Origin of the sequence: Lysinibacillus sp. Ag94 (genome assembly GCF_023242215.1) — a bacterium.
Classification (GTDB): Bacteria; Bacillota; Bacilli; order Bacillales_A; family Planococcaceae; genus Lysinibacillus.
This window is the reverse complement of record NZ_CP096780.1, coordinates 3,695,716-3,811,058: the sequence shown is the minus strand read 5'-3', so window position 1 is coordinate 3,811,058 and position 115,343 is coordinate 3,695,716. Positions and strand designations below refer to the sequence as shown.

At 37.8% G+C, this 115,343-nt stretch carries 110 protein-coding genes, 24 tRNA genes, 1 rRNA gene, 1 pseudogene, 1 riboswitch and 1 other annotated feature (2 of these 138 only partly in view); of the genes and pseudogenes, 92 read left to right on the top strand and 44 right to left on the bottom strand.

The features are described 5' to 3' along the window. From yunB to MY533_RS17875, 5 genes are all read left to right on the top strand, one after another. A protein-coding gene (gene yunB / locus MY533_RS17895) for a sporulation protein YunB (protein ID WP_248717009.1) crosses the window boundary here: on the top strand, positions 1-353 show its 3' end. 436 nt of this gene lie to the left of the window's left edge; 353 of the gene's 789 nt are visible here — the last part of the coding sequence; its start codon lies beyond the left edge, outside the window; its stop codon occupies positions 351-353. Between the two features lie 212 nt (positions 354-565). Then, positions 566-1,489, top strand: coding sequence for a lipoyl synthase (gene lipA, locus MY533_RS17890; protein WP_132361772.1), 924 nt, complete (start codon positions 566-568; stop codon positions 1,487-1,489). 32 nt (positions 1,490-1,521) lie between these two features. Continuing rightward, a complete protein-coding gene (locus tag MY533_RS17885; RefSeq protein ID WP_248717008.1) occupies positions 1,522-1,875 on the top strand; it encodes a YutD family protein in 354 nt (117 codons plus the stop codon). Positions 1,876-2,216: 341 nt separating this feature from the next. Next, on the top strand, positions 2,217-2,744 hold the full coding sequence (locus MY533_RS17880; RefSeq protein WP_248717007.1) for a D-glycero-alpha-D-manno-heptose-1,7-bisphosphate 7-phosphatase: 528 nt from the start codon (positions 2,217-2,219) through the stop codon (positions 2,742-2,744). A gap of 40 nt (positions 2,745-2,784) precedes the next feature. Then, the gene (locus MY533_RS17875; RefSeq protein WP_371873366.1) at positions 2,785-3,003 is read left to right on the top strand and encodes a hypothetical protein; all 219 of its coding nucleotides are present in this window, start codon (positions 2,785-2,787) and stop codon (positions 3,001-3,003) included. A gap of 177 nt (positions 3,004-3,180) precedes the next feature. Here MY533_RS17875 and MY533_RS17870 read toward each other — a convergent pair whose 3' ends face one another. Next, entirely contained in the window at positions 3,181-3,447 is a 267-nt protein-coding gene (locus tag MY533_RS17870) for a DUF3055 domain-containing protein (protein ID WP_049669114.1), read from the bottom strand. An 88-nt stretch (positions 3,448-3,535) separates the two neighbouring features. Between MY533_RS17870 and MY533_RS17865 the strand changes: the two genes are divergently transcribed. After that, positions 3,536-3,988 carry a DUF86 domain-containing protein gene (locus tag MY533_RS17865; protein WP_132361766.1) on the top strand — a complete coding sequence of 151 codons (453 nt, stop codon included), beginning with the start codon at positions 3,536-3,538 and terminating at the stop codon, positions 3,986-3,988. After that, a complete protein-coding gene (locus MY533_RS17860; protein ID WP_248717006.1) occupies positions 3,985-4,746 on the top strand; it encodes a TIGR01457 family HAD-type hydrolase in 762 nt (253 codons plus the stop codon). The genes MY533_RS17865 and MY533_RS17860 overlap by 4 nt, the downstream gene beginning before the upstream one ends. A gap of 126 nt (positions 4,747-4,872) precedes the next feature. Here MY533_RS17860 and MY533_RS17855 read toward each other — a convergent pair whose 3' ends face one another. Next, complete coding sequence (locus MY533_RS17855; RefSeq protein ID WP_132361762.1) at positions 4,873-5,109, bottom strand: YuzB family protein; 237 nt, start codon at positions 5,107-5,109, stop codon at positions 4,873-4,875. Positions 5,110-5,466: 357 nt separating this feature from the next. Between MY533_RS17855 and MY533_RS17850 the strand changes: the two genes are divergently transcribed. Then, the gene (locus tag MY533_RS17850) at positions 5,467-6,531 is read left to right on the top strand and encodes an NAD(P)/FAD-dependent oxidoreductase (RefSeq protein ID WP_248717005.1); all 1,065 of its coding nucleotides are present in this window, start codon (positions 5,467-5,469) and stop codon (positions 6,529-6,531) included. Between the two features lie 70 nt (positions 6,532-6,601). Here MY533_RS17850 and MY533_RS17845 read toward each other — a convergent pair whose 3' ends face one another. Then, positions 6,602-6,937 carry a YuzD family protein gene (locus MY533_RS17845; RefSeq protein ID WP_132361758.1) on the bottom strand — a complete coding sequence of 112 codons (336 nt, stop codon included), beginning with the start codon at positions 6,935-6,937 and terminating at the stop codon, positions 6,602-6,604. 83 nt (positions 6,938-7,020) lie between these two features. Between MY533_RS17845 and MY533_RS17840 the strand changes: the two genes are divergently transcribed. Beyond that, complete coding sequence (locus MY533_RS17840; RefSeq protein WP_100546189.1) at positions 7,021-7,257, top strand: NifU family protein; 237 nt, start codon at positions 7,021-7,023, stop codon at positions 7,255-7,257. A 50-nt stretch (positions 7,258-7,307) separates the two neighbouring features. Here MY533_RS17840 and MY533_RS17835 read toward each other — a convergent pair whose 3' ends face one another. Further along, complete coding sequence (locus tag MY533_RS17835; protein ID WP_248717004.1) at positions 7,308-8,000, bottom strand: DUF2225 domain-containing protein; 693 nt, start codon at positions 7,998-8,000, stop codon at positions 7,308-7,310. 184 nt (positions 8,001-8,184) lie between these two features. On the opposite strand from MY533_RS17835, the gene MY533_RS17830 reads away from it, so the two are divergent. Then, complete coding sequence (locus MY533_RS17830; RefSeq protein WP_248717003.1) at positions 8,185-8,556, top strand: HesB/IscA family protein; 372 nt, start codon at positions 8,185-8,187, stop codon at positions 8,554-8,556. A 649-nt stretch (positions 8,557-9,205) separates the two neighbouring features. Here the strand turns inward: MY533_RS17830 and MY533_RS17825 are convergent. Beyond that, on the bottom strand, positions 9,206-9,697 hold the full coding sequence (locus MY533_RS17825; RefSeq protein ID WP_248717002.1) for a CarD family transcriptional regulator: 492 nt from the start codon (positions 9,695-9,697) through the stop codon (positions 9,206-9,208). Between the two features lie 144 nt (positions 9,698-9,841). Between MY533_RS17825 and MY533_RS17820 the strand changes: the two genes are divergently transcribed. Further along, a complete protein-coding gene (locus tag MY533_RS17820) occupies positions 9,842-10,285 on the top strand; it encodes a MarR family winged helix-turn-helix transcriptional regulator (protein WP_248717001.1) in 444 nt (147 codons plus the stop codon). A gap of 147 nt (positions 10,286-10,432) precedes the next feature. Here the strand turns inward: MY533_RS17820 and MY533_RS17815 are convergent, their stop codons facing one another. Further along, positions 10,433-10,984, bottom strand: coding sequence for a hypothetical protein (locus tag MY533_RS17815; protein ID WP_248717000.1), 552 nt, complete (start codon positions 10,982-10,984; stop codon positions 10,433-10,435). A gap of 163 nt (positions 10,985-11,147) precedes the next feature. On the opposite strand from MY533_RS17815, the gene MY533_RS17810 reads away from it, so the two are divergent. The 5 genes from MY533_RS17810 (at position 11,148) to MY533_RS17790 (ending at position 16,694) form a co-directional block, all read left to right on the top strand. Then, entirely contained in the window at positions 11,148-11,645 is a 498-nt protein-coding gene (locus MY533_RS17810; RefSeq protein WP_248716999.1) for an NUDIX hydrolase, read from the top strand. Positions 11,646-11,668: 23 nt separating this feature from the next. Next, positions 11,669-13,417 (top strand): sensor histidine kinase, encoded by a 1,749-nt coding sequence (locus tag MY533_RS17805; protein ID WP_132362082.1) that lies wholly within the window; start codon positions 11,669-11,671, stop codon positions 13,415-13,417. Between the two features lie 4 nt (positions 13,418-13,421). Then, positions 13,422-14,168 (top strand): LytR/AlgR family response regulator transcription factor, encoded by a 747-nt coding sequence (locus tag MY533_RS17800; RefSeq protein ID WP_248716998.1) that lies wholly within the window; start codon positions 13,422-13,424, stop codon positions 14,166-14,168. A gap of 120 nt (positions 14,169-14,288) precedes the next feature. After that, positions 14,289-16,082, top strand: coding sequence for a carbon starvation CstA family protein (locus MY533_RS17795; protein WP_248716997.1), 1,794 nt, complete (start codon positions 14,289-14,291; stop codon positions 16,080-16,082). A gap of 282 nt (positions 16,083-16,364) precedes the next feature. Further along, entirely contained in the window at positions 16,365-16,694 is a 330-nt protein-coding gene (locus MY533_RS17790) for a YuiB family protein (protein ID WP_132361742.1), read from the top strand. A 500-nt stretch (positions 16,695-17,194) separates the two neighbouring features. Here MY533_RS17790 and MY533_RS17785 read toward each other — a convergent pair whose 3' ends face one another. Then, positions 17,195-17,677 carry a divergent PAP2 family protein gene (locus MY533_RS17785; protein WP_132361740.1) on the bottom strand — a complete coding sequence of 161 codons (483 nt, stop codon included), beginning with the start codon at positions 17,675-17,677 and terminating at the stop codon, positions 17,195-17,197. A 115-nt stretch (positions 17,678-17,792) separates the two neighbouring features. Between MY533_RS17785 and MY533_RS17780 the strand changes: the two genes are divergently transcribed. The 7 genes from MY533_RS17780 (at position 17,793) to cysI (ending at position 25,495) form a co-directional block, all read left to right on the top strand. Further along, positions 17,793-19,301: a leucyl aminopeptidase gene (locus MY533_RS17780; protein WP_248716996.1), complete on the top strand. Its 1,509-nt coding sequence runs from the start codon at positions 17,793-17,795 to the stop codon at positions 19,299-19,301. A 68-nt stretch (positions 19,302-19,369) separates the two neighbouring features. Next, on the top strand, positions 19,370-19,567 hold the full coding sequence (locus MY533_RS17775) for a hypothetical protein (RefSeq protein ID WP_248716995.1): 198 nt from the start codon (positions 19,370-19,372) through the stop codon (positions 19,565-19,567). Positions 19,568-20,122: 555 nt separating this feature from the next. Continuing rightward, positions 20,123-20,899: a uroporphyrinogen-III C-methyltransferase gene (gene cobA / locus MY533_RS17770; protein WP_248716994.1), complete on the top strand. Its 777-nt coding sequence runs from the start codon at positions 20,123-20,125 to the stop codon at positions 20,897-20,899. A gap of 12 nt (positions 20,900-20,911) precedes the next feature. After that, complete coding sequence (locus MY533_RS17765; RefSeq protein ID WP_248716993.1) at positions 20,912-21,652, top strand: sirohydrochlorin chelatase; 741 nt, start codon at positions 20,912-20,914, stop codon at positions 21,650-21,652. Further along, a complete protein-coding gene (locus MY533_RS17760) occupies positions 21,652-21,801 on the top strand; it encodes a YezD family protein (RefSeq protein WP_079561519.1) in 150 nt (49 codons plus the stop codon). Before MY533_RS17765 ends, MY533_RS17760 begins: the two co-directional genes overlap by 1 nt. Before the next feature lie 101 nt (positions 21,802-21,902). Continuing rightward, positions 21,903-23,687: an assimilatory sulfite reductase (NADPH) flavoprotein subunit gene (locus MY533_RS17755; RefSeq protein ID WP_248716992.1), complete on the top strand. Its 1,785-nt coding sequence runs from the start codon at positions 21,903-21,905 to the stop codon at positions 23,685-23,687. Between the two features lie 86 nt (positions 23,688-23,773). After that, positions 23,774-25,495, top strand: a complete 1,722-nt coding sequence (cysI, locus tag MY533_RS17750) for an assimilatory sulfite reductase (NADPH) hemoprotein subunit (protein ID WP_248716991.1) — start codon at positions 23,774-23,776, stop codon at positions 25,493-25,495. Between the two features lie 41 nt (positions 25,496-25,536). Here cysI and MY533_RS17745 read toward each other — a convergent pair whose 3' ends face one another. Genes MY533_RS17745 through MY533_RS17730 form a run of 4 tightly spaced genes read right to left on the bottom strand, consistent with a single transcriptional unit; the run spans position 25,537 to position 29,403 of the window. Continuing rightward, positions 25,537-26,607, bottom strand: a complete 1,071-nt coding sequence (locus MY533_RS17745) for a sulfate/molybdate ABC transporter ATP-binding protein (protein WP_248716990.1) — start codon at positions 26,605-26,607, stop codon at positions 25,537-25,539. A 16-nt stretch (positions 26,608-26,623) separates the two neighbouring features. After that, a complete protein-coding gene (gene cysW / locus MY533_RS17740) occupies positions 26,624-27,499 on the bottom strand; it encodes a sulfate ABC transporter permease subunit CysW (protein ID WP_248716989.1) in 876 nt (291 codons plus the stop codon). Between the two features lie 9 nt (positions 27,500-27,508). Continuing rightward, positions 27,509-28,342, bottom strand: coding sequence for a sulfate ABC transporter permease subunit CysT (gene cysT, locus MY533_RS17735; RefSeq protein ID WP_248716988.1), 834 nt, complete (start codon positions 28,340-28,342; stop codon positions 27,509-27,511). 11 nt (positions 28,343-28,353) lie between these two features. Then, entirely contained in the window at positions 28,354-29,403 is a 1,050-nt protein-coding gene (locus MY533_RS17730) for a sulfate ABC transporter substrate-binding protein (RefSeq protein ID WP_248716987.1), read from the bottom strand. 502 nt (positions 29,404-29,905) lie between these two features. Here MY533_RS17730 and MY533_RS17725 point away from each other — a divergent pair. The 5 genes from MY533_RS17725 (at position 29,906) to MY533_RS17705 (ending at position 34,243) form a co-directional block, all read left to right on the top strand. Then, positions 29,906-30,607 carry a phosphoadenylyl-sulfate reductase gene (locus MY533_RS17725; RefSeq protein ID WP_248716986.1) on the top strand — a complete coding sequence of 234 codons (702 nt, stop codon included), beginning with the start codon at positions 29,906-29,908 and terminating at the stop codon, positions 30,605-30,607. Between the two features lie 12 nt (positions 30,608-30,619). After that, the gene (locus MY533_RS17720; protein WP_132361718.1) at positions 30,620-31,684 is read left to right on the top strand and encodes a sulfate permease; all 1,065 of its coding nucleotides are present in this window, start codon (positions 30,620-30,622) and stop codon (positions 31,682-31,684) included. Positions 31,685-31,907: 223 nt separating this feature from the next. Next, positions 31,908-33,047: a sulfate adenylyltransferase gene (sat, locus tag MY533_RS17715; protein ID WP_248716985.1), complete on the top strand. Its 1,140-nt coding sequence runs from the start codon at positions 31,908-31,910 to the stop codon at positions 33,045-33,047. Beyond that, positions 33,044-33,640 (top strand): adenylyl-sulfate kinase, encoded by a 597-nt coding sequence (gene cysC, locus MY533_RS17710; protein ID WP_248716984.1) that lies wholly within the window; start codon positions 33,044-33,046, stop codon positions 33,638-33,640. The genes sat and cysC overlap by 4 nt, the downstream gene beginning before the upstream one ends. A 132-nt stretch (positions 33,641-33,772) precedes the next feature. Further along, positions 33,773-34,243, top strand: a complete 471-nt coding sequence (locus MY533_RS17705; protein WP_248716983.1) for a GNAT family N-acetyltransferase — start codon at positions 33,773-33,775, stop codon at positions 34,241-34,243. A 47-nt stretch (positions 34,244-34,290) separates the two neighbouring features. Here the strand turns inward: MY533_RS17705 and mnhG are convergent, their stop codons facing one another. From mnhG to MY533_RS17670, 7 genes are read right to left on the bottom strand one after another with little or no spacing between them, the layout of a single operon-like run. Beyond that, positions 34,291-34,659 (bottom strand): monovalent cation/H(+) antiporter subunit G, encoded by a 369-nt coding sequence (mnhG, locus tag MY533_RS17700; protein ID WP_132361712.1) that lies wholly within the window; start codon positions 34,657-34,659, stop codon positions 34,291-34,293. After that, complete coding sequence (locus MY533_RS17695) at positions 34,643-34,924, bottom strand: Na(+)/H(+) antiporter subunit F1 (protein WP_132361711.1); 282 nt, start codon at positions 34,922-34,924, stop codon at positions 34,643-34,645. Before MY533_RS17695 ends, mnhG begins: the two co-directional genes overlap by 17 nt. Then, the gene (locus tag MY533_RS17690; protein WP_132361710.1) at positions 34,921-35,400 is read right to left on the bottom strand and encodes a Na+/H+ antiporter subunit E; all 480 of its coding nucleotides are present in this window, start codon (positions 35,398-35,400) and stop codon (positions 34,921-34,923) included. Before MY533_RS17690 ends, MY533_RS17695 begins: the two co-directional genes overlap by 4 nt. A 4-nt stretch (positions 35,401-35,404) precedes the next feature. After that, positions 35,405-36,892: a Na+/H+ antiporter subunit D gene (locus MY533_RS17685; protein ID WP_305883960.1), complete on the bottom strand. Its 1,488-nt coding sequence runs from the start codon at positions 36,890-36,892 to the stop codon at positions 35,405-35,407. Next, a complete protein-coding gene (locus MY533_RS17680; protein ID WP_049669151.1) occupies positions 36,885-37,226 on the bottom strand; it encodes a Na(+)/H(+) antiporter subunit C in 342 nt (113 codons plus the stop codon). The genes MY533_RS17685 and MY533_RS17680 overlap by 8 nt, the downstream gene beginning before the upstream one ends. Next, on the bottom strand, positions 37,226-37,648 hold the full coding sequence (locus tag MY533_RS17675; protein ID WP_049669152.1) for a Na(+)/H(+) antiporter subunit B: 423 nt from the start codon (positions 37,646-37,648) through the stop codon (positions 37,226-37,228). Before MY533_RS17675 ends, MY533_RS17680 begins: the two co-directional genes overlap by 1 nt. Continuing rightward, positions 37,635-40,049 carry a Na+/H+ antiporter subunit A gene (locus tag MY533_RS17670; RefSeq protein WP_305883959.1) on the bottom strand — a complete coding sequence of 805 codons (2,415 nt, stop codon included), beginning with the start codon at positions 40,047-40,049 and terminating at the stop codon, positions 37,635-37,637. The genes MY533_RS17675 and MY533_RS17670 overlap by 14 nt, the downstream gene beginning before the upstream one ends. 155 nt (positions 40,050-40,204) lie before the next feature. On the opposite strand from MY533_RS17670, the gene MY533_RS17665 reads away from it, so the two are divergent. Further along, a complete protein-coding gene (locus tag MY533_RS17665; protein ID WP_142510531.1) occupies positions 40,205-40,768 on the top strand; it encodes a DUF5366 family protein in 564 nt (187 codons plus the stop codon). Positions 40,769-40,951: 183 nt separating this feature from the next. Here MY533_RS17665 and MY533_RS17660 read toward each other — a convergent pair whose 3' ends face one another. The 5 genes from MY533_RS17660 to MY533_RS17640 all read right to left on the bottom strand — a co-directional run bounded on the left by MY533_RS17660 (position 40,952) and on the right by MY533_RS17640 (position 46,119). Then, a complete protein-coding gene (locus MY533_RS17660; RefSeq protein ID WP_132361706.1) occupies positions 40,952-41,425 on the bottom strand; it encodes a hypothetical protein in 474 nt (157 codons plus the stop codon). A gap of 503 nt (positions 41,426-41,928) precedes the next feature. Then, positions 41,929-42,717, bottom strand: a complete 789-nt coding sequence (locus MY533_RS17655) for a hypothetical protein (protein ID WP_248716981.1) — start codon at positions 42,715-42,717, stop codon at positions 41,929-41,931. A 511-nt stretch (positions 42,718-43,228) separates the two neighbouring features. Continuing rightward, complete coding sequence (locus MY533_RS17650; RefSeq protein ID WP_248716980.1) at positions 43,229-45,079, bottom strand: transglycosylase domain-containing protein; 1,851 nt, start codon at positions 45,077-45,079, stop codon at positions 43,229-43,231. Between the two features lie 333 nt (positions 45,080-45,412). Next, positions 45,413-45,679, bottom strand: a complete 267-nt coding sequence (locus tag MY533_RS17645) for a hypothetical protein (RefSeq protein WP_248716979.1) — start codon at positions 45,677-45,679, stop codon at positions 45,413-45,415. A 35-nt stretch (positions 45,680-45,714) separates the two neighbouring features. After that, positions 45,715-46,119 (bottom strand): hypothetical protein, encoded by a 405-nt coding sequence (locus MY533_RS17640; RefSeq protein ID WP_248716978.1) that lies wholly within the window; start codon positions 46,117-46,119, stop codon positions 45,715-45,717. A gap of 415 nt (positions 46,120-46,534) precedes the next feature. On the opposite strand from MY533_RS17640, the gene MY533_RS17635 reads away from it, so the two are divergent. After that, positions 46,535-47,122: a peptidylprolyl isomerase gene (locus tag MY533_RS17635; protein WP_132361702.1), complete on the top strand. Its 588-nt coding sequence runs from the start codon at positions 46,535-46,537 to the stop codon at positions 47,120-47,122. A 22-nt stretch (positions 47,123-47,144) separates the two neighbouring features. Next, on the top strand, positions 47,145-47,357 hold the full coding sequence (locus MY533_RS17630) for a hypothetical protein (RefSeq protein ID WP_053484185.1): 213 nt from the start codon (positions 47,145-47,147) through the stop codon (positions 47,355-47,357). 214 nt (positions 47,358-47,571) lie between these two features. Here the strand turns inward: MY533_RS17630 and MY533_RS17625 are convergent, their stop codons facing one another. Then, the gene (locus tag MY533_RS17625; protein ID WP_248716977.1) at positions 47,572-48,744 is read right to left on the bottom strand and encodes a MalY/PatB family protein; all 1,173 of its coding nucleotides are present in this window, start codon (positions 48,742-48,744) and stop codon (positions 47,572-47,574) included. Positions 48,745-48,816: 72 nt separating this feature from the next. Here MY533_RS17625 and MY533_RS17620 point away from each other — a divergent pair, with 72 nt between their 5' ends. Then, entirely contained in the window at positions 48,817-49,077 is a 261-nt protein-coding gene (locus MY533_RS17620; protein WP_248716976.1) for a DUF1871 family protein, read from the top strand. Positions 49,078-49,480: 403 nt separating this feature from the next. Here MY533_RS17620 and MY533_RS17615 read toward each other — a convergent pair. Next, positions 49,481-49,600: pseudogene (locus MY533_RS17615) on the bottom strand (hypothetical protein); the annotation flags it as partial. Between the two features lie 290 nt (positions 49,601-49,890). On the opposite strand from MY533_RS17615, the gene MY533_RS17610 reads away from it, so the two are divergent. The 3 genes from MY533_RS17610 (at position 49,891) to yugI (ending at position 52,541) form a co-directional block, all read left to right on the top strand. Next, positions 49,891-50,439, top strand: coding sequence for an RNA polymerase sigma factor (locus MY533_RS17610; protein ID WP_248716975.1), 549 nt, complete (start codon positions 49,891-49,893; stop codon positions 50,437-50,439). Further along, positions 50,432-52,075: a hypothetical protein gene (locus MY533_RS17605; RefSeq protein ID WP_248716974.1), complete on the top strand. Its 1,644-nt coding sequence runs from the start codon at positions 50,432-50,434 to the stop codon at positions 52,073-52,075. Before MY533_RS17610 ends, MY533_RS17605 begins: the two co-directional genes overlap by 8 nt. An 88-nt stretch (positions 52,076-52,163) precedes the next feature. Further along, entirely contained in the window at positions 52,164-52,541 is a 378-nt protein-coding gene (gene yugI, locus MY533_RS17600; protein ID WP_248716973.1) for a S1 domain-containing post-transcriptional regulator GSP13, read from the top strand. Between the two features lie 267 nt (positions 52,542-52,808). On the opposite strand, the gene MY533_RS17595 is transcribed toward yugI, so the two are convergent. Then, on the bottom strand, positions 52,809-54,116 hold the full coding sequence (locus tag MY533_RS17595; protein WP_248716972.1) for an AAA-type ATPase lid domain-containing protein: 1,308 nt from the start codon (positions 54,114-54,116) through the stop codon (positions 52,809-52,811). A gap of 145 nt (positions 54,117-54,261) precedes the next feature. On the opposite strand from MY533_RS17595, the gene pruA reads away from it, so the two are divergent. The 5 genes from pruA (at position 54,262) to MY533_RS17570 (ending at position 60,735) form a co-directional block, all read left to right on the top strand. After that, a complete protein-coding gene (pruA, locus tag MY533_RS17590; protein WP_248716971.1) occupies positions 54,262-55,806 on the top strand; it encodes an L-glutamate gamma-semialdehyde dehydrogenase in 1,545 nt (514 codons plus the stop codon). 261 nt (positions 55,807-56,067) lie between these two features. Then, positions 56,068-57,261, top strand: a complete 1,194-nt coding sequence (locus MY533_RS17585) for an ornithine--oxo-acid transaminase (RefSeq protein ID WP_248716970.1) — start codon at positions 56,068-56,070, stop codon at positions 57,259-57,261. Between the two features lie 83 nt (positions 57,262-57,344). Further along, positions 57,345-58,589, top strand: a complete 1,245-nt coding sequence (locus MY533_RS17580) for a Glu/Leu/Phe/Val family dehydrogenase (RefSeq protein WP_248716969.1) — start codon at positions 57,345-57,347, stop codon at positions 58,587-58,589. Positions 58,590-58,766: 177 nt separating this feature from the next. After that, entirely contained in the window at positions 58,767-59,930 is a 1,164-nt protein-coding gene (locus MY533_RS17575) for an iron-containing alcohol dehydrogenase (protein WP_248716968.1), read from the top strand. 448 nt (positions 59,931-60,378) lie between these two features. Continuing rightward, complete coding sequence (locus MY533_RS17570) at positions 60,379-60,735, top strand: hypothetical protein (protein ID WP_248716967.1); 357 nt, start codon at positions 60,379-60,381, stop codon at positions 60,733-60,735. 229 nt (positions 60,736-60,964) lie between these two features. Here MY533_RS17570 and MY533_RS17565 read toward each other — a convergent pair whose 3' ends face one another. After that, positions 60,965-61,960, bottom strand: coding sequence for a cation diffusion facilitator family transporter (locus tag MY533_RS17565; protein WP_248716966.1), 996 nt, complete (start codon positions 61,958-61,960; stop codon positions 60,965-60,967). A gap of 15 nt (positions 61,961-61,975) precedes the next feature. Next, positions 61,976-62,692 (bottom strand): MgtC/SapB family protein, encoded by a 717-nt coding sequence (locus tag MY533_RS17560; RefSeq protein WP_248716965.1) that lies wholly within the window; start codon positions 62,690-62,692, stop codon positions 61,976-61,978. A gap of 424 nt (positions 62,693-63,116) precedes the next feature. Between MY533_RS17560 and MY533_RS17555 the strand changes: the two genes are divergently transcribed. The 5 genes from MY533_RS17555 (at position 63,117) to MY533_RS17535 (ending at position 64,773) form a co-directional block, all read left to right on the top strand. After that, positions 63,117-64,016 (top strand): DMT family transporter, encoded by a 900-nt coding sequence (locus tag MY533_RS17555; RefSeq protein WP_248716964.1) that lies wholly within the window; start codon positions 63,117-63,119, stop codon positions 64,014-64,016. 429 nt (positions 64,017-64,445) lie between these two features. Beyond that, positions 64,446-64,518: transfer RNA gene (locus MY533_RS17550), tRNA-Ser, on the top strand. Between the two features lie 4 nt (positions 64,519-64,522). Then, positions 64,523-64,599: transfer RNA gene (locus MY533_RS17545), tRNA-Asn, on the top strand. Positions 64,600-64,608: 9 nt separating this feature from the next. Then, a tRNA-Ser gene (locus MY533_RS17540) sits at positions 64,609-64,699 on the top strand. A gap of 2 nt (positions 64,700-64,701) precedes the next feature. Beyond that, positions 64,702-64,773 (top strand) — tRNA-Glu (locus MY533_RS17535). A gap of 173 nt (positions 64,774-64,946) precedes the next feature. Here MY533_RS17535 and nadA read toward each other — a convergent pair. From nadA to nadB, 3 genes are read right to left on the bottom strand one after another with little or no spacing between them, the layout of a single operon-like run. Continuing rightward, the gene (nadA, locus tag MY533_RS17530) at positions 64,947-66,050 is read right to left on the bottom strand and encodes a quinolinate synthase NadA (protein ID WP_248716963.1); all 1,104 of its coding nucleotides are present in this window, start codon (positions 66,048-66,050) and stop codon (positions 64,947-64,949) included. Further along, positions 66,037-66,897 (bottom strand): carboxylating nicotinate-nucleotide diphosphorylase, encoded by an 861-nt coding sequence (gene nadC / locus MY533_RS17525; RefSeq protein WP_248716962.1) that lies wholly within the window; start codon positions 66,895-66,897, stop codon positions 66,037-66,039. The genes nadA and nadC overlap by 14 nt, the downstream gene beginning before the upstream one ends. Then, positions 66,854-68,440 (bottom strand): L-aspartate oxidase, encoded by a 1,587-nt coding sequence (gene nadB / locus MY533_RS17520; RefSeq protein ID WP_248716961.1) that lies wholly within the window; start codon positions 68,438-68,440, stop codon positions 66,854-66,856. The genes nadC and nadB overlap by 44 nt, the downstream gene beginning before the upstream one ends. 91 nt (positions 68,441-68,531) lie before the next feature. Here nadB and MY533_RS17515 point away from each other — a divergent pair, with 91 nt between their 5' ends. The 23 genes from MY533_RS17515 to MY533_RS17405 all read left to right on the top strand — a co-directional run bounded on the left by MY533_RS17515 (position 68,532) and on the right by MY533_RS17405 (position 75,322). After that, a complete protein-coding gene (locus tag MY533_RS17515; RefSeq protein ID WP_248716960.1) occupies positions 68,532-69,611 on the top strand; it encodes a cysteine desulfurase family protein in 1,080 nt (359 codons plus the stop codon). Positions 69,612-70,169: 558 nt separating this feature from the next. After that, positions 70,170-70,285, top strand: a 5S ribosomal RNA gene (rrf, locus tag MY533_RS17510). A gap of 10 nt (positions 70,286-70,295) precedes the next feature. Continuing rightward, positions 70,296-70,371: transfer RNA gene (locus MY533_RS17505), tRNA-Val, on the top strand. A 3-nt stretch (positions 70,372-70,374) separates the two neighbouring features. Further along, positions 70,375-70,450 (top strand) — tRNA-Thr (locus MY533_RS17500). 4 nt (positions 70,451-70,454) lie between these two features. Beyond that, positions 70,455-70,530: transfer RNA gene (locus MY533_RS17495), tRNA-Lys, on the top strand. A 21-nt stretch (positions 70,531-70,551) separates the two neighbouring features. Further along, positions 70,552-70,636: transfer RNA gene (locus MY533_RS17490), tRNA-Leu, on the top strand. Between the two features lie 46 nt (positions 70,637-70,682). Beyond that, positions 70,683-70,757: transfer RNA gene (locus tag MY533_RS17485), tRNA-Gly, on the top strand. A gap of 5 nt (positions 70,758-70,762) precedes the next feature. Next, positions 70,763-70,851, top strand: a tRNA-Leu gene (locus MY533_RS17480). Between the two features lie 18 nt (positions 70,852-70,869). Further along, a tRNA-Arg gene (locus MY533_RS17475) sits at positions 70,870-70,946 on the top strand. A gap of 13 nt (positions 70,947-70,959) precedes the next feature. After that, positions 70,960-71,036, top strand: a tRNA-Pro gene (locus MY533_RS17470). 6 nt (positions 71,037-71,042) lie between these two features. Further along, positions 71,043-71,118, top strand: a tRNA-Ala gene (locus MY533_RS17465). A 26-nt stretch (positions 71,119-71,144) separates the two neighbouring features. Further along, positions 71,145-71,218 (top strand) — tRNA-Met (locus MY533_RS17460). A 7-nt stretch (positions 71,219-71,225) separates the two neighbouring features. Continuing rightward, positions 71,226-71,302 (top strand) — tRNA-Ile (locus MY533_RS17455). Positions 71,303-71,317: 15 nt separating this feature from the next. After that, a tRNA-Ser gene (locus MY533_RS17450) sits at positions 71,318-71,410 on the top strand. A gap of 49 nt (positions 71,411-71,459) precedes the next feature. Beyond that, a tRNA-Met gene (locus tag MY533_RS17445) sits at positions 71,460-71,534 on the top strand. Between the two features lie 4 nt (positions 71,535-71,538). Further along, positions 71,539-71,614: transfer RNA gene (locus MY533_RS17440), tRNA-Asp, on the top strand. 14 nt (positions 71,615-71,628) lie between these two features. Then, a tRNA-Phe gene (locus MY533_RS17435) sits at positions 71,629-71,704 on the top strand. 5 nt (positions 71,705-71,709) lie between these two features. After that, positions 71,710-71,783, top strand: a tRNA-Gly gene (locus MY533_RS17430). A gap of 1 nt (position 71,784) precedes the next feature. After that, a tRNA-Ile gene (locus tag MY533_RS17425) sits at positions 71,785-71,861 on the top strand. A 4-nt stretch (positions 71,862-71,865) separates the two neighbouring features. Then, positions 71,866-71,942, top strand: a tRNA-Asn gene (locus MY533_RS17420). Positions 71,943-71,951: 9 nt separating this feature from the next. After that, positions 71,952-72,042, top strand: a tRNA-Ser gene (locus MY533_RS17415). 2 nt (positions 72,043-72,044) lie between these two features. Beyond that, a tRNA-Glu gene (locus MY533_RS17410) sits at positions 72,045-72,116 on the top strand. A 428-nt stretch (positions 72,117-72,544) separates the two neighbouring features. Next, positions 72,545-75,322 (top strand): S-layer homology domain-containing protein, encoded by a 2,778-nt coding sequence (locus tag MY533_RS17405; protein WP_248716959.1) that lies wholly within the window; start codon positions 72,545-72,547, stop codon positions 75,320-75,322. 75 nt (positions 75,323-75,397) lie between these two features. Here MY533_RS17405 and MY533_RS17400 read toward each other — a convergent pair whose 3' ends face one another. Continuing rightward, positions 75,398-76,036, bottom strand: coding sequence for an NAD(P)H-binding protein (locus tag MY533_RS17400; RefSeq protein WP_248716958.1), 639 nt, complete (start codon positions 76,034-76,036; stop codon positions 75,398-75,400). Positions 76,037-76,188: 152 nt separating this feature from the next. On the opposite strand from MY533_RS17400, the gene dpaL reads away from it, so the two are divergent. The 4 genes from dpaL (at position 76,189) to MY533_RS17380 (ending at position 80,080) form a co-directional block, all read left to right on the top strand. Continuing rightward, positions 76,189-77,400, top strand: coding sequence for a diaminopropionate ammonia-lyase (gene dpaL, locus MY533_RS17395; protein WP_248716957.1), 1,212 nt, complete (start codon positions 76,189-76,191; stop codon positions 77,398-77,400). A gap of 391 nt (positions 77,401-77,791) precedes the next feature. Next, positions 77,792-78,553 carry a MerR family transcriptional regulator gene (locus MY533_RS17390; RefSeq protein WP_248716956.1) on the top strand — a complete coding sequence of 254 codons (762 nt, stop codon included), beginning with the start codon at positions 77,792-77,794 and terminating at the stop codon, positions 78,551-78,553. A gap of 102 nt (positions 78,554-78,655) precedes the next feature. After that, positions 78,656-79,105: a TraR/DksA C4-type zinc finger protein gene (locus MY533_RS17385; RefSeq protein WP_248716955.1), complete on the top strand. Its 450-nt coding sequence runs from the start codon at positions 78,656-78,658 to the stop codon at positions 79,103-79,105. Between the two features lie 48 nt (positions 79,106-79,153). After that, complete coding sequence (locus tag MY533_RS17380) at positions 79,154-80,080, top strand: dipeptidase (protein WP_248716954.1); 927 nt, start codon at positions 79,154-79,156, stop codon at positions 80,078-80,080. Positions 80,081-80,127: 47 nt separating this feature from the next. On the opposite strand, the gene MY533_RS17375 is transcribed toward MY533_RS17380, so the two are convergent. Next, the gene (locus tag MY533_RS17375; protein WP_248716953.1) at positions 80,128-81,048 is read right to left on the bottom strand and encodes a 1,4-dihydroxy-2-naphthoate polyprenyltransferase; all 921 of its coding nucleotides are present in this window, start codon (positions 81,046-81,048) and stop codon (positions 80,128-80,130) included. A gap of 703 nt (positions 81,049-81,751) precedes the next feature. Here MY533_RS17375 and MY533_RS17370 point away from each other — a divergent pair. From MY533_RS17370 to MY533_RS17345, 6 genes are all read left to right on the top strand, one after another. Further along, the gene (locus tag MY533_RS17370; RefSeq protein WP_248716952.1) at positions 81,752-83,137 is read left to right on the top strand and encodes an isochorismate synthase; all 1,386 of its coding nucleotides are present in this window, start codon (positions 81,752-81,754) and stop codon (positions 83,135-83,137) included. Continuing rightward, on the top strand, positions 83,130-84,854 hold the full coding sequence (gene menD, locus MY533_RS17365) for a 2-succinyl-5-enolpyruvyl-6-hydroxy-3-cyclohexene-1-carboxylic-acid synthase (RefSeq protein WP_248716951.1): 1,725 nt from the start codon (positions 83,130-83,132) through the stop codon (positions 84,852-84,854). The genes MY533_RS17370 and menD overlap by 8 nt, the downstream gene beginning before the upstream one ends. Then, positions 84,842-85,651, top strand: a complete 810-nt coding sequence (gene menH, locus MY533_RS17360) for a 2-succinyl-6-hydroxy-2,4-cyclohexadiene-1-carboxylate synthase (protein WP_248716950.1) — start codon at positions 84,842-84,844, stop codon at positions 85,649-85,651. Before menD ends, menH begins: the two co-directional genes overlap by 13 nt. 64 nt (positions 85,652-85,715) lie before the next feature. Beyond that, positions 85,716-86,534, top strand: a complete 819-nt coding sequence (gene menB / locus MY533_RS17355) for a 1,4-dihydroxy-2-naphthoyl-CoA synthase (RefSeq protein ID WP_132364614.1) — start codon at positions 85,716-85,718, stop codon at positions 86,532-86,534. A gap of 375 nt (positions 86,535-86,909) precedes the next feature. Further along, on the top strand, positions 86,910-88,337 hold the full coding sequence (locus MY533_RS17350) for an o-succinylbenzoate--CoA ligase (protein WP_248716949.1): 1,428 nt from the start codon (positions 86,910-86,912) through the stop codon (positions 88,335-88,337). A gap of 508 nt (positions 88,338-88,845) precedes the next feature. Further along, positions 88,846-90,090, top strand: a complete 1,245-nt coding sequence (locus MY533_RS17345; RefSeq protein WP_248716948.1) for a transglutaminase domain-containing protein — start codon at positions 88,846-88,848, stop codon at positions 90,088-90,090. Here MY533_RS17345 and MY533_RS17340 read toward each other — a convergent pair. The 4 genes from MY533_RS17340 to ytzI form a co-directional block, all read right to left on the bottom strand. Beyond that, on the bottom strand, positions 90,036-91,007 hold the full coding sequence (locus MY533_RS17340) for a metal ABC transporter solute-binding protein, Zn/Mn family (protein ID WP_248716947.1): 972 nt from the start codon (positions 91,005-91,007) through the stop codon (positions 90,036-90,038). The two genes, MY533_RS17345 and MY533_RS17340, sit on opposite strands and share 55 nt — an antisense overlap. A 108-nt stretch (positions 91,008-91,115) precedes the next feature. Further along, entirely contained in the window at positions 91,116-91,349 is a 234-nt protein-coding gene (gene yidD, locus MY533_RS17335) for a membrane protein insertion efficiency factor YidD (protein ID WP_082172819.1), read from the bottom strand. Beyond that, positions 91,346-91,507: a hypothetical protein gene (locus MY533_RS17330; RefSeq protein ID WP_248716946.1), complete on the bottom strand. Its 162-nt coding sequence runs from the start codon at positions 91,505-91,507 to the stop codon at positions 91,346-91,348. The genes yidD and MY533_RS17330 overlap by 4 nt, the downstream gene beginning before the upstream one ends. A 69-nt stretch (positions 91,508-91,576) precedes the next feature. After that, positions 91,577-91,723: a YtzI protein gene (ytzI, locus tag MY533_RS17325; protein ID WP_132364604.1), complete on the bottom strand. Its 147-nt coding sequence runs from the start codon at positions 91,721-91,723 to the stop codon at positions 91,577-91,579. A gap of 138 nt (positions 91,724-91,861) precedes the next feature. Here ytzI and MY533_RS17320 point away from each other — a divergent pair, with 138 nt between their 5' ends. The 3 genes from MY533_RS17320 to MY533_RS17310 all read left to right on the top strand — a co-directional run bounded on the left by MY533_RS17320 (position 91,862) and on the right by MY533_RS17310 (position 93,703). After that, positions 91,862-92,179, top strand: a complete 318-nt coding sequence (locus MY533_RS17320) for a transposase (protein ID WP_132364602.1) — start codon at positions 91,862-91,864, stop codon at positions 92,177-92,179. 299 nt (positions 92,180-92,478) lie between these two features. Then, entirely contained in the window at positions 92,479-92,943 is a 465-nt protein-coding gene (locus MY533_RS17315; RefSeq protein WP_248716945.1) for an NUDIX domain-containing protein, read from the top strand. Further along, positions 92,927-93,703 carry an alpha/beta hydrolase family protein gene (locus tag MY533_RS17310; RefSeq protein WP_248719232.1) on the top strand — a complete coding sequence of 259 codons (777 nt, stop codon included), beginning with the start codon at positions 92,927-92,929 and terminating at the stop codon, positions 93,701-93,703. Before MY533_RS17315 ends, MY533_RS17310 begins: the two co-directional genes overlap by 17 nt. A gap of 107 nt (positions 93,704-93,810) precedes the next feature. Here the strand turns inward: MY533_RS17310 and MY533_RS17305 are convergent, their stop codons facing one another. Then, positions 93,811-94,767 carry an alpha/beta hydrolase gene (locus MY533_RS17305; protein ID WP_248716944.1) on the bottom strand — a complete coding sequence of 319 codons (957 nt, stop codon included), beginning with the start codon at positions 94,765-94,767 and terminating at the stop codon, positions 93,811-93,813. 115 nt (positions 94,768-94,882) lie between these two features. Beyond that, the gene (gene pckA, locus MY533_RS17300; RefSeq protein WP_248716943.1) at positions 94,883-96,469 is read right to left on the bottom strand and encodes a phosphoenolpyruvate carboxykinase (ATP); all 1,587 of its coding nucleotides are present in this window, start codon (positions 96,467-96,469) and stop codon (positions 94,883-94,885) included. Between the two features lie 632 nt (positions 96,470-97,101). Further along, a riboswitch (SAM riboswitch) is annotated at positions 97,102-97,221 on the top strand. Between the two features lie 324 nt (positions 97,222-97,545). Here pckA and metK point away from each other — a divergent pair. Further along, on the top strand, positions 97,546-98,742 hold the full coding sequence (gene metK, locus MY533_RS17295; RefSeq protein WP_248716942.1) for a methionine adenosyltransferase: 1,197 nt from the start codon (positions 97,546-97,548) through the stop codon (positions 98,740-98,742). 179 nt (positions 98,743-98,921) lie between these two features. On the opposite strand, the gene MY533_RS17290 is transcribed toward metK, so the two are convergent. After that, on the bottom strand, positions 98,922-99,440 hold the full coding sequence (locus MY533_RS17290; RefSeq protein WP_248716941.1) for a gamma carbonic anhydrase: 519 nt from the start codon (positions 99,438-99,440) through the stop codon (positions 98,922-98,924). Between the two features lie 136 nt (positions 99,441-99,576). Between MY533_RS17290 and MY533_RS17285 the strand changes: the two genes are divergently transcribed. Next, the gene (locus tag MY533_RS17285) at positions 99,577-100,383 is read left to right on the top strand and encodes an alpha/beta hydrolase (RefSeq protein WP_248716940.1); all 807 of its coding nucleotides are present in this window, start codon (positions 99,577-99,579) and stop codon (positions 100,381-100,383) included. A 127-nt stretch (positions 100,384-100,510) separates the two neighbouring features. Further along, on the top strand, positions 100,511-102,013 hold the full coding sequence (locus MY533_RS17280) for an alanine/glycine:cation symporter family protein (RefSeq protein ID WP_248716939.1): 1,503 nt from the start codon (positions 100,511-100,513) through the stop codon (positions 102,011-102,013). A gap of 78 nt (positions 102,014-102,091) precedes the next feature. Here MY533_RS17280 and MY533_RS22200 read toward each other — a convergent pair whose 3' ends face one another. Together MY533_RS22200 and MY533_RS22195 are read right to left on the bottom strand one after the other, a co-directional pair. Next, on the bottom strand, positions 102,092-102,802 hold the full coding sequence (locus tag MY533_RS22200) for an IS3 family transposase (RefSeq protein WP_256469536.1): 711 nt from the start codon (positions 102,800-102,802) through the stop codon (positions 102,092-102,094). 204 nt (positions 102,803-103,006) lie between these two features. Next, on the bottom strand, positions 103,007-103,426 hold the full coding sequence (locus MY533_RS22195) for an HTH domain-containing protein (RefSeq protein WP_256469448.1): 420 nt from the start codon (positions 103,424-103,426) through the stop codon (positions 103,007-103,009). Positions 103,427-103,650: 224 nt separating this feature from the next. Between MY533_RS22195 and MY533_RS17270 the strand changes: the two genes are divergently transcribed. Further along, entirely contained in the window at positions 103,651-104,289 is a 639-nt protein-coding gene (locus MY533_RS17270) for a superoxide dismutase (RefSeq protein WP_248716938.1), read from the top strand. Between the two features lie 154 nt (positions 104,290-104,443). On the opposite strand, the gene MY533_RS17265 is transcribed toward MY533_RS17270, so the two are convergent. Then, positions 104,444-105,016, bottom strand: a complete 573-nt coding sequence (locus MY533_RS17265; RefSeq protein WP_248716937.1) for a tRNA 5-(aminomethyl)-2-thiouridylate-methyltransferase MnmM — start codon at positions 105,014-105,016, stop codon at positions 104,444-104,446. Beyond that, positions 105,013-105,969, bottom strand: coding sequence for a tRNA modification radical SAM protein MnmL/YtqA (locus MY533_RS17260; protein ID WP_248716936.1), 957 nt, complete (start codon positions 105,967-105,969; stop codon positions 105,013-105,015). Before MY533_RS17260 ends, MY533_RS17265 begins: the two co-directional genes overlap by 4 nt. Positions 105,970-106,181: 212 nt before the next feature. Between MY533_RS17260 and MY533_RS17255 the strand changes: the two genes are divergently transcribed. The 7 genes from MY533_RS17255 to MY533_RS17225 all read left to right on the top strand — a co-directional run. Beyond that, positions 106,182-107,360 carry an MDR family MFS transporter gene (locus tag MY533_RS17255; RefSeq protein ID WP_248716935.1) on the top strand — a complete coding sequence of 393 codons (1,179 nt, stop codon included), beginning with the start codon at positions 106,182-106,184 and terminating at the stop codon, positions 107,358-107,360. A gap of 172 nt (positions 107,361-107,532) precedes the next feature. Further along, positions 107,533-107,877, top strand: coding sequence for an ArsR/SmtB family transcription factor (locus MY533_RS17250; RefSeq protein ID WP_132364576.1), 345 nt, complete (start codon positions 107,533-107,535; stop codon positions 107,875-107,877). Between the two features lie 69 nt (positions 107,878-107,946). Further along, entirely contained in the window at positions 107,947-109,671 is a 1,725-nt protein-coding gene (locus MY533_RS17245; RefSeq protein ID WP_248716934.1) for a SulP family inorganic anion transporter, read from the top strand. Between the two features lie 383 nt (positions 109,672-110,054). Next, complete coding sequence (dhaK, locus tag MY533_RS17240) at positions 110,055-111,806, top strand: dihydroxyacetone kinase subunit DhaK (RefSeq protein ID WP_248716933.1); 1,752 nt, start codon at positions 110,055-110,057, stop codon at positions 111,804-111,806. A gap of 101 nt (positions 111,807-111,907) precedes the next feature. Then, positions 111,908-112,121, top strand: a binding site (T-box leader). Positions 112,122-112,211: 90 nt separating this feature from the next. Beyond that, positions 112,212-114,629: a leucine--tRNA ligase gene (leuS, locus tag MY533_RS17235; protein ID WP_248716932.1), complete on the top strand. Its 2,418-nt coding sequence runs from the start codon at positions 112,212-112,214 to the stop codon at positions 114,627-114,629. 97 nt (positions 114,630-114,726) lie between these two features. After that, a complete protein-coding gene (locus tag MY533_RS17230) occupies positions 114,727-115,248 on the top strand; it encodes a sigma-70 family RNA polymerase sigma factor (RefSeq protein WP_248716931.1) in 522 nt (173 codons plus the stop codon). Beyond that, positions 115,235-115,343 carry the 5' portion of a hypothetical protein gene (locus MY533_RS17225; RefSeq protein ID WP_248716930.1) on the top strand. Its footprint extends 821 nt past the window's final position, so 109 of the gene's 930 nt are visible here — the first part of the coding sequence; it begins with the start codon at positions 115,235-115,237; its stop codon lies off the right edge, out of view. Before MY533_RS17230 ends, MY533_RS17225 begins: the two co-directional genes overlap by 14 nt.

Sequence of the window (115,343 nt, the reverse complement as noted above, 5' to 3'; positions counted from 1 at the left end):
TCAATGAAGGGAATGGGGTAGTTTTTTATATGCCGTTGAGTCAGGCGGCTAATATCCCTTTAATCGGGAATTTAGGACCTAAAATTCCAATACGCTTTCATGTAATTGGCAATGTGCATAGTGAAGTTACTTCTTCAATAGAGGAATTTGGTATAAATAGTGCCTATATGTCGGTAGGGATTCATATAGAAGTAAATGTGCAAATTATTGTCCCTTTTGCTAGTAAAACTACTACAGTTACTCAGGATATTCCAGTGGCGATGGGCTTAGTAAGAGGGGATGTTCCAAGTGTTTATTCAAATGGTGGTGAAGAGGTACCTTCAATTCAAGTACCTATCTCTCCTAAAAAGTAAAAATGTTTAACTTCTTTCAGCGAATGTTCTTTGCCGAAAGCTTATCCACTGACCTGCATTACGCAATCCTAAGCACAAAGCCCAATTCCGGACACAAATTATGCCGAGGCATAATTGAATTGTTATAGTTGTTGGAGTTCATTTAATATGTTACATTGACAGTGAAGATAGTAATATAAAAACTGCATATATTTGATAGGGGCGATATCCGTATGACATCTTGTAAACCTACAAGCAAAGAAAAAGAAGAATATTTAAGAAAACCAGATTGGTTAAAAATTAAATTAAACACAAATGATGAATATAAAGGGCTAAAGAAGCTCATGCGTGAAAAAAATCTGCATACAGTATGTGAGGAGGCACGCTGTCCTAATATTCATGAATGCTGGGGTGAACGACGTACAGCAACAATGATGATCCTTGGATCGGTTTGTACGCGTGCTTGCCGTTTCTGTGCTGTTAAAACAGGCTTACCAAATGAATTAGACCTAGCTGAGCCGGAACGAGTAGCAGATTCAGTAGCTATTATGAACTTGAAGCACGTTGTTATTACAATGGTAGCACGTGATGACTTAAAGGATGGCGGTGCGCAAGTATTAGCTGAAACAGTCCGTGCAATTCGTCGTAAAAGTCCGTTTACATCAATTGAAGTTTTACCATCCGATTTAGGTGGTTTACAAGAGAACCTTCAAATGTTAATGGATGCGAAGCCGGATATTTTAAATCATAATATTGAAACAGTTCGCCGCTTAACGCCAAGAGTACGTGCACGTGCAAAGTATGAGCGTTCGTTAGAGTTTCTTCGTTTGGCAAAAGAAATGCAGCCAGACATCCCTACGAAGTCATCATTAATGATAGGCTTAGGTGAAACACATGAAGAAATTTTAGAAGTTATGGACGATTTACGAGCAAACGACGTAGATATTATGACAATTGGTCAATACTTACAGCCAACGAAAAAGCATTTGCCTGTTAAAAAGTATTATTCTCCAATAGAGTTTGGTAAACTACGTAAAATCGCAATGGAAAAAGGGTTTAAGCATTGTGAGGCAGGCCCACTTGTACGTAGTAGCTATCATGCTGATGAACAAGTTAACGAAGCGACAAAAGAACGTCAGCTACAAGCAGAACAGTAAGAACAAATGCTGAAATAGAAGGCGGTGCCACTTTGATCAATATTGAAGGATATGAATACGAAATTATTGAAGATTACAAAGAAGCTTTTCAAGAGGAAGTATTCAAGGAACGATACTCAGATATTTTAGCCAGATATGATTATATTGTGGGCGACTGGGGCTATAGTCAATTACGCTTAAAAGGCTTTTTTGATGATAAAAATCAAAAAGCCACTTTCGATACGAAGATTAGTACATTACAAGATTACTTATTTGAGTATTGTAATTTTGGCTGTGCATATTTCGTCTTGCGCAAAACCGGTAAATCCACTCAGCAGCCGGTAGTTGTAGTAAGTGAAGATAGTCAAGTGACAAAGCTTGCTGAGAATGAACAAATAGCAGAATAAACATTTAAAACCTGATGCAAATTGCATCAGGTTTTTACTTTGCAGTGATAGGTTTTAAAAAAATGGTAATAATAAAAGTGAATTTAATAAATTGTTTTATTTTTAGTTTTTCATTTGAGTTGGAATGACACTTGATAAAACAATGCAGATTGATGGAGTGGAGGCTGGGCGACTCCTTGGGAATCGGTGGGTCATCGGATGCCCCCAGGAAGCTGCGCGAAAGCCAAGTGGTAGCACAAAGCGCCCAGCCGGAACGGAAATCAACCTCACGCTATGGAAATGAGCCTGTATTTTGGCTTTTATAGCAACCTACTTATTTTTAGTAAAGGTGTGTTGTTTAGATGAAAAAAGCTGTATTTTTGGATCGTGATGGGGTCATCAATGAAGTTTTAACGGATCGTGTTAAATTTGTCAATAAACCTAAGGATCTCTATTTCCTGCCGCATGTTTCGAAAGCTATAAAAAAATTGAATAAATACTTCGACTATATATTTGTAGTAACCAATCAAGGTGGCGTTGGATTGGGTTTTATGAAAGAAACGCAGCTACAAAAAATACACGAGCATATGGTAAAAGAATTGAAGAAGGAAGGGGCCATGATTCACGAAGTTGTCTATTGCCCCCATAAACCAAAGTCGGGCTGTGCCTGCCGTAAACCCAGTAGTAAATTAATCGTAGATCTTGGTGAAAAATATAATATTGACTTAGCAAAATCTTACATGGTGGGAGATACAGATACAGATATTATAGCAGGCAAACGAGCAGGAACTAAGGGAGTATTTTTAGGGGCGAAAGATCCACTGGCAGATGCTGTTTTTCCAGATTTAATTAGTGCTGCTGATTGGATTATTAAGGATGCAACAGCATAACGCTAGTATTGTTGAAGTGGAAAGACAAAGCGTATAAATGATGGAAATAAGGATAATTTATTTATTGGAGGTGATTAATTTGACTAAAGAAAATAAAAAATCGTTAGATCGTGAAGAATACGGATTTGGTTTTGATATTAGTGTTGATGATTTAGGCGTAATTGGGCAAAATCAACAAGCTAAAAAACAAAATGACAATGAGAACAAAGACAAGCCTCGCAATAAAGATAATCCTGCTAAATTAAATAATGAAAAGTAGGAGCACCATCCGACGAGGATAATTGATACTTAAGATATTTACAAAAAAATTCCGCCAACCTTCTGTTGCACAGTGCGTAAATTAGAACCCTATTTTCGCAGAAAAGCGGAATTTTTTTTGTATGTAATTCTTATTTGCTATATTGCAGGCACAAAAAAACACCCACTTTGGAGGGTGTTAATTTAATAATTCACGTAAGTATTCTCGTAGCTCGACTGTATCTTCCTCTGTGCGATTGTATACGTGTTCAAGATAGCCAGGCTCTTCTACATCATCTGGACCAATTATAGCAAAGCGTCCAAATTGAATATCCATGACAAGCACTTTTCCAAAGAAACGCCCCGATTGCAAAATGGCTAAATCATAACGTAACTTATCCCCGGCAAAACTAACAAAGCGTGTTTTTGTATCTTCTACATCATCATATAAAAAAAAACGTTCCATCTTTTAATCTCCTTCCAGTCCTATAGATATGGTACTATAGAAGAGAAATGACTATCAACTTTTAAAGATTTGAATGGGGGCTTTCCTTGTGTATTTTGTAGATCGTAATAAAATCACAAAAAACTTACAGTACTTAGATGGACTATTAGCAATTTTAGAGTCAGAAGATAGCTGGCTAGAAAACGATATGAAGAAATTAGCAATCGAGCGAATTGGTCACAATGTGATGGAGTCAATGATGGATGTAGGAAATTTAATGATTGACGGTTTCATTATGCGTGATCCAGGAAGCTATGAGGATATAATTGATATTTTAATCGATGAAAAAGTCGTATCTACTGACATGGAAGCGCCGTTAAAAGCAGTAGTTGGCTTACGTAAAATGCTTGTTCGTGAATTCACAAATGTAGATGTTCAGGAAGTTGTTAATGTGTTAACAACGACTTTACCAGCATTAAAGCAATTCTCACCAGCTGTGAATAGCTATTTAACAAATGAACTTGGCCCTGTTTCCGCATTTTTACCAGAGGATCATCAATGAAAACCTACAAGGCATATTGTTTCGATTTAGATGGTACAGTGTACCGTGGAAAGGACGGCATCCCTTCTGCGATTACTTTTATTCATCGGTTACAACAAACAGGAATCGAGCCATTTTACGTAACAAACAATTCTTCTAAGACAAGAGAGCAACTGCAGGAAGCTTTAAGCGCTATAGGTGTGCATGCACCGTTAGAACATATTTACTCTAGTGCATTAGTTACTGCAAAATATGTAGCCTTGAATTTCCCTGGCAAAAAAGTAGCCATGCTAGGTTCTGATGGTATTCGTAAAGCGTTATTTAATGAAGGCATTGAACCAACTAAGGATGAGCCAGAGGTATTTGTTATGGGAATTGATCGAAATCTAGATTATATGGCACTTGCGAAGGCTACAATTGCTGTACAAAATGGTGCGACGTTTATAGCAACGAATCAAGATATTAAATTCCCGACAGAACATGGATTTTTGCCAGGTAATGGGTCGTTTGCCCGATTAGTAGGCGAGGTTGCAGACGTTGAGCCTATCTATATCGGTAAACCATCACCGGCAATGCTTGAAGTCATTGCAACAGAGCACGACTTTAAGAAAGATGAAATGGTGATGATTGGCGATAATTACGACACAGATATTATGTGTGGAATTCGTTTTGGCTGTGACACAATCCATGTCAATACGGGTGTTACACCAACAAAGGTTGTACTTGAAAAGGAGCTGCAACCTACCTATGTGGTAGAAGCTTTAATTGCCGAGGCATAATTGAATGAATAGTTCAAACATAAAAAAAGGATGCTTATGTCGATTTTTTTGGCATAACATCCTTTTTATATGTTCAAATTTAGAGTAAGTGTTTCATCATTAGATGAATGAGGGGTTACGCCTTCATTACCATAATGGATTTTCTTCGATAAATTGATAAATGGCCTTCGTCAACGCTTCAGGAGAATCAGCCTCAACTAGTTCACCATTGACGATTGCATAAAATGATTCTGAACATTTTGTACAGTAACTAAGGCAACCATATTCCAAAACGTCGATGTTCGGATCACGCTCTAATATTTCATAAGTTTTTTGAGAGCCATTTGCCAAATTACTTATACAAAATTCAACCATTGGATTCATACATGTCACCTCACCAAAGTAATGCTACTCGCTTTTAAAACATTCGTCAATGATTTGAGTGGATCTTGATATAAAAGCAGATACTAAATGATAAAGTTGTGCGCACACCAAATGATGTAAATTCCCTTTACAAAAGTGAAGAGAAGAAAACGATATTCAAGGAAAATTCAAACAATAGCGACAATTTATCAGATCCCAAATGATACAAAAACCGTTCGAAAAAAGCAAGTTAGCATGTGTTTTGTGAAATCTTTCACAAAATTGCATTCTGATATTGTGAAACTTCTCACAATCAGTTATACTCTTTTGTGGATACTTTGTGAACAATTAATACAAGAGATATAAAAGGAGACTATTATGGGAAAATTAGTACTTTTAGGTGGCGGCTACGGCAATATGCGTGTTATGCTTCGACTTTTACCAAACCTTCCATTAGATAAAGAAGTTGTAATAGTAGACAGAGCCCCTTTCCATAGTTTAAAAACAGAATTTTACGCATTAGCAGCAGGGACTGCAACAGATAAAGAAATTCGTGTATGCTTCCCGGAGCATGAACGTTTAACGGCTGTATATGGAGAAGTTGTTGAAATTAATCGTGCGGAAAAAGTAGTCATTTTAGAAGATGGACAACGTATTGAATATGATGATTTAGTCATTGGTCTTGGCTGTGAGGATAAATATCATGGTGTACCAGGTGCAGAGGAGTACACATATAGCATTCAGACAATGGCGAAATCACGTTCAACATTCCAAGCACTTTGTGGTTTACCAGCAGGCTCTTCAGTCGGAATTGTAGGAGCAGGCTTAAGTGGTATTGAGCTTGCAAGTGAGCTACGTGAAAGCCGTTCAGATTTAAAAATAAAGTTATTCGACCGTGGTCCACGTATTTTAAAGGACTTCCCAGAAAAGCTAAGTAAATATGTGAAAGACTGGTTCGTAAAGCATGATGTTGAAGTTATTGCCAATTCAAATATTACAAAAATCGAACAAGGTAAAATTTACAATCACGATGAAGAAATTGAACTCGATACTGTAGTATGGACTGCTGGTGTACAGCCAGTCAAAATTGTTCGTGATTTAGAAGTCGAGAAAGATAAACAAGGACGTCCGGTTGTCACACAATATTTCAATCTTCTTGATGATGAGCATGTATATGTTGTAGGTGACTGTGCTGCTTCAGACTTACCTCCAACTGCGCAGTTAGCGGAGGAGCAAGCAGAACAAATCGTCAAAGTACTTCGCATGCGTTGGAAAGGCGAAAACCTACCTGAGAAAATGCCTGACATTAAATTAAAAGGATTCATGGGAGCTCTTGGTAAAAAACAAGGCTTCGTTTACTTAGCAGATACAACAGTAACAGGACGTATCGCACGCTTAATGAAATCAGGATTATTATGGTACTACAAACGTCAAAATGACTAATTAGGTTGTTAATCCTTATAAAAAGGAATTGTTTCAAAATTTATATTTGAAACAATTCCTTTTATTTCTTTTAAACGGTTTCGCCAGGAACGAAACCTAAGTTTTCAAGTGCAGTAAATACAGGCTTTAATTGCACATAGCCTTCGCCCACTACTTCATTATTTATCAGGACAAGTGGATAAAAAAATTCATCTTCTTGAATACGTGTAGCATAATCTTGATCGCGCTCATTCTCAATTGGTCCTTCGATATCGATATAGCGAATATCATATCCTTGGTTTGGATATTTTCGATCTATGGCTGCTTGTAGCCACTCATATGTATCCTTTGAAGACGGGGCATTGACACAACTTGCACAGATTACCGCTGTTCCGTAAATTTCAATCATTGGTTTCGTTTGACTCATTTCATTTCCACTCCTCGTGATTCAATATTGGATTTTTTCTGTTGCTAACATTATAATCATTATAAGGAAAGGAGTCGAGACAAATGGCTGAAGCAACAATTAACGATCAAGTTCAAGAGGTATTAGATAAATTACGCCCATTCTTACTACGTGACGGTGGAGACTGTGAATTAGTAGATGTAGAAGACGGCATTGTAAAATTACGTTTATTAGGTGCATGTGGTAGTTGCCCAAGTTCAACAATTACACTTAAAGCTGGTATCGAGCGCGCATTATTAGAAGAAGTACCAGGTGTTATTGAAGTAGAGCAAGTATTCTAAAACGACTAAAAAAAGTTCTAGCTGATGTATTCAGACTAGAACTTTTTTTCTTAAAGTTGGCGAGCATGTTCTTTTTCTTCTCGAATAATTGCCCATTGTTCCTTAGCCATATCCACGATCTTCGCTTCTCCGCCAATACTTTGCTTTTCAATGACTTTTGAAAAGAAGCGTGTAGCATTTTCTAAATCACCTATACGTCGTGATAGTTCGGCAATCATATACATAATGCGTATATCTGACATTTGCGTTGAACTGTAATCCTCAGTTGAATACGAATCCATATAGTAATCTCTGGCCATTGTCATAAAGCGCTGCTCTTGGCCTTCGTTTTTTAGTGAACGATAAAGCCATGCAAGACGTAATGTAAGCCCAGCTATAGCAACAAATTTTTCTTTTTTAATCGTACCGCAAAGGAATGCTAATTTATATGCTTGTATTGCTTGGAATACAGTGCGTTCGCCCTTAAAATCATGGTGTACCCACTTTTCTGTAATTTGCGCGCGAATTTCATCTTGCGTGCCAGGAGAAAAATATTTAGAAAAGTCTTCTGTAAATGAAAATCCACAATGCTCACAAACAAATACATTATAATAAAGGGCATTTATACCGTCTGCATAAATAGGATGAAAATCTGTTTCTGTATGATCTACTTTAATGAATTTAGAGCGTACTTTTAATGTTGGAAATTCTTTGTTGCAATTAAGACATTGAATTTTTTTTTCGTAATAAGGTGAAATCTCCATATTTTATACCTCTTTCATCGACTTATTATAACTATTATACCAATGAAGATTTTATAGAAATGGATAAAAAATACTAAAAATGTGAAAAATATTAGAATTTTTACTAAAAACCCTTTTGAAGCTGAATGTTTGTCATACAATAGTCAAAATTGATATGATAATAAGAAGAAGGAAGGTGATTGGGATGACAAGTAAGCAAGTAATTGAAGTTACTGAAGCGGCTGTCTTTCATATTAATGAAATGATGGAGCACAATGAAGAGCAAGGTTCGTTTTTACGTGTAGTTGTTAATGGTGGCGGATGCAGTGGCCTATCATACGGTATGCATTTTGATAAAGAGAAAAAAGAAGATGATTTTGAAGATATACAACATGGTTTAACAATTCTTGTTTCCCGTGAAGATGCGCCGATTTTAATGGGGACAAAAATTGACTATAAGCAATCGCTAATGGGCGGAGGCTTCACAATAGACAATCCAAATGCGATTGCATCATGTGGCTGTGGCACGTCTTTTAAAACGGCGAAACGTGAAGGTACGCCTGAGATTTGTGATTAGAAATTAATTGGCTAAATGTGTGTAGATACCAAGCCTTTTTAATTTGTATGTTGGAAAACATAACGAATTGAAAAGGCTTTTTGTATGTTCTTGAAAAAGAAGCAATCTCCTAACAAAATGGAGTTGGCAATTTCGTCTTACTCCATAATAGTTCCCATAGATATAGACCAAATTATTAGAACGAATGAAAGTGTAAGCCAAAATGTATTCTTTGTTGTCTTTTCATCCTTCTTAATTTTAGTTAAAATGCTGACAAGATTTAAACAAAAAATAATCCCGAGTATAGGCATGAAGTAAACGATAATAAACGAAAAAATAATCAAATTATTACCTCCCACTATATGTAGAATAACATGCAACAGATGATTGACCGTTACCACAGGGAAAAAAAGATAAGAATTAACTTACAAAAATAATTAGAAGCAATCATGTATGCTGGAGAAGAGAACAAAAGAAATTGGCAGGTATGAATATCAATCCTAGATGCAAATCCTAACTTTTTGAATAGTAATTGAACATGAAGATTTTAAACATGAACTATTACTTTGCTTCAACTATGAAGCAGAACCTTTTTATATTTCTTTTTACATAAGAATAAGGCCACGATTATTTTTGATCGTGGCCTTATTACTGTACCGATAATTCACAACTAGTGAAGTTGTGTTAAAACATAATCATAAATTTCGTCGGATGGTTTATTAAGAGCTATAGAAAATTCAGAAAAGATAGTATCTTGTAAAGATTGCAATAATTTTTCTTCCTGGTTAGGGAATTTTTTTTCATTGGTCTTATATTCGAGCTTTTTTCGTAGCAATGTGTTTAACAGCTTTGCTTGTTTTTGGCGATTGCCAGATTTAATGATGTCTAAATGGAATCTCATTCGATGTGTATTTTGTTCAATCCATTCCACACCAGGTGATGTGAATGAATGTAAAATACGGAGGGCTTCTTCTTCTTTAATAACATCTCTAAGCTGTTTTTTGGAATTGTCAATAGGGGTACGAATGATTAATTGTGGATCATTTAATGGTTTTAAAACGTAATAAGATTTAGTAATGTCGTTAAAGGTTTGTTCACAAATATCTTCAATAGAACAAAGTCCATGTGATGAGTAAATAACTACATCGCCAATGTTGTACATGTATATCCCCTCCAACAAACTATATTGTCAACTAAGTTGACTAAATTAATTGTAAACAATTTAAAGGTTTTTGTCAACTTAGTTGACGATTTGCGCTGTTTTTTGTATATTAATAACGAAAAATAGGAAATGAAGGTGAACTAGTTGAAGGACGAATTGCAGAATCGAGATGTCATTGATTTGTTGAGCGAACGTCACGAACTACTTCGAAGACTTGCGGAAGAGAAGTGGAATGAGCAAAACGATATATATATTTCAAATTCAGAGTGGTATATTTTAGGGATTATTTATAAAAAACAACTTACGATTTCAGATGTAGCTAAAAATGTTAAATTTTCAAGACAAGCAACCCATAAAATAATAAAGAGTTTGGAAGTTAAAGGGTTGGTGACAGTTATGAGTGTCGAACATAGTAAAAAACATAAAGCTATTCGAATGACTGAATTTGGTGAAGATTGCTTTGAAAAAAATCAATTATGTAAAGCAGAAATAGAAAAACAACTGGTCGATACAATTGGAGAAGATCAGGTCAGTCGATTAAAAAATATCTTAAAACTTAATTGGGATATGAAGCAGTTGGAAGTATAAGTTTTCGTAGTTTAAATATGGAAAATGCTTGAACAACTTATTACATAAAAAGATAGGGTACTATCTTAGGATGTAGTTTACATTAAAAAATCCAAAAGCCACTTTCGCTCTCGAAAGTGGCTTTTTTAAGGGTGTTCAAAATAAGTGTTACTTTACCTTCTCGCGTTCTATAAACGTAGCGCCATTGTCATTTGCTATAGTGTAAATGGCGCTTTTTTCATCTAAGCCAAATTGTCCATTTTCTTTAATGACAAACTTTTCGTTATTTTTAGTTTGGAAATAATAAGTGCCTGCTGCATCTGCTTCATACTCATATATTACTTCCTTAATATCTTGCCATTCATATGTAGTTTGATGATGAAATTCTTTGAAAACCATTTGTGTTTTTTGTATAGCGGTATAACTTAAAAGAGAAAAATAGCCTAAAACTAGACTGCTCACGATGACTATAATCGTAATTAAATAGGTGTATTTATTTCGTTTAAAACCAAGCATGATCAACGCTAAAATAATGAACGTAATTGCTAGGAAAAGCATAGTGAAGTTGCTTGTTGGAGTAATTAGCACGATATTATCTTTGCTAAAATAAAACGTTTGGGAAATGGTATGCGGCAACAAGAAAACGATGAAGGGCAATAGTAAGAGTAACACTATCGCTATAATAAAAAGTTTTGCCTTAGGTGATATTTCGTTTAACATAAAACGCCTCCCTCTAAATAGAATGAATACTCCCTTTACTACAAAGTGTAACATATTTACAAAATTGGAACCAGTGTGTATATGAAGTAACCATAATTTTCTGATTTAATGCTTCTATATAGGGAGAATTGATCGTTATAATAGTGCTATAGGGGTGAAGCTTATGAAAAAAGATAGAGGAAAAGTTTGGTTAGGTGTTGCAGGGGTAACAGTAAATGCGTTAGGTCAATGGCTAGTTGTTAAAAAGGCGTATAGTGGATTAAAGGGAAGATGGTCATTGCCAGCTGGTTTTGTCAATGCTGGTGAAACCATAGATGAAGCGGTTGTTCGTGAATTAAAAGAAGAAACGGGTATCGATTGCTACGTATCAGGTTTAATTGGTTTTCGAACGGGAGTGATTCGTGGTGACATTAGTGATAATATGGCGATATTTTATTGTCGGATGAAGGATGAGCAGCAGCAGATTTGCATTCAGGAAAATGAATTATTAACAGCGAAATGGATGTATCCATCGGAGCTCGTTCAGGATGAAATGACATCAGTCATGTTAAAAGAAATGGCGTCCAACCAATTTGAAAAGCACCAATTGGAGGGGATTGAAGACATTAACCCAGGAGATGTCTTTGGCTATTCCTCTTATAAATTGTTCTTTAAAAAATAAAGTGACAGAGGATGGGACCTATGATGGAGCTTTTTTTATTTATGTTAGAGCGAGTAGGGCTAATCATTGTGTTTGCTTTTTTAATGTCAAGATGGCGGCTCTTTCGAGGAGTGTTATTTCAGGATCAAGGGGTTAAGGAAAAGGTTTGGCTTATTATTATTTTTAGTGCTTTAAGTATAGTTAGCAGCTATACAGGGATAAAGATCGAAGGTGGGTCTATCAATCCTTTAAATATGATACATAGCACTATAAATGCAGAGGAAGCTATTGCGAATACGAGGCTAATTGGCGTAGCGATTGCTGGTATTTTTGGTGGACCACTTGTTGGTGTTAGCGTGGGGATTATTGCAGGGATTCATCGTATGACCCTTGGCGGTTTTACAGCGGTTGCCTGTGGTGTTTCGACAATACTAGCAGGATTCATTACTGGTAGTTTAAGTAAGCAATTAAAAATACGTCAAACCTTTTCCTATAAAAAGGCTGTTATGATCGGAATATGTGCAGAGACTTTACAAATGCTTATTATTTTAATAGTGGCAAAACCATTTGAACAAGCTTTGCAATTAGTTTCTTTAATAGCGCTACCGATGATTTTTATGAATGCCTTTGGAATTTTGATATTTTTCATTATTATTAAAACTTTTATTGATGAGGAAGAGCACACAAAAGCATCACAAACACACCAAGCCTTCTCTATTGCACAACAAACGATTGAACATTTTCGTAAAGGGTTAAATGAAGAATCTTGCCGAACGGTTGCGGAAATTATTAAAAGAGAGATCGAAGTTGATGCAGTCGCGATTACGGATACAAGTGGAATTTTAGCGCATGCAGGAATAGGTGAGGACCATCATGTTATTCATCAAGAAATAATGACCGCTTTAACGAAGCGTGTATTAGTAGAGGGACGTATTATAACAGCGATATCAGCAAAAGAAATAAATTGTCCACATGAAGATTGTCCTTTAAGTGCTGCGATTGTCGTACCATTAAAAGTACAGCATAAAACAGTAGGTACGTTAAAGTTATATTTTATCAACATTTCTTCATTAACAGGGGCGAAAAAGGAGCTTGCTGAGGGGCTTAGTCGATTATTTTCATCACAGCTTGAATATGCTGAAGTTGAGCAGCAAAGGAAGCTGTTAAAGGATGCCGAAATTAAAGCGCTTCAAGCACAGGTTCATCCTCATTTCTTTTTTAATAGTCTCAATACGATTTCAAGTTTGATTCGAACGGATGCCGATGAAGCTAGAGCATTATTGATAAAGCTTAGTACATTTTTTAGGAGTAATTTGCAGGGCGCTCGTCAAATGCTAATTCCGTTAAAAAATGAAATTGACCATGTGGAGGCTTATTTGTCGATTGAACAAACGAGGTTTCCGAACCGCTATGATGTGCAATTTCACTTAGATGAATCACTTTTTGACGTGCAAATTCCGCCGTTTACCTTACAGCCGCTTGTTGAAAATGCCATTTATCATGCCTTTAAAAATCGTAAGGAAGGCAAAATTGACGTGAAAGTGCAACGAATTAATAATAAGCTATTGCTGTTGACAGAGGATAATGGCTGTGGGATGAGAGAAGAGCAAGTTAAACAGCTTGGCAAAACGATCATGCAATCCGAGCAAGGGACAGGGACAGCTTTATGGAATATATATCAGCGTATCCATGAAATTTATGGAACTGAGGCAGATTTTCACATTTCAAGTACGCTGGATGTTGGCACGAAAATTATGATTCAGCTGCCGTTAAAAGCCACAAGATGGGAGTAGAGAAATGTTAAATGTCTATATAGTAGATGATGAACCGTTAGCAAGGGCTGAATTGCGATATTTATTGGAACAAACAAAGTTAGTCCAGATTATTGGAGAATCGGAGGATTTGGAGGATATACTGCAGGATCCTCAGTATGAGCAGATTGATTGTGTGTTTTTAGATATTCAGCTAGGCGTAAATAATGGCCTTGAATTAGCAAAACAGCTGCAACAAAGCATATTTAAACCTGAAATTATTTTTGCTACTGCTTATGATGAGTATGCATTACAGGCATTCGAAGTGAACGCCTTTGATTATATTTTAAAACCATTTGAGCAAGAGCGTGTACAAAGTGCAGTTGAAAAGCTAGTAGCGAAAAGAAGAGCGACGCAGGATAAAACGCTGGAGAAGTTAAAGCATTTACAATTGGACAAGCTTGATAAATTAACAGTTTATGTGAATGATCGAATTTTGCTTATTAATATACAGGAAATTTTATATTGTACATCTGAAGATAGTAAGACGATTGTTGTCACTGAGAAAGGGAAATATTTTGCTTCAGAGTCGTTAGCCGTTTTGGAGAAGAAACTCACTTTAAAAGGTTTTGTGCGTGTCCATCGGGCATTTATCGTCAATTTAGACCATATTGTAGAGCTGGAGCCTTGGAGTAATTCTAAATATAATTTGATTTTGCATAATAGACATTCGATACCTGTTAGCAGGCTTTATATGAAGGAAGTGCGCAAGATTTTCCAGCTATCAAAATAACTGCATTTCAACAGTAGAAAACACCCTTTCAACTTAAAATTCTGACATTTTGGTGAATTTTACGAATAATCTTTCAATTCGTTTGCTATGATGTGGAAAACGTAAAAAAGGAGTGATAACATGAATGCTATTACAATTGTAATAGGTTCCATTTGTGTACTGATGATTAGCTATCGTTTGTATGGCATATTTTTCACAAAGAAGGTACTTAAGATAAAAGATGATACGCCCACCCCAGCACACGCTATGGAGGATGGTAAAGACTATGTTCCGACGAATAAGTGGGTAACATTTGGTCATCATTTTGCAGCGATTGCAGCAGCTGGACCGTTAGTTGGCCCTATTTTAGCTGCACAATTTGGCTATTTGCCAGGGCTTCTTTGGTTGTTAATTGGTGCAGTAATCGGTGGTGCAGTGCATGATGCGGTAGTGTTATTCGCTTCTATGCGCCATGGAGGAAAGTCGTTATCAGAGGTAATGAAGAAGGAATTAGGACCTGTTGCAGGATTTTGTACAGGCCTTGCCATGCTTTTCATTATTACAATTACAATGGCCGGGCTATCGATGGTTGTCCTTGGTGCGTTGGAGCGAAATCCGTGGGGAACTTTTGCAGTAGGGATTACGATTCCAATAGCGATGCTTGTTGGTATTGCTTATCGTAAAACAGGAAATTTAATAGTTACGTCAACAGTTGGCTTTATTTTGTTAATGATCGGTGTATTTGTTGGACCGATGATTCAAGGGACAGCCTTTGGTGATTTTTTAACGTTTGACCGTAATACCTTAGCTATTATTCTACCTATCTATGCATTTTTTGCGGCGGCATTACCTGTATGGCTCTTATTAGCCCCGCGTGATTATTTAAGTAGTTTCATGAAAATTGGCGTATTTATTGCGTTAATTATTGGGGTCTTTTTCGTCAACCCAATCATTCAATTTCCACCAATTACAGAGTTTATTCATGGTGGTGGCCCAGTAATTGCTGGTCCAGTATGGCCATTCGTCTCCATTACAATTGCCTGTGGGGCTATTTCTGGCTTCCATGCGTTTGTAGGCTCTGGGACAACGCCAAAAATGATTGATCGCTGGGAAGATATTCGTATCGTTGGTTTCGGTGCTATGCTCGTAGAATCTTTAGTAGGTGTAATGGCTTTAATCGCAGCAACGGCTCTACATCCTGCAGATTATTTTGCGATAAATTCAGCTCCTGCAGTCTTTGCTACATTAGGAATGGAACCGGTACATTTACAGGCATTAGCTGAAAATATTGGGATGGACTTAGAAGGACGCACAGGTGGAGCTGTAACGCTAGCAGTTGGGATGACTGATATTTTCACGGGGATTCCTTGGTTTGCCGAAATGTCTTCTTATTTCTATCAATTCGTGATCATGTTTGAGGCGGTCTTTATTTTAACGGCTATTGATGCTGGGACACGTGTAGCGCGCTATTTAATTCAAGATTTTGGCGGCAATGTTTACAAGCCATTGAAGCGTACAAATTGGCTTCCAGGAACAATCTTTGCAAGTGCACTTGCATGCTTTATGTGGGGCTATTTATTGTATTCAGGAGATATCAGTTCGATTTGGGTATTATTTGGCGTTTCGAATCAGTTGATGGCAACAATCGGTTTAGTATGTGGTGTAACAATAGTCTTAAAAGTTGCAGATAAGCGAATCTACGCCTTAACTTGCTTTATTCCATTGGCCTATTTATTTGTCACTGTAAACGTAGCTGGCCTTTGGATGATTAAAAATGTTTATTGGAATACAGCGGCTGCTGGATACAATATGTTAAATGGTGTATTGTCTGTTATTATGTTAATTTTAGGCTTAATAATTGTGATAGCCGCATTTAAAAAATGGGCAAAGCTTTGGAAGGCACCAAAGTATTTAGTATCACAAACCGCTTCATAATGAAAAGAGAGAAACTATTGAAAATTAGTCGTATACTAGCTTTCAATAGTTTCTTTTATTTTTTAATGATGGTTCATCATCAAAAGTAGCGGATTATTTGTTGAAATGTATGTTATTTATAAGTTGATTGGAGTGAGGCTGGACGCCCTAGGAAGCTGAAATAACCACACATTATGGTCATAATCCCTAAATATGACGAACAAGCGAAATCAAGGATATGTTCATTGAAAGCGTTGTAGTAATCATGTAAACTAATGAGAGGAAAACGGAGGTTATACATACATGGATGGTCCAGTTTCATTAGTACAGTTAATTATTTCAATTTTGTTATTTTTCGTCATGTTCTTTGGTATTGGATTTTTATTGAATATGCTACTGCGAATGACTTGGTTAATGGCAATTGTGTATCCAATTGTTGTTATCTTTATTATCGATGATGTAAGCTTTTTAGATTATATTTTCAAGCCAGGTTCCGCATTTCCAGCCCTTTTAGATAAGTTGCAAGCACTGCAGTTTGTAGATATTTCTATCTTATCTGGTGGCTTTGCCGGTTCAATTGTTGCGGGGATTGTCATGATTTATTTGCGTAAAAGTGGTTATCGAATGTTTTAACTTCTTTCAGCAGCTGTCTTTTGTACCGAAAGCGTAGCGACAGGTAAGATGTCCAAACATTAGCTAAATAAAGGAACTCAGTGTTAGAACGCCACATCCTGTCAACGACTGAGTGATCAACATCGTGCTATTGCTGACGCTTCGCTTTCGCACAAAAAACATTTGTTGCTGACGCTCCGCTTTCGCACAAAAAACATTTGTTGCTGACGCTCCGCTTTCGCACAAAAAACATTTGTTGGCCTAAAGCCTCCGGCGGATGTCACGGAATCGGAAAGGCGTTAACAAAGGATGTTAGCATAAACGATCGCATCCATGCCCTGCATCACGCAGGCATTAGCACAAAGTCGATTCCAGACGCAATTATGCCTCGGCATAATTGCTCTTATCAGTATTCTTCTTTCTATGAAGAGAAGAATACTGATTTTTTTTATGTTCCCGATAAATCACAAAAGTGTTCCGATATAAAAAAACACAGCCTCAACATGAGGATGTGTCTGTTATCACAAAATAAACTGGTATGTGATGATGGCGATAAAAATGCCGGTTAATGCCCCGAAAAATACCTCACTCCGTTTGTGGCCTAGCAATGTTTTTAGCTCTTCCATTTTTTCTTGCCCATCCATTTGCGGCCATTTTTTTAAATCATGAAGTAAAGTTTGAAAGTCTTTACGTAGTTGATTTAATACAGCTGCATGCTGACCTGCCTGAAAGCGTACTCCACTCGCATCATACATGACGATAAATGAAAACATAGCGGCTACGGCAAAAATGGGGGAATCTAATCCTGTTTCATAGGCAATAGATGTTGTTAGTCCTGTTACGGAAGCGGAGTGGGAGCTAGGCATTCCTCCGGTGGAAGTAAATAATCCCCAGTTAATCTTTCTTGTCATAAAAAAATGAATAGGGATTTTTACAAACTGTGCAAAGAGAACTGCAAAAAGGGCAACGAGTAAAGGGGTATTTTGAAGTAAACTCATAATCATCACAACCTTCACTTATAATTACTTTTATTATAACATTCATTATTTTCTAAAAGCTAAATATAACGCGTTTTCTGAAACTTAGGTATAATAGAAATAGTGAATGGAGGAATTTAACATGCATATTGTAAAAGAAGCAAAAACATTTGAAACGATTTCTACTGAAGTGCTAGTAGTGGGAGTCACTAGACATCGTGAGCAAATGCAAGATTGGGCAAGCTTTTCGTCCTTTTATGGAGAATCTCTTGATATGTTGATTAGTGAAGGGGATGTATCTACTGAGCTTAAAAAAATGACGAAATTGCCATTCTTAAAAGACCATGCAGCTCTTAAACGTATTTTATTCGTTGGTTTGGATGAGCGTAAAAATTTAACTGAAGGTGATATTCGTGTAGCATTTGGCTTGCTTGGCAAGGAACTAAGAGCTTTAAAGGTTAAAGAATATTCGATTTGGCTTGAGTCGTTTACGACAGAGTCGATTACTGTAACAGATGTTGCCTTTTTAGCCGGTGAAGGAACAGGTCTTGGATATTATTCAATTCCTCATTACAAAACAACATCAAATGAAGTAGAGAAACGTATTGACGCTGTTCACCTTGTAACTACTGCTAATGATTTAGATGAAGTGGTGGCAAGCTTTGAGGTTGGTGCTATTTATGCAAATGCAGTAAATGAAGCACGTAGTTTAATTAATTTACCACCAAACTTACTGACAGCGACAGACTTAGCCAATTACGCAGAGTCCCTTGCAGTCGAGTACAATTTTGAAGTGGAAATTTTAGATAAAGCACAATTAGAGGAGCTTGGAATGGGCGGTATTTTATGTGTCAATCAAGGCTCCCATGAAGAACCTCGTTTAATCACATTAAAATATAAAGCGACTGAAGATTTTGATGATCCAATTGGTCTTGTCGGCAAAGGGGTTACGTATGATACAGGTGGCTATTCCTTAAAGCCAAAAGATGCAATGGTAGGCATGAAGGGAGATATGGGCGGCGCGGCAGCCGTGCTAGGTGCCATGAAAATCATTGGTGAATTACGCCCTAATAAAAATGTTGTAGCAGTTATTGGTTCTACCGATAATATGGTATCTGGCACAGCATTTAAGCCAGATGATGTCATTACGACATATAGCGGTAAAACGGTAGAAGTTTTAAATACCGACGCGGAAGGACGTTTAGTTTTAGCAGACGCTACAACATATGCTAAACAACAAGGAGCTACTGCCCTGATCGATGTGGCAACGTTAACAGGCGGAGTAATTACAGCACTTGGTATGGATAAAACAGGTGCCCTTTCTAATGATGATGAATTCTTTGCTGCTTTCATGGAAGCTGCACAGGAAACTGATGAATTTGTGTGGCGCATGCCTTTAACAGAAAATGATAAAAAACGAATTCGTAAATCAGACGTCGCTGATTTAAATAACTCTCCTGGTCGTGATGGGCACATGATCTTTGGAGGAGGCTTCGTTGGGGAGTTCGTTGGTGATACACCATGGATTCACTTAGATATTGCGGGAACGTCAGATGCGATTGCTGTACATGACTTAGGCCCAAAAGGTGGTACAGGCGTAATGGTACGTACACTAGCAAATTTTGTGCAACGTTTGGGAGAAGAAAAATAGGATAGGCAATAGACATGTGATAAATGCATCCTCTTACATAAAATAGAATAAAAAAAGGGAGGAAGCTTATGACATTCTTCGGAGGTTTTCCAGGAGGCTTTATGCCAGTAGGTGGGCCGTTTTTCCGACCGCCATTTTTCGGGCCGCCATTTTTCGGGCCGCCATTTTTCGGACCACCATTTTTCGGACCACCATTTTTCGGGCCACCGTTTTTCAGACCACCGTTTTTCAGACCAGGTCCATTTAGAGGTCCTCGTAGATTTTAATTCAAACAACATAGATCTCAAAAAAACCAGATGTCAGCAAGTGACACCTGGTTTTTTTCTTTAACCTCTTTTAGCAAGTGTTAAGTAGCGAAAGAGAAGTGACAGGTACAGAAGTCTTTCACTTCTATAGGTGGTGAGTTGAATGCGGTTTTAAGTCACTTTTCAGCGGGTGTCAAAAACATCGGCTGACATATAGGAACTCTAAGAACGCTGCGTCCTGTGGTAACGACCGAGTGACCAACATCATGTTGTTGCTGTCGCTTCGCTTTCGCACAGAAAGCATCTACAGGCCTAAGCACAAAGCCGATTTTGGACGCAATTATGCAGAGGCATAATTGATTAAGTAAAATTTAATAAAAATCATTTTTTAGGCACTAAATAATGTATTGACAGAATATACTATATTATTTATTATTCTTATTATATTACTAAGAATTAAATACGTAGCTGACTAGAAAACTAGAGGCTCTTATTATTCACAGGCATTGCTTCGCCTATGGATAATTTGAGTCTCTTTTTTCTATCTCAAGCAAGGAAAAGAGGGAGTGAAATCAAATGGGAAAAGTTTTTATAGTGGGCGCAGGTCCTGGCGACGTGGATCTTATCACGGTAAAAGGATTACGGTGTATCGAATGTGCTGATGTCATCCTGTATGACAGACTCATCAATAAGAATTTACTATCCTATGCTAAACGAGAGGCTCAGCTTATCTTTTGTGGTAAGCTGCCTCAACGCCACGCTATGATCCAAGAGCAAATTAATCAATCACTTGTTAGCTATGCACAGCAAGGATTGATTGTAACAAGATTAAAGGGAGGCGACCCATTCGTTTTTGGAAGGGGAGCTGAGGAAGCAGAGGTGCTTGCTCAGCATAATATTCAATTTGAAATTGTGCCCGGCATTACTTCTGGGATAGCAGCGCCTGCTTATGCTGGGATTCCTGTTACACATCGTGACTTAAGCTCAAGTTTTGCAGTGGTCACTGGGCATATGAGAGAGGGCAAGGATGATACTATTCAATGGGAAAGTCTAGCAAAAGGAATCGATACGATTGCTATATATATGGGGGTCGGTAACCTTCCCTATATCCGTCAACAGCTACTCAAGTATGGGCGTGATAAAGAAACACCGATAGCACTTATCCATTGGGGTACATTTTCACAACAAAAAACAGTTACAGGAACTTTAGCTAATATTGAAGAAATTGTACAGCGTGAAAATATCCAAAATCCAAGCATAATTGTAGTAGGTAAAGTTGTTACTTTGAGGGAAACAATTCAATGGTTTGAGCAAAATATTCCGCAGCCACATTTAGCGGAAGCTACTGTGTAAGGATGTGGGTTCATGCAAGCTATTTTATATGTCGCTCATGGAAGTAGAGTAAAGGCAGGCGTGGAGCAAGCAAAAATTTTCCTTAAGGGTGTACAACAGGACATTGAAATACCGATTCAAGAAATTTGTTTTTTAGAGCTTGCGACGCCGACAATTGCAGATGGGATAGCAAGCTGTATTAACAGAGGGGCTACAGCTATAGCGGTCGTGCCTATTTTATTGCTTGCTGCTCAGCATGCAAAGCACGATATTCCAAGTGAGATTGATAAAGCAAAAAAACAGCATCCACAAGTGCGATTTACATACGGTGAACCACTTGGTGTCCATGAATTATTAATTGATACACTACAAACTAGAATTTTAGAAGCAAAGTACCCTACTAACGATGCAAGTGTTTTACTTATAGGTCGTGGGAGTAGTGATCCTGCAGTAAAGAGTGATTTAGAAAAAATTGCAACAAGATTGCGTGATAAATATGCCTATGAAGCAGTAGACACATGTTTTTTATATGGAGTGGGTCCTACATTTGAAGATTGGATACAACAAGAAAAGAATAAGATCCATCCAGTGTTTATAGTGCCGTATTTGTTATTTACCGGGATTTTGCGCCAAAGTATAGCAAGGCAATTACAAGAGTATGAGAATAAGAACGTTATTTTATGTGAAAGTTTAGGCTATGACGACAATGTAAGGGAAGTTTTAGTGGAACGTATTTGTCAATTATTAAAAATTACTAAGGAAGGTGTTTTGTAATGGTAGATAAAAGGACCGAAAATGTAAATCTAGCATTAGATAATGTCCGCCAAATTTTAAATACTGTAAACCACGGATCGATTACATTGATTGTGCAAAATTCCTATGTGGTTCAAATTGAAAAGAAGGAAAAAATACGACTTCGATGATAAATCATCCGCAAATGACCTTGAAAATAGTTGTGAAATACAACCAAAATCAAACAAATAATCAAGATTAGAAATTGATACTAAAACGTGAGGTGGCAAGATTGAAACTACAAGTAGTTAATAGTCCATTTAATGAGGAGCAGGTAAAGCTGTTAAATGAGCTGCTTCCTAAACTAACAGGAGAACAGAGGATTTGGTTAAACGGCTATTTAAGCGCACCACTAGCAACTATTGATTCTGTTGTCGAAGAAGCAACACCGATAGTAAAAACAAGCACCAAGACCGTGACGATTTTATATGGTTCACAAACAGGCAATAGCCAGGGGTTAGCTGAAAAATATGCCTTAGCTTTGAAAGATAACGATGTCGACGTAACCATTTCATCGTTAGCAACGTTTAAGCCAAATAATTTAAAAAAGATAGCGAATCTTTTGCTCATTGTTAGCACGCATGGGGAAGGGGATCCGCCTGATCAAGCGATACAGTTCTACGATTTTTTGCATAGTAAGCGTGCTCCTAATTTAGAGCATCTTCATTATTCTGTATTGGCCTTAGGAGATAGTTCTTATGAATTTTTCTGTAAAACAGGAAAGGATTTTGATGAGCAGCTTGCCAAATTAGGGGCAACTTTAATCGTCCCTCGCACAGATTGTGATGTAGATTATGATGACGCGGCTGCACAATGGTTCTCTGCTGTTCAGCAGATGTTGTTGCAACAGACCGATATAGCTGCTACGACTACACAACATCAGACAGTACAAGGAGGCACTACATATTCCCGTAAAAATCCGTTTTATGCAGAAGTACTTGAAAACATTAATTTAAACGGCCGCGGATCAAATAAAGAAACACGTCATATTGAATTATCCATCGAAGGTGCCAGTTTCCATTTCGAACCAGGAGATAGCATCGGTATTCAACCAGATAATGATAAAAAGCTAGTAGATGCTTTAATCACAGCGTTACAGTTTGATCCACAAACGGAAGTAACCGTCTTCGAAGAAACGCTACCATTAAAGGATGCATTACAAAAAAAGTTAGAAATTACGGTATTATCAAAGCCGTTGTTACAAAAAATTGGTTCCTATACAGTCCATCAGGAATTTGCAAAGCTACTTGAAGACTCTAATTCATGGAAGGACTATGCAAAGGGAAGAGACTTACTTGACGTTGTGCAAGACTTTGCACCATTTATATGGGATGCGCAGCAATTTGTAGATTTACTACGTAAAATTCCAGCACGTCTATATTCTATTGCTAGTAGTCAGAAGGCAAATAGTGAAGAAGTACATTTAACAGTTGGAAAAGTAAGCTATGAGACGAATGGACGACAACGTCTTGGTGTTTGCTCTGGAAGTGTAGCGGAACGTATTCAAATTGGAGATACACTACCGATTTATGTTCATAAAAATCCGAACTTTAGACTACCAGAGCATAAGGATACACCGATTATTATGATTGGTGCTGGCACAGGTGTAGCCCCGTATCGTGCATTTTTGGAGGAGCGTGAGGAATTAGGGATCGAAGGAAAAGCGTGGCTAATTTTAGGTGATCAACATTTTGTCACAGACTTCCTTTATCAAACGGATTGGCAGCGTTGGCTTGCTTCAGGCACGCTCAGTCAAATGCATGTCGCCTTTTCCCGTGATACAGATAGAAAAATATATGTTCAACATAAAATCGAGGAAAATGCTGTCGCCTTTTATGAATGGCTAGAGCAAGGAGCAGTCATTTATGTCTGTGGCGATAAAAAATCGATGGCTGCTGATGTTGATGCAACAATACTTCGCGTTATTGAACAACAGGGACAAAAAACGCCAGAGGAAGCTAAAGCCTTTGTTCAAGAGTTAAAACGGCAGAAACGCTATCAACGTGACGTTTATTAACTTCTTTCGGCAAATGTTTTATGTAGCGAAAGCGAAGCGGCAGCTACAATTATGCCAGGCATAATTGATTAAAGGAGCGATAACAAATGACAGGAAAAATAATTTTACCCCCACAACCAGGGAAGCCTAGTGATGTAGAACGTATTAAAACCGACAGTAATTATCTACGCGGAACATTAGAGCGTACGATGAACAATCCATTAAGCTCAGGTATTCCAGAGGATGATAATCGTCTAATGAAGTTCCATGGTAGTTATTTACAAGATGACCGAGATCTTCGAAATGAACGTCAGCGTCAAAAGCTTGAGCCTGCCTATCAATTTATGGTGCGTGTACGTACACCGGGCGGAGCAGCTACTCCAGCACAATGGCTAGTAATGGATGAAATGGCGAGAAAGTATGGTAACGGCTCCTTAAAATTAACAACACGTCAGGCATTCCAAGTGCATGGCATTTTAAAATGGAACGTCAAAAAATATATGCAGGAAATTAATGAGGTGTTATTAGATTCTCTTGCTGCCTGCGGAGATGTGAACCGTAATGTCATGTGTAATGTAAATCCCAATCAATCCGCATTACATGAGGAAGTCTATAATTGGTCTGTAAAATTAAGTGAGCATTTATTACCTAGAACAAAGGCTTACCATGAACTATGGCTAGATGGTGAAAAGGTAGTTGACACTCAGGATGAAGAAATTGAACCTATATACGGTGCGCAATATTTGCCACGTAAATTTAAAATAGGTATAGCTGTTCCACCAAGTAATGATGTGGACGTATTCTCACAAGATATAGGGTTAATTGCAATTGTTGAGGAGGGTAAGCTAATAGGCTTTAACGTAGCAGTTGGCGGAGGGATGGGCATGACACATGGCGATCATGAAACATACCCACAGCTTGCACGTATAATAGGCTTTATACCACCTGATAAACTATTGGAAACGGCGGAGAAAATTATTACGATTCAGCGTGATTATGGAAATCGTTCGGTGCGTAAAAATGCACGTTTTAAATATACAATTGACGCTAGAGGACTTGAATGGTTTAACGAAGAACTAACACGTCGTCTAGGCTGGGGTTTTCAGGAGGCGCGTCCATTTACCTTTCATCGTACAGGTGATGAGTTTGGCTGGGTTAAAGGTGCAGGAGGCCAATGGCATTATACATTATTTATTCAAAATGGTCGTATTAAGGACTTTGAAAATTATGAACTACTAACAGGATTACGAGAAATTGCGAAGGTGCATACGGGTGATTTCCGCTTAACGCCAAACCAAAATTTAATGATTAGTAATGTAACGCCGCAAAAGAAGAAAAAAATCGCTGCCATTATTGAGCAATACAAGCTTACAGATGGTGCACACTATTCTGCCTTGCGTCGTAATTCGATTGCTTGCGTATCGTTACCAACATGTGGTTTAGCGATGGCAGAAGCAGAGCGTTATTTGCCTTCCCTTATTACAAAAATTGAAACAATCATCGATGAAGCAGGCTTACATGATACAGAAATTGTTATTCGTATGTCAGGCTGTCCGAATGGTTGTTCTCGCGCAGCAATGGGTGAAATTGGCTTTATCGGTAAAGGTCCAGGGAAATATAATATGTATTTAGGCGCAAGCTTTACTGGTGATCGTCTTAATAAAATATACCGTGAAAATATAGGTGAGGAGGAAATATTGACGGAGCTTCGTCCAATCCTTCTACACTATGCAAAGGAACGTCAAGAGGGTGAGCATTTCGGTGATTTTGTTATACGTACGGGTTATGTAACAGCTGTTTACGACGGACGAGATTTTCATCATAAATAAAATAATAGCCATGTAGCAAAGAAATTTGCTACATGGCTTTTTTAAATGGAAAAGTCCTCTGGGATAAAAACTTTTAATTGCTTTGGTTTGACAAATACATGGTCACCAACCTTAAGCTGAAGATTAGTAAATTGCTCCTTAGTCAGTTCTGCCTCTAAAAATTCATCTATATCTTCACGACGCAGCTCAATCTGCACGATAGGTCCAAGCAAATGAATATGGCTAACTTTGACGGGGACGGTGCCAGATTTGTTAGTTTTCTCAATATGAATATCATGAGGACGTACATAGCCTACTGCATGACCCTCTGGATGTTCTAGGACGCCAGGTACATCAATCGCAAATTCACCATGCAGGAGCATACCATTTTGTAACCGTCCTTTAAAGAGATTTACATTACCTAAAAAATCATACACGAAAGGACTCTTTGGGTTTGTGTATACGTCGTCTGGACTTCCAATTTGCTCTATCTTGCCGTTGTTCATTACGACAATTCGGTCTGCAACATCAAGGGCCTCTTCCTGATCGTGTGTGACAAAAATGCTTGTAATATGAAAATCATCGTGAAGCTTTCGAAGCCAACGACGCAATTCCTTGCGCACTTTAGCATCCAGTGCTCCAAAAGGTTCATCTAATAGCAGCACCTTGGGCTCCACTGCGAGAGCTCTAGCAAGCGCAACACGCTGACATTGTCCACCTGAAAGCTGAGTTGGGTAACGATCAGAAAAATTATCTAGTTTGACGAGTCGTAGAAGCTCCATCACTTTGCTCTTAATTTCTAATTTAGACGGTCTTGTTTTACGGGGGCGTACTTTAAGACCGTAAGCGACATTGTCAAAAACTGTCATGTGGCGAAAAAGGGCATAATGCTGGAATACAAAGCCTACATTTCGCTCCTTTGGATGGCGATCTATCATCGATTGACCATCAAATAAAATCTCGCCAACATCTGACGTTTCAAGTCCAGCAATAACGCGTAGTAAGGAAGTTTTGCCAGAACCGGAAGGGCCGAGAAGGGCAACCAGTTCCCCTGATTGAATATGAAGTGAAACATCTTCTAAAGCTTGAAAGGAACCGAATTTTTTAGATACATTGTTAATTTGAATGCTCATACTGACAATACCTCCTTTAAACGGATTTTGATTTCCAAGCAATAATATCTTTAACGATAAGTGTCATAATGGCGATCACACTCATCAGTGAAGCAACGGCGAAGGCTGCTGCAAATTGGTATTCATTATATAAAATTTCAATATGAAGGGGCATTGTATTTGTCATTCCTCGAATATGCCCTGATACGACAGAAACGGCACCAAATTCACCAATTGCCCGAGCATTACATAGTATAAGCCCGTACAATAAGCCCCATTTGATATTTGGCAATGTCACATGCCAAAATGTTTTAAAACCATTGGCACCAAGTGAAATGGACGCCTCCTCCTCAGAAGTGCCTTGTGCTTGCATAAGAGGAATAAGCTCCCGTGCAACAAAAGGCAACGTAACAAAGACAGTAGCAAGGATAATACCAGGTAGCGCAAAAACAATTTTAATGTCATGGTCAAATAGCCAATCCCCAAATAGTCCCTGTGAGCCAAATAACAAAATAAATACTAAACCTGCAATAACAGGAGATACTGCAAAAGGGAGATCGACGATTGTCAGTAATAGATTTTTTCCTTTAAAATTGAACTTTGTTAAAGCCCAAGCAGCCATAACGCCAAAGATTGCGTTTAATGGTACTGCAATCGCAACGACAGTTAAAGTTAATTTTATAGCTGCCATTGCATCTGGGTGTGTGATAGCTGCTACATATACGTCTACCCCTTTTTGAAAGGCAGTAAAAAAAATTGATACTAGTGGGAGTACAATGAAAAATGCTAAAAAAGCTAGCGCAATAAAAGTTAGCGTATATCGGACAAAGCGAGGCTCTTGTAAGGCAGCGGACTTTGTCACTGCATTATTTTTTGCAGGAGCAACTTGCTGTATAAATGTAGACTGTTCCATAAATACCTCCTAATGTACAAAGCGACGATTTACCAGCCATTGTATTAAATTAATGCTAAATAGTAGGATGAAGGAAGTGACAAGCATTACTACTGCAATAGCGGTTGCACCAGCATAGTCATATTGCTCGAGCTTAGTCATAATAATTAATGGCGTAATTTCAGTCTTCATCGGCATATTGCCGGCGATAAAAACAACAGAACCGTACTCTCCTAATGCACGTGCAAATGCTAATGAAAAACCTGTTAAAATGGCAGGAGCAAGCTCTGGAAAAATAACTTTACGAAAGGTTTGTAAACGAGTTGCTCCAAGACTTGCAGAGGCTTCCTCAACCTCGGTACTAATATTTTGTAAAACAGGCTGCACAGTACGGACGACAAATGGTAGCCCGATAAATGTAAGGGCAATGATAATGCCGAGTGGCGTATAGGCAATTTTAAAATTAAAAAATTGACCAATCCAACCATTTGGGGCATAGAGTGACGTTAAGGCAATTCCTGCCACAGCAGTTGGCAAAGCAAAGGGTAAATCGACAAGTCCATCAATGATTCGTTTAAATGGAAAGTGATAGCGCACAAGCACCCAAGCTATGATAGTGCCAAAAATAACATTTAGTAAACCAGCAGTGAACGCTGTACTAAAGCTTACCTTATAGGAAGCAGTAGCACGAGGAGCGGTCACTATATCAACAAACTCTACCCAGCTTAAGGACATTGTATGAATAAAAATCATAGATAGTGGCAATAAGACTAGCAAGCTAACATATAACATAGTGTAGCCAAGTGAAAGGTGGAAACCTGGAATAATGCGGCGTGTCGTTTTATTTACAGTTACAATACTCATAACATGCCTCCTTATTGAGGTACATAAATTTCATCGAATGTACCACCGTCTTTAAAATGCTTCGCTTGTGCTTCTGCCCAACCACCAAAATCATCAATTGAAACGAGTTCAAGTTTTGGAAATTGCTCTTGATATTTTGCTAGAATTTTTTCATTTCGTGGTCGATAGTAATTTTTTGCAGCAATTTCTTGACCCCGTTCACTATATAAATACTTTAAATAAGCCTCTGCTACTTCACGTGTGCCTTTTTTATCAACGATTTTGTCAACGATTGCGACAGGTGGCTCGGCTAAAATACTTAAAGAAGGTGTAATGATATCAAACTCGTCACCCAATTCATTGAGCGATAAATGTGCTTCATTTTCCCATGCTATTAAGACGTCACCAATTTTACGTTCAACAAATGTTGTTGTCGCACCGCGTGCACCAGAATCTAGTACTTCTACATTGCTATAGAGAGCTTTCATAAATTCCTTTATTTTTGCCTCATCATTTTTATATAATTTCCCTGCATAGGCCCAAGCGGCTAAATAATTCCAACGTGCACCACCAGATGTTTTAGGATTTGGTGTGATGACAGATACATCATCTTTAATTAAATCATTCCAGTCTTTAATACCCTTTGGATTGCCTTTACGTACTAAAAAGGCAATAGTCGATGTATAAGGTGTTGAGTTATTTTCAAATTCTGTTTGCCAATCTTTATTTAATAGGCCTCGAGCTTGCGCAATCTCATCAATATCGTAAGCTAGTGCTAGCGTAACAACATCTGCCTCTAGACCATCAATTACAGCTCGCCCCTGTTTACCAGAGCCTCCATGTGATTGTTTTATCGTTACATCTTGACCGGTTTCATCCTTCCATTTTTTTATAAAATCTTTGTTGAATTCCTCATAAAGCTCACGTGTTGGATCATAGGATACATTTAATAGTTCTACAGGTTTTTTGGATTCCTGAGCCCCTGTATTCTTCTCTGAAGAGCTACTGCCGCAACCGGTTAATAGTAGAGCTAATGTAGATAAAAGTGCTAACGATTGGAGAAAATGTTTCCTTTTTTTCATAAAAAATCGCTCCTTTTTTGTCTAGAGATTACAAAAGGCCATCTACCGGTACGATGTATAATCGTCATAAGTAGATGGCCTTCAGATACTCTGATCAGCATTTTATATTGGTTTGGTTCAAAGCTTAGTTATACATTAAACATATATTTCCTATTAGTCAACAAGGAATTTAAAATTTGGCTTTTGACCATCATTATATACGAGAATGCAATGTAAAATGTAGGCTCATTGAAATGAATTTTTTTCTGAAAGCCTAGTTGACTACTAGGTGTACTTTAGTATATATTTGGTAATAAGGAAAAATGATTGTAGAATGAGGTAGCGTTGGACACTCGCTAATAAGTGACTAAAACTGCATTCATTTCAACACCTATAGAGGTTTCTGTAGTTGAAAGAAATTAAATAATGAGCTGGCTAGTCAAACTAGAGGCGTTTTAACAAAGACATGTTTATAAATATGTCTTTCGTTAGAACGCCTCTTTTACGTTATAAGGAGGATTATATGCTAACATATGCAACTTGGCATGAGCCAACATTGAATTTTCAGGTAGACGAAACGTATAAGGCTGCACTAGAGGTTTTGCAGTGGAGTTATGCTGAATATGGTGAGGATATCGTCTATGCATGTAGCTTTGGGATTGAGGGAATTGTCTTGATTGACCTTATTTCAAAGGTAAAGCCTAATGCGAAGATTATCTTTTTAGATACAGATGTTCATTTTAAGGAAACATATGAAACGATTGATAAAGTAAAAGATAAATATCCGCAGCTAAACATTATTATGCAAAAACCAGCACTAACACTCGAACAACAAGCAACTGAATTCGGGGATGAATTATGGAAGTCTAATCCAAATAAATGCTGCGATATTCGCAAGATTGCGCCGTTACATGAAGCGTTAGCTGGAGCAAAGGCTTGGATTTCAGGTTTGCGTCGTGAACAATCACCAACCCGACAAAATATGAACTTTATCAATCTTGACGATAAATTTAAATCTATTAAAATTTGTCCACTCATTCATTGGACATGGAAAGATGTTTGGCGGTATGTTTCAAAGCATAATTTGCCATACAATCCGTTGCATGATAAAGGCTATCCAAGCATTGGCTGTGAGCATTGTACAAAACCAGTATTTACAATGGATGATTTACGTTCAGGCAGATGGCAGGGGTCTGGTAAAACGGAGTGTGGATTACATGGGTAAGGGAGTTTTGCCATGCTTGAATATGTAGCAATAGCGATTAGTTTATTTTTTGCGATGAATATAGGTGCTAGTGGAGCAGCTGCCTCAATGGGAGTCGCTTATGGTGCTGGTGCCATCAAAAAAGCTTGGCAAGCACTGCTCATTTGTTCTGTGGGTGTTTTTACAGGAGCAGTTCTTGGAGGTGGGGAGGTCGTAAAAACAATAAGCGCAGGTATCATGCCAAAGGAGTACATTACAGTAAAAATTGTCATAATTATTTTGATTTCTGCGACAAGCTCACTATTTATCGCTAATCTTTTAGGCATCCCATTATCGACGAGTGAAGTGACAGTAGGAGCAGTTGTAGGTGTAGGGATTGCCTATAAAGTGCTATATATTAAATCATTGCTTGTGATAGCATCATTTTGGGTAATAGTGCCAATCGTGGCGTTTGTCATTGCATTTGTCTTTGGAAAATGGCTGTATAAATTACGAGTCAATGGTTTGTTAAAAGATCATCCAATATTAACGTTTCTCCTTGTGTTTGCAGGATTTTTTGAAGCCTTTTCAGCAGGGATGAATAATGTAGCAAATGCAGTTGGACCTCTTGTTGGTGCAGGAATGATGCCTGTAACAACTGGAATATTGCTTGGTGGGGCATTTGTGGCGCTTGGGGCGTTGTTACTAGGAAAACGGGTGCTTGAAACAAACGGTAAAAAAATAATGCGCTTTGAAAAGGCAGAAGGAATATTAATATCGAGTACCGGTGCACTTCTAGTCGGTATAAGTTCTATCTTTGGGCTTCCCGTGCCGTTAACACAAGTAACATCCTCTTCGATTATCGGGATGGGGATGGCTAAAAACGGAAGACAAATTTTCCATAAGCATATTGTGAAAAAAATAATTCGAATTTGGATAGTCTCACCAATCCTTTCTTTAGCCATCTCCTATTTTTTAATACAACTATTTTTAGAGAAAGATGTCTATGCCATCGTCTTAATTGGCAGTATCATTGTTGGAACACTGGGTGTCATCAGCTTAATGCGAACAATGCGTGAAGAAGAGCGCTCCATATATGATGCGGGTGAAGGAATATAAATACACGGATTACTTGAGAGACAGCCGATTATTTTTATAGGAGCTAATCCAATCAGACGTGAACCGATCACATTTGAATGGGAGCTGATCCAATCAGAGGAATTTCCGATTACCTCTGAAAAGAAGTTAATCAATCGCAGAAGCCTCAATTTGCCCAAGATTAAAAATTAAAAAAATATGCAAATAAAACTAAGTAATTCAATAGATCTAGGAGGGGATTTCGATGAGTTTACAACCACATGGTGGACTATTAGTGCAAGCCTTTAATCCAGAGAAGGAAGTAACGCATATAAATAAAGTTATTGAGCTTGATGCCATTGCGCTTAGTGATCTAGAGTTAATTGCTATCGGTGGTTACAGCCCAATTGAAGGTTTTTTAACACAGGAGGATTATGAATCAGTTGTTGAACATACACGTTTAGCGTCAGGCGTGGTATGGAGTATTCCGATTACATTACCTGTAGCAAAGGATGTAGCTGCAACATTGCAGTCCGGTGATGAGGCGAAATTAGTATATGGTGATGCTGTTTATGGCGTTATTGAAGTTGCTGATATTTATGAGCCAAATAAACGGAAAGAGGCGTTGTTAATATACGGCACGGAGGATATTGAGCATCCCGGTGTTAAAAAGTTGCATGAACGTCCAAGTATTTATGTAGGCGGAAAAATTACATTAGTAAAACGTCTAGAGCAAAAGTTCCCAGCCTACTCATTCGATCCGTTTGAAACACGCCAGCTTTTTGCAGAAAGGGGCTGGAAAACAATTGTAGGCTTCCAAACACGGAATCCCGTGCATCGAGCACATGAATATATTCAAAAGGCGGCTCTTGAAACAATTGATGGATTATTTTTAAATCCACTAGTTGGAGAAACAAAATCAGACGATGTTTCAGCCGCCATTCGCATGGAAAGTTACGAAGTTTTACTACAAAATTATTATCCTGATAATCGCGTGCAATTAGGCGTGTTTCCAGCTGCAATGCGTTATGCAGGTCCAAAGGAAGCTATCTTCCATGCACTTGTACGAAAAAATTATGGCTGTACGCACTTTATCGTTGGGCGTGACCATGCAGGTGTTGGTGATTACTATGGCACATACGATGCACAAAAAATCTTTGAACAATTTACGGAAGATGAATTAGGAATTATTCCATTAAAATTTGAGCATAGTTTCTATTGCAACAAATGTGAGGGCATGGCAACGACGAAAACTTGTCCACATGATAGCTCGGTGCATGTTATTTTATCGGGTACTAAGGTACGTGAAATGTTACGTAATGGCGAATTGCCTCCAAGTACATTTAGCCGAAAAGAGGTTGTGGATGTACTAATTAAAGGAATGCGTAAGGAGGTTTTAAAGTGAGTTCAAATATCGTTTGGCATGAAGCTTCCATTACGAAAGAGGAGCGTCGTACACAAAACAAGCATCAAAGTTTTATTTTATGGTTTACCGGCTTATCAGCATCTGGGAAATCTTCTGTGGCAAACGCATTTGCACGCCGACTTTTTGAACGTGGCCATCAAGCATTCGTCTTAGATGGTGATAATGTTCGCCATGGCTTAAATAAGGATTTAGGATTTGATGAAGCTGGTCGAAAAGAAAATATTAGACGTATTGGAGAGGTATCTAAGCTTTTTGTGGAAAATGGACAAATTGTTCTAACTGCTTTTATTTCACCTTATCGAGAAGATCGTCAAGTTGTTCGTGAGCTTGTGGAAACAGGCGAATTTATAGAGGTATATGTGAATTGTTCGGTAGAAACGTGTGAAAAACGTGACCCAAAAGGTCTTTATAAAAAAGCACGTAATGCGGAAATTCCAAACTTTACTGGGATTAGCGCACCCTATGAAGAACCGGAAAATCCAGAAATTATTTTAGACACAGAACTTTATTCTATCGAAGAATGCGTTGACCAGCTCACAAACATATTAACTTCAAAAGGATATATATACTAAATCTTTTTTCTTAAAGAATCTGCTTACTTATGATAAGCAGATTTTTTAAATGGTAGATTTAACTATTTATTATAGAATTATTCCATATATTGTGGGATGATTAAGTCATCATATGTTATAGGAGATGAAGAAATGAGCATACATATTCAACGATTAACGGAGGATGTTGTAAACCAAAAATTATTACATGAAATATTGGAGCTATGGAATGAAAATGCCATAGAAACTGCAGATTGTGAATTAGGGGAGAGTGAAAGGAAGGGTATTCAAGAACAACTAGAACAATATATCCAATCAAAATATGGGGCCATTTATATAGCCACTGATGAAAATAATGCAATGATTGGTTTTGGGATGGCTTCGATCAAAAAGGATTTTATTTTCGATATGAACTATGGTCAAATTGACGAGGTTTATGTAGTGCCAGTGTATAGAAGACAGAAGGTTGCTAAACGTCTAGTAGATGATTTAGTGCATTGGTTTAATGACGAACATGATACTACTGTAGTAAATGTTTATGTAGATTTAGAAAATGACTTAGCACTAAACTTTTGGGAAGGCATTGGCTTAGAGAAGGAATTTTTTATGCTATCAAATAACTAAAAAAGTGGCCAATGAAGTTTATTCATTGGCCAACTTTTTTGGAAAAGTTATTTTATGCCTTGTTCCTTTTTCATCCGATCAATTTCAGGTCCCAGCTCGTCGTGTATTGTGCCTTTCCAAGGCTTTACACCAGCAATGTACGAGGAGCGAGTCATAATATGCCCTCCAACAGGACCTGTGATGAACAGGAATAGTATACCAAGCAAAATGCGTGGATTAAAGTGATCTTCAATAAGCCAGAAGTGAAAGAATACGCCGATAAGTACGCACATGACACCGAGCGTTGCACTTTTTGAAGCAGCGTGTGCACGTGTGTACAAATCAGGTAAACGGACAAGACCTATGGCTGTCACGACTATAAATAGCACCCCTACAGAAATGAAAAAGATAACTAAACTATTAGCGAGAATTGTCACGTTTAATGATATCTCCTTTCTCTATGAATTTAGAGAAAGCAACCGTACCGATAAACGATAAGATCGCTAACAGTAATATAATTTCCAGGAAGAAGCTTGTTTCAACCAATACTGAAAACAGTGCAATGAGCGAGATGACTGATACACCTAATGAATCCAATGCTACTACACGATCGGATGCAGAAGGACCTTTAACCATTCGATAAATGACTGCAATCATTGATAAGCAAATCACTACAATCGAAGCAATAATAAATGTTGTCATGATTTACTCACCTCCAAAATCGCTTTTTCAAATGAATCTCGAATCGCTGTAATTGCTTCATCGACATCACTCATGTCAATCGCATGAACATACAAAGTTTTTGCATCATCAGATACGTGCACTACTACAGTACCAGGTGTTAATGTAATGAGACTCGATAATAATGTAATTTCCCATTCTTGTGTTAACACAGTTGGATAGGCAAAGAACGCAGGTTGCATATCCAACTTAGGCTTTAATACCACTCGAAGAACTTGTACATTCGCTAACACTAACTCCTTTAAAAAGAGTAATGTCAACTTAATGATTGCCCATATGCGGTAGACGTAAAGACGGGTAGTAAAAAATCTACGCATAATAATGAGCAATATAATACCGAGAATAAACCCAATGATAAAGCCTGTTGCTGTGTAATTAGAAGAAAGGAACATCCAAACGAAGGCAAGTACAACATTTAAAATAATTTGAAATGCCATATCTCTAATCCTCCTTCATTACAGCATCTATATAAATAGATGGATCACTTAATAGTTTTGCCGCATCGTCCATAAATGGCGTAATCCATTCAGAGCCTACACCATACGCTACAGTAATGAGCACTAAAAGAACGGTAGGCGCAAATAGTGTATAGTAGACTTTTTTATCGACAGTACCCGTTGTTTCTTTTTCTTCACCCCAGAAAGCATAAAGGAAAATACGAATAACCGATAATAAAACGAGAAGTGATGAAGCTAAAATAAAAATACTACTCCATTTACTGCCTGCTTCAAATCCGCCCTGTACAATCAACAGCTTTCCAACAAAGCCACTAAGAGGGGGGATCCCTGCTAAACCAAATGCTGCAATTAAGTAGCACCAACCAAGAGCAGGATATTTATTCATAAGACCGCCCATTTTTCGTAAATCAGATGTGCCAGTAATGTAGATGACGATCCCTATTAACATAAAGAGCGCTGCTTTAATTAGCATGTCATGGATTAAATAAAACATTGCACCTTTTAGGGAGATTTCATTCATTTGAGAAACACCAAATAAAATAACACCTACAGCTATGACAATATTATATATAATGATGAGCTTCACATCATGGTAGGCAAGTGCACCAATACAGCCCGCAATAATGGTTGCAACTGCTAATGCCATCAGTAAATCATGTGTATACGATAAATCATGAACAAAGAACAATGTATATGTTCGAGTAATCGCATAAATGCCCACCTTTGTTAGTAGTGCACCAAATAGCGTTAGCACTGGTATAGGTGCTGCTGCATAAGAAGTTGGTAGCCAAAAGTATAGCGGGAAAATAGCCGCTTTTAACCCAAATACCATTAAAAATAATACAGCTATAACCGTAACGATACCTGGCTGATTAATTTCAGCAATTTTTACCGCAATATCTGCCATGTTTAATGTGCCTACTACAGAGTAAAGGAAGGCAACTGTAATAACAAATAAAGCAGATGAAATAACATTAATTAAAATATATTTAATGGAACCTTTAAGCTGTCCTTTTTCGCCCCCAAGAACGATGAGCAAATAAGAGGCCATTAACAAAACCTCGAAGAACACGAACAGGTTAAAAATATCGCCTGTCGTAAATGCCCCGTTAACCCCAGTTAAAATAAACATAATGCCAGGATAATAGAAGAAGCGTTCACGTTCCTTTGTGATGGACCCAAAGCCATACCAAACAACAAAGAAGGTGATCAGCAGCGTTGTAGTGACAAGCAATGCAGATACCATATCAGAAACCATCGTAATGCCATACGGCACAGGCCAATTCCCGAACGTTACCATTTGAATGCCATCATTTTTCACTTTTATAAGCAGTGAAATGGCTGATATAAGTGCGAGACCTATACCAAGTAATGCGAATGAACGCTGATATTTTAAGTTTTTTTGCCCGAATATTAAAATCATACCGAAGAAAAATGGAATGATAATTGGCAGTAGAAGGAAGTTATTCATCCTCATCACTTCCTCTCATTAAGCTTATATCATCTGTCTCGAGCTCCTGATAAGAACGATATGCGAGTACTAAGAAGAAAGCTGTTACCCCAAAACTAATAACAATCGCTGTTAAAATAAGCGCTTGTGGTAATGGGTCTGCAAAAGTTTTTGCCCCTTCCTTTAAAACAGGTGGTGCTTCTCCACCTAGCCCGCCCATCGTTAAAATGAGAAGATGAGCGCCATGACTTAAAAGACCTGTCCCGATAATAATACGCAATAAGCTTTTGGATAAGATTAAATAAATCGCTGCCATAAATAGAAAGCCTATGACAAACGCCATCAATATTTCCATTATTCATCCTCCCCAATCGTTTGAATAATGGTCATCGTAACGCCGACAACAACCAAATAGACACCGCTATCAAAAAGCATAGCCGTGTGTAATGACTGTTTGCCTAGAAGCGGTAAATCGAAATAATCAAAGAAATGTGTAAAAAACGGTTTACCTACAAACATTGGGAAAGCAGCTGTTGCGAGTGCTAGAAGTAAGCCAATTGCAGTTAAATACGTATAATTTATAGGTAAAACCTTACGAACCGTATTTAAATCAAAGGCAAGGACTAAGAGTACGATCGCACTCGATGTTAAAAGTCCACCAACAAAGCCGCCTCCAGGTGTGTAATGACCAGCGAGAAAAATATGAATGGAGAAGAAGAAAATAATGAAGAATACAATTTTTGTTGTAAATTGTATAATGACATCATTTGTTTTCATGTGTTTTCTCCTTTCTATTCATGCGTAGCTTTATCATTGCTAAAATGGCCATTCCAGCAATAGCTAGTACTGTAATTTCAAATAATGTATCAAAGCCACGGTAGTCTACTAAGATAACATTGACAATGTTTCCACCGCCTGCTTTTGAATAAACGGTTTCCTCATAATATTTCGAAATAGTCGGAATCAATTTTTGTGAATGTGCAGACAGTGCTACAAGCGTAACCATAACACCAACAGCAACGGAAACAATCGCGCGATTTAATTGGAATCTCATGCGCTCTTCCCGTTTTCCAAGCTTCGGCAGATGATAAAACGCTAGTAAAAATAGCGCAACAGAAATTGTTTCAATGACAAGCTGTGTTAATGCTAAATCAGGAGCATTAAAAATAACGAAGAATAATGCTACTGTGTAGCCCACAGCACCAAGACCTATAATGGCTGTTAAACGTGATTTTGCCAAAATAGTAATGGCTGTTCCAATGACTAACACCACAACTAAAATGATTTCGTAAGGACTAATAGGTGCAGTGTCTTGGAAGGAGACTGTAAAGGCATTCTTCACAAATAAAGAACCGATTACAATCGCCGCAATGCTACTAAACATATACAGCAGGTAGTGACGCATAGAGCCCGTCATATAAAGACGTGATACGCGATTTAACCCAACATCTAGTCCGAGCATAATCTTGTCGTATGCATTATTTAACGTTAAAGATTTCGGGAATCTTTGGTAAATAACTTGCCATTTCGGTAATGCTACAAACAATAGAACCCCAACAATTACGATGCCAAATGTCATGACTAATTCGGGAGTAATTTCACCATGCCAAGCAGCCACGTGAATATCAATATCCTTTGGTGAATCATATAAGAATGGCTGAATAGCTTGGACGGCTGGTTTTACAAAGGTATCACCAACTAAGTTCGGAATAAAGAATATTGTTACGACTAATGCTGCTAAAATCATCGGTGAAATTAGCATACCAATCGGTGCCTCGTGTGGTTTATGAGGTAATTTTTCTGGTTTATATGTACCAGTAAATGTTCTGAAAACAAAATAGAAGCTATAGACAAATGTAAATATACTAGCAATCCAAGCGACAATCGGGAAGAGTGCTCCCCATGTTTCGAAGCCTAAAAAATCGAAATTTTGCAGCGCAAGCATAGCAGTTAAAAACATTTCCTTACTTAAGAAGCCGTTAAATGGCGGTAGACCAGCCATTGATAAGCTTCCGATAGCCGCTACTGTAAAGCTAAGCGGCATAATACTCATTAATCCACCGAGCTTCCGAATATCACGTGTACCTGTTTCATGATCGACAATGCCTGCAATCATGAATAGGCTTCCTTTAAACGTTGCATGGTTGATAAGATGGAAGATTGCCGCAAAGGCAGCAAATTTAATAGTATCTGTAGTTCCATTGCCATGAAACGCTAAAGCACTAGCGCCGAGCAAAGACATGATAAGTCCAAGCTGACTCACTGTGGAGAAAGCAAGGATTCCTTTTAAATCTGTTTGCTTTATAGCAAAGAATGAACCCCAAAATAACGTTAAAATACCTACGCTTGTTACGAGCCATACCCAAAGCTCAGAAACAGCGAAAATTGGTGTGAAACGTGCAACTAAATAAATACCTGCCTTTACCATTGTTGCAGAGTGGAGGTATGCACTTACTGGTGTTGGTGCTTCCATTGCATCTGGTAACCAAATGTAGAATGGGAATTGGGCAGATTTTGTAAACGCTCCTAGCAGTATTAAAACGAGCGACCAGGTGAACAAGGGATGCTGCACTAAGCTAGGTGCCATTACAATAAGTTCACGGATTGAATACGTTCCGCCCATTAAATAAAGAAGGATGAATCCTCCTAACATCATCAAGCCGCCACCGACTGTAATCATCATTGACTTAAGTGCACCAAAGCGAGAGGCATCACGAGCATACCAATAGCCGATCAGTAAAAATGATGAAATAGATGTTAGTTCCCAAAAGAAGTACAGTGTAATTAAATGATCTGACTGTACTACTCCTAGCATTGCGGTCATAAATAATAATAGGTAAACATAAAAATTATGTAATTTTTCTTTATGTTTGTCTAAGTAAAAAATAGAGTAAAGTACGACCAATGAGCCAATTCCAGTAATCAGCAATGAGAACAGCAAGCTAAGTCCATCTAAATAAGAAACGACGGAAATATCAAGCGATGGAATCCAAGGAAGCTCTTCAAGAAATACTTTACCATCTGCTACTTTTCCGATATAAGACGCGTAAATAATCGCGAGTGTAGCAGGTACTGCAAGAACAAACCAGCCTGTGTGAATATTTTTAATGCTTTTATATAAAAGTGGCACAAATATTGCAGCAAGCATTGGAATGAAAATATAAAGTACTTGTAACAAAAAAATCCTCCTTTATGCAGATAAGTATGTTAATTATATCGCACTTTTTGTAGGATTGCATATGCACTCATATGATTTAGCTTGCGGTAATGGAAGAACTTTGGATATATTATAAATAGGAAGTTATCAATAATAATAGAGGAAAAAAATTATTTATGAAGAACCCTTATATTTATGGTTATCTACCATTAATTACAATTTTATTGTTTAGTTTGACATTTGGAATGTATGCAGTAAGTGAATCGTTGCAAGTTTTTCATGCAATCGGTGTGTATTCCGGCATGCGTGAGTTTTTATCCGATTTTGAGCTCCGTGTATTCTTGCTAATTGTCTTTGCTGTAATCTTTTTTATGCTATTTTCAGCATTAAAATTAGTAGGGGAAACGATTCATGAGTTAGGAATGTTATTTTTCTCAAAGGATCATGATGGTACGACAGTGAATCAAGCACGAGGTGGATACATCATTTTATTAGTTGGTGCAATCTGTTCAGCCTTTGCTATTCAATTTATTTACGTTTTAGTAGGTATTTTTGTCTTAACCGTTTTTATCTACTTTATTTATCTTATCTATAAAATGAGTCATTTTATGTCGATGGGTGGAACAATTGGCTTATTAGTATTTGAACTTTTTATGTGGACTATACTATTATCGCTATTAGTTTATGTTGTTTTAAAATTGTATAATGGTATTTTAGCAAGTTTACCGTTTGCTCACTAAATGCACCAAATCGTTTATTTCATTCATAAAAGGCAACAGGGGATTGTATCCTGTTGCCTTTTGTCATTAGTAATTTCATAACTTTTTGTTGCATTCTCAAGGGATAGTGCCGCGTTGACTAAAGCGTTACATCCTTGCATTATCTGCAGCGTCTGTCAAATGTGCATAAGTGCTTAAGAGTATTTATTTTGCGGTTGTATAAAGATTTTGAATTGTACTTGAATCAATAATTTGTTCTTGCTGTTTATCATTGACAGTATAGAGAATTTTGATTTGTCGTTTAGGATTCTTTTTCACATCTTCTAGTTGGAATGACATAATTAGGACCCCTTCTTTTTCGATTGTCCAATCTTTGATGTCTTTTAATTCTCCGATATCTTCTTTGTCTCGTTTATATACCCCTAGCTTTTTACCACTTTCACCTGCATAAAACTGATATTGAATGTTAGACTCAGCGTGAAGTAAGTCAATATCGTTGATGATCACGTTATCATTACCAGTCCATCTAATAGCTGTTATAATATAGTAATTTTTTCCGTCCTCCAAAGCTGATGTAGAGACTTCATCAATAACAAATTTGCCTTCTTCGTCTTTTTTAATACATCCCCCTAATAAAAGTCCTAACAATAATAAAAACAAAAATAACTTTTTTTTCATGCTACATTCTCCCTTCTTTATGATGATATGTAATTCAATTGTAAATAAATTCATCCTGTTTTGTTAAATATATAAATGCTTTCTAAATAAAAATTGATGTAATATTGAAAATTGAAATTGTCGAAAAAGGAAAGATTCTGTCCCTTAACCAAATTGGTCATCCGTATAATAATGGCTTTCTACGCAAATTTGGAAAAGTGACTCTGGTTTTTGTAGAAAGTTCTTAATATAATTCGCCAAATCGCAATAGGGTCATGTTTTGGCTTAGAGATAACGAATAGTTATATATCATTTTCTGTAAAATTGTATTTATCCATCAATATCTTAGGAGTTTTTGTAGATAAAATTTTGTTCATTTATTCTTTCTTTACTTAATTCTTAACCAAAGGAGCCTAACAATAAGAGGCTTCAAAAAACAGTATCTTAAGTCCACAAAATAAATTGTAGACTAAGATACTGTATTTAAATGAATTTAACCCTTTTTTCGATTTATTTCTAATCAATTAATATAGAGAAAATGTATGTGCGATCTGATGGAATTTTCTATAGGTAACGGTATTGCCGCTTGTAGAGGATAAACTGAATCCGGCTGCAGAGAAACCAGCGCTAATACTTTTACTAACTGCATATTCTAAGTTACCAGTAGCTCTAAATGTAACTGTAGTACTACTAGCCTTAGAGGCTGTTTGATAGCCGTTCAACCAAGTATGAGTACCTGACCCGCTTGGTAAAACAAATGCAGTTCCAGCATCTACTGATACAACTTCTCTAAATGAACCAGAATTATAAATTACTGTGTCTACTCCATATGTTACACTTGCGTAATTTTTAACTAAAACATCTGTTTTTTTCATTAAAAAATCAACATTTGCTAGTGCTTGTATAGATGGATCAGTTGCTGATGGTGTAACTGAATATGTGTTTGTAACATTTGTTAGCGGGATTGCATTATTTGTATCTGGAATTGAATTTTCCAATAAGTTGTTGTATATTGGTCTATCTGAATATTTTGCATGAATTTTTTTAGTCTCTTCAAAAATTTCAGTTGCCACTTCTTCATAAGTTTTACCTTCATGCTTAGCTAATTGTTGAATATAATTTTCTAAGCTTTTTTCTTCGAGTTCATAACCTTGTTGATCCATAACTTCAAAAAATGGTTTTACTTCGTTTTTTTCTTCTTGTTCTAAACTTTCTGAAGGATTAGCTGCAAAAGTAGTTACTGCTCCTCCTGTTAAAAGACTTGTCGTTAAAATACCTGCAGAAATTGTCATTAATGTTTTTTTCTTCATCAACCTTATATACCACCCTTCATTAACTTATCAATGTCCATTTTTTTTATTACATTTATCTTTGGCTATAGCCAATACTCATCCGGATAAATTCACTTTAACACCAAAATATGTAAATTTCAACAAAATTTTACTAATATTGTAGTTGTTGTGAGATTGCAATAACTTATAGTTGATTTTTTAAATAATTAAATAATTAAATAATTTTACATTGCTATAGAAAAAAGCGAAAACTCAAGCATCGTAATTGTTGTCAAGACAAATTACGAGAGGAATTTTCGCTTTGCACTTTAAGTTTAACAAAATATAATTGCTGTTATCATATTTTTCCGAAGCTTCTTTTCCATCTGTTGAAGAACCACATGTATTTCGTGCTTATTCAGTATCATGTCTAATTTGCCAGGGAATACAATTTGTCATGCACAAATATTACGTCGTATCTACAATGGCAAGGTTTGGTATTTCGGATAAAGGTGATGCTTTGCTATTGTTCGTATGCATATCAACTTTTAGGTTATTCCAGTAAAACATTAAATAGCTTGTGATGAATCTTATAAGCTTCTAATCTCTCCATAGATTGTGGCTTATCGTAGCCAAGCCATACTGCTGCAGTGTACTCATCATTTAATCCGGCAAGCCAGTAGTCGCGATAGTTGTTAGTTGTTCCTGTTTTGGCACCGACATAGTTACTTCTACTATAAACGCCTTGCGCGGTACCTTTGGTAACAACATCTGCAAGCATTGAACGCATATACTTAACTGTTTTTGGTGCCCAAATTTGATCGCGAGCTGAATCCCAGCTGTAAAGCTCCGTGCCATCAGATGCAGTTACTTTACGAATGCTATGGGCAAGTACGTATGAGCCGTCTATAAAACTTGTATAAGCATCTGCTAGTTCAAGTGCTGTAACGCCATACGTTAAACCTCCCAAAGAGGCAGCATAAGTATGGTCTTTTGCCACGATAGAGCGGAAGTGAAAGCGATCTAAGTAACTAAAGGCTGTGTCGATTCCGACGGTGTTAAAGAGACGGAGAGCCGATGTATTGTAGCTATTTCGAAATGCAACTCGAATCGGTACATCACCGTATTTAAAGCCTCCGTAGTTTTGTGGACAAAATGAACCGACACAATAACTGCCACCACTGACGATAGAATCAGGTGTATGTGCTGTCGTTTCAAAGAAAGGCGCATATACAGCTAATGGCTTAAAGGCAGAGCCTGGCTGACGTGTACCTTGAAAGGCCCGATGATAACCAAACTTTTCGTAGTTTTTCCCGGCATAAAGACTAACAACTTCTCGGGATGTATTATCAATAACTGCTCCAGCTGCTTGTAATTTACCTGAGCCTAGAATCGCCGTCATTTTTTCCTCATCATGTGCTTGTTTGTCTGGATCAAGCGCGGTATAAATCGTTAATCCATTTTGGAATAATGCGTTGAGTCGATTGTCTAGCTGCGCTTTGATTTTTTTCTTCTCTTCCTCGCTTTGTGAATTTGCAAGTCGATCTGAATAACCTTCTTTTTCTGCAACTAACCATCTAAGCTCTTGTAGGACATACGTGCTGTACATAGGGGAGCTTTGCGCTTTATTCTTGACATTTAATGTGATAGTTTCAGCTTTATATGTAATGGCATCTTCTTTTGTTATAGCTCCACTCGCTGCGAGTGTATCTAATAACCGCTCCTGCCTCGCTTTTGTTTTTTCAAAGTTTTTTAAAGGATTATAAAGCGACGGGTTATTCGGAATGGCAGCAATAAATGCAATTTCAGCTATAGATAATTCTTGGAGTGGTTTTTGAAAATAATATGTAGCTGCTCCACCGATTCCATAAACTTGATTGCTGAAATAGGCTTCATTTAAATACATCGTTAAAATCTCGTCTTTATCAAATTCTTTCTCAAGCTCATGAGAGTAAAAAATCTCTGTTAATTTTCGTTCATATGTTTTTTCGTCAGATAAATAACGCATTCGAACGAGCTGTTGTGTAATAGTACTAGCCCCTTGAGAAGTTGAATTTGTACTTGAGTTAGCAACAACTGCACGGATGATAGCACTAAGGTCAAAGCCGATATGCTCATAAAAATGAGCATCCTCACTTGCAATAAAAATTTCCTGGGCAATTTTTGGGATTTCCTGTAATGTTAGAGGTTGCCGCCATTCGACATATTCCTCGCTAAATGTTTTGCCGTTTCGATCAATAAGTGTTACTGGAAGCTGTGGCTGTATTTCCGGTAAATGAATAGCGCTGGCGATTTGCTCCTCATGCGCTTGTGCTGCATTGATCTCTGTCCTAATATTTGTACTAATCCACCAAAGGACAGGTAAGGATAGTAAAATGATAAAAAAACCAAAAGCCTTTTTCATGTGTGCCTCCACTCTAAATATGAGTCATTCAACAGAATAACATAATTTGGATAGTTTCCAAATACGCGTTACGACCTATTTGTATTTATAATAATGAAGTTGGAGACGACGTTTATTAAAGCTAATTAAGTGATTGGTGAAGGGGCTAGACATGATAATAAAGTAAAAGGATTCACACACAGTTTTGAGTATAAATCCTTTTTTGCTCTTTGGAAGGCGGATGTCGATAACAATGTATTTCTGTGAATAAGTTGATTGGAGTGTAGTTAGCGTCATAGATGAGATCCAGGAGCGAACAGGCAGAGAAACGAACGCTACTAGCATCAAGAAAGCTTACGCTCTGTTTTTTTGACTGTTACTTATCATAAGAGGAATAATACATAACAATGCAAGGAAAATGAACAGGATTAAGGTGTTGATTGGATTATCTTTTACTTTTGAATCTTCTATATGGTTTTTTTCAAATTCTTTTACTTCTTCTATTTTATTAACTTTATTGTTTGGAATAAATTCGTTTTTATTGACATCATAGTAATAGAATTTGTGTTTATTAAAAGTGAAAAAGTCATCTTTAACCGTCTTATATGAACTTGAAATCATCGCTAAATTCACTTTTTCCGTATCAATTTTTGTTTTTACATATTTTCACTTTCCGCTTTAAACAATTCTTTTTCTTTTGTTAATAGGTTGGTTGCTTCACTTTTTACTTTTTCTACATCTTGAAGCGTTGTTGCTTTTTTCAAGCCCTCTTCAATAAAGGTTATTTGTTCCATTTTCATTTTTTCTTCAAATTCTTTTGTTTTTTGCTCTAATAATGATTTATCTTCTTTGACTGTTTCAATTACTACCGTTTTTGTTTCTTGTGCTAATATTTTAGCGGAGTCGTTTTTGTAATCATTAACTTCTTTTTTATTTTTTTCATTTACTGAATTTAGGTGCTCTTCTGAAACGATTTTTGTTGCCATACTGGTAGATGAAAAAACGATACTCAACATACATACCGACAATCCAATTACACTTATTTTTTGTATAAATTTCATTCAATCCCTCCATTTTGTCTATTATTATTCATATAATCCTATTCCACTTTTCCATCTTCATTCCGATATTTTCCATTTTATGGTCATTCAAGGTAATATATGAACAATCAAAAAATAAAGTAAGGGGGTTATTATGAAAGAATATTTCTTAACCGAAGAAACAGTACTGTAATAACACCATCGTGCGCTTTTACGAAAAAAACCACTTAATAGCCAAGCGGCTTAACGGAAGCCCAGTCGGAAGAGAATTCAACACTGCGGATGGTGATAAGCTGAAAAATTAAAAGTGCAAAAAATCGTCAATACTTTGGTGAAGAAAACCATTAAGAAGTATGTTAGACTAAAATGAGGTCAGAAATGATAGTACTATCATTTTCAATGAAACTGAAATTTTACATTTAAAGGAGAGACTTCAATGTTTCCACAATTAACAACAGAAGTACTAGAAGGCGAAGTACTTGTAGAAATGAAAACAACATTAGGTGCCATCAAAATTAAATTATTCCCAGAGCATGCACCAAAAACTGTTGAAAACTTTTTAGGCCATGCAAAATCAGGATACTATGACGGCATCATTTTCCACCGTGTAATCCAAGACTTTATGATTCAAGGTGGTGACCCAACTGGTACAGGTATGGGCGGTGAGTCAATTTGGGGTAACTCTTTCGAGGATGAGTTCTCTGAAAACGTATTTAATCTTCGCGGTGCCCTTTCGATGGCAAATGCGGGTCCAAACACAAATGGTTCACAATTCTTTATCGTACAAATGAAGCACCTTCCAAGTGATATGCTTCGTCAATTACAAGGTGCTGGCTTCCCAGAAGAAATTATTGAAGCATATGCTAAAAATGGCGGTACGCCTTGGTTAGACCATAAGCATACTGTATTTGGTCATGTTGTTGAAGGAATGGACATTGTCGACAAAATTGCAGATGTAGAAAAAGACTTCCGTGATAAGCCAGTAGAAGATGTGAAAATCGAGTCAATTACAGTTTTTGAATAATAATTGTAAGGACGTGTAAAACATGAAACATTTAATGTATCAATTTTTATATTTCCCAGAAGATAAATCAGGCTATATTCCTGCAGCTTTTGAATTTTTGATCATGCTTATTTTATGTATTGTTGTCTTTACTGTTTTCCGTAAGATTTCTAAGAAACAAGAAATGAAATCAAAGGAAATCGAAGCACGTATTCTTTCAGAGAAAAATAATACAAACAATCAGCAAAATATTTAACTGCATTCAACGGGTGACTAAATACCCAACGGAGTTAAAACTTCCGGCCGATTCCAGATGCAATTATGTCGAATCATAATTGATTGTACCAGATGCCTCGCAGCCTTTAAGGATTGCGGGGTATTTTTCTTGTATCATTCTCCATATGAGCTATATTTTCTCAACAAAAAAGGATATCTCAGAAAAACTTGAGATATCCTTCACTATTTACTTTCTATTGTTGAAGTACTTGCTTAAAGCGCTGAACACCGTCTTTAACTGTGTCAAATGAGCAAGCGACGTTCATACGCAGGAAGCCTCTACCCTCTTCGCCATATTTTGTCCCAGGCTCTAATGCTAACTTGCCATTTTCCAGCAATCGTTTCATGATTTCTTTTTCATCAAGTCCTAATTCTCGATAATCAATCCAAAGTAAATAAGTGCTCTGAGGTTTTCTAATATGGATACCAGGTAATTGTTCTAATTCAGCAATCACATAGTCCATATTATTTGAAATATAAGAAAGCATGTCATTTAACCATGGGGAACCCTCTGTATAAGCAGTTTGAAGTGCAACAGAAGCAAAAGTATTTAATGAGCCTTGCCCACTAGCCATATGAACTGCCTCTAGTAGCTTACGTTTTTTCTTATCCGTTACAATCATATAAGCGACTTGAATCCCAGCTAGATTGAATGTTTTTGTCGGTGCCATACACGTAATAATACGATCCATTTCATCACCAGCGATTTTTGCTAATGGTGTATGTTTTGAGCCATCCAACATTAAATCAGAATGAATTTCATCGGAAATAATAACAACATCATATTTTGCACATAGTCGTACGATTTCCTTTAATGTAGCTTCCTCCCATACATAGCCACCAGGATTATGAGGATTACACAATATGTAGGCTTTCACATTTTGAGCAAGTGCTTGTTCAAAGGCTTCAAAGTCATAGACAAATGTGCCATCTTCTTCAACTAAAGGACAACTAACGATCTCTCGACCATTACTTTTCGGGATATTATAAAATGGCGGATAAACAGGTGAGGAAATAAGAACTTTATCTCCTGGATTTGTTAGTGCCTTGATACTATCTGCTAAAGCAGCAACAACACCGTTACAGAAAACAATTGATTCTTTGTCAATGTGCCAATCATGATGTGCATGCTGCCAGTCTACGATCGCTTGCACTGCTTTATCGCTAACAAAGCTATAGCCAAAAACAGTTTTTGCAGCATGTTCTTGCAGCGCCTTTGATACGGCTTCTGGAGCAGCAAAATCCATATCCGCTACCCACATCGGTAGTATATCTGAAGCATCTTGTAGCCCATATACATTTTCCATTGCGTCCCATTTTACAGAGTTTGTACAACGACGTTTAATAGTTTGATCGAAAATAGACAAGTAAATCACTCTTTTCTTTTTTATTTACTATGGTATCATACGAGTATGATAAAAGGATAATAGGTGAGTATTTTGGAAAATATAAAAATGAATCAAGCGGCCGTACGTCTGCTAGAGGAGTGGGATCCATTCCACTTAGGTCCAGATCATTATGATACTGAAACTGTAGATGTTGTAGCAGCATTGCAAGGTATTGATGATCCATCAACTCTTGCAAAGGTTATTCAAGAAACATATGAGCATTCGTTTGAAGAATGGATTCCATTTGAAGATTGTGTAGCCATTTCGTACAAGCTTATTGCGATAAAATTTGAAGCAAAATGCATTATTTAACTTTTTAGAGGGTTTTCAAACATCCGCTGAAATAGAGGAACTCAGTTAAGAACGTCACGTCCTGTGGCACGACTGAATGACCAACATCATGCCTTAGCACAAAGCTGAATCGTGCGCAATGATGCTTTTGCTTTTCTATAGAAAACGAGGTTGTCTCTTTCAATTTAGAGACAACCTCGTTTTTTTAACGATCTTTTATTTAAACAAAGGCAAGATCCTTTGGAGGAAAAAATAATATTCCTATTGGAGACCGAATTAAAATATTCCAAATTGACTAGAGGAAGGCTTTAGCTTGCAAAGATGAAATCAGTAAGGCTCCAATTGGCATACTAATACTATTCATCAAAAAGTCTACAAAGTCGAAAATAGATCGATCAAAATTTTCACATCAGATAGGAACATAGAATACATAATAAAAAACACTTCCGCCGTTAGTACCCGCCATATAAGGAAACTTCCACATAGCTCTAACCCCTATAGAACTCCCAGCGACAGCTAAAATAAACCTAATTTTAGATGAAATTGATCTATCGAAGACACGGAATTAAACCCTCCTTAAATTAAAGTTTTATCTTACTGCAATATTCTCCTGAAAAAGTAAATTATGGGTAAATGATTCATAGAAATTCTTATCTTAATTTTGTTTGTAAAGCAGGGGTGTTTTAGTGGTTCAGTATATAGTTTTAGTAACGAAATTCGAGGTCTTAGTAGCTTCGTTTTGATGTAGCGAGATCTTTGTATTTTTTATTAATAAGTAAAAATATGTAACAATTAGGAGCAATGATTCGTTACATGTGTGAAGGGGGGATGACCGTGACTGAAACTGAATTAATAGAACGGGCTCAGCGAGGAGACAAAGACGCCTATATAGAGCTAATCCGAATACATCAACGTACAGTTGAACAATTTGCTTTTCAATGTGGCGTACATAGTAATGATTTAGCGGATGTTTCACAGGAGGTGTTTGTGAAGCTGTATCGTTTTTTACATCAATTTAAACAGGATCGTTTTACGACATGGCTCTATAAAATTACATTAAATGCAACCCGTGATTATTATCGCAAAGAACAGCGAGAGCAGGCGAAGGAAGAGAGGCTAGGTGCTCAGCGGCAAACGCCCTCATCTTCAGCCGAAAAGTATGTCCTTAATTTTGAGGAGGATAGGCAATTACATAATGCTATTAAAGAACTAAATGAAAAATATCGTTATCCGCTCATATTATTTTACTTCCATGAATTTAAGTATGAGGAGATAGCGGAAGTACTAAATATTTCGTTAGCAACTGTCAAAGTTCGTCTATTGCGTGCAAAGGAAAAACTCAAAGCGGTGTTAATGGAGGAGGGGAGTGCTGAAAATGGATGATAAACAATTTGAAAAACGAATGGAGCTTCTGAAAAAATCCTATAATCGTTTGGAACCACAGTTAGATCCAGAAGCCGTGTTCGCACAAATCGAGGCAGAAAATGCATCACAACAACCATTAGAAACAGTAACAACACAAAAGCCCCCTTCAAGATGGCGAAAGCCAGCAGTCTGGATAGCAAGCATGGCAAGTGTACTTTTAGTGAGTATGCTCGTTTCATCTTATATGATTAACAAACCAGAACTTGTAAATAGTAAAAAGGATATTTCTCAGGAAGAAAAAAAGGAAGTTGGAATTAAAGAATGGGTTGAAAAGATAACTAAAAAATACAATAGTAAAAAAGAACAAATAAGAAGAGAGTTAAAAGTTACTATTGATGAATTGAATGCATTTGAATTTATTAAAGAAGCTGACTACGTGCTAGACTTCTATACAAGGAGAAATTCTCATGAACAAGAAGAGGATGTACAGTTTTTAAAAATAAATGAGGAAATTATACTTAATAAATTAATAACACCAAGAAGAGCCTTGGAAACGATTGATGAATCTAATTTAACGTTCGATGAATCTTTTGAGGTATATCGCTTATATGAAGATACTGTATTGGAATTAGAAAATTTTTACAACGATCTTCTTGAACCATATGAACCTCTTCTAAAGAAGTCGAAAGATACCAATAAATATCCGTCAGATTTACGGGCAATTATTAAGGCCGCAAATAATCAATTCATGGAATTGAAAGAAAATGAAGAAGGGACGTTTTATTTTAAAGCCACACCGATTTACGGTGAATTTTCGCCACCCAATATCAATAAATTGCATCCTGATATTTTTGGTTACTTTGAGTATTTAGAAAAGGGACAGTTTTTATTGGCAGATGATTTAACGTATACACGAGAAGAAACCGCTAAATCTTTAAAATTAATGGAGCGTACATTACTAGCAGATGTAAACGCAGGTTCACCTAGTTACAAGGTTTTAAGACAAAGTTTTGAAAATACATGGTTAGTGTTGTTGAAAGGAACTGCAAGCTATCCTGCTCTTACAAAAGATGGGGAACCTCGTGAAGATTATATGGATTTCTTGCAAAAAGTAGCGAATGGAACATACGGGGAAGTAATGAAGAAAACTGCTTCAACAATTTTGCATGAACTACAACAGAACAATCGCTCAAATACTTTAACTCAGTTATCAACTTATGATATTTGGACAATCATATTGCAAACTCGAGAAGAAACAGCAGGATATATTAATGATAGTGATTTTACGATTGTAAGTATTGATGAATCACAAATAAAGAGTATATATGAGCAATATAAAAAAAGCGATGCTGAAACATTTATCGATCAATTACGCCCATTAAATATGGTTTCCCTTTATTTATATGCAATAACTATTGGAGACGAATCTTTACAAAAAGCTATATTAATGCCAGGAACGAACATTAATAAAAGTTTGTTAGATAATGTTAAGAGTTTAAATATCTTTAGCCAATTAGGTGAATATGATGGTATCTATCCAACGGTTGCTGTTCGTGTTTCTGAAGAGTATCAGGATAAGTATGGTAGACAATTTCTTATTAAATTATCGATAAACAAAGAAGGTAATTATCGCATAACAGGAATCACGGATTGATGGTATGAATTTTTGCCCCACTAATATACCTATGTTATAATTTGTGGTGATATATACGTAGCAAACAAAAAGAAAGTGGGCAAAGGTTATGGGACAAAAATATGAATTAGGGGACGTGTTGACCGGTAAAGTTACAGGTATACAGCCGTATGGTGCATTTGTTGCGCTTGATGAAGATACACAAGGCCTTGTACATATTTCCGAAATTACGTACGGCTTTGTAAAGGACGTTAGTGAATTTTTGTCAGTTGGGCAAGAGGTTGAAGTAAAGATACTTGAAATCGATGAAGATGCCGAAAAAATTAGTTTATCGATCCGTGCTTTGCAGGAGCGCCCAACTACATTGCGTAAAAAAGATGTACTACCACGTAAATCATTGCAGGACCGTGTAGATGAATCGGATGCGAATGGTTTTAATTCCCTAAAAGATAAATTACAGGACTGGATCGAACAGTCAGGTCAATAAAGTGAAACTTTAACTTCTTTCAGCAAACTATCCGCTGAAAGAGGTTAAAGCTTCCGACCCCAATTATGCCGAGGCATAGTTGATTTAGTGGGGGGGCTTTATCCCCCACTGATTATAGTCTTCACCAATCGCGCATTTACTGGCAGTTATGCTTGCATTTGACGCTTTCGATACAGACAAATAATTGCTGCTTGGTATTGTGCGAGATAAAAAACGAGGATGCTTTCAAATATGAAGGTATCCTCGTTTTTTTGTATTCAAATATAACTATTGATTTTTTATTTTTCGAATTCGATATTGTAGGTTTTGACGACTCATGCCAAGTGCACTAGCAGCCTTTGTAATGTTGCCTTCATATAAATTTAAGACGTTTTGCACATAATATGATTCAGCTTCACGCAAATAAGCATCGAGTGGCATAACATCATTCTGTTGTTGGAACATAAAGAATTCCGGCTCGTGATTAGTTGTGTCCTGCTGTTGTACTTTGAAACGGAAATGCATTGGTAATAAATCTGAGGTAACTGTTGATTCAGTGGTCATAAACGACACAATTTCATCTAGTAATAGCTCAAGTTCCTTTAAATTTCCTGGCCAATCATATTGCAAAAATAAATCCTGGACATCAGGTGCTAGATCCCGGACATTTGAAGCAAAGCGTTCCCGATGGCGGTTAAAGTAATCATCTACGAATGGAAGAATATCTTCTTTTCGATCTGTTAGATTTGGGATGGTAATCGCCATTGTAGCAAAGAAATAATACAGAGATTTAGAAAGTTTTTTCTCCTCAATCAATGTAATAGGGTCGCTTCCGACACTTCCGATTAGCATGTATTTAGACTGTGGGAGTGATTGTAATACCTCTAACAGTTTCTCTTGAATGTCTAAACTTAAAAAGTCAATGCGTTCGAAGAAAAAAGTATATGCCTTGTCATCTTGTAAGAGCTCCTGCAATTTATCTAAAACAGATGGAACAGAGCGACGACTTACTAATGTTACAAATGCTTCAGGGTCAGGCGATGCTGCATGGTGAATCCCCTCTGCGACTAAATCCTTTCCTGTACCCGATTCTCCAATTAATAAGACCGGTAACTTCACAGCTGCTGCTTTTTTTGCGTTTGCGATAATTTGTCGCATCGATTCGGATACTGCTGTAATCATATCGAATGTTAAAGGTTCATCATATCGGCGAAGAGGCTGATAAACTAGCTTTTCGAGTGATGTAATGTCACGAGCAAATTCAATTGCTCCAATTAGTTTATTTTCAACATAAAGTGGAAAAGTATCATTAATGGTTGTAATTTCATGACCATTTTTATTCCAATAAGTTTGTTTTACATTAATTTCCTTTTTACCTGTTTGTAATACACGCATTAAAGTACTTTCATGCTGACGGAAGGAAAACATTTCAATAACAGAACGATCTGCTAATTCATCAAAATGGAAACCTTCAATTTCTTTCATTTTTGTATTATAAATAATTGTTTTGCCAGAAAGGTCTACAGCATGAATACCAACTGAAACATTTGTTGCAATAAACTTATAAAAAGGAAGTAGGGGTTCAGAATTTTTCATAAAATGTGCACCTCAAAAATTTTTTACTTGAAATATGCAACAAAATTTTGCATTATAATAAGTGTAAGAATATTCTAAACGCAAAGATATTTTGCGTCAATGTTTTTTGCGCACTTAAAACACATCTCACGAGGGAGGATAAAGTATGATTTCATACAAACACGAACCATTCACAGATTTTACTCAAGAGGCAAATTACAACGCATATTTAGAAGCATTAAATAAAGTAGAGAGTTATTTAGGTCATGACTATCCACTAATTATCGGTGGAGAACGTATTACGACAGAAGATAAAATCGTTTCATATAATCCAGCAAAGAAAACAGAAGTAATTGGTCGCGTATCAAAAGCAAACAAAGAACTCGCTGAAAAAGCAATGCAAGCAGCAGATGAAACTTTCAAAACTTGGAAAAAAGTAGATCCGGCTATTCGTGCAGACGTATTATTCAAAGCAGCTGCAATTATTCGTCGTCGTAAACATGAATTTTCAGCACTTTTAACAAAAGAAGCAGGTAAACCATGGGCTGAGGCTGATGCAGATACTGCAGAAGCAATTGACTTCTTAGAATACTATGGTCGTCAAATGCTCCGTATTAAAGAAGGCCAACCTGTAGAAAGTCGTCCAGGGGAATACAACCGTTATGACTATATTCCATTAGGTATTGGTATTGTTATTTCACCATGGAACTTCCCATTCGCAATTATGGCGGGGACAACGGCGGCAGCTTTAGTAACAGGTAACACTGTATTATTAAAACCGGCTTCAACAACACCTGTAGTTGCTTATAAATTTATCGAAGTGTTAGAGCAAGCAGGTCTTCCAGCTGGTGCTGTGAACTTTGTACCAGGTTCTGGTGCAGAAGTAGGTGACTACTTAGTTGATCATCCAAAAACACGCTTCATTAGCTTTACAGGATCTCGTGATGTAGGCTTACGCATTAATCAACGTGCGTCTGTATTAAATGACGGTCAAATTTGGATTAAACGTGTTATCGCTGAAATGGGCGGTAAAGATACAATCGTTGTTGATAAAGAAGCGGATCTAGAGCTTGCAGCACAATCTATCGTAAAATCAGCATTTGGCTTCTCAGGTCAAAAATGTTCAGCATGTTCTCGTGCTGTTATCGTTGAAGATGTTTATGACCAAGTTGTTGACCGTGTAGTGGAATTAACAAACGCGTTAACATTAGGTGACCCATCAGACTTCAACAACTTCATGGCAACGGTTATTGACCAAGCAGCATTCAATAAAGTGACAGAGTACATTGAAATTGGTAAAGGAGAAGGTCGTTTAGTTGCAGGTGGTACAGCTGATGATTCAGTTGGTTACTTCATTCAACCAACAGTATTTGCAGACGTAGATCCTTCTGCACGAATTATGAAAGAAGAAATCTTTGGACCAGTTGTAGCTATTACAAAAGCTAGAGATTTCGATCAAGCAATTGATATTGCAAATGATACTGAATATGGCTTAACTGGTGCGGTTATTACAAATAATCGTATGAACTTAGAAAAAGCACGTGAAGATTTCCATGTAGGTAACTTATACTTCAACCGTGGCTGTACTGGTGCAATCGTTGGTTACCAACCATTCGGCGGCTTCAATATGTCCGGTACTGACTCAAAAGCAGGTGGCCCTGACTATCTACAACTTCACATGCAAGCAAAAACAACTTCTGAAATGCTATAACTTCTTTCGGCTGACTGAAGAAGTTGCCTCCGAACGCAATTATGTGGGGCATAAATTTTAAGAGAATCTGCGAGACTCCTCCTGGTAAAGTGAGTCCGGCAAGAACCGCAGGCGCTAATGTCGAGGCGGCTTACCTAGGAGTAGTGGGCAGATTCTTGCTTTTTATATTCAGAAAATGCTGAAATTGTTCTATTGAATTATTTATAGAAAAACAGAGTCTTCAAGAGTTTTTCATCATGAACGTAAGGAGAGAATACTTTTATGACAAAATCAAATCAAGTGATTGAACAAACGCAAAATTTTGGTGCTGCAAACTATCACCCGCTACCAATCGTTATTTCAGAGGCTGAGGGTGCTTGGGTAAAAGATCCAGAAGGTAACAAATATTTAGATATGCTATCAGCGTACTCTGCTGTGAATCAGGGGCATCGTCATCCAAAAATCATCGCCGCGTTAAAAGAACAGGCTGATAAAGTAACACTAACTTCTCGTGCATTTTATAGCGAAAACCTTGGTGAATGGTATGAGCTTGTTGGAAAATTAACGAATAAACAAATGGTATTACCGATGAATACAGGTGCTGAAGCGGTAGAGACAGCATTTAAAGCCGCTCGTCGTTGGGCTTATGATGTAAAAGGTGTAGAAGATGGCAAAGCTGAAATCATTGCATGTAATGGTAACTTTCATGGTCGTACAATGCTTGCTGTATCTTTATCATCTGACGAAGAATATCGTCGTGGCTTCGGTCCAATGTTACCGAATGTTAAGTTAGTAGATTACGGTAACCTAGATGCATTAAAAGCTGCAATTACTCCAAATACAGCAGCGTTTTTAATTGAACCTATTCAAGGTGAGGCTGGTATCGTTATTCCATCAGAAGGCTTCTTAAAAGCTGCGCGCGAACTATGCCGTGAAAACAATGTTTTATTCATTGCAGATGAAATCCAAGCTGGTTTAGCACGTACGGGTAAAATGTTTGCATGTGATTGGGAAGAAGTAGAGCCTGATATGTACATTTTAGGGAAAGCTTTAGGCGGCGGTGTATTCCCGATTTCGTGTGTAGCTGCAAATCGTGAAATTTTAGGTGTATTCAACCCAGGATCACACGGTTCAACTTTCGGTGGTAATCCTTTAGCATGTGCTGTATCTATTGCATCAATTAAAGTATTACTAGATGAAAAATTAGCAGAGCGTTCACACGAACTTGGTGAATACTTTAAAGGTAAATTAAAAGAAATTAATAACCCAGTCATTAAAGAAGTTCGTGGTCGTGGTTTATTTATCGGAATGGAATTAACAGAGGCTGCACGTCCATACTGTGAAAAGCTTAAAGAATTAGGCTTATTATGTAAAGAAACACATGATACAGTCATTCGATTCGCGCCACCACTTGTTATTTCACAAGAGGATTTAGACTGGTCAATCGAACAAATTGAAAAAGTATTTAATCTTTAACAAAATGTTCACATTTTAATTCGGAAGTATGTTACAATGATGCCGATATACTATCATTATAAAAAACAAAGAGGCGATTTAATATGTCTGAAAACTTAAATCTGTTCACATCTACTCAAGAAGTCATTCAAGAGGCTCTAAATAGACTTGGTTATGACGAAGCTATGTATGAATTATTAAAAGAGCCGCTTCGCATGTTACAAGTTCGTATTCCAGTGAAAATGGATGATGGTACAACAAAAGTATTTACTGGTTACCGTGCACAACATAATGATGCTGTAGGGCCAACTAAAGGTGGGGTACGTTTCCATCCGGCAGTATCTGAGGAAGAAGTTAAAGCGCTTTCAATGTGGATGACATTGAAATGTGGTATCGTAGATCTACCTTATGGCGGTGGTAAAGGTGGTGTCATCTGTGACCCTCGTCAAATGTCTATGGATGAAATCGAGCGATTGAGCCGTGGATATGTACGTGCAGTTAGTCAAATCGTAGGACCAACAAAAGATATTCCTGCTCCAGACGTATTTACGAATGCACAAATTATGGCATGGATGATGGATGAATACAGCCGTATGGATGAATTCAACTCACCAGGTTTCATCACAGGTAAGCCACTAGTGCTTGGTGGTTCTCAAGGTCGTGACCGTGCAACTGCACAAGGTGTAACAATTGTTATCCAAGAAGCAGCGAAAAAACGTGGCATTGATATTAAAGGTGCACGTGTTGTCATTCAAGGCTTTGGTAACGCGGGTAGCTTCCTTGCGAAATTCATGCATGATTTAGGCGCGAAAGTAATCGGTATTTCAGATGCTTATGGTGCACTTCATGATCCTGAAGGTTTAGATATCGACTATTTATTAGATCGTCGTGATAGCTTCGGTACTGTAACAACATTATTTGAAAATACAATTTCAAATAAAGAATTATTAGAGCTTGATTGTGATATTCTAGTGCCAGCTGCTATCGAAAACCAAATTACTGCTGACAATGCACACAATGTTAAAGCAAACATTGTCGTAGAGGCAGCAAACGGTCCAACAACTGCTGAAGCAACTAGAATTTTAACTGATCGTGGCATTTTACTTGTACCAGACGTATTAGCATCTGCTGGTGGTGTAACAGTTTCTTACTTTGAATGGGTGCAAAATAACCAAGGTTATTACTGGACAGAAGAAGAAGTTGAAGAACGTCTTTACAAAAAAATGGTTGATGCATTTGAAAACGTTTATACAACAGCGACAACACGTAACATTAATATGCGCTTAGCAGCTTATATGGTAGGTGTTCGCCGCACTGCAGAAGCTTCACGCTTCCGTGGATGGGTTTAATAAATATATAAGAAAAACGGGTCATTCCTAGTCGGATGACTCGTTTTTTATGTATGCACGCAAAAAAGTGTGAAGAGTTAAGAGTGAATGCAATGACAGTGGAGTCAAGATTGGTTTTAAATCTTTGCTTTCATCAATAGAAATATGCGAAAATCCAAGTAGAAAGGGGCGAATTGAATGGATTCATTTACATATTATAACCCAGTGAAGTTACACTTTGGTGAAAATGCACTGGAAAAGCTTGCGAATGAGTTAGCGCAACATGGTGAAAAGGTATTAGTTGTCTATGGTGGAGGCAGTGTTAAGAAAAATGGTGTATACAATGCTGTTATCGAAAAGTTACAAGAAGCAAATAAAACAATATTTGAACTTAGCGGTGTTGAGCCAAATCCACGTGTGGAAACAGCAAGACTTGGTATTAATCTTTGTAAAAAAGAAGAAATTGATCTAGTCCTAGCTGTTGGTGGCGGTTCTGTAATTGATTGTTCTAAGTTAATTGTTGCAGGTGCAAAATATGATGGCGATGCTTGGGATATTGTAAAACGTAAAGTAATTGTGAAGGACGCTTTACCGCTCGGGGCGGTATTAACGCTAGCCGCAACAGGTTCCGAAATGAACTCAGGTTCTGTCATTACAAACGCTGCGACAGAAGAAAAACTAAGTTGGGGTAGCTCTGCAGTATTCCCGAAATTTTCAATTTTAAATCCAGTGTATACAGTGACTGTACCAAAAAATCATACGGTTTACGGTATTGTTGATATGATGTCACATGTATTTGAACATTATTTCCATAATACGACGAATACACCGATTACAGATGAAATGTGTGAAGGGTTATTACGAACGGTCATTACAACAGCGCCTAAACTGTTAGAAGATTTAGAGAATATCCAGTTGCGTGAAACAATTTTATTAGCCGGAACAATTGCGTTAAATGGATCCTTATCGATTGGCTCTCGTGGAGATTGGGCATCCCATATGATTGAGCACGCTGTTTCTGCGGTTTACGATATTCCGCATGCAGGTGGCTTAGCGATAGTACAACCACATTGGATGCGTTTAAGTGTACCCGTAAATCCAGAGCGTTTTGCACGGATTGCAATACGCGTTTTCGGTGTCGACGCAACAGGGAAGTCTCTAGAAGAGGTTGCATACGAAGGAATTGATCGTTTATCGGCATTCTGGACTTCTCTAGGAGCTCCAAGTAGTCTAGCGGATTATGAAATTGACGATTCCAAATTCCCGCGAATAGTAGAACACGCTATGCAAAATGGCCCCTTTGGAAACTTTAACAAATTACAGGAACAAGATGTGCGTACTATTTTGCAAAACTCACTTTAACTCCTTTCTATTTCTGGACGTTAATTATGAGACATAATTGATTAGTAAAGATGGATATGAGGCTGGGACCTAACTAAATGGTCCTTCGTAAAGCCGAATAATCTCTAAATTAATAAAACACGATAACTAGACAAACCGAACTATTCCGAAACACTTCATGAGAGTTTCGTTGGATAGTTCGGTATTGTTCGGTATTTTAGTTGGCTGAAACACATTTGTTCCTGCCTGTTTTTTTGTGCAATAACAACCCTATGTCGAATGTTCACGTTAATTGTAGAATTGTTCAGAATTTGTTCAGCTATGTTTATTAAAATAAAGATATTAATAAACTAGGATGGAGAGGGAGCAAATATTGAAACAAATGCTTGAAGATCGCGATGGCACATCGGGTTGCATAGAGACGTCATTTCAGCAGCATGTTTATAAAATGCAAAATTGTGTATAAGTATTGGGAATTGAAACGCAATCACTACAAGTTGAGAATGACCAAATTGTCACGGGATATATCGTTGAGCAAAGTATATTTTTAAAAAGCTTACAAAGTGGCCAAACGAATATTACCTTTACAGATGGTGTAAATAAAGCAAATGTACAAGTTTTTGTATGTCCTTCTGGGGAAATTGTAGTAGAAGCAAAACCTTATTTAGGGAATACTGAAATAGTGCCAGTTTATTATCGAAGTATACTAGCAGATACAGCTATTGCAATTGATTTAAAAGGTGCTTTAAAACATTATTTGGTGACTCATCAAATGATGAATCGATTGCAGAGGTACATTACCAATCTATGCACCCTAATGTATTGAAAAACTCTTATGCAGGTAATTTCATATTAGGTTGCTATGCAGATGGAAGAGAGATTACAAATGCAGAAGAAATGTTTTAAATAATGAAGAGATTTTAGATTGCTTAATGGAAGATACAGAAGAAGTTAAACGAGAACAAAATCATCTAGTGCTGATATAAAAAATAGCCAACTGCCTGAGAAAAAGGCAATTGGCTATTTATCTCATTTAAAATGTTTTGGATAATAAGTTATTGTTTAAATGTTGAGTTTTCCGGTCTTTCGCCAATATGCACCCAATCTTGTTTTCCATCATCCTCATCAAATAAAATGGCCACTTTCGATACACCCTTCTGACTTAATATGACCTCTGTTAAATGGTCGCGTACATCATCTAGAAAAGCGAGTGATAGGTTGGGGTCAGCTTCAGCAACTAATTCCACATGTAAAAACTCACCTTCTTTAATGACTTCTAGGCGAACAATATCTTTAATGTTTGGGTCATCCATTACAAGATGAGCAATATGATTTAGCATTTCTTCGTCTGTTTCCCCAATAACTCCACGTGCATTATCGAGAAACACTTTTGCTACAACATAGAACATCATAAAGCCAATAATCATTGAAACGAGTCCTTCTATATTTGCCCAGCCTGTAAAGTGCGCAATTAAAATAGCACCGAAGGCCAACACGTTACCACCTGTAGCTACTAAGTCCTCCATGAATACTAATTTTGTTGCTGGTTTTGCGCGATTTAAATAAGGGAAAGCTTTAGGGATAGCTGTTATTATTCCCGCTTTTTCCTGTCCAGCGTCATGTAGTATTTCAACGGCTGCTTTTGCAAGAACTGACCCTTCTAAAACAATACCGATCAATAATACGCCAAGTGCAATGAACATTCCTTTAGATTCTCCGGCAGGGTGTATAAAATGATGCCAGCCTTCTTTTACGGTTTCATAAGAAAGGATAGCTACAATTATAACAGCAAAAAGACAAACTAAATTTACAATTCGGCCAAAGCCTCCTGGAAATTGTTTTGTCGGTGCTTTTTTCGACAGCGCTGAGCCGATATAAACGAATAATTGGTTTGCTGCATCTCCTAGTGAGTGCATCATTTCTGCAAACATGGCAACATTACCTGTAAAGAAGAAGGCAATACCTTTAATAATTCCTAAAAAAGCATTGACTACTGCTGCCAACAGAGAGGGCTTATTCCCGTTTTTTAATAGTTTTATTATTTCTACCACGAAAGAATCCTCCAACTAGTTTAAAATTTCCATTTCGATTTTTTCTATATAGGGTAGTGCTCGTAATGAACGATAAAATGACAGTAAGTTATCAGAGATTATTAATGATAAGCGTAAATCTAATTCGTGATAAACATTAGTATCATTTGGAACATCTTGAATGCGTATGTTTTCAATAATAATATTGTTTTCCTTTAAGAATTGTAAAAAGGATTCACTATTGTCATCATTGTTAATCTGAACTTTCAATGATATTTCTCGCATACGAATTCTTTTTGGTCCTATTTTCATTAGAAACGGCGATAAAACCTCAATTCCGAAGACAATGATAATAACAGCTAATGTAGCATCTATATAAAAGCCTGCGCCAACAGCAATCCCTATCCCAGCAGCTCCCCAGATCATTGCTGCAGTTGTTAAACCTGAGATACTATCATTCCCTCGTCTTAGAATAACACCTGCTCCAAGAAATCCAATCCCACTAACAATTTGGGCAGCCAAGCGTAAAGGGTCCATTGTAATGTTGATTTCTGACCTTGGGGGTGTTGAATAGGCGGTTTCAATCGAAATGACAGTTAATAAACAGCTAAATGTAGCGATAACTAAGCTTGTTTTTAATCCTACAGGCTTCTTTTTTAATTCCCTTTCGATACCGATTACTAAACTTAATGTGGCTGCAATTACTAATTTTATGCCAACTTCATATGTAATCATATTTTCCAAGGTTTCCATACGCAACCCTCCACAGATATTTCGTATTGCTAAGAGATATGCAAGGTGTCATTATTATATGTACATTACTTTTTTGTATTGTACATCACGATCGTAATGAAGTATAAGTATTTTTAATTTCTTTCACCACATATTTTTGGGAGCGAAAGCGAAGCGACAGCAACAAATGTTTTCTGTGCGAAAGCGAAGCGACAGCAACAAATGTTTTCTGTGCGAAAGCGAAGCGACAGCAACAAATGTTTTCTGTGCGAAAGCGAAGCGACAGCAACAAATGTCTTAACCTTTATAGGTAGTGACAGTAATACGAATATAAGTTAAGGTTTCCGGCGGATGACACGGAATTGGAAAGGGGTCCTTTATGCGGACATAAAGCCGAATCCAGACGTAATGATGCCGAGGTAAAATTTATTGGAGGTTGGATTTAATGGAGAAAGCCAAAATTCATCCATACATTCCTATTTTTATTGGCGTAATTTCTGTATCCTTGTCAGCCATATTTGTGAAATTAGCAAATGCAGAAGCGGGAGTTATTGCGTTTTACCGTATGTTCTTTTCGGTGTTAATAATGGCTCCTCTGTTTTTTTGGAAGTACACAAACGAGGTAAAGAAATTAAGAATACGTGATTGGCTATTTTCTTCTGTTGCTGGCATATTTTTAGCCTTTCATTTTATTTTATGGTTTGAATCACTTAATTACACCTCTGTAGCAAGTTCTACAGTTTTGGTTACACTACAGCCATTGTTTGCATTTGTAGGGACCTATTTTTTCTTTAAAGAGAACATTACTTTGAAAACCATTTTTGCAGGAGTTATTGCTATTGTCGGTAGTATTTTAATTAGTTGGGGAGATTTTAAACTTAATGGTACTGCATTTTATGGAGACATGCTTGCTCTTGTCGCGTGCGCACTCGTTACAGCTTACTTTTTATTTGGACAAGATGTACGGAAAAGATTATCCCTTGTGACATATACGATGATTGTTTATGCTGTTAGTACAATTACATTGTTTATCTATGTTCTTATTAAGGGGGAATCGTTCGGCCCTTATTCAACTATGGACTGGATATGGTTTATTTTATTAGCGATAGTTCCTAATTTATTTGGTCATACTCTATTTAATTGGTCAATTAAATACGTTAGTACAAATGTAGTCTCCATTGCGATTTTATTTGAACCAATTGGCGCGGCTATTTTAGCGCTTCTTATTTTTAATGAATATTTAATAGCCACACAAATTATTGGTGGATTCATTGTTATAGTAGGAATTCTCTTATTTGTAGTTGATGAGAAAAAGATTTTTAAACTTTTTTCAAAAAAAGCTTGATTTTTAAATTGCTATATTATATATTATTACTTGTCCTTAACAAGAAGGACGACTTGAAAAAAGATTTGAAAAAAGAATTTAAAAAAAGTTGTTGACATGAAATGAGTTAAATGTTAATATAAAGAAGTCGCTGAAAACAACGACATCAACATGAACCTTGAAAACTGAACAAGCAAAACGTAATCAATAAAGTTTTTAGTAACTAACCTTGAGTTAGTGAACGAAACAAAATTTTGGACATCAAACATGATGCCAGCAAAACAATTTGAGCTAATCAAATTTCTTTTTATGGAGAGTTTGATCCTGGCTCAGGACGAACGCTGGCGGCGTGCCTAATACATGCAAGTCGAGCGAACAGAGAAGGAGCTTGCTCCTTTGACGTTAGCGGCGGACGGGTGAGTAACACGTGGGCAACCTACCTTATAGTTTGGGATAACTCCGGGAAACCGGCGCACGCCTGATAAGCGTGAGGTCGATGGTTCGAGTCCATTTAGGCCCACCATTATTCCGAAGTAGCTCAGTTGGTAGTAGCACCTGACTGTTAATCAGGTTGTCGCAGGTTCGAGTCCTGCCTTCGGAGCCATTTTTTTGTGGGGAAGTACTCAAGAGGCTGAAGAGGCGCCCCTGCTAAGGGTGTAGGTCGGGTAACCGGCGCGAGGGTTCAAATCCCTCCTTCTCCGCCATTGGCCCGTTGGTCAAGTGGTTAAGACACCGCCCTTTCACGGCGGTAACACGGGTTCGAATCCCGTACGGGTCATACTGAAATGCAGTAGATGTAATGTACATCTACTGTATTTTTTTTGTATTAAAATAGTTTTTAAGATTCTAAGGTGAAATTTATTTATAATGAATTTCACAACATGCTTGCAAAAAAGACTTAGTAATTATAAATGACAAAACGTCTACCAGAAATGAGTAGACGTTTTGTCTTTATGCTCTTAATAGCATCCTTTCAAGTGAACTACGTGCTTCTTCAGCAGTGTGAGCATCTACTTGAATACGATTATGTGGTTGCCCCTTCTCTATACTTTCTAAGGACCAAAGCAGATGAGGAAGGTCAATTCGATTCATTGTAAGGCAAGGACAGAAGTTCTTATTTAAAGAGATAATATGCTTATCAGGGTGCTGCTGGATTATCCGATTAACAAGATTCATTTCAGTACCGATTGCCCATGCTGAACCACTCGGTGCTTTATTAATCGTATCGATAATGTATTTTGTAGAACCTGCTTTATCTGCAGCCGCAACAACTTCACGATTACATTCAGGATGAACAATGATACGCATAGTTGGATGAGCTTGACGTATAAGCTCCGTATGCTGAACTGTAAAACCTTCGTGAACGGAGCAGTGTCCCTTCCATAGGATGACTTGAATGTTTTCTGGAGACTGATCTGTCTCAAGCATATTTGTATGAGGATTCCAAACTGCCATATTTTCAAGCGGTATTCCTAAATCATACGCAGTATTTCTTCCTAAATGTTGATCTGGTAAAAAGAAAATACGTGGTTTTTGCGTAAATGCCCATTTAACCATTTCTTTTGCATTGGACGATGTTACGCAGGCTCCACCATGACGCCCAGTAAATGCTTTAATAGCAGCAGTAGAATTAACATATGTTAGAGGGATAATTGTATTGCCAAAGAGTTCTTGTAAAATCGGCCATGCTTGTTCTGTTTGATAAATGTCTGCCATGTCTGCCATTGAACAGCCTGCACGCATATCAGGTAAATAAACATGCTGTTGTTCAGTTGTGAGCATATCAGCTGTTTCCGCCATAAAGTGTACGCCACAAAATACTATATGTTCAGCTTCCTTGTTAGCCGCTGATAATTGAGCAAGCTGCAAGGAATCCCCTGTTGCATCTGCAAATTGAATCACTTCATCTTTTTGATAATGATGTCCAGGGATGAAGAGCTTACTACCTAATTTCTTTTTTATAGCTAAAATGCGAGATTCCATGTCATTTTCAGATAATCCACGATAATGCTCTGGCAGTAGTGATGTTTGTTGTAATAAGCTAGTGATGGACAATGGAATTAGCTCCTTTCGTTTTTACTTGTGCACTAATATCGAAGGCTTTTACTGAATGTGTTAGTGCTCCGAGTGAAATCCATTGAATACCTGTTTCTGCATAGGCATTTAAGTTATGAAGTGAAATGCCGCCTGAAGCTTCTGTAGCAATATGTGGTGGAACTACGGGAAGCCATTCACGTATTTCCTCAGGGCTACGATTATCAAACATAATGATATCTGCGCCGGCTGCAATTGCTTCATCCAATTGTGCTTTTGTTTCGATTTCGACTTCGATTTTAATGGTGTGACCAATTTTTTCACGGGCTAGCTGTACGGCCTTAGTAATACTACCTGCAAAAGCAATATGATTATCTTTTAGCATTATCGCATCGTATAAACCATTGCGATGGTTATAGGCGCCACCGATTCTAACAGCATACTTATCTAACATACGCATTCCGGGCATTGTTTTGCGTGTATCGCATATTTTCGCATTTGTACCTGCTGTTTCTCGTACCGCTAAATTTGTAGCTGTAGCAATAGCGGACATGCGCTGGATAAGATTTAAAATTACACGCTCACCCATTAATAACTTTTGAAGTGGTCCTTGGATAACGGCTAGAATATCACCAGCATTGACTTTGTCACCATCTTTTTTATAAAGGATAATATCCATAGATTGATCAAGAAGAAGAAATCCATGCTTAATGATAGGGGCTCCACAAAAAATGCCGCTCTCCTTCGCATAAAAAGAAAAAGATCCCTGCTGTTCTGGAGAAAATATAAATTCACTCGATAAATCCCCATCACCTATATCCTCATTAAAAAATTGTTTTAGCAATTCCTCGAGTTTGATGATATTCATATAATGAATTCCTCACTTTCATCTGTCCTTGTTGAAAAATGATCCAACGGTTTGCCCAATAATGATCATCTTGTGGTCTGTCAATGCGAATATGTGCTCCACGAGTTTCTTTTCGTGTAATGGCTGCGTGCGCCATTAATGTAGCGACAATATGCATCATGTAAAGTTCGAGTTCCTGCCGATTTAAGCTCTCTAAATCAACATGAAGAAGTGTTTGCATTGAGGGCAATTGTTGTACGAATTGTTCCATATCGATTGGATTTCGCACAATGCCTAATGTGTGCATCATCATTTGTCGTAATTGATCTTTTGTAAATAATGATGGCATTGTTTGTTGATGATGATTGTCATCAATTACGAAACTATTTTGCTTACAACCTGTTTGAATAATGTATTGGGCGGTTCTTTGTCCAAACGTAATGCCTTCTAAAAGAGAGTTACTAGCTAAACGATTGGCACCATGCACCCCGGTACAAGCAACTTCACCTATTGCATATAGATTAGGAATAGATGTTCTTCCCTTGTCATCAGCAACAACACCACCCATTAAGAAATGACTACCTGGTGCTACAGGGATTAATCCATTTTGTAAATGAACATGATTGTCATAGCAAAGCTGAGCAATCGTAGGGAATTTTTCTTCAAAGTGTTCGATACTTGAAATATCAATAAAGGTTTCCTGCCCAGCAGCACGTTTATTAAATAATGCATGTGCAGTAATATGGCGTGGTGCTAAGTCCAACTGCTCATGAATGCCTTTCATTATGGGATGACGCAGTACATCGACAAACTTTCCTCCGGCGCCACGGACAGCTTCAGAGACTAATCCTTTGGCCCGCCCTCCACACCAAAGTAAGCTCGGATGAAATTGCATAAATTCCATATCACTGATAGCAGCTCCAGCACGATATGCTAAAGCGATACCATCACCAGTATTCGTAGCAAAGTTAGACGTACAAGAATATAAAGCGCCCGCACCTCCTGTCGCTAGAATGACGTGGTGGGCAAGGTAGCGCTTCGTTCCCTCTGCTCCTTTTGTCAGAACACCAACACAATCACCATCTGTATTCAATAAAAGCTCGTAAGCCATTTCATAGCAATTCACAACGCTATTAGATGAAAGTTGTCTGAGTAAATAATCGATTATTACTTGGCCAGTACGATCACCACCTGCATGTAAAATACGGTGATGACTATGTGCCCCCTCTAAGCCTAGAGCGGGGGACCCATCAATTTGTCGATCAACTGGAAAGCCCTCATTTAATAAATCACTCATAATTTCTGTACCGTCTTCTATTAGTATTTCAACATTCCTTCTTTCATGATGATATTCACCAGCAATTAACGTATCAGCAATGTGAAACTTTGGATGATCTTCTTGACTTGTAACGGCAGCAATACCGCCTTGAGCACGATAAGAACTACTCATTTTAATTGAACATTTTGTAACTATCTGAACTAGAAAATGTCTTTCGAGTAGTCGAGCAGTTTGAAGTGCAGCAACGCCGCTACCAATAATAAGTACATCTGTCATTACATCCATACATATACCTTCTTTACAGTTGTCTTGACACATATCTTTACATAAAATAAAAGAGAAAACAAGACTTGATGAACTAGAAGGGAAGAATAAAATGATTTATTTGGATTACGCTGCAACCTCTCCAATGACTCCAAAAGCTCTTAAAGCATATTGTGAGGTAGCAATGCAGTATTATGGGAATAGTGCAAGCCTACATGATTTAGGTGGCCAAGCACATTATTTTGTTGAGCAGGCAAGAGCTGTCGTAGCAAAATCTCTTGGAGTAAATAGTGACGGTGTCATTTTTACTGGCAGCGGAACGGAGGGCAATTTAATTTCGATTTTGTCATTAGCTTTAGCGTCAAATAAAGGGAAGCACATTATTTCATCACAAGCTGAACACACTTCCGTGCATGCGGCTTTAAATACGCTTGAAAGACTGGGGTTTGTAATCACGAAGTTACCTTTACAGCAAGATGGTAGTATTCATGTAGAGCAACTACGAGAAGCCATACAAGAAGATACGGCTTTAATCACTATCCAACATGTAAATTCAGAGATAGGCTCTATTCAACCTATTGAAGAAATAGCCGAGATTGCCAAACAATCAAACGTTCTCTTGCATGTTGATTGTGTACAGTCCTTCTGTAAACTTCCGTTAAAGCAGAAAGTAGATGCTATTACAATATCAGCTCATAAAATAGGTGGGCCAAAAGGATGTGGAGCTATATATATTAACCCTAAGCTCCGTGTTCCTGCATTAGCACCAGGTGTCACGCATGAACGTGGGTTAAGGGGAGGAACATTAGATACGCCAGCTATTGTCGCTTTTGCTACGGCGATTGAAGATTATCAATATGAGCGGAAGCACTATGAAGCATTACGTCAATGTTTTAAGGAAAAATTACAAGAAACGTGTCAAATAATTGAGAGTAAGGAGCAATTGCCTAATATTTGTGGTGTACTAATGAAAAGAGTAGAGGGGCAATACGTTTTGTTAAAATTAAATGAAGCGGGGATATGTATTTCCACAGGAAGTGCCTGTGATAGTCATGGTGAATCTGGTACGAAGGCGATTTTATCAATGGGCTACTCTATGGAAGCGGCACGTCAATTTTTTAGAGTATCTTTTGGTCCCGCAACAACATTTGAGGAAATTGTTCAATTACAAATGGCTCTTTCGGTTATTTAACTTCTTTAGCAGATGTATTCGATAAGAAAGTGCAACGTCAGAAATGTTCTTTCACTTGAGAGGAAATTTAAGGTTTAAATGATTGAGGATAAAAGGAAACTAGAAAACTATCATGAAATAATTGTATTGTAAAATGATAAATTAACAGCCATGTTAGTTGAATCTATTAATAGTTTTTCGTGTATATTTTACTTTTTTAATTGATTGTAACGAAGAGCTACTCTGATTGATCCTGTTGCAGATTAAAAGCGAAGTGTCACGACAGTCAGAAAATAGAGTAGCTCAAATATTTTCATGAATTAAAATAGCTAAAAACACTTCTGTAAATTAATTGTTTTCTTTTAATTAATCAATTGTTATAATAAATAGCAGAGTGATAATTTCTCTTACATTACAAAAATATCTTCGAAAAGTAATGATTTCTTTTCTTTTATAAAAAAGTGTTGCACTATGTGAGAAAACGTTATACAATAATTCTTGTCTTGAAGGACAGGTAATAAAAACTTCAAAACGAAATACATAAGATTTTCAGCATACGAAGTATATTGAAAATAATAGTCTAGTGATGATGGCAAAGAGGTCACACCCGTTCCCATACCGAACACGGAAGTTAAGCTCTTTAGCGCCGATGGTAGTTGGGGGCTTCCCCCTGTGAGAGTAGGACGTCGCTAGGCATAATACCCAGGAGGATTAGCTCAGCTGGGAGAGCACCTGCCTTACAAGCAGGGGGTCGGCGGTTCGAGCCCGTCATCCTCCACCATTTGCCGGTGTAGCTCAGTTGGTAGAGCAACTGACTTGTAATCAGTAGGTCGTGGGTTCGACTCCTATCGCCGGCACCATTTTGAGCCATTAGCTCAGTTGGTAGAGCATCTGACTTTTAATCAGAGGGTCGAAGGTTCGAGTCCTTCATGGCTCACCATTTAAATTGCCAACAAAATATGCGGGTGTGGCGGAATTGGCAGACGCACTAGACTTAGGATCTAGCGCCGCAAGGCGTGGGGGTTCGACTCCCTTCACCCGCACCATTTTTAAAATTTCATAATTGCCAGGATAAATAAATCTTATGCACATGCGGAAGTAGTTCAGTGGTAGAACACCACCTTGCCAAGGTGGGGGTCGCGAGTTCGAACCTCGTCTTCCGCTCCAAATGTGCCGGGGTGGCGGAACTGGCAGACGCACAGGACTTAAAATCCTGCGGTAGGTGACTACCGTGCCGGTTCGATTCCGGCCCTCGGCACCATTTTTATTTTAATCATTAGCGCCCGTAGCTCAATTGGATAGAGCGTCTGACTACGGATCAGAAGGTTATGGGTTCGACTCCTGTCGGGCGCGCCAAATTAATATTTATCGGAATGTAGCTCAGCTTGGTAGAGCACTTGGTTTGGGACCAAGGGGTCGTAGGTTCGAATCCTGTCATTCCGACCATTTTATGGGGCCTTAGCTCAGCTGGGAGAGCGCCTGCCTTGCACGCAGGAGGTCAGCGGTTCGATCCCGCTAGGCTCCACCATAAAAGATAACCAGTATAAAGATCCTGGCGGCGTAGCTCAGCTGGCTAGAGCGTACGGTTCATACCCGTAAGGTCGGGGGTTCGATCCCCTCTGCCGCCATCTTAAAGGACCTTTAGCTCAGTTGGTTAGAGCAGACGGCTCATAACCGTCCGGTCGCAGGTTCGAGTCCTGCAAGGTCCACCATTTATATAATATTACGGAGGTATACCCAAGTCTGGCTGAAGGGATCGGTCTTGAAAACCGACAGGCGGGTAACACCGCGCGGGGGTTCGAATCCCTCTACCTCCTCCATTTTATAGTTAAATGGTGCTTGAAAAACTCGAAAAGAATATATTATTAACGCGGGGTGGAGCAGTGGTAGCTCGTCGGGCTCATAACCCGAAGGTCGTTGGTTCAAATCCGGCCCCCGCAACCAAAATGGTCCCGTGGTGTAGCGGTTAACATGCCTGCCTGTCACGCAGGAGATCGCCGGTTCGATCCCGGTCGGGACCGCCATTTTTTAAAAATATGGGTCAGTAGCTCAGTTGGTAGAGCATTAGATTGAAGCTCTAAGTGTCGGCGGTTCGATTCCGTCCTGACCCACCATATTTGCGGGTGTAGTTTAATGGTAAAACCTCAGCCTTCCAAGCTGATGTCGTGAGTTCGATTCTCATCACCCGCTCCAAGGGCCTATAGCTCAGCTGGTTAGAGCGCACGCCTGATAAGCGTGAGGTCGATGGTTCGAGTCCATTTAGGCCCACCATTATTCCGAAGTAGCTCAGTTGGTAGTAGCACCTGACTGTTAATCAGGTTGTCGCAGGTTCGAGTCCTGCCTTCGGAGCCATTTTTTTGTGGGGAAGTACTCAAGAGGCTGAAGAGGCGCCCCTGCTAAGGGTGTAGGTCGGGTAACCGGCGCGAGGGTTCAAATCCCTCCTTCTCCGCCATTGGCCCGTTGGTCAAGTGGTTAAGACACCGCCCTTTCACGGCGGTAACACGGGTTCGAATCCCGTACGGGTCATACTGAAATGCAGTAGATGTACATTACATCTACTGCATTTTTTTTATGGTACTTTATCAAACTACGAAAATTCCTTTCCGTCGTACCGCTGTTGCAGCTAGAATGCTCGTTCCATCGAGTCCGCTTATTCATTATTCTTCCGCTTATCACGTTTAGAGATAATCGTGTATAACCTTCATTTGGCCTTGGCTCTACACTTTCTAAAAAGCTAAAAAACAACCTTAAGATCCGCGTCCCTCTCATAAATAAAACAATAAAATTAGGCAATTCATTTAGAAAAAATTAATATATTTAGTATTTGCTTTGTGTTCACTATTGAATTGGACAAATAATCCATGGTAAATGGTCATAATATTGGTATATCCTTTGGAATATATCTATCTTTCTTTTATAATGGGAATGAATAGAATTCATAGGAGGTAATAAATGTGAAAAAAAAGCAGAGTAAATGGATTATGAGTGCAGCTTCTGCTGCTTTAATTGCTGCAGCAGTTGTTCCTACTGCAAGTGCGGCTAATTTTACAGACATAGCAAAAAGTGACCATAAAGAGGCCATTTTGGCACTAGCAGATGCAAAAATTGTAGCTGGATATCCAGATGGTACATTTAAGCCAAACGGGGTCCTTACGAAAGGCAATGTAACGAAATTTTTAGGGAAATGGCTAGTATTAGAACACTTCCAAGTGCCAGCAGACTACAATAAAAAAGTACGTTTTACAGACATGCCTACATCTTCAAAAGATAAAGAATTACTACAGTATGCAGCGCTTATAAATGATAATGGTATTTTCAAAGGGACTAACAATAAGTTATTACCTTCCGAATATATCTCGCGCGAACAAATGGCTTCTATTTTAGTACGTGCAATTGAAAAAGTTTACGATATCGATTTAATTGCGATGTATAAAAAAGAAAACTTTAAATCATCTATTACAGATTTAAAAGTAGCTTCACCAGAAAATCATGAGGCTATCATCGCATTAGAATATGCAAAAATTACAAATGTAACGACATTTAATCCGAAAAAGACACTAACACGTGGTCAATTTTCATCATTTTTACATCGTTCAATGACGAATATCGGTGAAATGGTAAGAGGCCCTGAAGTGTCCATCCAAACAGTTAAAGTTATAGATGCAAAAACACTACAGGTAACATTAACAGATGGGACAAGCCAAAAGGTAACATTAGCGACACCGCTTACTGAAAATGTAGAAACGAAGGTAGATTTCAAGATTAATGACAAGTCATATTCCGCTGTTGTTACATATGAAGTGAATGAGTTAAATGTACAATCAATTGAGGGCATTAATGCTTCTCAGATTAAAGTTGTTTTTAACCAAGCGATTGATCCACTTTCTGTGATAAAAGCAGATGGGAAATTACAGGATAATGTTGTAGCTTTCTCTAATGTCGATACTTTAAGAGCACTATCGGTTATAAAAACAGAAATCAGTGCTGATAAAAAATCAATCATCTTTACAATGAATGAACCATTAAAAGGTACACATCGTTATGTGTTCAGCAACATCAAAGCGGAAAAGGGTACAGTGCTTCAAAAAGTAGATGCGAATTTTGTTATTGCTGGAGATACACAAGCGCCTACGATTTTAGGCACAACGCAAGGAAAAAATTCTTCAATCGTTAAAGTGCAGTTTTCTAAGCCAATGGCAGCATTTCCAAATGAGCGCATTCAATTTACATTAGCAAATGGTACAAAGGTATCGAATGTAGTTGGAAGCATTGAGCAAAACTCAACTGAAGCAACATTTGACTTATCAGCTGCAACAATGAATGGTGTGTATTTAACGCCTGGTACAGCTGTTCAAATTACATTCGTAGCGGCAACAGATATGGCAGGGAATATTATTTCACCGAACCCTTCTACGGTAACAGTGAAAAAGGGAGATAAGGATGGTGTTCCGCCGACACTATCTTCTGTTACACAAACTGGACCAAATACGTTCCAGCTATTGTTCTCAGAGGAAATTCAACCACTTTATTCATATGACCTTTCAGTGAAAAGCGGCCAGACTTCAATTTCTGTGAATTCTGTAGAGAAAGATCCTAAAAATGGTCGTTTATTTAATGTTACGGTGGATCCAAAAAGCTCGCTTCAAGGAATTACAACGATTGGGACAGCTTCTAGTCGTGTAATAACCGACTTATCAGGTGAAACGGCAACATTCTCAACAGCGTATAACTTTATAAGAGATGACAAAGCGCCAGCGCTAATAAATTCTGAAATTGTTTACGGTGATAGTGTAGAATATTTACAATTAACTTTCGATAAGCCAGTACAGTTAGGCGTTAACGCAAAAGCATCATTTACTGGGAAATTCGTCAATAATTACATTTTATATGAGGTATCAAGAGGACCTCAAAGTGATATTCAGATTGTAAAAGATCAACCTACGAAATTACGTGTTAAAATGGCAGGACTGCTAGGCATGTATGATACAAAGGGAGCTCTTTACGACGGCAAATTAAATTTATTTAATGTTACTAATTTATACGGTGTGCCAATCACTGAAGTGCCAAACGTTAAATTTACACGTAACGGTGATTTAAATATAAATGGCAATAAATTAGCTTTATCGCAATACAATGCAATTCAAACATCTGCAACAGATTATTCTATTAAAGATAATAATATTGTTTATTTAAATTTCAATTATCCTGTTGATCCAGCACTTGCTCAAAATGTTCAAAATTATAGCATTGATAATGCTCAGGTAGAAAGTGCTGTTGTAGAGGGATCCAATTTAAATCGTATTAAGCTCACATTGAAAAAAGATTCAAATTATTTTAATGGCACACGCAACTTCACGATTAAAGGCTTAAGAGCAGCAAACTCTATGGAACCATTTGATGAGGTGCGTACATCCATTAACCTTAAAGAAAATAATGCACCAAAGGTTGTAACTGTTAATGTTAGTAATTCACAAACATTAGAGCTTGTTTTCAGTGAACCAGTAATAAACGTTAATAATTTGGATTTTAATATTACCGTGAATGGTTCTTCGGTAGCAGCAACTACCTATCCACAAGGTAATGATAGAGTATTAATTACAATACCTCAGAATAGCTATTTATTTGAAAACGGCAGAAGTGTTACGGTTCAAGCTTCACCTCGTAATGATATTATGGATTTCAATGGGAATAAATTAGATTTCACTTCTCAAACAATTACAGTACAAAGATAATTTATCTTTAATTAAAAAATAGCATGCTGGATATATTCTCAGCATGCTATTTTCTATCTTTTTATTGCGATTTCACTAATGGGAGATAAACGGTGCTTTATGCACGTATTTTGTATTATCAATATGATCAATGATAAAAGTGGCTATATCTTGATTCGTAATTTTTGTACCAGGCATATCCGTCAGGTTTTCCTTTATCTGACTGGATGTTAAGCTATCTTTTACAAACGGTAATCTAATTAGTGTCCATTTGATCTGTTTGTTATTTAATAAATATTCCCATTCCAATTTTTTATCTTGCATCATTTTTGAAAGGAAAACTTCAAATATCTTTGCTCCTAAACGATTCATCATGCTTTTTTCGTCCTCTTTAATCGTTAGAGAACCACCTGAAACACCTATATAACGACTAATGTTTAATTCTTTCATCACATTAAAAATATTATTTGTAACTTTGCTATATATAGGTTCCTCTTTCGTTGGTTGACCAAATGTATTAATAACAACTTGACTATCTTTAAGAAGTTCTCGGATGTTTTCTATATCCTGTACCGACCCTTTCACTATTTCAATTGCATCATTTTTATCCAGTAACTTTTCAGGATTTCTAACAAGCATCCGCACATGATATCCTTTTTGTATGGCTTGAGTTGCTATATGCCTTCCTACTTTCCCTGTTCCTCCTATTATCGCTATCTTATAGTTATTATCCATTATATACCTCCTATTTAATATGTTGGTAAATATACGATATACCCTATCAAAAGGATTCAAATTTTTCTTTTTTACTAAAGTATATAATATGGTTTTGTTTTGCAAATCTATAAGCTAAGATGAAAATAGTAGAAAAACTAGGGGGGATATGGATGGGGAAATTATTGTGGACTAACAACCAACAATATTTGTTACAGAAGAATGTAGAACAAGTAGTACCTTTTCTGCGTCATTTTTCACCAGAACAAGTAAATCACGTTAGTAAATTTCAGCGTACATATGAGAAATTTGAAAGTACGCCATTACGATGCTTAAATACTTTTGCATCATTCGTAGGGGTACAAAGTATTGTGGTAAAAGATGAATCTTATCGATTTGGCTTAAATGCATTTAAAGTATTAGGTGGTGTGTATGCAATTGGGCAGTACGTTGCTAAAAAGTTAGATAGAAATATTGATGAGCTATCGTTTGACCAGCTTAAATCACCAAAAGTAAAGGAGCAGTTAGGGGACGTAACGTTTATTTCAACGACAGATGGCAATCATGGTCGAGGAGTGGCGTGGGCTGCTAGAGAGCTTGGTTTGAAAGCACGCATTTATATGCCTGCTGGTAGTGCAGAGGAGCGCCTCCAAAATATTCAAAAAGAAGGTGCATATGCTGAAATAACAACAATGAATTATGATGATACCGTTCGTTATACATCACAACTAGCAACAGAAAATGGATGGATCGTTATTCAAGATACGATGTGGGAAGGCTATGAAGAAATTCCGTTATGGATAATGCAAGGCTATACAACACTAATAAAAGAAGCTGCCCTGCAGTTGGAAAAAGCACCTACCCATGTATTTTTGCAAGCTGGAGTTGGATCTTTTGCAGGGGCAGTTGTAGCTTTCTTACAACAATACTATGAGCAAGAAATTACATTTGTCTTAGTTGAGCCTTTTGTAGCGAATTGCTATTATGAAAGCTTTAAAGCAGGAGATGAACAGTTTGTAACGGTTGGTGGAGAGATGCAAACAATTATGGCAGGTCTTGCTTGTGGTGAGCCGAATCCACTTGCTTGGGACCTGTTAAAGACTTATACGAAGGTAAGTATTTGCTGTGATGAAGAAGTTGCTGCAATAGGTATGCGCATTTTAGGAAATCCACTAGCGACAGATGCAAGAATTATTGCTGGAGAATCGGGAGCTGCCCCAGTTGGATGTTTTTATGAATTGATGACGAATGAACAATATACAGAGCTGAAGGAAACATTACAATTAGATGAAAATTCTCGAGTGTTGTTTATTAACACTGAAGGTGACACAGATGTAGAAAACTATAGAAATATTGTGTGGCATGGCAAGTATGCAAAAATTTAACTTCTTGCAGTGGATGCCCAAACATCTGTACCTGTCGTTACGCATTCGGTACAAAAGACATCCGCTAAAATATGACAACGGCTGAGTAGCCAACGTCTTGCTGTTGCTGGCGCTTCGCTTTCGCACAGAGAGAACCATGTTGCTGGCGCTTCGCTCTCACACAAAAAACATTTGTTGGCCTAAACCCAGCGGATTATGCCGAGGCATAATTGATTTTAAAGAAAAAGCAAACTAGTGTTTATAAAACGTTCTAGTTTGCTTTTTTTATTTACTGGGTCGGATTATCAGGCGCCAGTCGAAACGGAAATCAACCTAACGTTTTTTCTTAATTTTTTTCTTGACCTTAACGTTGCGTAAACATTTACAGTAGCATTAATGGAGGTGAAAAAATATGGAATATACAATTCAAGAGTTTGCTCAATTATCCGGGGTTAGCACAAGAACACTGCGTTATTATGATGAAATTGAATTACTAAAGCCTGCAAGAACGAATGAGGCTGGCTATCGATTTTATGGACAGTTTGAAGTTGATATGCTCCAGCAAATTTTATTTTATAGAGCATTAGATATGAAGCTAGCAACGATTAAGGAAATTATTAAAGCGCCTGATTTTCAACATACAGAGGCACTCAAAACTCATCGTACTGCTTTACTGAAACGCAAGGAGCAGCTGGAAAAGATATTACAAACAGTAGAAAAAACTATTCAATCAATTGAGGAGGAACAACCGATGGCAAATGAAGAGAAATTTAATGGACTAAAAGAGAAGCTAATCGAGGAAAATGAAAAGCAATATGGTCAAGAAATTCGTGCAAAATATGGTGATAAAACAGTTGATGCATCGAATGCAAAGGTAATGAATATGACAGAGGAACAGTATGAAGCAATGCAACAACTAGAACAGCAATTATTTAATCGTTTAAAAGAAGCGCTGGAAATCGGCGATACGAACAACGATGTGGCAATGGAGGTTGCAGAGCTTCATAAGCGTTGGCTTTGTTTTACATGGTCACAATATTCTAAAGAGGCACATGCAGGTATAGCTCAGATGTATATAGCGGATGAACGCTTTTCAGCATATTATGATGAGCGTGTTTCTAAAGGAGCAGCACAATTTTTACATGATGCCATCATCAATTATACTCTGGTGTAAATGTACTGAATTAAGATAAAAAAATAAGTGATTCATCCACATGCTTTCATGTTTTAGAAATATTAATTTAGGAAAAAATGAAGGCATGAGGAGGAGATTTTTTTGAACCCACAAGTAATGGAAAAATTAAGAAAGCAATTAGAGCAAGAATTACAGGAAATAGAGAAGCGACTTGAGGAATCAGAGCGTCCACAAGCGACAGAGCTATCTAATTATGATAATCATCCAGCTGACAATACGAGTGATTTAACAGATCAGCTAACGGAAATGGCGATTGACGAGCACCGGGGTGACGATGCTGAAGAAATAAAAGCTGCACTACAAGCGATGGAGGACGGTACGTATGGTAAATGTGCTGTATGCGGTGAAGAGATTCCTATTGGTCGCTTAGAAGCTATGCCGAAAGCATTGACATGTGTTGAGCACGCAGAGCATAAAGAAGAAAATTTAAGACCAGTAGAGGAAGATGTGTTGTCTTCTACGCCAAGATCGGATGATTTCATAGAACTTGAGGAATTTGGCTCTTCTGATACACCTCAAGATAAAAGTTAGTAAGCATTTTCGCTCACAGGCAGTATAATAGCTGTATGGGGTGAGGGTATGGATATAATTGATTTACACTGCGATGCTCTATTGAAATTAACAACTTTAGAAGCAGCAAAATTTGAAGATGATGTACGTTTGCAAGCTAATCGACAGAGATTACAATTAGGGTGTGTTAAGGCACAAGTATTTGCTATTTTTATTAATCCTAAAATTCCGCAAAGTATGCAATTTTTAGAGGCAGTGCGGCAAATTGAAGCCTTCCATTCACATGTGTTACAAACTGAGGGCATGGTGCATATTACGGATTGGTCGCAATTAGATACTTTAGCTCCGCATGAAATTGGTGCAATTTTAAGCTTAGAGGGCTGTGGTCCAATCGGTGAAGATTTAGCAAAGCTTTCTGCAATATTAGATGCAGGAGTGAAGCTAGTCGGCTTAACGTGGAATGAAGAAAATGCTGTGGCCCACGGTGCTGAACAAGATGCAAGCCTTGGTTTAAAATCATTTGGTAAAGAGGTTATAGACTTACTAAATGAGCGAGATATTATTATCGATGTCTCGCATTTAAATGAACAGAGTTTCTGGGATGTCTTACCACTAGCGAAGCATATTATTGCGAGCCATAGCAATGCACGTGCAATTTGTGATCATCCAAGAAATTTAACGGACGCTCAGGCAAAAGCACTTGTCGAGCATGGAGGGCATATTCATGTTGTTTACTACCCGCCTTTTATCCATGACAATGCTACAATAGATGATTTAGTAGCGCATGTGAAGCATTTAGCGAATATAGTAGGGGTAGAGCACCTTGGATTAGGTTCAGACTTCGATGGAATAGATGCAACTGTAAAAGGATTAGCACACGCAGGAGAGGTACAAAATTTGTTAGAGGCGTTACGTGAACATTTTTCAACTGAAGAAGTTCGAGGTATTGCAAGTGAAAATTTTAGATGCTATGTAAAAAATGCAGCTGCCCGTTAAAGCTGCTGCATCTTTAACCAATTAAGCCGAGGCATAATTGATTAATATTAATAAAAGAAATATTGAATTAATAAACCGATTCCTAAGAGGAAGCCGAAGAATGTATTTGTTTGCGCTGTAAATTTCATCGCAGGCATAACTTCTTTCGCTTCTTTTTTATCGCGGAAAATTTGGATTGCACGAAGCGGTTTTAGAACGCTTAAGAAAATGATTAGAGCCCAAAAAGTAATTCCATCAATTGCTACAAGAGCAATTACCCATAAATATGAAACGATAAAAAAGCCAGATAGCACAGAAATGGCATTATCTCGACCTATTAAAATAGCAAGCGTTCTTCGACCACCCTCTGTATCGCCAACGATATCACGGATATTGTTGGACAGCATGATAGCTCCAACTAAAATCATACTTGGTACTGAAAGCAAAACAGCGTCTAATGTCACAGTAAGCGTTTGAATATAAAATGCGATTAAAACAATTCCCATTCCCATAACAGCGCCAGATACAATTTCTCCAAATGGTGAATAGGCTATTGGGTATGGTCCGCCAGTATATAAAAAACCAATAAGCATACAAACAAGCCCAACAGCAGCAAGCCACCAAGAGGTTGAGGCACATATGTAAATGCCGAGCAGCATAGCGATTGCGTAAAAGCTTAAGGCAATCATCATAATTGTTTTTGGTTGAACACCGTGACGCACAATTGTTCCGCCGATACCGACAGAATTTTCATTGTCCAATCCTAATTTGTAATCGTAATATTCATTGAACATATTTGTTGCTGCTTGTATAAGCATACTTGCAATGAGCATAGCAAAAAATAGTCCAAAATCAATTGTTTGTTTTTCAATTGCTAAAGCAATCGCTGTTCCTAAAAATACTGGAACGAATGAAGCGGTTAAAGTATGTGGACGTGTTAAATGCCACCAAACTTTAAAACCCCTATCAGCTTCAATGACTTTGGTCATAAGGTCTTTCTCTCCTTCGAATGTTGTAGACTATTCTTATTTTATACGAAGAATGAGAAAATGGATAGGTTCACAGCTTATTATATACAGTTCAGATCAATTATGCCTTGGCTTAATTGCGTCCGGAATCGGCTTTGTGCTTAGGCCTGCACGACGCAGGTCAGTTAGCCGTTATCGCATGGATGCGATGATTTTAGGCTAACATCCTATATTGAACTCCTTTCCGATTACGTGACATCCGCCGGAGGCTTTAGGCCAACACGATGTTGGTCACTCAGTCGTTGCCACAGGATGTGGCGTTCTTAGACTGAGTTCCTCTATTTCAGCGCCTGTTTGGACACCCGCTGAAGAGTAGCTTAAATCCGCATTCATTTCACCACCTATAGAGGAGGGAGTCTTCTGCTGAAAGAAGTTAAAATAAATGATACAATAGAACATGCATTTATGAACTGAAAACAATCATTAAGATAATAGCAACAGTACGAAGAATAGGCTAGCAAATAAAAAATGACGGCTATTTTAAGAAAAAATATGATGCGAAAAAGTACAAATGCTCATGTCATTCTACAAAGTTTTGGTCAATTGTTCTAAAGAAAAAGTTCAGCACCAAAAGTTTGGATGACATTTGTTAAAACGTCTACTAAGAACGAGTACAAAACATACATCATTCATTATGTACATTGCAACAACGGAGGTAATTTTCATGCAACAGAAGTGGTACCAAGCCACAGAGGTAGAAGTGGACTCTTTGGGCCAAAGCCTTCATTTTTATATGGAAACAATTGAAGTTAGTCGCTTATCGGCGCTCGCATTTTATGCAGCGGGCGAGGAGCATTATAAAGGTGAACGATTTTATTGGCAAAATAGAGAAAAAACGATGACATTAGTAGGGCTAGGACATGCCTATACAATTCAAAATAACGCCAAAAATGATCGCTTCGATGCAGTAGAAGCAGAGTGGAAAAATTTAACGAAAAACTGTGTGAAGGGACAAAGCGAGCTACAGCCAATTTTGTTTGGCGGCTTTACATTCGATCCACAAAATGAAGTAACTGGGGAATGGACAGACTTTCCAGAGGCTTATTTTGCACTTGCAACTTACCAGCTTGTTATTCGTAATGACAAAGCGTTTGTAAGTATTCATCTTATTTCCAAAAATGAGCAAGCAGCATCTCAATTTGAAGCGCTACGTAAAGAGCGAGATCATTTAATTCATGCAGCTCAAGTAAAAGAAGTGAAAACGTATTCAAAACCTGAAATCACAAGTTACTTTGAGCCATACAAGGAGCCGTATTTAGCTTCGATTGACCAAGTAACAGTATTGATTAAGCAGAAGAAAGCAGATAAAGTCGTTATTGCACGCTCACTTGCATTGCAATTTAAAGAACAAGTTTCTTCACCACAGGTACTCTCACAAATTATTCATGAGCAGCCAGAGAGCTATTTATTTGGTTTAGAACGTCAACAATTATTGTTCTTTGGTGCGTCCCCTGAACGTCTTGTAAAAGTAGAAGAGGGACGAGCCTTTTCATCTTGTGTAGCAGGCTCTATTAAACGTGGTAAGACAGCAGAGGAAGATGAAGCCTTTGGACAAAGCTTATTAAATGATGCGAAAAATGGTGGCGAGCATCAATATGTTGTCGATATGATTGCGGAAACATTCCGTAAAAATTGTATAGAGATGACAATACCTGATGGCCCACGCTTACTAAAAATTAGAGATATACAACATTTATATACACCTGTTGAAGGTCAGTTAAATAATGAGGCAACAATATTACAACTGACAAAATCTTTGCATCCAACGCCAGCTTTAGGCGGTGTGCCAAGGAAAGAGGCAATGGCAGCTATACGTAAGTATGAGCCTATGAATCGTGGGCTTTACGCTGCTCCAATTGGTTGGGTAGATGCTGATGGCAATGGGGAATTTGCAGTGGCCATTCGTTCGGCTGCTTTACTTAAGGACAAAGCTTATTTATATGCTGGTGGCGGTATTGTAGCAGATTCAGAGCCACAATCTGAATATGAGGAAACATTAGTAAAATTCCGTCCAATGCTTCGTGCGCTAGGAGGACAATTACATGAGTGAACGGAAAATATTAACGGATTATGTTTATAAAATGGTAGCATCACTAGTACAAGCTGGTGTTGAAAACGTTGTTGTCAGCCCTGGCTCACGTTCGACACCTTTAGCTTATGCATTTGCTTCAACGAAACAGCTTCATATGTATCGTCAAGTTGATGAACGATCAGCTGCCTTTTTTGCGCTAGGAATTGCAAAGGCTACAGCACAACCTGTTGTTCTTTTATGTACATCGGGAACAGCTGCGGCAAACTATTTTCCTGCCATTGTTGAGGCAAGTTATGCTCGTGTACCGTTAATCGTCATTACAGCTGATCGTCCTCATGAATTGCGAGAGGTAGGTGCACCACAGGCTATTAATCAACCGAATTTATATGGTACGAATGTCAAATGGAGCGTGGATTTCCCTTTGGCAGATGGTGCCGCACCAACCTTGCCGTTTATTGAGCGTCATACTGCACGTGCGGTGGCAGTGGCAATGAGCGCACCATTTGGACCAGTGCATATTAATGTACCGTTCAGAGAACCTTTGTTGATTGATTTTCAAGAGGAACTTCCAGAAGCGATATTTAAGCAGAGCAGTATGGGTCAGTTAGTACCTTCAAAGGAGACTCAACAAGAGCTATCGGACATTTTACGTGCAACCAAAAGAGGTTTTATTATTATTGGTGAGCTAGCACTCGGTACAGATTTAACAATTATGTGGGACTTTATTCGCCAATTAAAATGGCCGGTTATTGTCGAGAGTTTATCTAATATGCGGTCGTCTGTCCCAGAAGATTGTCTGCCTTATATGATCACGACGTATGATGCCATTATGAAAAGTGAAGATTTTAAAGCATTAGTTGAACCAGATACGGTGCTACGTTTAGGAGCACAGCCTGTTTCTAAATTTATCATGCAATTTATTACGAAATGTCAGCCTGATGCTTATATTGTTGTCGATGAAGATCCGATGTTCCGTGATTCTACAGGTGTGTCTACTCATTTTGTTCATGCTAGTGTTGGTGAGTGGCTCACGCAATTAGCAATCTCTGAAACAGCACTAGAAACAGCGTATTTAGCTGAGTGGCAGGATGCTAATGATATTGCACTTGAGTATATTGAACATTATGCTGACGGTGCGATTGATGAAGGAGCAATGGTAAGTCGATTACTAAAATTGATTCCGAATGGCAGTGATATTTTTGTTAGTAGCAGTATGCCAGTGCGTGATATTGATACGTTTTTAATGGCAACACCGAAGGATATTCGGATTGTTGCGAATCGTGGAACGAATGGTATTGATGGTGTCGTATCAACTGCAATGGGCTTTAGTCAAGGGAATAATCGTGAAACCTACTTGCTTATTGGTGATTTAGCCTTTTTACATGATGTCAACGGTCTCATTGCTTCAAGATACCAGGAATGCAATTTGACAATAATCGTTATGAATAATGATGGTGGCGGTATTTTCTCTTATTTACCACAATCTACAGTTGAGGCGCATTATGAAGATTTATTTGGTACGCCAACAGCCCTTAAATTCAATGATATTGCCAATATGTACGATATGGATTATATACGAGTAGATGATATTTCAGAGCTATCAGTAAAGTTTACTACGATGAAAAAACGACCAATGCGCTTAATTGAGATTTTCACGAATCGAGAGGAAAATGTATATGCGCATCGTGCGTTATGGAATCGCATAAACGCAGGGTTAAAAGCATGGCAAAGCTAATGATTCGAGGGCTTGAAACATACGTAGAAATCTGGAATGAAGAAGCGGAGCAAACACTCGTTGCATTGCACGGTTTTACAGGTAGTACAGCTACATGGCGAAATTTAGCGAAAGCTCTGCCAAGTGTACGAGTTATTGCCATTGATTTAATTGGCCATGGACAAACAGCTATACCTCAACAAATTAGTCGTTTCTCTATGCAAGAACAAATCCAAGATTTAGAGGAAGTTTTTGGCCAGCTACAGCTCAAGAAATTTACGCTACTAGGCTATTCAATGGGCGGAAGAGTTGCGTTATCGTATTCAACTTTCTACCCAGAACGTATTGACAAGCTCATTTTAGAAAGCGCTTCTCCAGGCTTACGAACTTCTAAGGAGCGTGCTGAACGCTGTCAGAGAGATAACGCTCTAGCTGAAAAAATAATTAGTAACGGTTTGTTATCATTTGTTAATGCGTGGGAGAACATTCCTTTGTTTGAATCTCAAAAGCGCTTATCCCATAGTGTACAAGAAGCTATTCGATTAGAACGACTTTCTCAGAAGGAGGAAGGCTTGGCAGGTAGCTTACGAGGGATTGGTACAGGCAGTCAGACATCGAATTGGATGTCATTGGAGAAACTTGAATTTCCTGTTCTATTAATTACAGGCTCACTTGATGAGAAATTTTGTAAAATAGCACTAGAAATGAAAGCGTTATTAAAAAATGCCAAGCATACGACGGTAAATGACGCAGGACATGCAATTCATGTGGAAAATCCCGCTGAGTTTGCTACAATAGTAGAGGAGTATTTAACGTAATATACTTTTTACGTTATCGCCTCGATTTTGAACGAGACGAATTTAATTATTAGGAGGCAATTCAATGACACGTCAATGGACAAGTTTACATACTTATGAAGACATTAAGTATGAGTTCTATAACGGTATCGCAAAAATTACGATCAACCGTCCAGAAGTGCGCAACGCATTCCGACCAAAAACGGTAATGGAAATGATCGATGCCTTTTCACGTGCACGTGATGACAAAAATGTTGGAGTTATCATTTTAACTGGTGAAGGTGAGCATGCTTTCTGTTCAGGTGGAGACCAAAAAGTACGTGGCCATGGCGGCTACGTTGGTGAAGATGAAATCCCACGTCTAAACGTTCTTGATTTACAACGTTTAATCCGTGTTATTCCAAAACCTGTAGTAGCAATGGTTGCAGGTTATGCAATCGGTGGAGGACACGTATTACACGTTGTCTGTGACTTAACAATTGCTGCTGACAACGCTCGTTTTGGACAAACTGGACCAAAAGTTGGCTCATTCGATGCTGGGTATGGCTCTGGCTACCTTGCACGTATTATCGGACATAAAAAGGCGCGTGAAATTTGGTACCTTTGCCGTCAATATGATGCACAGCAAGCACTTGATATGGGATTAGTTAACACGGTTGTTCCTTATGAGCAACTAGAAGATGAAACTGTACAATGGTGTGAAGAAATGCTACAAATGTCTCCAACTGCTCTACGCTTCTTAAAAGCAGCAATGAATGCAGATACAGACGGTTTAGCAGGTCTTCAACAAATGGCTGGCGACGCTACTCTTCTTTACTACACAACAGATGAAGCTAAAGAAGGTCGTGACGCATTCAAAGAAAAACGTCAACCAGATTTCGGTCAATTCCCAAGATTCCCTTGATTATCTGAAACGTTGAACGGCTCGTATCTTAATGAGATACGAGCTTTTTGTATATCTAAAGGAACGAGACGGATAAACTTGCTAGAGTGACGGAAAGTTGTGGATAGCGACGGAACATGATGGACCAAGATGAATTGCGGCGGAACCTGAAGCTTTAGCGACGGAACGACATGCAATAGCGACGGAACCACGGAACCTGAAGCTTTAGCAACGGACCAAGATGTATTAGCGACGGAAAGCCATACTTTAGCAGCGGGACAGCATGTCAAGTGACCTAAATTGCATTAATCAAGTAGCGGAAAATCGTGTCGGAGTACCGAATAGACGGATGATGCGATAAAGCGGTAAGATTAGGCTGATTGGAGGAATAATGAGATGTATTTAAATTGGATTTTACAGCGAGCGTATTTAACACCTTTACGAAACGGTTTAACATATAATGGGCAGACTTGGACATTTCAAGAATTAAATGATTTATCGTTAAAACGTGCACGTCAACTTACAGCACTGGATATTAAGCAAGGAGACCGTATTGCCATAATGGGGCCGAGTAAGCCTTCCTTGGTCATTATGATGTACGCGTGTATGCATTTACAATGTGAAATGGTCATGCTAAATCGTAGGCTAACACAGGATGAAATTGCCTATCAGCTAGAGGATTCAAAAGCTATGGCAGTATTAATTGCAGATGAGGATGTTGAAAAATTACCATCACATACGTCTTATTATTTATTTTCTACTATAGAAAAAAGTACAGAAGCGGCTATTGATATTACGAAAGAATGGTCTTTAAACCAAACGACATCGATTATGTATACATCTGGCACGACTGGTTTTCCAAAGGGCGTTTGTCAAACTGTCGGAAATCACCAGGCAAGTGCAACGGCCTCCGTTTTAAATATTGGTTTGCAGGCGGATGATACTTGGTTATGTGCTGTACCCCTTTTTCATATTAGTGGCTTTTCTATTTTAGTGCGCTCACTATTGTACGGTAATAAAGTACATTTATATGATCAATTTGATGCAGAAGCCATTTCCAAAAATATTATGGATGGCGAGGTTACACATATGTCGGTAGTCGCTGTCACATTGGAAAGGATTTTACATACCCTTGAAAAGAAAAACGCACAAGCCTCACCGAAATTTAAAATGATGCTAGCAGGTGGTGGGCCAGTGCCAGAAGATTATTTAAAGAGAGCGCATGCATTAAATTTAGCTGTAGCTCAAACGTATGGTATGACTGAAACTTCGTCACAAACTGCAACATTAGCAAATGAGGATGCGATGCGAAAAATTGGTTCTGCGGGAAAACCGTTATTTTTCAATCAAATTCGCATTGCTGAGCCGAATGACAATGGTGAAGGAGAAATTTGTATACGTGGCCCACACGTTACACCGGGGTATATTGGTCGTTTTGCCGACAAAAATGCAACGATTGATGGATGGCTTCATACTGGGGATATTGGTTATATAGATGGAGATGGTTATTTATTTGTCATTGATCGTCGGGCTGATTTAATTATTTCAGGTGGCGAAAATATTTATCCTGCTGAAATCGAAAATGTACTACTTACACACCCTGCTGTTAAAGAAGCGGGAGTATGTGGCATTGATGATGATGCTTGGGGGCAAGTACCAATCGCCTTTGTTGTATTAAAAGAAGAAGTACAGGTAGAGCAAATACGAGCATTTTGTCAAAAGAAGCTTGCGAAATATAAAATACCAAAAGATATTATTGTTACGGACGAGCTCCCTCGAAACGGTGCCAATAAGCTACTTCGTAGAAAATTAATGCAAGAATAAAAAAGAAGCCTCCATTATAGGTGTTTGACATTAAGGATTTAACAAAATGGGGGTAAAGCAATGAATTTTCAAGATTAGATGAAATTTAAAGGATCTATCTATTTAAACAAATTGTTTGAACCAGAATGAGAGTACTTATCGATAGGTGTAATGTGAACAATACCAAGGAGTTCGTGAAAATTAAAGATAAAGTTGAAATAGAAGCATCCTCAGAAGCTACTCATCGGAGCCCCCCAGGAGGCTTTGCTCTGTGTGAAAGCGAAGCGTCAGCGACAAAGCGCCTAGCCGGAACGGAAATCAACCCCTCATTTTGCCCAAAAGCCTACTTCCATTTGTTTTATTTAAACAATAGTTTTTTTAACACTATAAAGAAGTCTTCTTTTATAAGAAGGCTTCTTTTATTCGTTTTATGAATCATTTTTAGTAAATTTTTACGATTAAATTAATCATTCATTAACATAATAAGAAATTACACGCATAAACTAGTTATTAAAGGAGAAAGACTCATATGAGAAAATATATATATAATGTTGTCATTATATTATTTGTTCTACAAATGAGTCATGTGCAAGTATTCGCAAACTATGAACAAAAGAATATCGCAACGGCTAATACAATAGAAACACTACAACATCTTATTCAAAAACAAGTCATGCAATTATCTACTGAATTTGATATTCGTTATACTGGTAATACGTCGGAAATAAAAGATGAACTATCAGAGCTTGTAAAACATGCTATTCAGGATCCATATATTTACGCCAATATTTCTAGTTTTAAATGGAAATATGATGGCTATGCCAATAATATTGTCATTAGTTTTGTGTTTACCTATCATATTACACAGGAAGAGGAGGCATTCGTAGAACAGACTTTGACGAATATTATTACACCTATGCATGGATTAAGTGAATTGCAGAAAATACAGGCTGCACATGATTTTATCGTTCTATCTGCTGAATATTCGAAGGACACGAAAGGAAGTCAATATTCTCCCTACACATTGCTTACGGAGAACAAGGGAGTTTGTCAGGCATATGCTCTAGTGCTTTATCGAATGTTAGAGAAGCTAGGCTTTGAGGTACAATATGTACCAGGAAATGTAGGGGAACAATTACACGCCTGGGTTTTAGTGAAGCTTGATAATGAATGGTATCATATTGATGTTACATGGGATGATCCATTGCCTGATCGTAAGGGTGAGGTCCGTTATCATTATTTTTTAGTGTCTGATCGCCAATTAGCTCAGGATCACTCTTGGGACTATGCGAGTTTCCCAGCTGCTACAAGTGAAGCTTATGTTGATTTACAAAAAACGGATAAGGTTGAAGTTGTTACGAAACCAATACTGGATAGTCATTTTGCCTTTGATAAAGGGCTATTCATTTTAAGTAACAATAAACAAACAGTTAAACAATTAATAGATCCGTCTAGACTGCTTTTAAAAAGTAATAATAGCGATAATGCTGTTCAGGTGCATTTAAATGAATGGGAACCAATCATTTTAGAAAGTAATATAGCCCAAGTAAAGGGTAATCGAAAGATAACACAAAATGCTATCCATAAGAAAAAAGGGCTAAGTAGTATTTATAGAGTGGAAAAAAGAATGCCACAAGAAAAGTACGTCATAATAAAGGAGGTGCCCTATATTGTTCGGGGCACCTCCTTACTCATTTATTTTTGTTCATGTCCAAACGATTATTGCATTGCAGTATTTAAAGTTTTAATATTTCTCTTCATAAGGGTGAAGTAAGTTTCATTATTCTTTACATCATCTGCTGTTAAAACACTTAAATTATGCAATACAAGAGATTCTGCTCCAACCTCTTTTTGGATAACTTCAGCTAATTTAGAAGAGACATTTTGCTCGAATAAAATGTAGTGAATATGCAATTTATTTGCTTTATCAACAATCGCCGTAAGTTCTTTTTGAGAAGGCTCGTTTTGTGAATTTAACCCGGCTATTGGAACTTGCTTTAAGCCGTATTGTCCTGCGATATAGCCAAAAGCTGCATGAGATACGAAGAACGTTTTCTCTTGGGCTTTATCCGCCATAGCTTTAAATTCATTGTCTAAATCTTGTAGTTCTTTTACTAATGCCTCGTAGTTAGCTGTAAATGTAGCTTCTTGTGCTGGCATTTTGTCAACTAGAGTGTTTTTAATGGAAAGTGCTAAGTCTTGACTAATAGTTGGAGATAGCCAAACATGTGGATCTACATTACCGTGATCATGGTCCTCGTGTCCGTGTCCATCTTCATCTTCGTGATCATCATGTGAGTGACCTGTGCTCATAGCTAATTTTTCATCTGAAACCTGATCTGCAGTTGCTACCATTGTTACATCTTCATTAGCTAGAGTCTTTTTAGCATTTTCAACAAAGCCCTCTAGCCCTAAGCCTATATAGAAAAATATATCGGCATCTGCTAATTTCATCATATCTTTTTGTGTTGGCTCAAATGTGTGCTCATTGGCGCCGGCAGGGTAAATTGAAGAAACATCTACAAAATCGCCACCAATTCGTTGTGCAAAATAACTTAATGGATAGACAGTAGTATAAATTGTTAATTTATCCTTTGTCTCTGACTGTGTGGATGTAGCTGATTTATTTCCACAGGCAGCAGTGAATAGGGCAAGAACTGAAATTAAAAATAACAAAAATACTTTTTTCATGTTATAGTATACCTCTTTCAAATAGTAATCATTACGATTTGTTTTTTTGAACAGTTTCTATAATAACGCACATCTGTAAAAAGCACAAGAAAAAATGACCTTCGAAAATTAATTCTTTTTCGAAGGCCATTTTTCAGGTACTGGATCAAAGCCACCTGGATGGAAAGGATGGCATTTTGATATACGTTTAATTGTTAAATAGAATCCTTTAATGGCACCATGTTTTTGAAAAGCTTCAAGTCCATAGGAGGAGCATGTAGGATGGAAGCGACAAGATGGTGGTGTCATAGGTGATATAAATTTTCTGTAAAACTTAATGAGCCATATAAAGGGATATTTCATAGTTGTTTATCCTTTTGTTGAGCGTTGATTTGCTTAGGCTTAGCATCGATAGTTTGTGTAAAGAAATTGCTTTTTTTCTTCAACAAGACAATAACAGAAACGCCAAACATAAGCATCATCATTGCGATCATAATGATTATTGGTAATGGTACTCCCATTGCGTTCACTCCAAATTCTATTGTTAATCATATTATAAAAGAATGTCTTAAAAAAATGTACTAAATGAACTAGTCATCATCTTGATGAAAGCTTTGCTGTGGTTTATCATCGACTGTATGTTTAAAAGCATACGCACGGTTGACACTTAAAATAGTCGCGACCGTTACTAATATTACGATGATTGCTGCTACAACTAAGAGTGTGATTAAACTCATGGCATTCACTCCGTTCCTTATTCATACTTTCTATTATAAATTAGATAATCTTACTTAGTTGTGAAGGAAGTTTGACATTCCAGCGAATAAAACAGTCCTTTTACCACCATACTATGGTAAAAGGAGTGTTTTGTAGAGATGGATCGTCAACGTGTATATTTTTCACTTGCCAATAGAACGTATTATACAAATCCATATGCAGGACAGTGGAACTTTGAACTCAACATAGATCGCCAAGCATTAGATGTATTTGAAAAGATTTTTCAGCAAATGCAAATGTTAGAAATCGCGAATGCGTGGCGAGCACAATTGCCCTATATACAGTATCATCTTGATAGAGAAAATGATGAAATTGATTTGCGATTAAAAAAAATCTATGCACTTGTTCATGAGTATGGGGATGCGGATACGAAGGCATTTGTTGAACAACTTCCATATTTCAATAAACGTGTCTAAAGGTAGGGTCACTGAAAAACATCAGTGACTTTTTTTATTGATGAAAGCTAATTTCTCTTGGCACATGTTTTTAGGTAAAAAACATGATAATTTGTGGCACTCGAGATCGAATGCACATAATAGTAGATGTCGTATTACTTCTTGTTATATAGACGCCTATCGCACCGTTTAATGAAGTTAATATTAGTAATTTTATTTGTTGATTGTACATACGTGAATACTCTATAGTGAAATAAAAGGTCATCATGGTAACGCTGATTCGACTCAGTGTATGAATTTAGAATAAGGAGTTGAAGAGCATGTTTACATTTACAGATTTAAATGGTTTACAAGTGGATTTAAGTTTTAAAAGAGGCGAATTGGACACGGAGCCTAAACATGTACTTGTGTTATTAAAACATGAAAATAAGTGGTTATGTACGATCCATAAACGACGTGGTGTCGAGGTTCCAGGTGGAAAGCAAGAACCTGGGGAAACATTGGAGCAGGCAGCAATTAGGGAAGTATTCGAGGAGACTGGTGTGCATGTGAAAAATCTTAGATGGTTTGCAGAATACGCCGTTCATGATGACAATTTATTTTGTAAAACGGTCTTTACCGCGCAGTTTGCGGGACAGGAGGACATTGAATTCGATTTAGAAACTTCAGGGATGATTTGGCTAACGGATGAAGAATTTGCTCACCATCCACATTTAAGCTTTCATATGAAGGATGCAGGAATGCAGAAAATGCTGGAGGAGTTGAAGCATTATGATCAATGGTAAGATCGTTGGAAAACGTCCTTATCCTTCGCCTAATCCAGCTATTCGTTTAACGGAAATCACGTATATATCACATGGCCTACGTGTGAAGGGATTACTAGCGGAACCGAAGGCAGAGGGTACATATGATGGCTTTTTATATTTACGGGGAGGCATGCAAAGCATTGGCATGGTTAGACCTTCGCGTGTCGCGCAATTTGCAGCTCAAGGCTTTATCGTTTTTGCTCCATATTACCGTGGCAATCGAGGTGGAGAAGGTCGAGATGAATTTGCAGGAGCTGATCGGTATGACGCTGTATACGCAGTAGACGTGCTAAAACAGTTTTGCAATGATAATATTCATGTCTTTGGTTTTTCACGTGGTGGCATTATGGCGCTTTGGACTGCTATTTTACGTAGAGATATTACATCTGTTGTGACATGGGCAGGCGTGTCTGATGCAACAGCTACATATTGGGAGCGGACAGATATGCGCAGGATGATGAAGCGGGTTATTGGAGGGACGCCTAATCGTGTACCAGATGCTTATGATGCACGAACACCACTTTTTGAGATAGAGCACATTACAGCTCCAGTACTTATTATTCATGGCTATCGTGATGAAAATGTAGATATTGAGCATGCAAGACAATTAGAATTTTATTTAAAGGATGCTAATAAAAGATATGAAACATGGTATGATCCTCGCCATGCTCATCAGTTTCCACCGGCTGAAAATCGAGCAACAGTACATGCACTGTGTGATTGGATGAAACGTCAGTAGATGACGCTTTGAACTTTTTTGTTTGAAAACTGCTCAGCGAGCCCGAAGAATTGCTCAGGTAGACTAAAAAACCGTACAGGTGCTTCCTGTACGGTAGAAAAAAATATTTACTCTGTATATTTTGCTAGGAAGTTATTAATAGTTTTCCAGTAAGAGTCTCCAGCAACGCTTTCTGCAAGGCTATGTCCGGCACCTTCAACTATAAATTTCTCCTTCGGTACATTGGCAGCCTCGTATACTTGATCTAGCATATCAGATGGAACAAATGTATCATTACTTCCATGAATGAATAGCATAGGTGTTTTCGATTTCGCTACTTGCTTGACGCTATCAGCTTCACCAAGCGTATAGTCAGCCTTTAACTTCGTTACAATTGACGAAAACTGCATAATGGGGAATTCAGGTAAATTAAAGAGTGCTTGTAATTGATAGGAGAATTCATCCCAAACTGAGGAATAACCACAATCTTCAATAATAGCCTTAACATTGCCAGGTAGATCCTCTCCTGAGGCCATCATCACTGTAGCACCTCCCATGGAAACACCATACAAAATAATTTCAGCGTTGTTATTAGAACTGATCACATTATTAATCCAAGAGACTACATCAAGTCGATCATGCCAACCCATACCGATATAGTCACCCTCACTTTTTCCATGAGCCCTTGCATCAGGTACGAGAACATTGTAGCCTGTCTCATAAAAATGCTTAGCATACTTTGTCATTTGTGAGCCATCAGATGAATATCCATGGAAAACAATTGCCCATTTATTTGTTTCGTTTGTATTTTTAAGTGTATAGGCATGTAATTTTAAATCATCGAAAGACTGTATATAAGAGTCCTTGTAATTGTCTTTAAACCACTTCTCGCTCTCTTCTTTTTCTTTAGCATCCTTAGGACTAACAGCAATAGAATTGTGCGGAGCATTAAACACATCTGATTTATCAGTATTTGGATTTAAGGCAAAATTATAAAAATAATTCCCTGCAAAAAATCCAGCCACAACAAACAATACTAATAGCAGACTGATAATGGTAATAATCACTTTAAATTTTCTTTTCATATATTTCCCCCTAAAACTACTATTATGAATTATACACAAAGTTACTAATATGAAAAGTAGAAAATAGGGAAATAAAAAAAGGGAACGACTGAAATCGTTCCCTATGCTTAGTAAATTATTTCAATGGACCGCCAAGTTTCGTGATAGCTTCAGAAACATTTGAGAATTTCTTGAAGTTTTCGTTGAATAAACCAGCAAGTTCAGCAGCTTTTTTATCGTAAGCAGCTTTGTCTGCCCATGCATCACGAGGATTTAGCACTTCTGTCGGTACACCTTCAATAGAAGTTGGAATGTTTAAACCGAATACTGAATCTTTAATTGTTTCAACAGCAGTTAATTTGCCATCAATGGCTGCACGTACCATTGCACGAGTGTAAGAAAGCTTCATTCGGCTACCAGTACCATATTCGCCACCAGTCCAACCAGTGTTCACTAAGAATACTTGTGCACCGTGCTCGTCAATTTTTTGACCTAACATTTCAGCATAAACTGTTGCTGGAAGTGGAAGGAATGGAGAACCGAAGCAAGTTGAGAATACTGGTTCTGGCTCTGTTACACCACGTTCTGTACCAGCAAGTTTAGATGTGAATCCGCTTAGGAAGTGGTACATTGCTTGCTCTTTTGTTAATTTACTGATTGGAGGTAATACACCAAACGCATCAGCTGTTAAGAAGATGATTGTTTTTGGGTGACCTGCAACAGATGGATCAACAATATTTTCGATGTATTGAATTGGATAAGCTACACGCGTATTTTCTGTTAATGAACCATCATCATAGTCACAAACTCGAGTTTCCGGATCAACAGCTACGTTTTCTAGAACAGAACCGAAGCGGATTGCGTTGTAGATTTCTGGTTCTTTTTCAGCAGAAAGGTTAATTGTTTTTGCATAGCAACCGCCCTCAATGTTGAATACACCGTTATCAGACCAACCGTGTTCATCGTCACCGATAAGCTTACGGTCAGGATCAGCTGATAAAGTTGTTTTACCAGTACCAGATAAACCGAAGAATAATGCAACATCTCCAGCTTCACCAACGTTTGCTGAGCAGTGCATTGAAAGGATGCCTTGCTGTGGTAACAAGTAGTTCATAATACCGAAAATAGATTTTTTGATTTCACCAGCGTATTCAGTACCACCGATTAGGATAATTTTCTTTTCAAGTGATACAATGATGAATGTTTCAGAAGCAGTACCATCAATAGCAGGATCTGCTTTAAAGTTAGGAGCTGAGATAACTGTGAAGTCAGCAACATGAGAAGCCAATTCTTCTGCAGTTGGACGGATAAATAATTGATGAGCGAAAAGATTGTGCCAAGCGTATTCATTGATTACTTGGATGCTTAATTGTGAATCTTTGTCAGCACCAGCAAAGCCTTTGAATACGAATAATTCGTCACGTTCTTTTAAATATTTTACTACTTTTACATATAAGTTATCGAACACTTCAGAAGAAATTGGTCGGTTAACTTTTCCCCAGTCAATTTTATCCTTTGTGCTCTCTTCTTCTACCGTATATTTATCTTTAGGTGAACGACCAGTGTATTTGCCAGTTTCTGCACGAACTGCGCCATCTACTGTTAACATAGCTTCACCACGAGATGTTGCTTTTTCAGCTAATTGTGGTACTGAAAGTTGAACATTAATGTTACCGCCGTTTAATAATTCCTTCAGTTCGTTTGCAATTTCTACTGAATTCATCGATTAAATACCATCCTTTTTTATAGTATTCCCTTGAGTCTGAGGGAGATTTTCTTAATTTCAAAAATAGTATAACACAATTGCTTAAATAATCTATACTAATTCAGAAATTATTTTTCAGATTTTATTACTTTTCAAGAAAACGACAAAAAGTAAATTGATTCGTTTTGATAATGCTTTTTACCCTATTTATAAGTGATCACACATTCACTTTCGAAACAGCAAAATTGTGTTTGGAAGCTTGGCTGACATGGGGTTCGCACAGGATGTGAAGTTTTAGCTTGTTTTTATAGTTGGAGCGTTTCTTCGACTAAAAAGGGGCTCAATCATATTCATCCACCACATGTTCTGTAGCTAACGCCTTGCTTTTGCTACAAAATGTACTGTAAAGGGTTACACATATGTTAACACATGATGTGAGGTGGAGAGTAGGGATTATTTTGTTTTAATTTACAGCATAAGCCAAATTCCTTGCTTATAAAGCCCGTACTTTCTTTATAAGAATACAATCAATTATGCCACAGCATAATTTCGTCCAGAGACTTTAAATGGTTTTCGCATGAAAGCTGGAAGAAGATAAAAATATTTGACAATGTTCGACCATTTACGTATTATGAGATATTGAACGGATACTCTTATCCCGAGCTGGTGGAGGGTCAGGCCCTGTGAAACCCGGCAACCTGCATGAACTATTTCACGACATGCGCTGGTGCCAATCTGATGCAAGGGGAAACTCCCTTGAACGATAAGAGTGAAAGGTTACGAAGTCATTATTCCTTTCCTCATGTTAAGTAAGCGTGAGAAAAGGATTTTTTTATTGTTAAAAACGAATTAAAGGTAAGTATACAGTCCTTTCCTTATTATAATGACGGATCTTTCGAAAATCCTCGTGTTAAAAGCAGCAGCTGTTTAGTTGTGCGAAAGCGTAGTGACTGTAACAAATGTTTACTGTGCGAAAGTGCAACGGCAGCAACAACGGCTTGAGAGTTCAATCCTTATGGGCGAACTTGACATGGGTAATGAGTACCGTATTAATTCGCAATTATTATTTGTAAAAGTAATAGGAGGAAAATCAAATGACAAACCGTCGACTGTTTACATCAGAGAGTGTAACAGAAGGACATCCAGACAAAATTTGTGACCAAATCTCGGATGCCATTTTAGATGCTATTTTAGCAGAAGATCCAAACGCGCGTGTAGCGTGTGAAACAACAGTAACAACAGGCTTAGCGTTAGTAGCAGGAGAAATTACTACTTCTACTTATGTAGATATTAAAGGTATCGTTCGTGATACTGTAGCAGAAATCGGTTATACACGTGGGAAGTACGGCTTTGATGCTGAAAACCTAGCAGTACTTGTTGCGATTGGCGAGCAATCACCTGATATTGCCCAAGGTGTTGACCAAGCATTAGAGGCGCGTGAAGGTTCTATGACAGACGCTGACATTGAAGCAATTGGTGCAGGTGACCAAGGTTTAATGTTCGGTTATGCATGTAACGAAACGCCAGAGCTTATGCCATTACCAATTAGTTTAGCGCATAAATTAGCTCGTCGTTTAACGGAAGTACGTAAATCTGGTGAATTAGCATATTTACGCCCAGATGGAAAAACGCAAGTAACGGTTGAATATGATGAAAACAATATACCAGTACGCGTTGATACGATTGTAATTTCAACACAGCATGATGAAGAAGCTACACTTGAGCAAATTCAAGCAGACTTAAAAGAATTCGTTATTGCTCCAGTTGTTCCAAGTGAATTACTAGATGCCGATACTAAATATTTCATTAACCCAACTGGCCGATTCGTAATTGGTGGTCCTAAAGGGGATGCTGGTTTAACTGGACGTAAAATCATCGTTGATACATACGGTGGCTATGCACGTCATGGTGGAGGTGCTTTCTCAGGTAAGGACGCAACTAAGGTAGACCGTTCAGCGGCATATGCAGCACGCTATGTGGCGAAAAATATCGTAGCTGCTGGTTTAGCTGATCGAGCTGAAGTACAACTAGCTTATGCGATTGGTGTTGCTCAACCTGTATCTATTGCTGTTGATACATTTGGTACAGGAAAAGTTGCAGAAAGTGAAATTGTAAAATGGGTACGCGAGCTATTTGATCTACGCCCAGCGGGGATTATTAAAATGCTTAACCTCCGTCGTCCTATTTATAAGCAAACTGCCGCATATGGTCACTTCGGTCGTACAGATTTAAATGTACCTTGGGAACAAACAGACAAAGCTGACGCATTAAAAGAAAAAGCAGGTTTATAAACTATTTAGCTAAAGCAATGAAGTGTTTGGAAAAATATTTTAAAATACTATTACAGAAAGGGGCTCAATATTCTTATAGCCCCTTTCACTGTTTTTTAACGAAAAAAATAAGCTCCTAATCATAATCATGGAGGGCTCGGTTACCCAAGAAAACGTGGAGCTGCTTTGATTTAGTTATATTAATTTTTTGGTTGAAGAGATTTATAGTATTGCCCCTTTTCTACATATTCACGTATGATGCGTTCCATATCTTCTTTATCTTCATCATTTAATTCTCTTACAACCTTTGCAGGACGGCCAAGTGCTAAGCTATTTGGAGGAATTACTTTACCTGGAGGAACTAGACTACCCGCCCCAATGAATGCACCCTCTCCAATCTCCGCTCCGTCTAATACTATAGAGCCCATACCTATTAAGGCTTTTTTTCGAATCGTACAGCTATGTAAAGTTACTTGATGTCCTACTGTTACTTCATCTTCAATAATGAGTGGATATTTGGGGCTTTGATGTAAGCAACAGAGGTCTTGAATACTAACTCTTTTTCCTATAATTGTTGGTGATACATCTCCTCGAATAACTGTGTTAAACCAAATGGTTGTTTCAGCACCTATTGTAACGTCGCCAGTAACTGTTGCATAATCAGCAATGAAAACAGAAGGATCGATATTGGGTCTTTTACCTTTAAATGGATAGATCATGAGTATCGCCTCTTTTCTTTCTATGATGTAATATTATCGTATCAAATACGCAACATGATGGAAATATAAAATTAAAATGATCTAGATATTCCGATATAATCATTGTGTAATTATTTTTTTAGGAGGACTATGTGAAATGTGGAAATGGGAAGCTGATGGACAAGCAAAGGCTGTGGTTGCTATTCTTCATGGTGCATATGAAAATCACCGTTGGTATGCATGGCTTATAGAAAAACTTAGATTGGAAGGCTTCCACATAGTCATGGGGGATTTACCTAATCATGGAGTAAATGTAGGATATTCAAAAATTCACGATGAAGATTTTAAAGAATACAACAAATATACAAGAAATTTAATCGAGAATGCATTTTCGTATAATTTACCTGTCTTTTTAATAGGACATGGGCTTGGCGCGACTCTATTACTACATACCATGCAAAAACGAAAATATGAATGTGCAGGAATTATTTTAACTTCACCATGGCTTCATTTAAAGCTATTGCCAGGTAAACTCTCAAATGCTTTAACTAGTTTAAGTGCCTTGACTGCCAATGTGAAACTGACCCATGAAATTACATTAGAATTATTAACGCGCAGTATAGAAGGTAGAGATGAGATGAAGGATGAAGTTCCTTTTTCATCCGTTGTTTCAGTAAAATGGTATCGTGAGCTACAACAAATGATGCGCAATTTAGTGTTATTGCCTAAGGCTGAATTCCCAAATAGGCCGATGTTAGTTATGACAGCTGAAAAAGATAATATTACTGAAACTAAACAAACAAGAAATTGGCTTTATCAGATGGAATTTACAGAGTTTCAATTCAAAGAATGGGCAAACTGTTATCATAATCTATTTCATGAAGTAGAGCGTGACGAGATTTTTGTTTATATACGAGATTTTATTAATAATGCTCTGCGAAGAATTGGCTATATAATTGAATAGTGAATTTCCTCTCCAATTAACTAGAAAAATTACTAACTTTTTGTTTCTTGAATATAATATTGTAATTTTCAGAAAAGTGTAATACTATAATGACTTAAAGTAATGCTTTTCAAATTGGAGGGGTAAGATGGAAACAATTGTTGGGAAAATTAATGAGATTTTATGGGGACCGTGGTTTATTTATGGCATTTTGTTAATTGGGCTCTTCTTTTCAATCATTACACGGTTCCTACAAGTAAGACACATTAAAGATATGTTTGTTTTAATGTTTAAAGGCGAAAAATCGGATAAGGGGATTTCCTCTTTCCAAGCAATGTCTATTGCATTATCTGGTCGAGTAGGTACAGGTAATATTGCCGGTACTGCTACAGCAATCGGGATGGGGGGACCTGGTGCTGTTTTTTGGATGTGGGCAATCGCCTTTATCGGTGCGGCAACTGCTTACGTGGAGTCGACGTTGGCTCAAATTTATAAAGAAGAGAAAGATACAGAATATCGTGGCGGGCCAGCTTTTTACATAGAAAAAGGAATGGGGCAAAAGTGGTTTGCAGTTATTTTTGCTGTCGCCGCATTAGCTGCCATGTTAATTTTGATGCCTGGTGTTCAATCGAATGCAATTGCGACAGCAGTTGAAAACGCTTTCGATGTTAAGACTTGGATAACAGGACTTATTATTGTCGTACTATTAGGTACGATTATTATCGGTGGTGTAAAATGGATTGCCAATGCTGCACAGGTCATTGTACCGTTTATGGCATTAGCATATATTTTGATGGCCATCGTCATTATTGTCATGAATATTAAAGAAGTACCAGCTGTATTTTCATTAATTTTTTCTAGCGCATTTGGTGCGCATGAAATCTTTGGTGGTGTTATTGGCTCTGCTATTGCATGGGGTGTTAAACGTGGAATTTATTCGAATGAAGCCGGTCAAGGGACAGGCGCGCATCCGGCAGCGGCAGCAGAAGTATCACACCCTGCTAAACAAGGTATCGTTCAAGCAGCTTCTGTGTATATTGATACGCTATTAATCTGTTCAGCTACAGCATTTATGATTTTATTTACGGGTATGTATAATGTACACGATGAAAAAGCGGGCGCTGATACATTTGTTTATGTTGGTGATTTCAATAAAGGCGAATTAACTGGAGAAGAACAAATTACATTTGCGAAAAGTATTAAAGAAGGCGCAGCATACACACAATATGCGGTTGACTCTTCACTACCAGGGTTTGGTGGACCATTCGTAGCGATTGCCTTATTCTTCTTTGCTTTTACGACAATTATGGCATACTACTACATTGCAGAAACGAATGTAGCTTATTTATTCTCAGGAGGTACAGAAAAAGTCTTCATATGGCTGGCTAAATTTGCAATTTTAATTTCTGCATTTTACGGTACAATCCGTACATCCGATCTTGCTTGGGCAATGGGGGATGTTGGGCTAGGTCTAATGGTTTGGATTAACGTTTTAGCGATATTAATTATTATGAAGCCTGCTATAGTCGCTTTAAAGGACTATGAGAAACAGAAAAAAGAAGGAAAAGATCCTGTTTTTGATCCTCGTAAACTAGGAATTAAAGGAGCAGATTTCTGGATAGACTATAATGACAAACGTAAAAATAAATAGATAAAAAAGAGAAAGCTATCTAATAGATTTTAATAGTCTATAAAGTGTACCCTTTGTAAAGGACATTTTGAAAAAAAGCTAGGCAACCTTTTGAAGCTGCTGTCTGTATTTTGCAGGCGGCAGCTTTTTCAAGTTCCATTGCCCTCGATAATGGTTGTAATATATCATATAACTTTTCACTTCTCGTTTTACTTCTTCTAATGTTTCGCACGCTTTCAGATTAGTTTCATCTTTAAAATGGCCGAAGAAGGATTCTTGCGGGGCGTTATCCCAACAGTTTCCTCGGCGTGACATAGATTGCCCTAGTCCCATATCCTTCACAAGTTTCTGGAATTTTGGATTCGTATAATGGAATCCTTGATCTGAATGAATAAATGCATCGTTCGTTAAATGGTGGTGATTTCGCTTCAATTTACGAAGAGTATTGAGCGCGATATCCATACTTAATGAAGCTGATACTTCATACGCTAAAATTTCGTTTGTCTCAGCGTCCTTAATCGTTGATAAATAAGCACGTTTGCCGTTTCCGTACGTCAAATACGTGATATCTGTTAATAATACTTTTCCTGCTACACCTTGTTTAAAGTTACGCTGTAATTCATTTGGACATGTACGATGTTCTTTTGTCGCTTTGGCCATTCTACGTGCCGGATTAGCTTTTCGAATTGGACATACAATCTCGAATTTCTTCATAATGCGGCGTATACGTTTTAAGTTATACGTAATCCCATATTGATTTTCTAACGTCATTTTAATTTGACGTGCACCCTTTCTTACGTCCTCGGAAATGATACGCTTTTAAAATAATTTCTTTGATAGCTTCATCTGCTAACTCATGGGCTGCACGCTTTTGTGTCGATTTTTCTGCGAAATAATTATAGTAACCTGAACAAGATACGCCCATGATTTCACATAGATAGCTAACTAACCGTTTTAGTTTATATTTTTGAATCGTTTTACTGATTAAATCAAATTTTAGTTCTGTTGCGATTGTTATTTCTTCTTTAACATCTGCCTTTCGAGTAGATCGAGCTTTTTTAAAAGTTCATTCTCCGCTTGTAATAATCGATTTTTCGCTTCTAATCGTGTAATTTTTTCTTCTAAACTTAATTCTCGTTCTATTGGACGACCTGACTTCGTTTTCCGTGTATCTTGTAGACCCGCTACTCCAGTTGTACGATAAGCTGCACGCCACCGCTTTCCCGCTGAACTAATGCGCTTTAAACCAATCAGTTCAACATCTAAACCGGCCTCTTCAAAAATCATTCTTGGGAGTTTTCCTTTTTCATTTTCTGCAATAAAATGGCGTTTAAATTCCTCAGTATAAGTAATCGCTTTATCACTAATAGCTTGGACATTAGGATTACAGTTAAGTTGTTCTTGCTCTTTTTTAGTAAATAATTTTTTCGTCATTTATTCCGCTCCGACATCTTTTTTCTAATTATAAACAAAAGTACCCTATAGGATAGACTTTTTTCAAAGTGTCTATCTTATAGGGTACAGTTTACTATTAGATAGCTTTTTTAATTTTATAAAAGAAAATAAATTTTCTGTTGACTGCAATAGAAAAAGAAGGTATATTTTGTTTTAAGGAAATTATCTTTCCTTTAAGAAACTTTTTGGGAGGAGGTGAAAAGATGACTGTGTTCCATTTACCGAAACTATCATATGATTATGATCAGTTGGAGCCTTATATAGATGCTAGAACATTAGAAATTCATCATTCTAAGCATCATGCTACGTATGTAAATAATTTAAATGCGGTCTTAGAAGGTCATAAAGACTTGCAAAATCTGTCATTAGAGGATTTATTACGCAACCTTGATATACTTCCAGCTGACATTCAAACAGCTGTACAAAATAATGGTGGAGGTCACTATTGCCACAGTTTATTTTGGGAATTGATGAGTCCCTGTGGTGGTGGCAAAGCGACTGCAGATATGGGAAAGGCGATTGATTATTATTTTAAAACGTTTGATAATTTTCAGGATCAGCTTTCTAAAGCAGCAATTGCCCGCTTTGGAAGTGGGTATGGCTGGCTAGTGCTAGATGGCGAACAATTAACCATTATGAGTACAGCTAACCAAGACACACCTTTAAAAGAAGGGAAAATTCCGTTACTCGTTATTGATGTATGGGAACATGCATATTATTTGAAATATCAAAATCGCCGACCTGAATTTGTTACGAATTGGTGGAATACTGTCGATTGGGATAAAGTCAATCAACGATATGTGGATGCAATGAAGCAACAAACACTTTTAAAATCTAACTAAGCGAAGTTAATTAAGGTAATTTGACATGAAAGTAATAATTAAGTACTCCTCCCTATCCCCCGCGCCATCGGGGGATATTTTCTTGTCAAAATTAAAAGGCTGATTCCAATGTTCTATCGGAATCACGCCTTATATCGAAACGTTCTATTTAACTTTACGAGTAATCTTTCATTTTCTCCAAAGCTATCACAAAGGGTGGATCATTTTGTTGATTTAGAAACTCGTATTTTAATACATGTACATATTTTTGGGGAAGTTGACTGACATATTCTATCACTGCATCCCGTTCTTCCTTACCACCAGGATGACCGTGATAAATGACAAGGACAATAAGACCACCGATTTTGAGCAGCTTTAGCAAATCTTCAATTGCTTGTATCGTTGTATTTGGCTGTGTAACGATGTCGTGATTACTACCAGGCAAATACCCAAGATTGAAAATGGCAGCAGCTACCGGCTTGTGTACATAGTTGGCTACTTCTTCATGCCCTCTATGCAAAATAAGGGCACGGTGCTCTAAGCCATTATCTAAAAGGCGGTGGAGAGTTGCATCAACAGCGCCCTTTTGAACATCAAATGCGTACACTTGCCCTTCATCGCCGACAAGCTGTGCTAAAAACAATGTGTCGTGGCCGTTACCCGCTGTGGCATCTACGACAGTGTCTCCCTCTTCAACTGTATCTGTTAGTAACTGTTGTGCATATTGTAAAACACGTTGTAGCTTCATTTGGCTACCTCAGCACGATAAAATTTCCCTTGCCAGCTTCCACGTCGTTCAAGCTCAGCATCAATGCCATTTAGTACTTCCCATTTATTAACACTCCACATTGGGCCAATCATTAAATCAATTGGTCCATCGCCTGTGATACGGTGAATAACCATATCCGGTGGTAGAATTTCAAGTTGATCTGCTACAAGCTTTGTATAAACGTCCTGATCTAAAAACTCTAACATGCCCTTTTCATATTGCTTAACCATTGGTGTACCTTTTAAAAGGTGTAGTAAATGAATTTTAATGCCTTGTACATCAAGTTTTGCAACTTCACGAGCAGTTTCCATCATCATGTCATAGTCCTCAAGTGGAAGACCATTAATAATGTGCGAGCATACGCGAATACCATGCTTTCGTAGCTTATTAACACCTTCCACATATGTTGCATAATCGTGGGCGCGGTTGATAAGATTTGCGGTTTTTTCATGCACAGTCTGAAGTCCGAGCTCAATCCATAAATAGGTACGCTCGTTTAATTCAGCTAAATATTCAACTACATCATCTGGCAGACAATCTGGGCGCGTTGCAATGGATAATCCAACAACACCCTCTTGAGCCAACGCAGCTTCAAATTTTTCCTTTAATACAGGAAGTGGTGCATGTGTATTTGTATATGCCTGGAAGTAGGCCATATATTTGCCGTCTTTCCATTTTTGATGCATTTTGTCACGAATTTCAGCAAATTGTACCTCGATAGGATCAACTTTATTGCCTGCAAAATCACCTGAACCTGCGGCACTACAAAACGTACAACCTCCGAAGGCAACAGTACCATCGCGATTTGGACAGTCAAAGCCTGCGTCTAGTGCTACTTTAAAAACTTTATGACCAAATTGCTCACGTAAATAGCGATTCCATGTATAATATCTTTTCCCATCTGAAGGAAAAGGAAAGTTTGTCTCTGTCATTTATTTCACTCCTCTAACATTATATTTTATCACGTTTCTAGTGCTTCCGTCATGATTTATGTGAATGACTCCGAGCAAATCATGAGGAGTACCGAACGAAACCTACATTATTCTAAAGCCTAAGTAAAAAGAGTAAATTTATTTTTCTTGTGCTTTTGTATTTTTCAACATAAACTAACTATTTAGAGTAGCGAAACAATGGAGGTCGTTCTATGCCAAAAAGTGTTTGGTTTTTAATTATCGGAATGTTTGTGAACACAACAGGCAACTCATTTTTATGGCCTTTAAACGCCATTTATATGCACGATTATTTAGGGAAATCACTTGCGATGGCGGGCTTTGTGTTGATGCTGAATTCTGCTGCCGGCGTATTAGGAAATCTCTTAGGTGGTTACTTATTTGATAGAATAGGTGGCTATAAATCAACAATGTTGGGCATTCTTTTGACAATTTCCTCATTAGTAGCTTTAACGATTTGGCACGGCTGGCCACATTATGTGTGGATTTTAACGATACTTGGCTTTAGTGGGGGTATTGTTTTCCCAGGAATGTTTGCTTTAGCTGGAACTGCGTGGCCTGAGGGCGGACGAAAGGCTTTTAACGCAATTTATTTAGCTCAAAATGTAGGAGTGGCGATTGGTCCTGCACTTGCCGGTGTTGTTGCTGATTACAAATTTGACTACGTCTTCATTGTCAACTTAGCTATGTATATATTGTTCTTTTTTATAGCGTTTTTTACTTTTAAACGATTTGAAGAAGGAAGCATTGCACCGAAGAATGTCGTGAGTGAAAGTAAGCGAATTATTAATAAAGCACCGTTTTATGCACTATTAATTATTAGTTCATCCTCTGTGTTATGCTGGCTAGCTTATTCACAATGGAGTGCGACTATTTCTTCCTATACGCAAGATTTAGGATTAGGGTTGAAACAGTACAGCTTACTTTGGACAATTAATGGCCTACTTATTGTTTTAGGGCAACCGCTAATTGCACCGCTAGTGAAACGTTGGGAAAATAAATTGAAGCGTCAATTAGTTTTTGGCGTTACCTTGATCGCAATATCCTTTGGCATCATTGCATTTGCTAGTGATTTTAAAATGTTTGGAGCAGCAATGGTTGTGCTAACTTTTGGTGAAATGTTTTATACGCCTGCTTTACCTACCATCGCCAATCATCTTGCACCAAAAGGGCGTCAGGGCTTTTATCAAGGGATTATTAATAGTGCGGCAACTACAGGTCGTATGATTGGCCCTCTATTTGGTGGTATTATGGTTGACCAGTTTGGCATAATTGCACTCGTATTAATGCCAGTAATTATTGTATTGTTTGCGATTATTCCATGCCTTATCTATGATTATCCTTTACGAAACAAGAAAACAGTGACAGATTAATAGTTAAATTTAACAAAAATATTTTCAAAACGAGCAAAAAATGTGTAGGAAACACGTTTTTTGCTCGTTTTTTAATAATTGATATTGAAAGTTCACAAATTGTGGCGTACAATCTATCATACATATTCAAATATTTGAATATATGAAATTGAAGTTGCTTGGAGGGGTTTATGTGGAAGAGAGCTTGCAGCAATTTAAGGCAGATTTTTTTAAAGCTTTAGCACATCCATTACGAATCAGAATTCTAGAATTACTAGTAGATGGTAAAAAAAACGTCAATGAAATTCAAAGCTGCTTAGAAAAAGAGGGCTCAGCTGTTTCTCAGCAATTAAGTGTATTGCGAGGCAAAAATATTGTGCATGGGACGAAAGAGGGGAAAAAAGTTTACTATTCTTTAAGCGATCCGATGATTGGGGAATTACTTGGTGTTGCAAAGGATATTTTCAACAATCATTTGATAAATACAATTTCAAGATTAGAAGAAATGACGATTAACGAAAATAATGAAGAGGATTAAATTAATTTTGTAGACTGTGTTCTTATGAAACATTTACCTTGCTTATTATTTTGAAGGGAAGATTTATAGATGAAGTCACTGTTTACAGGACGATATGAAGGATATTCTGTTCATCATTTGAAAAAAGATTTAATATCAGGAGTCATTGTCGGCATTGTGGCAATACCGCTGGCAATGTCTTTTGCTATTGCGTCAGGTGTTAAGCCTGAGTATGGAATATATACAGCTTTTATTGCTGGAATACTTATTTCTCTTTTGGGTGGTTCGAAATATCAAATCGGGGGACCTACAGGTGCGTTTGTGCCAATTCTGCTAGGGGTAGTCATTTCGTATGGCTATGAAAACTTACTAATCGCTGGGTTAATGGCCGGAATTATGTTGTGCTTAATGGGGATATTTAAACTTGGCTCATTAATAAAATTTATCCCGCGACCCGTGACAATAGGATTTACAGCAGGAATTGCCGTTATTATTTTTACAGGTCAAATCGCTAATTTCTTAGGTTTGACTAATATTAAAAGGCATGAGTATTTTATTGACAATGTAAAAGAAATTGTTATGCATATTGGTACAACAAACTTTTATAGTGTTTTAATAGCAATCATTAGTCTTATCATTATTTTGATAACACCTAAAGTTTTACCCAAAGTTCCAGGGGCGTTAGCAGGCATTGTTGTTTCTACATTAGTGGCAACGTTCTTTTTTTCTGGACAAGTTGCCACAATCGCAACGGCCTATGGTCAAATTCCAAATACATTACCGAATTTTGCAATTCCAGATATCACATTAGAGCGCATACAGCTACTTATTGGACCAGCCTTTGTGATCGCTATGTTAGGTGGCATTGAATCACTTCTATCGGCAGTAGTAGCAGATGGTATGACAAATACAAAACATAATAGTAATCGAGAACTTGTTGGTCAAGGGATTGCTAATATCGTCACTCCTTTCTTTGGAGGAATCCCTGCGACAGGGGCTATTGCTCGAACTGCAACAAATATTAAAACAGGTGCCGTATCACCGATATCAGGGGTTATTCACGGTGTATTTGTCTTAGTCACTTTATTAATACTAGCGCCCTTTGCTTCACATATTCCGTTAGCAAGTATGGCTCCAGTTTTAATGGTTGTAGCTTGGAATATGAGTGAGCAAAAGCATTTTGCGCATATTGTTAAATTAAAATCTGGCGATTCCCTCGTTTTAATGATTACGTTTTTACTGACTGTTTTTACGAGCTTAACATTAGCTGTAGAGGTTGGACTTGTGTTAGCGGTCATATTGTTTGCGAAGCGTATGAGCGAAAAGCTTGTTGTAACAAAAGTATTACCGGATCATTCGAAAGAAAGTGGGAAGGTACAATCACATGTTGTTCATCAGAAACGTGACTGTCCACAAATTAGTATTTATACAATTGAAGGTCCTCTTTTCTTTGGCGCAGCTCAAACTTTTGAGGAGGCAATAGTAAGTTCCATTCAACAACAACAGAAAGTTTTGATCTTACGGATGAGTAAAGTACCCTTTTTAGATACGACAGGTGAGACATATTTTGGTAATGTTATCCGGAATTTTAAAGCTCAAGGTGGCACTATTTTAGTTACAGGTGTGCAAGATGAAGTGGAATTGACACTACAAAAAAATGGTTTATATGCTGAAATTGGTGAAGATAATTTCTATCAGCGTACAGGAGAAGCGATTAATAAGGCTTTAAGTTATTTAGATACAAATAAATGTATTGGATGTAAGCATTTTGCTTTTCGTGAATGTCAGGAATTATCCCGCGTTAACGGGCGGTAAATTATTCTCACCGAAAGCGAAGTAACATGTACAAGAGGGCTGGGGCAAAAGTATTTTAGCTAAAGTAAAACCCGAATAAATGGCAAGACACTCAGACGGTGTTTTGCCATTGTTCGGGTTTTCTTAATTTATTTGAAAGAATTCGGCTTTCGCAAAGAGCCTCAACTGCTTGAGAGGTCATGACAATCATCTCTACAACATAAAAAAAGCCGAGTGTCTTTAGACAAATCGTTCATTTTGTCCTTCTGAGATAAAGCGCTTTCATTTTGCTATAATGAATAACAATATGCTTTCGAAATCATAGCAGAAATCGCCTATGAATAATTATAGAAGTATGGATAGGCTATGAACAATGTAACCAAGCTTACTGGGGAGGAATAAAAATGAAAAAAATTATGAATCAACCTGAAACTCTCGTTATGGAAATGTGCAATGGGATGGTTATGGCTCATCCGGAACTTGAGTTGTTAAAAAAATATAAAATAATTAAGAAAAAAGAAATGAATGACAATAAGGTAACTTTAATTAGCGGTGGCGGTAGTGGACATGAACCGGCACATGCCGGATTGGTAGGGAAAGGAATGCTTGATGCTGCAGTATGCGGTGACGTATTTGCTTCTCCTTCGCAAATACAGGTATATCAAGCCATTAAAGCAACAGCCAGCAAAAAAGGTACATTGCTCATTATTAAAAATTACAGCGGAGATATTATGAACTTTAAAAATGGTGCCTACTTAGCTACTGAGGATGGCATTCGAGTAGAGTACGTCCGCGTAAATGATGATATTGCAGTAGAGGATAGTCTTTTTACAGTAGGAAGACGCGGCGTTGCAGGGGTTGTGTTAGTGCATAAAATCGCTGGTGCGGCAGCAGAAGAAGGTATGAATTTGATGCAGGTGAAAGCTGTTGCGGAAAAAGCGGCGACAAATGTTCGAACAATTGGTCTAGCACTAACTTCCTGTACGGTTCCAGCTAGTGGATCACCGACTTTTAAATTGGGTGAAGATGAGATGGAATATGGTGTCGGTATTCATGGAGAGCCCGGGAGAAAACGTGAAAAAGTTATGTCTGCTGATGAATTAGCTATTCGTATGACAAATGACCTTGTAAAAGATTTAGCATTAGATAAAGGTGTTGAAATTGCTGTTCTAGTAAATGGCTTTGGCGGTACACCGCTTCAAGAACTTTATCTGTTTAACAATGCAGTTACTAGAGAATTAAGTAAAAGAAAGATACGAATCAATAGAACGTTTGTCGGCAATTACATGACTAGTATTGATATGGCTGGGGTTTCTTTAACAGTAATGAAACTAGATAATGAGCTGAAAACATTACTATCGAAAGAATGTAATACACCTGCATTTAAAGTAGAGGGACCCGTTGATAGTGTAGAATACGTAGATATTCATGACAATATAGAAGAGAAACGAGTTTTCTTTGAGACGGAAACAGTGGAAGAGCACGCTATTATCAAGAGTGAGGTCATCACATTAAATAATATGATTTATCTCGTAGATAAAATGAGCGAAATTATTATCAAGAACGAAGTACCTTTCTGCGAATTAGATACACATGCAGGTGATGGCGATTTCGGAATGAGCGTCGCTAAAGGATTTAAGCAATTAAAACGAGAATGGGGCTCGATTGTAGGTCAGGAACATTTAACTATTGGGACTTTCCTTGATGCATGTTCTATGGTGATTATGGAGCATTGTGGAGGCGCTTCTGGACCCATTTGGGGAGGGGCTTTCCGAGCTGCGGGTAAAACTGTAGCAGGAAAAATGGAATTAACGATCGAAGAGTTTGCTGAAATGTTACAAGCAGCGCTTAAAGGCATACAGTCTATCGGTGAGCGCTCTTTCGGAAGAGGGGCAGAGGTAGGCGATAAAACGCTTGTAGATGCGCTTGCACCTTGTGTAAATGTTTGGGCAGAAAGTGCTATTACTTGTGCGGATTTTAAAACTGCCTTTGAAAAAGGGGCAGAGGCTGCTGTTAAAGGAGCGGAATATACAAAAGAAATCGTTGCTCGTATGGGTCGCGCTGGTACAGTTGGTGAAAGAAGCCTAGGTTATCCGGATGCTGGTGCTTATGCGCTAGGCGTTATTTTTACGGAGCTTTCTCGTAGTTTAAAATAGCTGTAGTTTCACAAATAGGCATTGAATTGTTCAAAAATGGGTAGTATGTAAACAAAGTCTTGTGCTTTTTAGTACTTTCCATTAGAATAAATGCAATACTTGTAAAGACAGCGATTTAGGAATAGTAAATTTGTGGTTCTTTTTAGAGAGCTAGCGGTTGGTGGGAGCTAGTAGGAAAGCAAATTGAACTCGCCTTCTGAGTCTGCCCGCGTGAAATAGCGCGTGCCGTTCATTTCCGCGTTAAGGAAGCAAGAGCCGAGTGTAATCACTAATGTGGGTGGTACCGCGGGAGATACGAATTCTCTCGTCCCTTTCTGACTAAGAAAGGGACGAGTTTTTTTATTTTTTAAATATTTTGTCAATTCTTTAAGTGAAAAGTATGACGCATTCAAAGGAGGAAAAATAATGAGTTTTAATCATCAACAAATTGAAAAAAAGTGGCAGCAATATTGGGCTGATAACAAAACTTTCAAAACTGAAAATGAAACAGAAAAACCAAAATTTTATGCATTAGATATGTTCCCGTACCCATCTGGTGCAGGTCTTCATGTAGGACATCCAGAGGGTTACACAGCGACAGACATCCTTTCACGCTTCAAGCGCATGCAAGGCTATAACGTCCTACATCCTATGGGGTGGGATGCATTCGGTTTACCAGCAGAACAATATGCACTAGATACAGGAAATGACCCAGCTGAATTTACAGCGAAAAATATTGCGACATTCAAGCGTCAAATCCAAGAGCTTGGCTTTAGTTATGATTGGGATCGTGAAATTAACACAACAGATCCAGAATATTATAAATGGACACAATGGATCTTTATCCAACTTTATAAAAAAGGTTTAGCCTATGTAGATGAAGTAGCTGTAAACTGGTGTCCAGCACTTGGAACAGTACTTGCCAACGAAGAAGTTATTGATGGAAAATCAGAGCGTGGTGGTCACCCTGTAGAACGTCGTCCGATGAAGCAATGGATGCTTAAAATTACTGCCTATGCTGATCGTTTAATCGATGACTTAGAGGAAGTTGATTGGCCAGAGTCTATTAAGGATATGCAACGTAACTGGATTGGTCGTTCAGAAGGGGCAGAAGTAACATTTGATATAGAAGGAACAGATGAAAACTTCACAGTGTTTACAACTCGTCCTGATACATTATTTGGTGCTACATACTGTGTTATTGCACCTGAGCATAAATTAGTGGATCAAATTACAACTGCTGAACAACGACAAGCTGTTGAAGCTTATTTAGATAAAGTAAAATTGAAATCTGATTTAGAACGCACAGATTTAGCGAAAGAAAAAACAGGCGTATTCACAGGTGCCTATGCAATTAATCCGATTAACGGTAAAAAAATGCCGATTTGGGTTGCGGACTATGTATTAGTATCATACGGTACTGGTGCAATTATGGCGGTTCCAGCACATGATGAGCGCGACTATGAATTCGCTACAGAATTTGGTTTAGAAATTATTCCTGTCCTTGAAGGTGGAGACATTAGCAAAGAAGCCTTCACAGGTGATGGTAAACATATTAACTCTGACTTCCTTGATGGTTTAAACAAAGAGGAAGGTATTGCTAAGGCAATTCAATGGCTTGAAGAAAAAGGTGTAGGAGAGAAGAAAATCTCTTACCGTCTTCGCGACTGGTTATTCTCTCGTCAACGTTACTGGGGTGAGCCAATCCCGATGATTCATTGGGAAGATGGTACAACGACGCCAGTACCGGAATCAGAATTACCATTAGTACTACCAAAAACAGATAATATTCGTCCTTCTGGTACGGGTGAATCTCCGTTAGCGAACATTTCTGAATGGGTAAATGTTGTTGATCCTGAAACAGGCAAAAAAGGTCGTCGCGAAACGAATACGATGCCACAGTGGGCAGGTTCTAGCTGGTACTTCATTCGTTATATTGACCCAACAAATAAAGAAGCAATCGCAGACCCAGAATTACTGAAACGTTGGTTACCAGTTGATATTTATATCGGTGGGGCAGAGCATGCCGTATTACACTTACTATATGCTCGCTTCTGGCATAAAGTATTATACGATTTAGGTGTTGTACACACGAAAGAGCCATTCCATAAATTATTTAACCAAGGGATGATTCTTGGTGAAGGTAACGAAAAAATGTCTAAATCAAAAGGGAATGTCGTGAACCCGGATGAAATCATTTCTTCACACGGTGCTGATACTTTACGTCTATATGAAATGTTTATGGGTCCACTTGAAGCATCTGTTGCATGGTCAACAAATGGCTTGGACGGAGCACGTCGCTTCTTAGATCGTATTTGGCGCCTATTTGTCAATGAAGAAGATGGCACAATCGCTGCGAAAGTTCAAGCTTCTGATGACAAAACACTAGAAAAATCATATCATCAAACGGTGAAAAAAGTGACAGAGGATTATGAAGGTATTCGCTTCAATACAGCTATTTCACAAATGATGGTATTCATCAATGATTGCTACAAAGCAGATGTAATTCCAACAGAATATGCTGAAGGCTTTGTGAAAATGTTAGCTCCAATGGTTCCTCACGTTGCTGAAGAGCTATGGCAAATATTAGGTCATGGTGAAACACTTTCATATGCGCAATGGCCAACATATGATGAGTCTAAACTTGTTGATGATGAAGTGGAAATCGTCGTACAAGTGCTTGGCAAAGTACGCGCAAAAATCATCGTAGCGAAAGATGCTTCAAAAGAAGAAATCGAAAAAGTAGCACTTGCAGATGACAAAGTACAAGAGTATATAGCAGACAAAAACGTTGTAAAAATTATTGTCATTCCAGGCAAGCTTGTTAACATCGTCGTGAAATAATAATGTGAAAAGTGTCCAATATTTGGGCACTTTTTTCTTTTCTGCTGAAACCATCTAAGATTTTGATACGACTATAGTGTGAATAGGAGGTGTTTGTTTGAGTGAGCATTTAGCAAGGGTTATGGAAGAGCATGGTGAATATTGTCTTCGTGTAGCTTATCTATATGTTAAAGACTGGGCTATTGCGGAAGAAATTGTTCAAGATGTATTTTTCGCCTATTATCAGCAGCAGGAGCGCTTTGAACAACGATCCTCACTAAAAACATATTTAGTAAAAATAACAGTACATAAAAGTCATGACTATTTACGGAGCTGGAAAAATAAGCGTCATATTTTATTTGAAAAGCTGCACATTGGGGTGAGTAAACGATCGCCAGAAAAAAATTTACTTGAAAAAGATGAGCGAAAAATTGTGACAGGAGCTTTGTTTGAGCTTCCTATAATCTATCGAGAAGTTATCATTCTTTATTATTATCAAGAATTAAAGGTTCGAGAGATAGCGGAGGTCCTTGCATGTACCGAAAATACAGTGAAAACAAGACTGAGTAGAGCAAGGCAAATTTTGCAGGAAAAACTGGACAAAAGCCATTGGGAGGTGCTAGAAGATGACATCTTTTAAGGATAAAGTGGATAAAGAACTTGGAGAAGCCCCACGTTTCTCACAACAATTGCAGGAGCGTATTTTGCACGATATAGTTCAGCAAAATAAACAAC

Excerpts from the sequence above, each read along its gene's own strand:
- lipA (WP_132361772.1), top strand. The coding sequence starts at position 566 with ATGACATCTTGTAAACCTACAAGCAAAGAAAAAGAAGAATATTTAAGA.
- MY533_RS17880 (WP_248717007.1), top strand. The coding sequence starts at position 2,217 with ATGAAAAAAGCTGTATTTTTGGATCGTGATGGGGTCATCAATGAAGTT.
- MY533_RS17875 (WP_371873366.1), top strand. The coding sequence starts at position 2,785 with ATGGAAATAAGGATAATTTATTTATTGGAGGTGATTAATTTGACTAAA.
- MY533_RS17870 (WP_049669114.1), bottom strand. The coding sequence starts at position 3,447 with ATGGAACGTTTTTTTTTATATGATGATGTAGAAGATACAAAAACACGC.
- MY533_RS17860 (WP_248717006.1), top strand. The coding sequence starts at position 3,985 with ATGAAAACCTACAAGGCATATTGTTTCGATTTAGATGGTACAGTGTAC.
- MY533_RS17855 (WP_132361762.1), bottom strand. The coding sequence starts at position 5,109 with ATGAATCCAATGGTTGAATTTTGTATAAGTAATTTGGCAAATGGCTCT.
- MY533_RS17850 (WP_248717005.1), top strand. The coding sequence starts at position 5,467 with ATGGGAAAATTAGTACTTTTAGGTGGCGGCTACGGCAATATGCGTGTT.
- MY533_RS17845 (WP_132361758.1), bottom strand. The coding sequence starts at position 6,937 with ATGAGTCAAACGAAACCAATGATTGAAATTTACGGAACAGCGGTAATC.
- MY533_RS17840 (WP_100546189.1), top strand. The coding sequence starts at position 7,021 with ATGGCTGAAGCAACAATTAACGATCAAGTTCAAGAGGTATTAGATAAA.
- MY533_RS17835 (WP_248717004.1), bottom strand. The coding sequence starts at position 8,000 with ATGGAGATTTCACCTTATTACGAAAAAAAAATTCAATGTCTTAATTGC.
- MY533_RS17830 (WP_248717003.1), top strand. The coding sequence starts at position 8,185 with ATGACAAGTAAGCAAGTAATTGAAGTTACTGAAGCGGCTGTCTTTCAT.
- MY533_RS17825 (WP_248717002.1), bottom strand. The coding sequence starts at position 9,697 with ATGTACAACATTGGCGATGTAGTTATTTACTCATCACATGGACTTTGT.
- MY533_RS17815 (WP_248717000.1), bottom strand. The coding sequence starts at position 10,984 with ATGTTAAACGAAATATCACCTAAGGCAAAACTTTTTATTATAGCGATA.
- MY533_RS17810 (WP_248716999.1), top strand. The coding sequence starts at position 11,148 with ATGAAAAAAGATAGAGGAAAAGTTTGGTTAGGTGTTGCAGGGGTAACA.
- MY533_RS17805 (WP_132362082.1), top strand. The coding sequence starts at position 11,669 with ATGGAGCTTTTTTTATTTATGTTAGAGCGAGTAGGGCTAATCATTGTG.
- MY533_RS17800 (WP_248716998.1), top strand. The coding sequence starts at position 13,422 with ATGTTAAATGTCTATATAGTAGATGATGAACCGTTAGCAAGGGCTGAA.
- MY533_RS17795 (WP_248716997.1), top strand. The coding sequence starts at position 14,289 with ATGAATGCTATTACAATTGTAATAGGTTCCATTTGTGTACTGATGATT.
- MY533_RS17790 (WP_132361742.1), top strand. The coding sequence starts at position 16,365 with ATGGATGGTCCAGTTTCATTAGTACAGTTAATTATTTCAATTTTGTTA.
- MY533_RS17785 (WP_132361740.1), bottom strand. The coding sequence starts at position 17,677 with ATGATTATGAGTTTACTTCAAAATACCCCTTTACTCGTTGCCCTTTTT.
- MY533_RS17780 (WP_248716996.1), top strand. The coding sequence starts at position 17,793 with ATGCATATTGTAAAAGAAGCAAAAACATTTGAAACGATTTCTACTGAA.
- MY533_RS17775 (WP_248716995.1), top strand. The coding sequence starts at position 19,370 with ATGACATTCTTCGGAGGTTTTCCAGGAGGCTTTATGCCAGTAGGTGGG.
- cobA (WP_248716994.1), top strand. The coding sequence starts at position 20,123 with ATGGGAAAAGTTTTTATAGTGGGCGCAGGTCCTGGCGACGTGGATCTT.
- MY533_RS17765 (WP_248716993.1), top strand. The coding sequence starts at position 20,912 with ATGCAAGCTATTTTATATGTCGCTCATGGAAGTAGAGTAAAGGCAGGC.
- MY533_RS17760 (WP_079561519.1), top strand. The coding sequence starts at position 21,652 with ATGGTAGATAAAAGGACCGAAAATGTAAATCTAGCATTAGATAATGTC.
- cysI (WP_248716991.1), top strand. The coding sequence starts at position 23,774 with ATGACAGGAAAAATAATTTTACCCCCACAACCAGGGAAGCCTAGTGAT.
- MY533_RS17745 (WP_248716990.1), bottom strand. The coding sequence starts at position 26,607 with ATGAGCATTCAAATTAACAATGTATCTAAAAAATTCGGTTCCTTTCAA.
- cysW (WP_248716989.1), bottom strand. The coding sequence starts at position 27,499 with ATGGAACAGTCTACATTTATACAGCAAGTTGCTCCTGCAAAAAATAAT.
- cysT (WP_248716988.1), bottom strand. The coding sequence starts at position 28,342 with ATGAGTATTGTAACTGTAAATAAAACGACACGCCGCATTATTCCAGGT.
- MY533_RS17730 (WP_248716987.1), bottom strand. The coding sequence starts at position 29,403 with ATGAAAAAAAGGAAACATTTTCTCCAATCGTTAGCACTTTTATCTACA.
- MY533_RS17725 (WP_248716986.1), top strand. The coding sequence starts at position 29,906 with ATGCTAACATATGCAACTTGGCATGAGCCAACATTGAATTTTCAGGTA.
- MY533_RS17720 (WP_132361718.1), top strand. The coding sequence starts at position 30,620 with ATGCTTGAATATGTAGCAATAGCGATTAGTTTATTTTTTGCGATGAAT.
- sat (WP_248716985.1), top strand. The coding sequence starts at position 31,908 with ATGAGTTTACAACCACATGGTGGACTATTAGTGCAAGCCTTTAATCCA.
- MY533_RS17705 (WP_248716983.1), top strand. The coding sequence starts at position 33,773 with ATGAGCATACATATTCAACGATTAACGGAGGATGTTGTAAACCAAAAA.
- MY533_RS17695 (WP_132361711.1), bottom strand. The coding sequence starts at position 34,924 with ATGACAACATTTATTATTGCTTCGATTGTAGTGATTTGCTTATCAATG.
- MY533_RS17690 (WP_132361710.1), bottom strand. The coding sequence starts at position 35,400 with ATGGCATTTCAAATTATTTTAAATGTTGTACTTGCCTTCGTTTGGATG.
- MY533_RS17685 (WP_305883960.1), bottom strand. The coding sequence starts at position 36,892 with ATGAATAACTTCCTTCTACTGCCAATTATCATTCCATTTTTCTTCGGT.
- MY533_RS17680 (WP_049669151.1), bottom strand. The coding sequence starts at position 37,226 with ATGGAAATATTGATGGCGTTTGTCATAGGCTTTCTATTTATGGCAGCG.
- MY533_RS17675 (WP_049669152.1), bottom strand. The coding sequence starts at position 37,648 with ATGAAAACAAATGATGTCATTATACAATTTACAACAAAAATTGTATTC.
- MY533_RS17665 (WP_142510531.1), top strand. The coding sequence starts at position 40,205 with ATGAAGAACCCTTATATTTATGGTTATCTACCATTAATTACAATTTTA.
- MY533_RS17660 (WP_132361706.1), bottom strand. The coding sequence starts at position 41,425 with ATGAAAAAAAAGTTATTTTTGTTTTTATTATTGTTAGGACTTTTATTA.
- MY533_RS17650 (WP_248716980.1), bottom strand. The coding sequence starts at position 45,079 with ATGAAAAAGGCTTTTGGTTTTTTTATCATTTTACTATCCTTACCTGTC.
- MY533_RS17645 (WP_248716979.1), bottom strand. The coding sequence starts at position 45,679 with ATGATTTCAAGTTCATATAAGACGGTTAAAGATGACTTTTTCACTTTT.
- MY533_RS17640 (WP_248716978.1), bottom strand. The coding sequence starts at position 46,119 with ATGAAATTTATACAAAAAATAAGTGTAATTGGATTGTCGGTATGTATG.
- MY533_RS17635 (WP_132361702.1), top strand. The coding sequence starts at position 46,535 with ATGTTTCCACAATTAACAACAGAAGTACTAGAAGGCGAAGTACTTGTA.
- MY533_RS17630 (WP_053484185.1), top strand. The coding sequence starts at position 47,145 with ATGAAACATTTAATGTATCAATTTTTATATTTCCCAGAAGATAAATCA.
- MY533_RS17605 (WP_248716974.1), top strand. The coding sequence starts at position 50,432 with ATGGATGATAAACAATTTGAAAAACGAATGGAGCTTCTGAAAAAATCC.
- yugI (WP_248716973.1), top strand. The coding sequence starts at position 52,164 with ATGGGACAAAAATATGAATTAGGGGACGTGTTGACCGGTAAAGTTACA.
- MY533_RS17595 (WP_248716972.1), bottom strand. The coding sequence starts at position 54,116 with ATGAAAAATTCTGAACCCCTACTTCCTTTTTATAAGTTTATTGCAACA.
- pruA (WP_248716971.1), top strand. The coding sequence starts at position 54,262 with ATGATTTCATACAAACACGAACCATTCACAGATTTTACTCAAGAGGCA.
- MY533_RS17585 (WP_248716970.1), top strand. The coding sequence starts at position 56,068 with ATGACAAAATCAAATCAAGTGATTGAACAAACGCAAAATTTTGGTGCT.
- MY533_RS17580 (WP_248716969.1), top strand. The coding sequence starts at position 57,345 with ATGTCTGAAAACTTAAATCTGTTCACATCTACTCAAGAAGTCATTCAA.
- MY533_RS17575 (WP_248716968.1), top strand. The coding sequence starts at position 58,767 with ATGGATTCATTTACATATTATAACCCAGTGAAGTTACACTTTGGTGAA.
- MY533_RS17560 (WP_248716965.1), bottom strand. The coding sequence starts at position 62,692 with ATGGAAACCTTGGAAAATATGATTACATATGAAGTTGGCATAAAATTA.
- MY533_RS17555 (WP_248716964.1), top strand. The coding sequence starts at position 63,117 with ATGGAGAAAGCCAAAATTCATCCATACATTCCTATTTTTATTGGCGTA.
- nadC (WP_248716962.1), bottom strand. The coding sequence starts at position 66,897 with ATGAATATCATCAAACTCGAGGAATTGCTAAAACAATTTTTTAATGAG.
- nadB (WP_248716961.1), bottom strand. The coding sequence starts at position 68,440 with ATGGATGTAATGACAGATGTACTTATTATTGGTAGCGGCGTTGCTGCA.
- MY533_RS17515 (WP_248716960.1), top strand. The coding sequence starts at position 68,532 with ATGATTTATTTGGATTACGCTGCAACCTCTCCAATGACTCCAAAAGCT.
- MY533_RS17400 (WP_248716958.1), bottom strand. The coding sequence starts at position 76,036 with ATGGATAATAACTATAAGATAGCGATAATAGGAGGAACAGGGAAAGTA.
- dpaL (WP_248716957.1), top strand. The coding sequence starts at position 76,189 with ATGGGGAAATTATTGTGGACTAACAACCAACAATATTTGTTACAGAAG.
- MY533_RS17390 (WP_248716956.1), top strand. The coding sequence starts at position 77,792 with ATGGAATATACAATTCAAGAGTTTGCTCAATTATCCGGGGTTAGCACA.
- MY533_RS17380 (WP_248716954.1), top strand. The coding sequence starts at position 79,154 with ATGGATATAATTGATTTACACTGCGATGCTCTATTGAAATTAACAACT.
- MY533_RS17375 (WP_248716953.1), bottom strand. The coding sequence starts at position 81,048 with ATGACCAAAGTCATTGAAGCTGATAGGGGTTTTAAAGTTTGGTGGCAT.
- MY533_RS17370 (WP_248716952.1), top strand. The coding sequence starts at position 81,752 with ATGCAACAGAAGTGGTACCAAGCCACAGAGGTAGAAGTGGACTCTTTG.
- menD (WP_248716951.1), top strand. The coding sequence starts at position 83,130 with ATGAGTGAACGGAAAATATTAACGGATTATGTTTATAAAATGGTAGCA.
- menH (WP_248716950.1), top strand. The coding sequence starts at position 84,842 with ATGGCAAAGCTAATGATTCGAGGGCTTGAAACATACGTAGAAATCTGG.
- menB (WP_132364614.1), top strand. The coding sequence starts at position 85,716 with ATGACACGTCAATGGACAAGTTTACATACTTATGAAGACATTAAGTAT.
- MY533_RS17350 (WP_248716949.1), top strand. The coding sequence starts at position 86,910 with ATGTATTTAAATTGGATTTTACAGCGAGCGTATTTAACACCTTTACGA.
- MY533_RS17345 (WP_248716948.1), top strand. The coding sequence starts at position 88,846 with ATGAGAAAATATATATATAATGTTGTCATTATATTATTTGTTCTACAA.
- MY533_RS17340 (WP_248716947.1), bottom strand. The coding sequence starts at position 91,007 with ATGAAAAAAGTATTTTTGTTATTTTTAATTTCAGTTCTTGCCCTATTC.
- yidD (WP_082172819.1), bottom strand. The coding sequence starts at position 91,349 with ATGAAATATCCCTTTATATGGCTCATTAAGTTTTACAGAAAATTTATA.
- MY533_RS17330 (WP_248716946.1), bottom strand. The coding sequence starts at position 91,507 with ATGGGAGTACCATTACCAATAATCATTATGATCGCAATGATGATGCTT.
- ytzI (WP_132364604.1), bottom strand. The coding sequence starts at position 91,723 with ATGAGTTTAATCACACTCTTAGTTGTAGCAGCAATCATCGTAATATTA.
- MY533_RS17320 (WP_132364602.1), top strand. The coding sequence starts at position 91,862 with ATGGATCGTCAACGTGTATATTTTTCACTTGCCAATAGAACGTATTAT.
- MY533_RS17315 (WP_248716945.1), top strand. The coding sequence starts at position 92,479 with ATGTTTACATTTACAGATTTAAATGGTTTACAAGTGGATTTAAGTTTT.
- MY533_RS17305 (WP_248716944.1), bottom strand. The coding sequence starts at position 94,767 with ATGAAAAGAAAATTTAAAGTGATTATTACCATTATCAGTCTGCTATTA.
- pckA (WP_248716943.1), bottom strand. The coding sequence starts at position 96,469 with ATGAATTCAGTAGAAATTGCAAACGAACTGAAGGAATTATTAAACGGC.
- metK (WP_248716942.1), top strand. The coding sequence starts at position 97,546 with ATGACAAACCGTCGACTGTTTACATCAGAGAGTGTAACAGAAGGACAT.
- MY533_RS17290 (WP_248716941.1), bottom strand. The coding sequence starts at position 99,440 with ATGATCTATCCATTTAAAGGTAAAAGACCCAATATCGATCCTTCTGTT.
- MY533_RS17285 (WP_248716940.1), top strand. The coding sequence starts at position 99,577 with ATGTGGAAATGGGAAGCTGATGGACAAGCAAAGGCTGTGGTTGCTATT.
- MY533_RS17280 (WP_248716939.1), top strand. The coding sequence starts at position 100,511 with ATGGAAACAATTGTTGGGAAAATTAATGAGATTTTATGGGGACCGTGG.
- MY533_RS22195 (WP_256469448.1), bottom strand. The coding sequence starts at position 103,426 with ATGACGAAAAAATTATTTACTAAAAAAGAGCAAGAACAACTTAACTGT.
- MY533_RS17270 (WP_248716938.1), top strand. The coding sequence starts at position 103,651 with ATGACTGTGTTCCATTTACCGAAACTATCATATGATTATGATCAGTTG.
- MY533_RS17265 (WP_248716937.1), bottom strand. The coding sequence starts at position 105,016 with ATGAAGCTACAACGTGTTTTACAATATGCACAACAGTTACTAACAGAT.
- MY533_RS17260 (WP_248716936.1), bottom strand. The coding sequence starts at position 105,969 with ATGACAGAGACAAACTTTCCTTTTCCTTCAGATGGGAAAAGATATTAT.
- MY533_RS17255 (WP_248716935.1), top strand. The coding sequence starts at position 106,182 with ATGCCAAAAAGTGTTTGGTTTTTAATTATCGGAATGTTTGTGAACACA.
- MY533_RS17245 (WP_248716934.1), top strand. The coding sequence starts at position 107,947 with ATGAAGTCACTGTTTACAGGACGATATGAAGGATATTCTGTTCATCAT.
- dhaK (WP_248716933.1), top strand. The coding sequence starts at position 110,055 with ATGAAAAAAATTATGAATCAACCTGAAACTCTCGTTATGGAAATGTGC.
- leuS (WP_248716932.1), top strand. The coding sequence starts at position 112,212 with ATGAGTTTTAATCATCAACAAATTGAAAAAAAGTGGCAGCAATATTGG.